This is a genomic window from Paenibacillus sp. FSL W7-1088 (assembly GCF_037969855.1).
Lineage (GTDB): Bacteria > Bacillota > Bacilli > Paenibacillales > Paenibacillaceae > Paenibacillus.
Window position 1 is genome coordinate 1,038,083 of record NZ_CP150216.1, and the last position, 115,343, is coordinate 1,153,425.

92 protein-coding genes and 1 pseudogene (2 of these 93 running past the window's edge) are annotated in these 115,343 nt (G+C 45.6%); 64 read left to right on the plus strand and 29 right to left on the minus strand.

The window, feature by feature from the left end:
• The 7 genes from MKY42_RS04745 to MKY42_RS04775 form a co-directional block, all read left to right on the plus strand.
• Positions 1–104 carry the final stretch of an ECF transporter S component gene (locus MKY42_RS04745; protein WP_053784146.1) on the plus strand. 490 nt of this gene lie to the left of the window's left edge, so the window shows 104 of its 594 coding nt (coding positions 491–594); its start codon lies off the left edge, out of view; the stop codon is at positions 102–104.
• Positions 105–1,613 (plus strand): ABC transporter ATP-binding protein, encoded by a 1,509-nt coding sequence (locus MKY42_RS04750; RefSeq protein WP_339849066.1) that lies wholly within the window; start codon positions 105–107, stop codon positions 1,611–1,613.
• Positions 1,588–2,382, plus strand: a complete 795-nt coding sequence (locus MKY42_RS04755; RefSeq protein WP_090893490.1) for an energy-coupling factor transporter transmembrane component T — start codon at positions 1,588–1,590, stop codon at positions 2,380–2,382. Before MKY42_RS04750 ends, MKY42_RS04755 begins: the two co-directional genes overlap by 26 nt.
• A gap of 114 nt (positions 2,383–2,496) precedes the next feature.
• Positions 2,497–4,779, plus strand: a complete 2,283-nt coding sequence (locus MKY42_RS04760) for a PQQ-binding-like beta-propeller repeat protein (protein WP_339849069.1) — start codon at positions 2,497–2,499, stop codon at positions 4,777–4,779.
• Positions 4,780–4,910: 131 nt separating this feature from the next.
• The gene (locus MKY42_RS04765) at positions 4,911–5,729 is read left to right on the plus strand and encodes a methionine ABC transporter ATP-binding protein (protein ID WP_339849071.1); all 819 of its coding nucleotides are present in this window, start codon (positions 4,911–4,913) and stop codon (positions 5,727–5,729) included.
• Positions 5,719–6,387 (plus strand): methionine ABC transporter permease, encoded by a 669-nt coding sequence (locus MKY42_RS04770; RefSeq protein ID WP_339849073.1) that lies wholly within the window; start codon positions 5,719–5,721, stop codon positions 6,385–6,387. The genes MKY42_RS04765 and MKY42_RS04770 overlap by 11 nt, the downstream gene beginning before the upstream one ends.
• A 76-nt stretch (positions 6,388–6,463) precedes the next feature.
• Positions 6,464–7,303, plus strand: coding sequence for a MetQ/NlpA family ABC transporter substrate-binding protein (locus MKY42_RS04775; RefSeq protein WP_339849075.1), 840 nt, complete (start codon positions 6,464–6,466; stop codon positions 7,301–7,303).
• A 126-nt stretch (positions 7,304–7,429) separates the two neighbouring features.
• Here MKY42_RS04775 and MKY42_RS04780 read toward each other — a convergent pair whose 3' ends face one another.
• Positions 7,430–8,293: a helix-turn-helix transcriptional regulator gene (locus MKY42_RS04780; protein ID WP_099855384.1), complete on the minus strand. Its 864-nt coding sequence runs from the start codon at positions 8,291–8,293 to the stop codon at positions 7,430–7,432.
• A 142-nt stretch (positions 8,294–8,435) separates the two neighbouring features.
• Here MKY42_RS04780 and fabF point away from each other — a divergent pair, with 142 nt between their 5' ends.
• From fabF to MKY42_RS04805, 5 genes are all read left to right on the plus strand, one after another.
• Complete coding sequence (gene fabF / locus MKY42_RS04785; protein ID WP_339849084.1) at positions 8,436–9,674, plus strand: beta-ketoacyl-ACP synthase II; 1,239 nt, start codon at positions 8,436–8,438, stop codon at positions 9,672–9,674.
• A 306-nt stretch (positions 9,675–9,980) separates the two neighbouring features.
• Entirely contained in the window at positions 9,981–10,400 is a 420-nt protein-coding gene (locus MKY42_RS04790; RefSeq protein WP_339849087.1) for a hypothetical protein, read from the plus strand.
• Positions 10,401–10,423: 23 nt separating this feature from the next.
• Positions 10,424–15,409, plus strand: coding sequence for a DUF4132 domain-containing protein (locus MKY42_RS04795; RefSeq protein ID WP_339849090.1), 4,986 nt, complete (start codon positions 10,424–10,426; stop codon positions 15,407–15,409).
• A gap of 302 nt (positions 15,410–15,711) precedes the next feature.
• A complete protein-coding gene (locus tag MKY42_RS04800; RefSeq protein WP_339852721.1) occupies positions 15,712–16,176 on the plus strand; it encodes an acetyltransferase in 465 nt (154 codons plus the stop codon).
• Positions 16,177–16,227: 51 nt separating this feature from the next.
• Positions 16,228–17,214 carry a WXG100 family type VII secretion target gene (locus MKY42_RS04805; protein ID WP_339849093.1) on the plus strand — a complete coding sequence of 329 codons (987 nt, stop codon included), beginning with the start codon at positions 16,228–16,230 and terminating at the stop codon, positions 17,212–17,214.
• Positions 17,215–17,417: 203 nt separating this feature from the next.
• Here the strand turns inward: MKY42_RS04805 and MKY42_RS04810 are convergent, their stop codons facing one another.
• A complete protein-coding gene (locus tag MKY42_RS04810; RefSeq protein ID WP_053784134.1) occupies positions 17,418–18,206 on the minus strand; it encodes a formate/nitrite transporter family protein in 789 nt (262 codons plus the stop codon).
• A gap of 381 nt (positions 18,207–18,587) precedes the next feature.
• On the opposite strand from MKY42_RS04810, the gene MKY42_RS04815 reads away from it, so the two are divergent.
• Positions 18,588–21,251: an S-layer homology domain-containing protein gene (locus MKY42_RS04815; protein WP_339849100.1), complete on the plus strand. Its 2,664-nt coding sequence runs from the start codon at positions 18,588–18,590 to the stop codon at positions 21,249–21,251.
• A gap of 40 nt (positions 21,252–21,291) precedes the next feature.
• Positions 21,292–25,629, plus strand: coding sequence for an S-layer homology domain-containing protein (locus MKY42_RS04820; RefSeq protein WP_339849103.1), 4,338 nt, complete (start codon positions 21,292–21,294; stop codon positions 25,627–25,629).
• 271 nt (positions 25,630–25,900) lie between these two features.
• Here the strand turns inward: MKY42_RS04820 and MKY42_RS04825 are convergent, their stop codons facing one another.
• The 3 genes from MKY42_RS04825 to MKY42_RS04835 form a co-directional block, all read right to left on the minus strand.
• The gene (locus MKY42_RS04825; RefSeq protein ID WP_339849106.1) at positions 25,901–26,398 is read right to left on the minus strand and encodes a hypothetical protein; all 498 of its coding nucleotides are present in this window, start codon (positions 26,396–26,398) and stop codon (positions 25,901–25,903) included.
• A 26-nt stretch (positions 26,399–26,424) separates the two neighbouring features.
• On the minus strand, positions 26,425–26,643 hold the full coding sequence (locus MKY42_RS04830) for a bacteriocin immunity protein (protein ID WP_090893504.1): 219 nt from the start codon (positions 26,641–26,643) through the stop codon (positions 26,425–26,427).
• Between the two features lie 392 nt (positions 26,644–27,035).
• Positions 27,036–28,025, minus strand: a complete 990-nt coding sequence (locus MKY42_RS04835) for a zinc-binding dehydrogenase (RefSeq protein WP_090893505.1) — start codon at positions 28,023–28,025, stop codon at positions 27,036–27,038.
• A 136-nt stretch (positions 28,026–28,161) separates the two neighbouring features.
• Between MKY42_RS04835 and MKY42_RS04840 the strand changes: the two genes are divergently transcribed.
• From MKY42_RS04840 to MKY42_RS04855, 4 genes are all read left to right on the plus strand, one after another.
• Entirely contained in the window at positions 28,162–29,037 is an 876-nt protein-coding gene (locus tag MKY42_RS04840; protein ID WP_339849114.1) for a LysR family transcriptional regulator, read from the plus strand.
• 6 nt (positions 29,038–29,043) lie between these two features.
• Positions 29,044–30,144, plus strand: a complete 1,101-nt coding sequence (locus MKY42_RS04845) for a beta-eliminating lyase-related protein (RefSeq protein WP_339849117.1) — start codon at positions 29,044–29,046, stop codon at positions 30,142–30,144.
• Between the two features lie 199 nt (positions 30,145–30,343).
• Positions 30,344–30,814 carry an SMI1/KNR4 family protein gene (locus MKY42_RS04850; protein WP_090893508.1) on the plus strand — a complete coding sequence of 157 codons (471 nt, stop codon included), beginning with the start codon at positions 30,344–30,346 and terminating at the stop codon, positions 30,812–30,814.
• A 32-nt stretch (positions 30,815–30,846) separates the two neighbouring features.
• The gene (locus tag MKY42_RS04855) at positions 30,847–31,752 is read left to right on the plus strand and encodes a LysR substrate-binding domain-containing protein (RefSeq protein ID WP_339849120.1); all 906 of its coding nucleotides are present in this window, start codon (positions 30,847–30,849) and stop codon (positions 31,750–31,752) included.
• 191 nt (positions 31,753–31,943) lie between these two features.
• Here MKY42_RS04855 and MKY42_RS04860 read toward each other — a convergent pair whose 3' ends face one another.
• On the minus strand, positions 31,944–32,933 hold the full coding sequence (locus MKY42_RS04860) for an aldo/keto reductase family protein (RefSeq protein WP_090893512.1): 990 nt from the start codon (positions 32,931–32,933) through the stop codon (positions 31,944–31,946).
• A 140-nt stretch (positions 32,934–33,073) separates the two neighbouring features.
• Positions 33,074–34,105 (minus strand): PocR ligand-binding domain-containing protein, encoded by a 1,032-nt coding sequence (locus tag MKY42_RS04865; protein ID WP_090893515.1) that lies wholly within the window; start codon positions 34,103–34,105, stop codon positions 33,074–33,076.
• 370 nt (positions 34,106–34,475) lie between these two features.
• On the opposite strand from MKY42_RS04865, the gene MKY42_RS04870 reads away from it, so the two are divergent.
• From MKY42_RS04870 to MKY42_RS04885, 4 genes are all read left to right on the plus strand, one after another.
• Positions 34,476–35,618: a glycerol dehydrogenase gene (locus MKY42_RS04870; protein ID WP_090893517.1), complete on the plus strand. Its 1,143-nt coding sequence runs from the start codon at positions 34,476–34,478 to the stop codon at positions 35,616–35,618.
• A complete protein-coding gene (gene dhaK, locus MKY42_RS04875) occupies positions 35,619–37,388 on the plus strand; it encodes a dihydroxyacetone kinase subunit DhaK (protein WP_339849126.1) in 1,770 nt (589 codons plus the stop codon).
• A 451-nt stretch (positions 37,389–37,839) separates the two neighbouring features.
• The gene (locus MKY42_RS04880; RefSeq protein ID WP_090893520.1) at positions 37,840–39,018 is read left to right on the plus strand and encodes an alanyl-tRNA editing protein; all 1,179 of its coding nucleotides are present in this window, start codon (positions 37,840–37,842) and stop codon (positions 39,016–39,018) included.
• 78 nt (positions 39,019–39,096) lie between these two features.
• Positions 39,097–40,401, plus strand: coding sequence for a DUF1963 domain-containing protein (locus tag MKY42_RS04885; RefSeq protein WP_179261478.1), 1,305 nt, complete (start codon positions 39,097–39,099; stop codon positions 40,399–40,401).
• A gap of 208 nt (positions 40,402–40,609) precedes the next feature.
• Here the strand turns inward: MKY42_RS04885 and MKY42_RS04890 are convergent, their stop codons facing one another.
• Together MKY42_RS04890 and MKY42_RS04895 are read right to left on the minus strand one after the other, a co-directional pair.
• On the minus strand, positions 40,610–40,957 hold the full coding sequence (locus tag MKY42_RS04890; RefSeq protein ID WP_179261476.1) for a DUF1801 domain-containing protein: 348 nt from the start codon (positions 40,955–40,957) through the stop codon (positions 40,610–40,612).
• Complete coding sequence (locus MKY42_RS04895) at positions 40,954–41,529, minus strand: GNAT family protein (RefSeq protein WP_177185617.1); 576 nt, start codon at positions 41,527–41,529, stop codon at positions 40,954–40,956. Before MKY42_RS04895 ends, MKY42_RS04890 begins: the two co-directional genes overlap by 4 nt.
• Positions 41,530–41,970: 441 nt before the next feature.
• Between MKY42_RS04895 and MKY42_RS04900 the strand changes: the two genes are divergently transcribed.
• From MKY42_RS04900 to MKY42_RS04920, 5 genes are all read left to right on the plus strand, one after another.
• Positions 41,971–42,426 (plus strand): GNAT family N-acetyltransferase, encoded by a 456-nt coding sequence (locus tag MKY42_RS04900; protein ID WP_090893526.1) that lies wholly within the window; start codon positions 41,971–41,973, stop codon positions 42,424–42,426.
• A gap of 357 nt (positions 42,427–42,783) precedes the next feature.
• On the plus strand, positions 42,784–44,136 hold the full coding sequence (locus MKY42_RS04905; RefSeq protein ID WP_143066992.1) for an amino acid permease: 1,353 nt from the start codon (positions 42,784–42,786) through the stop codon (positions 44,134–44,136).
• A gap of 493 nt (positions 44,137–44,629) precedes the next feature.
• A complete protein-coding gene (locus MKY42_RS04910) occupies positions 44,630–45,121 on the plus strand; it encodes a sigma-70 family RNA polymerase sigma factor (protein ID WP_179261474.1) in 492 nt (163 codons plus the stop codon).
• A gap of 26 nt (positions 45,122–45,147) precedes the next feature.
• Positions 45,148–46,128, plus strand: coding sequence for an anti-sigma factor (locus MKY42_RS04915; RefSeq protein ID WP_179261472.1), 981 nt, complete (start codon positions 45,148–45,150; stop codon positions 46,126–46,128).
• A 244-nt stretch (positions 46,129–46,372) separates the two neighbouring features.
• Positions 46,373–48,127 (plus strand): methyl-accepting chemotaxis protein, encoded by a 1,755-nt coding sequence (locus tag MKY42_RS04920; protein WP_090893531.1) that lies wholly within the window; start codon positions 46,373–46,375, stop codon positions 48,125–48,127.
• 111 nt (positions 48,128–48,238) lie between these two features.
• On the opposite strand, the gene MKY42_RS04925 is transcribed toward MKY42_RS04920, so the two are convergent.
• Positions 48,239–49,144: a LysR family transcriptional regulator gene (locus MKY42_RS04925; RefSeq protein WP_339849146.1), complete on the minus strand. Its 906-nt coding sequence runs from the start codon at positions 49,142–49,144 to the stop codon at positions 48,239–48,241.
• Positions 49,145–49,283: 139 nt separating this feature from the next.
• On the opposite strand from MKY42_RS04925, the gene MKY42_RS04930 reads away from it, so the two are divergent.
• On the plus strand, positions 49,284–50,327 hold the full coding sequence (locus MKY42_RS04930; RefSeq protein ID WP_339849149.1) for a 2,3-butanediol dehydrogenase: 1,044 nt from the start codon (positions 49,284–49,286) through the stop codon (positions 50,325–50,327).
• Positions 50,328–50,473: 146 nt separating this feature from the next.
• On the opposite strand, the gene MKY42_RS04935 is transcribed toward MKY42_RS04930, so the two are convergent.
• Together MKY42_RS04935 and MKY42_RS04940 are read right to left on the minus strand one after the other, a co-directional pair.
• Entirely contained in the window at positions 50,474–50,983 is a 510-nt protein-coding gene (locus tag MKY42_RS04935) for a GNAT family N-acetyltransferase (protein WP_339849152.1), read from the minus strand.
• Between the two features lie 171 nt (positions 50,984–51,154).
• The gene (locus tag MKY42_RS04940; RefSeq protein WP_143066993.1) at positions 51,155–51,922 is read right to left on the minus strand and encodes an AraC family transcriptional regulator; all 768 of its coding nucleotides are present in this window, start codon (positions 51,920–51,922) and stop codon (positions 51,155–51,157) included.
• Between the two features lie 194 nt (positions 51,923–52,116).
• On the opposite strand from MKY42_RS04940, the gene MKY42_RS04945 reads away from it, so the two are divergent.
• From MKY42_RS04945 to MKY42_RS04965, 5 genes are all read left to right on the plus strand, one after another.
• Positions 52,117–54,438: a beta-L-arabinofuranosidase domain-containing protein gene (locus MKY42_RS04945; protein ID WP_339849157.1), complete on the plus strand. Its 2,322-nt coding sequence runs from the start codon at positions 52,117–52,119 to the stop codon at positions 54,436–54,438.
• Between the two features lie 80 nt (positions 54,439–54,518).
• On the plus strand, positions 54,519–55,085 hold the full coding sequence (locus tag MKY42_RS04950; protein WP_339849160.1) for a Uma2 family endonuclease: 567 nt from the start codon (positions 54,519–54,521) through the stop codon (positions 55,083–55,085).
• Between the two features lie 363 nt (positions 55,086–55,448).
• Positions 55,449–56,180: a hypothetical protein gene (locus MKY42_RS04955; protein ID WP_339849163.1), complete on the plus strand. Its 732-nt coding sequence runs from the start codon at positions 55,449–55,451 to the stop codon at positions 56,178–56,180.
• A gap of 12 nt (positions 56,181–56,192) precedes the next feature.
• Positions 56,193–57,881, plus strand: a complete 1,689-nt coding sequence (locus MKY42_RS04960; RefSeq protein ID WP_339849166.1) for a VWA domain-containing protein — start codon at positions 56,193–56,195, stop codon at positions 57,879–57,881.
• 80 nt (positions 57,882–57,961) lie between these two features.
• The gene (locus MKY42_RS04965) at positions 57,962–59,101 is read left to right on the plus strand and encodes a toxic anion resistance protein (protein ID WP_179261458.1); all 1,140 of its coding nucleotides are present in this window, start codon (positions 57,962–57,964) and stop codon (positions 59,099–59,101) included.
• A 105-nt stretch (positions 59,102–59,206) separates the two neighbouring features.
• Here MKY42_RS04965 and MKY42_RS04970 read toward each other — a convergent pair whose 3' ends face one another.
• A complete protein-coding gene (locus MKY42_RS04970) occupies positions 59,207–59,809 on the minus strand; it encodes a TetR/AcrR family transcriptional regulator (protein ID WP_339849169.1) in 603 nt (200 codons plus the stop codon).
• Between the two features lie 190 nt (positions 59,810–59,999).
• Here MKY42_RS04970 and MKY42_RS04975 point away from each other — a divergent pair, with 190 nt between their 5' ends.
• Positions 60,000–60,758 carry an SDR family oxidoreductase gene (locus MKY42_RS04975; protein WP_179265711.1) on the plus strand — a complete coding sequence of 253 codons (759 nt, stop codon included), beginning with the start codon at positions 60,000–60,002 and terminating at the stop codon, positions 60,756–60,758.
• A gap of 124 nt (positions 60,759–60,882) precedes the next feature.
• On the opposite strand, the gene MKY42_RS04980 is transcribed toward MKY42_RS04975, so the two are convergent.
• Complete coding sequence (locus MKY42_RS04980; RefSeq protein ID WP_090893551.1) at positions 60,883–61,911, minus strand: LacI family DNA-binding transcriptional regulator; 1,029 nt, start codon at positions 61,909–61,911, stop codon at positions 60,883–60,885.
• A gap of 458 nt (positions 61,912–62,369) precedes the next feature.
• On the opposite strand from MKY42_RS04980, the gene MKY42_RS04985 reads away from it, so the two are divergent.
• The 4 genes from MKY42_RS04985 (at position 62,370) to MKY42_RS05000 (ending at position 67,384) form a co-directional block, all read left to right on the plus strand.
• Entirely contained in the window at positions 62,370–63,656 is a 1,287-nt protein-coding gene (locus tag MKY42_RS04985) for a maltose ABC transporter substrate-binding protein (protein WP_090893553.1), read from the plus strand.
• A 96-nt stretch (positions 63,657–63,752) separates the two neighbouring features.
• Complete coding sequence (locus MKY42_RS04990) at positions 63,753–65,108, plus strand: sugar ABC transporter permease (RefSeq protein WP_090893555.1); 1,356 nt, start codon at positions 63,753–63,755, stop codon at positions 65,106–65,108.
• Positions 65,105–65,941, plus strand: coding sequence for a sugar ABC transporter permease (locus MKY42_RS04995; RefSeq protein ID WP_076290382.1), 837 nt, complete (start codon positions 65,105–65,107; stop codon positions 65,939–65,941). Before MKY42_RS04990 ends, MKY42_RS04995 begins: the two co-directional genes overlap by 4 nt.
• Positions 65,942–66,097: 156 nt before the next feature.
• Positions 66,098–67,384: an MFS transporter gene (locus tag MKY42_RS05000; protein WP_090893557.1), complete on the plus strand. Its 1,287-nt coding sequence runs from the start codon at positions 66,098–66,100 to the stop codon at positions 67,382–67,384.
• Positions 67,385–67,486: 102 nt separating this feature from the next.
• Here the strand turns inward: MKY42_RS05000 and MKY42_RS05005 are convergent, their stop codons facing one another.
• A complete protein-coding gene (locus tag MKY42_RS05005; protein ID WP_179261456.1) occupies positions 67,487–69,646 on the minus strand; it encodes an alpha-amylase family glycosyl hydrolase in 2,160 nt (719 codons plus the stop codon).
• A gap of 482 nt (positions 69,647–70,128) precedes the next feature.
• Here MKY42_RS05005 and MKY42_RS05010 point away from each other — a divergent pair, with 482 nt between their 5' ends.
• Genes MKY42_RS05010 through MKY42_RS05020 form a run of 3 tightly spaced genes read left to right on the plus strand, consistent with a single transcriptional unit; the run spans position 70,129 to position 74,329 of the window.
• Positions 70,129–71,502: an alpha/beta hydrolase-fold protein gene (locus MKY42_RS05010; protein WP_339849182.1), complete on the plus strand. Its 1,374-nt coding sequence runs from the start codon at positions 70,129–70,131 to the stop codon at positions 71,500–71,502.
• 2 nt (positions 71,503–71,504) lie between these two features.
• On the plus strand, positions 71,505–72,920 hold the full coding sequence (locus MKY42_RS05015) for a hypothetical protein (protein WP_339849184.1): 1,416 nt from the start codon (positions 71,505–71,507) through the stop codon (positions 72,918–72,920).
• Positions 72,917–74,329 carry a fatty acid--CoA ligase family protein gene (locus tag MKY42_RS05020; RefSeq protein ID WP_339849186.1) on the plus strand — a complete coding sequence of 471 codons (1,413 nt, stop codon included), beginning with the start codon at positions 72,917–72,919 and terminating at the stop codon, positions 74,327–74,329. The genes MKY42_RS05015 and MKY42_RS05020 overlap by 4 nt, the downstream gene beginning before the upstream one ends.
• Positions 74,330–74,521: 192 nt before the next feature.
• Here MKY42_RS05020 and MKY42_RS05025 read toward each other — a convergent pair whose 3' ends face one another.
• Together MKY42_RS05025 and MKY42_RS05030 are read right to left on the minus strand one after the other, a co-directional pair.
• The gene (locus tag MKY42_RS05025) at positions 74,522–76,291 is read right to left on the minus strand and encodes an alpha-glycosidase (RefSeq protein WP_339849189.1); all 1,770 of its coding nucleotides are present in this window, start codon (positions 76,289–76,291) and stop codon (positions 74,522–74,524) included.
• A gap of 255 nt (positions 76,292–76,546) precedes the next feature.
• The gene (locus tag MKY42_RS05030) at positions 76,547–77,125 is read right to left on the minus strand and encodes a hypothetical protein (protein WP_090893568.1); all 579 of its coding nucleotides are present in this window, start codon (positions 77,123–77,125) and stop codon (positions 76,547–76,549) included.
• 202 nt (positions 77,126–77,327) lie between these two features.
• Here MKY42_RS05030 and MKY42_RS05035 point away from each other — a divergent pair, with 202 nt between their 5' ends.
• The 3 genes from MKY42_RS05035 (at position 77,328) to MKY42_RS05045 (ending at position 83,193) form a co-directional block, all read left to right on the plus strand.
• A complete protein-coding gene (locus tag MKY42_RS05035; RefSeq protein ID WP_339849194.1) occupies positions 77,328–78,485 on the plus strand; it encodes an epoxide hydrolase family protein in 1,158 nt (385 codons plus the stop codon).
• A gap of 224 nt (positions 78,486–78,709) precedes the next feature.
• Positions 78,710–82,189 (plus strand): glycoside hydrolase family 2 TIM barrel-domain containing protein, encoded by a 3,480-nt coding sequence (locus MKY42_RS05040; protein ID WP_339849197.1) that lies wholly within the window; start codon positions 78,710–78,712, stop codon positions 82,187–82,189.
• Between the two features lie 188 nt (positions 82,190–82,377).
• Entirely contained in the window at positions 82,378–83,193 is an 816-nt protein-coding gene (locus MKY42_RS05045; RefSeq protein ID WP_090893574.1) for a putative phage abortive infection protein, read from the plus strand.
• A 175-nt stretch (positions 83,194–83,368) separates the two neighbouring features.
• On the opposite strand, the gene MKY42_RS05050 is transcribed toward MKY42_RS05045, so the two are convergent.
• Complete coding sequence (locus MKY42_RS05050; protein ID WP_339849200.1) at positions 83,369–84,937, minus strand: stalk domain-containing protein; 1,569 nt, start codon at positions 84,935–84,937, stop codon at positions 83,369–83,371.
• Between the two features lie 175 nt (positions 84,938–85,112).
• On the opposite strand from MKY42_RS05050, the gene MKY42_RS05055 reads away from it, so the two are divergent.
• Both MKY42_RS05055 and MKY42_RS05060 read left to right on the plus strand, forming a co-directional pair.
• A complete protein-coding gene (locus tag MKY42_RS05055; RefSeq protein WP_177185618.1) occupies positions 85,113–85,589 on the plus strand; it encodes a DinB family protein in 477 nt (158 codons plus the stop codon).
• A 70-nt stretch (positions 85,590–85,659) separates the two neighbouring features.
• Positions 85,660–86,130, plus strand: coding sequence for a DUF4362 domain-containing protein (locus MKY42_RS05060; protein ID WP_339849204.1), 471 nt, complete (start codon positions 85,660–85,662; stop codon positions 86,128–86,130).
• A gap of 126 nt (positions 86,131–86,256) precedes the next feature.
• Here MKY42_RS05060 and MKY42_RS05065 read toward each other — a convergent pair whose 3' ends face one another.
• Positions 86,257–86,643, minus strand: coding sequence for a VOC family protein (locus MKY42_RS05065; protein WP_339849207.1), 387 nt, complete (start codon positions 86,641–86,643; stop codon positions 86,257–86,259).
• 145 nt (positions 86,644–86,788) lie between these two features.
• On the opposite strand from MKY42_RS05065, the gene MKY42_RS05070 reads away from it, so the two are divergent.
• The 6 genes from MKY42_RS05070 to MKY42_RS05095 all read left to right on the plus strand — a co-directional run bounded on the left by MKY42_RS05070 (position 86,789) and on the right by MKY42_RS05095 (position 91,036).
• Positions 86,789–87,694: an ATP-grasp domain-containing protein gene (locus MKY42_RS05070; protein ID WP_090893583.1), complete on the plus strand. Its 906-nt coding sequence runs from the start codon at positions 86,789–86,791 to the stop codon at positions 87,692–87,694.
• 66 nt (positions 87,695–87,760) lie between these two features.
• Positions 87,761–88,135, plus strand: a complete 375-nt coding sequence (locus MKY42_RS05075; RefSeq protein WP_339849211.1) for a hypothetical protein — start codon at positions 87,761–87,763, stop codon at positions 88,133–88,135.
• Positions 88,136–88,433: 298 nt separating this feature from the next.
• Complete coding sequence (locus MKY42_RS05080; RefSeq protein ID WP_339849214.1) at positions 88,434–89,189, plus strand: DUF4183 domain-containing protein; 756 nt, start codon at positions 88,434–88,436, stop codon at positions 89,187–89,189.
• An 82-nt stretch (positions 89,190–89,271) separates the two neighbouring features.
• The gene (locus MKY42_RS05085) at positions 89,272–89,556 is read left to right on the plus strand and encodes a DUF4183 domain-containing protein (RefSeq protein WP_090893587.1); all 285 of its coding nucleotides are present in this window, start codon (positions 89,272–89,274) and stop codon (positions 89,554–89,556) included.
• A gap of 279 nt (positions 89,557–89,835) precedes the next feature.
• Positions 89,836–90,162, plus strand: a complete 327-nt coding sequence (locus MKY42_RS05090) for a PadR family transcriptional regulator (RefSeq protein WP_256221904.1) — start codon at positions 89,836–89,838, stop codon at positions 90,160–90,162.
• Entirely contained in the window at positions 90,149–91,036 is an 888-nt protein-coding gene (locus MKY42_RS05095) for a permease prefix domain 1-containing protein (RefSeq protein ID WP_339849219.1), read from the plus strand. Before MKY42_RS05090 ends, MKY42_RS05095 begins: the two co-directional genes overlap by 14 nt.
• Before the next feature lie 169 nt (positions 91,037–91,205).
• On the opposite strand, the gene MKY42_RS05100 is transcribed toward MKY42_RS05095, so the two are convergent.
• On the minus strand, positions 91,206–91,616 hold the full coding sequence (locus MKY42_RS05100) for a hypothetical protein (RefSeq protein ID WP_179261428.1): 411 nt from the start codon (positions 91,614–91,616) through the stop codon (positions 91,206–91,208).
• A gap of 769 nt (positions 91,617–92,385) precedes the next feature.
• Here MKY42_RS05100 and MKY42_RS05105 point away from each other — a divergent pair.
• Together MKY42_RS05105 and MKY42_RS05110 are read left to right on the plus strand one after the other, a co-directional pair.
• On the plus strand, positions 92,386–93,408 hold the full coding sequence (locus MKY42_RS05105) for an EndoU domain-containing protein (protein ID WP_339849222.1): 1,023 nt from the start codon (positions 92,386–92,388) through the stop codon (positions 93,406–93,408).
• Positions 93,409–93,457: 49 nt separating this feature from the next.
• Positions 93,458–93,898: a hypothetical protein gene (locus MKY42_RS05110; protein WP_090901816.1), complete on the plus strand. Its 441-nt coding sequence runs from the start codon at positions 93,458–93,460 to the stop codon at positions 93,896–93,898.
• A gap of 409 nt (positions 93,899–94,307) precedes the next feature.
• Here MKY42_RS05110 and MKY42_RS05115 read toward each other — a convergent pair whose 3' ends face one another.
• Positions 94,308–94,829 (minus strand): GNAT family N-acetyltransferase, encoded by a 522-nt coding sequence (locus MKY42_RS05115; RefSeq protein WP_090893597.1) that lies wholly within the window; start codon positions 94,827–94,829, stop codon positions 94,308–94,310.
• 314 nt (positions 94,830–95,143) lie between these two features.
• Between MKY42_RS05115 and MKY42_RS05120 the strand changes: the two genes are divergently transcribed.
• The 3 genes from MKY42_RS05120 (at position 95,144) to MKY42_RS05130 (ending at position 96,414) form a co-directional block, all read left to right on the plus strand.
• A complete protein-coding gene (locus MKY42_RS05120; protein WP_179261426.1) occupies positions 95,144–95,629 on the plus strand; it encodes a hypothetical protein in 486 nt (161 codons plus the stop codon).
• A 97-nt stretch (positions 95,630–95,726) separates the two neighbouring features.
• On the plus strand, positions 95,727–95,966 hold the full coding sequence (locus MKY42_RS05125; protein WP_339849226.1) for a hypothetical protein: 240 nt from the start codon (positions 95,727–95,729) through the stop codon (positions 95,964–95,966).
• 244 nt (positions 95,967–96,210) lie between these two features.
• Positions 96,211–96,414, plus strand: a complete 204-nt coding sequence (locus MKY42_RS05130; protein WP_339849229.1) for a hypothetical protein — start codon at positions 96,211–96,213, stop codon at positions 96,412–96,414.
• A 183-nt stretch (positions 96,415–96,597) separates the two neighbouring features.
• Here MKY42_RS05130 and MKY42_RS05135 read toward each other — a convergent pair whose 3' ends face one another.
• The 4 genes from MKY42_RS05135 to MKY42_RS05150 all read right to left on the minus strand — a co-directional run bounded on the left by MKY42_RS05135 (position 96,598) and on the right by MKY42_RS05150 (position 100,082).
• A complete protein-coding gene (locus MKY42_RS05135) occupies positions 96,598–97,293 on the minus strand; it encodes an ABC transporter ATP-binding protein (RefSeq protein ID WP_339852723.1) in 696 nt (231 codons plus the stop codon).
• Positions 97,293–98,540, minus strand: a complete 1,248-nt coding sequence (locus MKY42_RS05140) for an ABC transporter permease (protein ID WP_339849232.1) — start codon at positions 98,538–98,540, stop codon at positions 97,293–97,295. The genes MKY42_RS05135 and MKY42_RS05140 overlap by 1 nt, the downstream gene beginning before the upstream one ends.
• Positions 98,541–98,546: 6 nt before the next feature.
• Positions 98,547–99,644, minus strand: coding sequence for an FtsX-like permease family protein (locus MKY42_RS05145; RefSeq protein WP_339849235.1), 1,098 nt, complete (start codon positions 99,642–99,644; stop codon positions 98,547–98,549).
• Positions 99,645–99,728: 84 nt separating this feature from the next.
• Positions 99,729–100,082, minus strand: a complete 354-nt coding sequence (locus MKY42_RS05150) for a hypothetical protein (RefSeq protein WP_339849237.1) — start codon at positions 100,080–100,082, stop codon at positions 99,729–99,731.
• A gap of 201 nt (positions 100,083–100,283) precedes the next feature.
• Between MKY42_RS05150 and MKY42_RS05155 the strand changes: the two are divergent.
• From MKY42_RS05155 to MKY42_RS05165, 3 genes and pseudogenes are all read left to right on the plus strand, one after another.
• Positions 100,284–103,420, plus strand: a pseudogene (locus tag MKY42_RS05155) (DUF3427 domain-containing protein).
• Positions 103,421–103,593: 173 nt separating this feature from the next.
• The gene (locus MKY42_RS05160) at positions 103,594–104,499 is read left to right on the plus strand and encodes a Dam family site-specific DNA-(adenine-N6)-methyltransferase (RefSeq protein ID WP_339849239.1); all 906 of its coding nucleotides are present in this window, start codon (positions 103,594–103,596) and stop codon (positions 104,497–104,499) included.
• Positions 104,500–104,504: 5 nt separating this feature from the next.
• Positions 104,505–106,796 carry a DGQHR domain-containing protein gene (locus tag MKY42_RS05165; protein WP_339849242.1) on the plus strand — a complete coding sequence of 764 codons (2,292 nt, stop codon included), beginning with the start codon at positions 104,505–104,507 and terminating at the stop codon, positions 106,794–106,796.
• A 171-nt stretch (positions 106,797–106,967) separates the two neighbouring features.
• On the opposite strand, the gene MKY42_RS05170 is transcribed toward MKY42_RS05165, so the two are convergent.
• Positions 106,968–107,315: a helix-turn-helix transcriptional regulator gene (locus MKY42_RS05170; protein ID WP_339849245.1), complete on the minus strand. Its 348-nt coding sequence runs from the start codon at positions 107,313–107,315 to the stop codon at positions 106,968–106,970.
• A gap of 141 nt (positions 107,316–107,456) precedes the next feature.
• On the opposite strand from MKY42_RS05170, the gene MKY42_RS05175 reads away from it, so the two are divergent.
• From MKY42_RS05175 to MKY42_RS05185, 3 genes are all read left to right on the plus strand, one after another.
• Complete coding sequence (locus tag MKY42_RS05175) at positions 107,457–107,972, plus strand: HEPN domain-containing protein (protein WP_339849248.1); 516 nt, start codon at positions 107,457–107,459, stop codon at positions 107,970–107,972.
• 516 nt (positions 107,973–108,488) lie between these two features.
• Entirely contained in the window at positions 108,489–108,815 is a 327-nt protein-coding gene (locus MKY42_RS05180; RefSeq protein WP_339849251.1) for a nucleoside triphosphate pyrophosphohydrolase, read from the plus strand.
• Positions 108,799–111,240 carry a DEAD/DEAH box helicase family protein gene (locus tag MKY42_RS05185; protein WP_339849254.1) on the plus strand — a complete coding sequence of 814 codons (2,442 nt, stop codon included), beginning with the start codon at positions 108,799–108,801 and terminating at the stop codon, positions 111,238–111,240. Before MKY42_RS05180 ends, MKY42_RS05185 begins: the two co-directional genes overlap by 17 nt.
• A gap of 51 nt (positions 111,241–111,291) precedes the next feature.
• On the opposite strand, the gene MKY42_RS05190 is transcribed toward MKY42_RS05185, so the two are convergent.
• A complete protein-coding gene (locus tag MKY42_RS05190) occupies positions 111,292–111,672 on the minus strand; it encodes a hypothetical protein (RefSeq protein ID WP_339849257.1) in 381 nt (126 codons plus the stop codon).
• Positions 111,673–111,694: 22 nt separating this feature from the next.
• On the minus strand, positions 111,695–112,585 hold the full coding sequence (locus MKY42_RS05195) for a hypothetical protein (protein WP_339849260.1): 891 nt from the start codon (positions 112,583–112,585) through the stop codon (positions 111,695–111,697).
• 299 nt (positions 112,586–112,884) lie between these two features.
• Here MKY42_RS05195 and MKY42_RS05200 point away from each other — a divergent pair, with 299 nt between their 5' ends.
• On the plus strand, positions 112,885–114,804 hold the full coding sequence (locus MKY42_RS05200) for a 3'-5' exonuclease (protein ID WP_339849262.1): 1,920 nt from the start codon (positions 112,885–112,887) through the stop codon (positions 114,802–114,804).
• Positions 114,805–114,908: 104 nt separating this feature from the next.
• Here the strand turns inward: MKY42_RS05200 and MKY42_RS05205 are convergent, their stop codons facing one another.
• On the minus strand, positions 114,909–115,343 hold the 3' portion of the coding sequence (locus MKY42_RS05205; RefSeq protein ID WP_179261402.1) for a MerR family transcriptional regulator. The gene runs 378 nt beyond the window's last position; 435 of the gene's 813 nt are visible here — the last part of the coding sequence; the start codon falls outside the window, past its right edge; it ends in the stop codon at positions 114,909–114,911.

The window sequence follows — 115,343 nt, forward strand, 5'->3', positions numbered from 1 at the left end:
TTGCAGGTGTATTCGCCTATTACCTTGCCAAAGCGCTGGAGCTTACAGGTGTAACACGATCCCTTAGACCGGTGTCGAAGCAGGATTACGAGGCGCTGGACTAGATGAATGAAGTGGAGAATGTGCAAGCGGTAGGTGTTACGAATCTAAGATGCAAGTTCCCGGGAGAGAAGGCCTTGGTGTTTCAAGGCTTGTCTCTCTCTGTGCGTCAAGGGGAGAAAGTATTGTTGCTTGGTCCAAGCGGATCTGGCAAATCAACCTTGCTGCAAATTCTGAGCGGTCTGATTCCGCGATCTGTGGAGATTCCGATGAAATGTGATGACATTCGGGTGCCTGAGCAGCCCGGCATTGTTTTTCAAGATCCGGATACCCAGTTCTGTATGTCATATACGGATGAAGAGATTGCTTTTGTATTGGAGAACCGGAATATTCCACGCGAGCAGATGCCTACCCTTATCCATCAATACCTGGAACAGGTTGGGTTATGCTTTGAACATAATCGAACACTCATTCAATCGATGTCTCAGGGTATGAAGCAGCGTCTTGCGATGGCTTCGATTCTGGCCATGGAGCCAGACGTACTCTTTTTGGATGAACCAACGGCACTGCTGGATGATGAAGGAACCTCTCAGGTGTGGGAAACGGTGAAACAGATTGCACAGGACAAAACACTCATTATCGTAGAACATAAAATTAATGAAATCGTCGAGTGGGTAGACCGAATCATCGTATTGTCGCCTGAAGGAAAGATTGTGGCAGATGGCCCGGCGAATCAGGTGTTTACAGATGAGCGGAATATGCTCAGGGAATACGGGATCTGGTATCCAGGGGTCTGGGAAGAACGAGGCCAATCGAAGGCACAGGCATGGGTCTCAGGAGAGGATAGTCGTTACGGTGCAACAGAAACTGAAAGTATAGATTATAAGGAGGGGGAAACCTCTGCACTGATCCAACCAGCCCTGGAAATGCAGCAATTCACCGGATGGCGCGGAAAAACGCCATTCATTCAGGTGGAGCAGGCCAAGGTATGGAACGGAGATTGGGTGGGGATTGTCGGGGCTAACGGGGCAGGTAAAAGTTCATTATTGCTGTCCATGATGAATATTCTAAAAACGACAGGTCAATATGTTGTGGAAGGACAATCGGCTGGAAAAACCGAGCAGCTTGCAGATCGCATTGCCTTTGTATTCCAGAATCCTGAATTTCAATTCGTGACAAATTCAGTCCGTGATGAAGTGGGATTTTCCTTGCTGAGCGGAAAGCTAACTGCCGAAGAAAGAGGTATCCGAACCGATCATATGTTGGAGCAATTCGGACTGAATGAGCTGTCCGGTAGGCACCCATATCAATTGTCGATGGGACAGAAACGACGGCTGAGTGTAGCATCAGCTCTGGTACGGGAACAGCGTATTTTGTTATTGGATGAACCTACCTTTGGACAGGATGCGCGGAATACCTTTTCCATGTTATCCCAGCTGGAGCGGTTGCGGCGTGAAGGGACAGCCATCGTGATGGTTACGCATGATCATGAAATCGTGAAACGTTATTGCAACAGGATCTGGACGGTGGATGAGGGGAGGTTAACGGATGCAGCTCTCGTTTCCTCATCGTGAGACCTGGCTTCACGCGGTGAATCCGGGGTTGAAAATGATTTTCCTGACACTGCTGTTTGTCTTCGTCATCCTTGTTCACAACCTGAATGTAATGGCGAATGTGGCAGTTGTCATGCTTTTACTGCTTGGTTGGACGGGTCACCCATGGCCCAGATTATTGCTGTATGCGTCTCCGTTCATTCTGGTATTTATATCAACTTCCACAGGGATGATCATGTTTGGTAAAGGCGAGACCACCTGGTTTCAGTGGGGATTGATTCATATTACCGAAGAGAGCTTCTATCGCGGGCTGCACCTGGGCTTTCGTTCCCTAAGTATGGCGGCAGCTGGATTGTTGTTCGGCCTGACGACCAAGCCTGTTCGTCTCTTTTATTCCCTCATGCAGCAGTGGAGGCTCCCACCTAAGTATGCTTATAGTTTCCTGGCGGCGATGCGTATGATTCCGATTTTGCTGGATGAATTCCAGACGCTGCGGTATGCCATCCGCATTCGGGGAACGAGGCAGCACGGCTCCCGCTGGAATGTATACGGCACACTGAAACGATATGCTATTCCACTACTTGCACAGAGTATTCGCCGTGCACAGCGTATGGCGGTGGCGATGGAAGCGAAAGGATTCAAGGAAGGCGGGAGCCGTACCTATTACGTTCAGATCGGATATTCCCGAGCGGATGTATGGTTTGTGGGGTATTTTATCATCATGTTAACCGCTGCTTATATATTGGGAACCACAATCCCATATCATTCAACGCTTGTGGATGTAAGATAAGGTGAGACCTGTAATTATTTCGTACCTTGTAAATATATTTGGGAGTAACAGTAACTTTTCATTGTTCAAAACGTCCTTAATGGAAATAACTTCAAATGATTGGAGTGGACTGACGTGAAGACCGGGCGTAAAAGGAAAGGGACGGGCTACCCATGGAATATAATTGCTGGTATCGTAGCTGTGCTGGTCACGGGGGGACTGTTGCTGAATAACCATGCCAGGGCGGTTGAAGGACAAGGTTCCATTTCAGTTATGCAAATGCAATCGGTGAAGCTTAATTATAAAAAGGGGGATAAGGTGACGGTAGCTGAAGGTGTACCTATTTACAGTGGTGTGGTCGAGAGCAGTGTTTCCCCTGATCTGATGGACATAAACGGGTATAGCTCCGCCCAAGGAAGCCTGCAAATAGACGCTGTTCGCGGGGAATGGATCAAACTAAAAGGCAGCGATTACACTGAATTCTGGATACCTGGTTGGTATACCTCCAAAGAAAGCCGCAGCTTGACGAAAACAATTCCACAAACGTTTACAATGCGATCGGGCAGCAAGCTGTACCTGTTTCCCGGAAGTCAGGCAACCTGGTCTTCAGGGGCATTTCTGAAAGATCAGGCGTTGATTGTTGCAGCGACGAAGGATTGGTACGGCGTGTCGATTGCCCCGCGCGTCTGGAGTAAGGAATCGTCCACCTATCGTCCTGCATTGCTTTGGGTTAAGGCACAGGATGTAGCACAGCATACCAAGGTAGCGGATGGCTGGTTCAGTAAACCATTGGGGATGCCGACGTCCACTATACGTCATTTGACAGATATTGTGCTGAATTCAAAAACGACCTCGAAACAGGTGGCGCAGTGGCTTGGCGAACCCGATTGGCAAGAGCATTCCGGCAATTTAAACGATACGGGTTATGCCATGAACATAGGAAAGACCTGGCGGTACGAACGAGCAGATGCTCATTTTCTCGTGACATTTAACGAGAACGGCAGGCTGGTCCGAGCGCGCTGGAATATATCCCAGGATAATCGAAACGGTGTAGTGTCTAATTGGGAATTTGGTGGTTCAGATGACTATCCGTTCACGACTAAAATCTATGGCACAATGCTGCCTGCCACCTTACCCTGGAACTCGGTATGGACCAATCAGGGGGATATTAACTACACCTTTTTAGAAGCAGCTACAGATGATGTGCTCCTGATGAAAGGGGATGACGGTGGATTTAGCGGGGGCTACTACGAAGGTTCCATATATGCTCTTGACCGACATTCCGGTAAGAAATTATGGGGGATCAATGGTGGGTTTGGAAGACAGCAGGCAGAGGTGGATGCGGGACGCCAATATGTTACCCTCTACACCGATTATGACCCTGACAAAAAAGAATACGTAGATCGCATACGCCACCTCCAATTGAAGAGCGGTGATGTCGTATGGGAGTATACTCCCAAGCAAAAATTCAGATTGAACGGCATCACTGCCGCAAAGAATGTAGTTGTTGTAAGTAGTCCAGTTGTCGAAGGCTCAAGTAATAGCTGGTTAACGGTGTTGGACAGTGCAAATGGAAAAACATTATGGACAAGAAAACTTAGTACAGGATATCAACTGTTAAACAAAGGTTCAGATGACCCTTATGTGATGTATTCGGAGAAAAACCAACTGGTCGCAGCGGATCCTCAGTCTGGCCGAACCGTATGGAGCATCAAGGTTGGTAAACCGACTGTGGATCATCCTGAGAACAATCCATACTTTGATGGGATATACCGTCTTGATCCCTTTGCGTCAACTCAGCCAGAACGCTGGATGTTGTTGAGAGATCAGTGGGCGTTGCTTGATCTGAATACTGGCAAGAAGCTTGCACAATTCCCTGCTCGGAATGGACAGCAATTTGAGGTGCTGAGCGACGGCAAGCTGCTAATTCGTGAAAACAAGAAAGGGGATATATACGGTGAGTACGCAGATTTCACAACCACCCTGTACGATGCCAAGAGCGGCACAAAACGTTGGACGCAAAAGGGCAAGATCGAACGAGGATTTGTGGAGGACGATCAATTATATGTAGTCAAAAACGGTTATCCGGCAGCCCTTGCATATGATACAGGAGAGACACGTTGGAATACACAAAACACGATTTCGTCACTTCGATACCCTACCAATCAGGGGAGTTACGTGGTGATTGAAGATCAGCTTTTGCTGCCGATGGGAGAGGATCTACTGGTTATGGATAAAAATAACGGTACCTTGATTGGCCGTGTGCATGATGTTGTGATGGGCACACCGGAGCACCGGGATCGGGATGCGAAGAATGGAACCATGAATCGATTTGGAAATGAAGTCTATATTGGGTCGTCCAACGGACGGTTTAGTATATATGATGCAAATGATTTGCACACAGATATCTCACGTTAAAGCTTGTTTCATGTGGGATGATGATTTATTATAAATAAACAGGATTGCTCGCGCTCCGGTTATCGGCTGTGCGGGCTTTCTTCATGTGTTCTTGAAGGACCATGTACGATTAATCGCAGGAGGAATCTCCCATGATTTCATTATACGGGGTAAGCAAGCGTTATAACGAGCGTGGGTCCCGTGAAGATCAGGGATTCGAAGCGTTAAGCTCGGTTTCCCTAGAAGTAGGCCCTGGAGAGATCCACGGCATTATCGGCTCCAGCGGTGCAGGGAAGTCCACGCTTCTGCGCATGCTCAATGGATTGGAGAAGCCGGATGACGGTGAAGTCATTGTGAATGGGCAGTATCTGACCCGGATGAGTGAGAATAGTTTGCGTCAGGCACGGAGGTCCATTGGCATGATTTTTCAGCATTTCAATCTGGTCAGCAATCGGACCGTAAGTGGCAATGTCTACATGCCTCTGGAACTCGCTGGCGTTTCCCGTACCGAGCGGGTTGCACGGGGACTTGAAGTGTTGAGATTTGTCGGACTTGAAGATAAGGCCAACCAGTATCCTGCACAGTTAAGTGGAGGGCAAAAGCAGCGTGTGGCCATTGCCAGAGCACTAGCCAGCCGCCCGGATGTGCTGCTCTGTGATGAACCAACATCTTCGCTTGATCCACAGACCACGAGTGGAATTCTGGATGTGTTGCGTCATGTCAATGAAACGCTGGGGGTAACTATTGTACTCGTTACACATGAGATGGAGGTTGCCCGAAAGCTCTGCAACCGGATATCGGTGATGAAAGAGGGACGGATCATCAAAACGCTGTCGGAAGCGGAAGTACGCAGCATACCGGCACCGAAGCCTGATCTTCTAACATCCTTGTTGATGGGCGAAGATGTATCCATGAGCGGACGAAAGACCCCTCTTCATGGCGGTCAGGAGGACCATAACGATGATACCTGAGTCCGTTGTGAAGTATCAGCATGAAATTTGGCAGGCCATCGGAGAGACGTTTGTAATGGTGGGGATCTCCATCACGGCAGCCGTGTTAATCGGGTTGCCTCTGGGTACACTGCTGTATCTGTTCAGAAAAGGGCAACGTTATCAGAATAGACCTCTCTTCACGATTCTGGGAAGTCTGGTCAACATCATTCGTTCCTTCCCGTTTCTGTTGCTAGTCGTATTTATGATTCCGTTCACACGTCTGATTGTTGGAACATCCATCGGGACGCTCGCGGCAACCGTGCCGCTCTCGGTCATCGCCATTGCTTATTACGCCAGACTGGTAGAACAGGCATTGCTTGATGTCCCGAAAGGGGTGGTTGAAGCTGCTTCTTCTATGGGTGCATCGACCATACAGCTTGTGGTGAAATTCCTGTATGTGGAGGCTCGCTCAAGTCTTGTACTCGGCTTAACTACGGCAACCATTAGCTTTATCTCTTACTCTACGGTCATGGGTATTGTCGGTGGTGGCGGTGTTGGTGATTTTGCGATTCGTTACGGTTATCAGCGATTCGAGACGGAGATTATGGTATTTACGATTATCATTATGATTATCCTGGTACAGATGATCCAATTTACTGGCAGCAGACTGTCCCGCTGGCTCGATCGCAGATCCTGAAGAAGGACAAGCATTGCAGAAAGATTGAATTACAGCATGAACAATACAGATTACATGATGAAGGGGTTTATATCAGATGAAAGCAAAACTAATGCTCATGCTGCTGGCAGTGACGCTGGTAGCAGCCGGATGCGGCAAAAAAGAAGAAACACCTGCGGCGGAAGGAAATAAGGAAGGCACTCAAGCCGGACAAGAAGTGACGTTGAAAGTAGCTACTTTGATTCCGCCAATGACGGATGTGCTGGATATTGTGAAGCCATTGCTCAAAGAAGATGGCGTTAATCTGGAAGTTGTTGTACTTTCCGATAACGTTCAACCGAATACTGCACTGGCGAACAAAGAAGTAGACGCAAACTTCTTCCAGCACGTACCTTACATGAATCAGTACAATGAAGCAAATAACGCTAACTTGGTGGCTGTTCAACCGATCTACAATGCCATCTACGGAGCATATTCCAAGAAGTATAAATCCATTGAAGAATTGCCTGAAGGTGCAACGGTAGCGATTGCAAACGATCCGTCCAACATTGGACGCTCGCTGGTGATGATGGAGCAGAACGGCCTGATCAAGCTGAAAGAAGGCGTCGGTTTCAATGCAACGCAAGCAGACATCACGGAAAACACGAAAAACTTCAAGTTCGAGGAAGTGGACCTGTTGATGCTCGCCCGTATGTTGGATGATGCGGATCTGGTTGCCATGACACCAGCTTATGCGAGTCCGCTTGGACTTACACCGAAGAAGGATGCGCTGTTCACTGAGAAGGATGATTCCCATTTTGCCATTACCTTGGTTGCCCGGGAAGATAACAAGGATTCGGAAGCCATTCAGAAGCTGGCAAAGCGTATGGCAGGTCCAGAAGTGAAAGCCTTCTTTGAAGAGAAGTATGCAGATATTGCAATCCCGGCTTTTAAATAACATCGGTTAATCTGCAACTGTAATGATGGTACAGATAGCTTTCAAGACAAACATGAAGACCCAGGCCTCATCGCCTGGGTCTTTTTTTGTTACCTTGTATTACGGAATAAAGGAAGAAGGTCTGCATCAGCTTTTGTCAGAGTCAGGTTCTACCTTTGGCTCCATGAGGCGGATCAATTTACGCTCTGTAGCCGTGTCTGTTGCAGGCGTGTAGATGCTGCACCGCAAATCGGCATTTCCCTGAACCTGAAGTGAGGTAAGATCAAAAAGCATTTTGCCAGCTTTGGAATGTCTAAATTCAATCAACACGTCCGGGGCGCTGCTAACACTGCTTTGTTTCCAAAGGGGTTGAAAATCGGGATATCTGTCCATCATGTCATCCAAAAACAAGTTGTACCATTCATCATCGACATATTGACCATAATAAGCACGGAAAATAGCCAGGAATCCGCTGACAAAATCCTCCCAATTGACGGCCAGTCTTCGAAATTCTTTTCGTTCAAACAACAAGCTGATCATGTTCCGCTGTTCAGCCGGAATCTGTTCAAAGTCCATAAACACATGCCGCGCTGCGTCATTCCAGCCCACAATGTGGCAGCGTCGGTCTGAGATGATTGTGGGACAATTGCGAAGTTCCTGCAATATTTTTTGCAAAGAGGGATGAATTTGGAGTGGCTTCTCATCCAGGATATGAAGTTCCGAATGGTAATCCAGACCAAGGGAAAACAAATACTTCCGTTCATCCGCTGTCAGCCTGAGAGCTGAGGCGATGTTATCCAATACGGAATGAGATACCTGAATATCTCGACCCTGTTCAAGCCAGGTGTACCATGTGGTGCTCACACCTGCCAATTGGGATACTTCTTCTCTTCTTAATCCAGGCGTTCTTCGCCGGGAGCCTGCGGGTAATCCGACAGATTCTGGCGAGATTTTGGAGCGCTGGTTTTTCAGAAAAGCGGACAGTGCCTGCAGCCTGACATCATGGTTCATTCCATCACCTTCGTTCCTGAGTTTATCATGGTAGTCATTATACTATTATAATTGACAACTTGTAATAGGATAATACGAATGGCAATATAAGTGCATAACTTAACTAAACAAGTATGGAAAGAGCACTAAAGGAGGATGCATTATGGAGCGTGTTGTTATTACAGGAATGGGGATTATCTCTCCTTTGGGAAATGATGTGCAACCATTTTGGAATGGATTGGTGGAAGGCAAATCAGGAGTTTCGCCAATTGAAGCGTTTGATACAACGTCCTATAAAACGAAGATAGCAGGGGTGGTCCGTGATTTTGACGGAGAAGAACGGTTTGGACGGAAGGAAGCACGGCGTATGGACCGGTTCGTGCAATTTGCTGTTGCGGCAGCAGATCAGGCTTTATCTGACTCCGGTCTCGATATGGAGCATGTGGACAGGGAGCGCGTTGGCGTGTATATCGGTTCCGGCATCGGCGGAATCCAGACCCTGATGGAACAAGGCAAACTCCTGTCTGAACGTGGGCCTGCAAGAGTAAGTCCAACACTGGTGCCCATGATGATATCCAATATGGCGGCGGCTATGGTGAGCATGAGATTTGGCTGTTGGGGACCTACTCTCTCGCCAGTGACAGCCTGTTCGATCGGCAACACCGCCATAGGTGAGGCTTTCCGGCTGATCCGTCACGGAGGAGCAGATGTGATTTTTGCTGGAGGGACGGAGGCAGCTGTTACCGAAGTATCACTGGCAAGCTTCGGCAATGCGACGGCGCTATCTACACAAAACGAAGCTTACGAAGGAGCGAGTCGACCATTTGATGCAGGCAGAGATGGTTTTGTCATGGCTGAGGGTGCCGGGGTCTTGGTTGTAGAGTCTTTGTCCCACGCCCTTGCGAGAGGTGCAAATATCCTTGCAGAGATCGTAGGTTATGGTGCCAGTTCAGACGCGTATCATATGGTAGCAACCCATCCCGAAGGACGTGGTGCATACTTGGCCATGAAAGCCGCTCTGGCGGATGCACAGCTTCAGCCACATGAGATTGATGTCATTAATGCTCATGCTACCAGTACGGAAGCGGGTGATCTTTCCGAGACACGAGCAATCAAGCAGCTGTTTGGTGCGGAAGCCTATCATATTCCGGTAACAGCAAACAAATCGATGACCGGACATATGCTGGGGGCGGCTGGTGGTGCGGAAGCTATATCGCTCATTCAAAGCTTGCGTAGCGGCATCATTCCACCTACAATCAATCAAGAGAAGAGCGATCCGGAATGTGATCTCGATTATGTACCCAACGTTGCAAGAGAAGCTGACCTGAAGATTGGCATGTCCAACTCATTTGGCTTCGGTGGTCATAATGCGGTCATTATTTTGAAGAAATATTCATCGTAAACTTACAGAGAGCAGTGAATGCCTGAAGGCGCACTGTTCTCTTTTTATTTGCTATGGAAGGCTGTTCCGGCTGCGAAAGTGCAATATAGGTCATTAGTTCGCTGGTTGCATGTAAACATGAGAAATGGCCCATGAATATGGTCGGGATATTCGTTAGAATATTCAATAGGGGCACATATGTACGTATATTTGAATGGATAACGAAATAGGCCGAAGTTTAAGTTTGGTCCATTTTTCATGGTGGTATAGATATAAGGGCTGATAGAGGCTTCTTCAAACATAAAGCTATACATAGGAGGTAAAGCAGTGAACGTATGGATTACCGTGAAAAGTCTGGGTAAACGCAAGCCGGCACTTGCCAAACAAGCTGCCGAACTTCCGGAAACAACCGATACGCTGAGAAAGCTTATTAAGAACATGGTGTCTGAGCAGCTCAAGGCTCTTCAGGAAAAGAAAAATGAACCAGAATGGCTTGCCTACCTGATGCCCGAGGACATTCAAGAGCAGGGAGCAGCAGGAAAAGTAGGCTTTGGCACGATCTATAACGAAGGGGTTCCTGATGTAGAAGGCGCCATGGATACAGCTGTAACCGCATATGAAGATGGATTATTTAAGGTGTTTCTCAATGATGAAGAGTTGCAGGCATTGGATGAGCCGTTGATTATACAGGAAGACGATAATGTGGTGTTTATCCGCTTTACAATGCTTGCCGGACGTATGTGGTAGAGAGTGACGAGGAGGAGAAGGGAATGAATCAGGAAGATAAAGTTCAACAGTATCAACAAGAGTTGCAGGAAAAAGTGAAATCGCTGAAGGGTGTGGAGCAGGAACTCGCAGGCTATGTTGCAGAGATGGCTGGATTCACCTATTTGCGCGAAGACGAAAAGGCCTATTTGGATGCAGTGCAGCAATTGCAAGGTATGTCCGCTGAGACGAAAACTCCATTGTTCCGTCCATTGCTGGATGTGCTGGAGCAACTGGTCAGTGGATCCTTCCTGGCTCGATTTCGTTACATTGCAGAACGTGCCGTGAATTTTCCTTATAGCAAACATTATGAGCGCAGACCATTTCGTACGACCGATCCCGAACAGCATATAGGACAGGTTCTTCGTAAAATGATTGCCTTGTTCCGTATGGAGATGCATGACTTTTCTCTGAACGAATATGTATCCATGCGGGAGTACAAGTTTGATTATCTTCATGAGGTTAGAGCCGTTATACCGGATTGCATTGCCTTTGAACTGGATCATGAAACCGGGGATATGAAGCAGGCGCTGCATGATATTATTTATGGCGACAATCAGAATGCATTGCTGACCAATGAAATGATCAAGGGTATCTTCATGAGCAGTCAGGTGGATGCTTATCAAATGGTTGGGGAATTGCTGGTAGCAGCCAGACTGCAGGAGGGTTTGCGCCAGAGCATTGTGGAACGGATGGATGAAGGAACGCTTGAGGCGTATATATACATATTAAAAATAATCATCGACAACAACCTGATTCGGTTCAGTTCGGTGGTGAGAGCGCTCGCTGTATGGACAGGCATCGGCATTGAAGCGGCGAATCAGCGTGTTGCTGCGCAATTAATTACACAAGCACATCAGGCATTGACTGATCCTGCGGTGCGAGAAGAATGGCAGCAAAGCGCCAACGCAAACCAATTATTTATCAGTCTCTGGGCAACGGCAGTCATCGAAGAGAATGAGTTGGAGCGAAAAATCATCCAGATCATGGATCACGGGCAAGTATATCAGCAGATTGTTGCACAATACGTACTTGCTAACAGTCAGAACAGAGGGCTGCGCTTAAACATGGCACGTCAGTATCTTGAGGTACAGGATCTGGAGTTGCTGCATTGGGTGATTGAGAATTATGATGCCATGTACATGTTTAACTGGAGCTTTGAAAATGGGGAGAATCAACGCACTGTTCACGTTTGGCCGCTGCCTCTTTTTGAAGATAAAGCCGTGCGTCGTCGTGACTTTGATCTGTTTAAACAAATGCTGGCCTACATTCCGCAGGGAGGGACAGGTGGACCATCCGGTGTTCTTGAATTTGTTCAATATCGGATCGATCCGGATGATGTAGTGAAAAAAATGCTGTACCTTGCTGCGTATGACATGGACCCGGAATGGATTGGCGAGGTCATTGCACTCAAGGACAAACTAAGCCCGGATTTGCGAGGAGAATTGTTGTCCCAATTTGTCCATCATCCCGAGAACGAAGTACAAAGACAGTTTATTTTTGACAGTCTGTCGGATAAGAGCATGAACAATCGCGAGAATGCTCTGCTCAAAGCCAAGCTGCTGACGCTTACGCTCGAAGAGATGCTGCAAATGGAGGCGTTGCTCAAACTGAAAACGGGATCTTTGCGTCAGAAGACCATTCAGGTGTTACTGCTTCAGCCAACAGATCAGCTGATGGTATCCCTGAAACGACTTGTACAATCCAAAACTGAACTGCAGCGATTGGGTGCGCTGGAACTGTTGACCGAGATCTCCGCAGATCCCCAACGCATGGAGCAGCAGGAGCAGATGCAGCCAATCATAGCGTTAATCAAGACACCAACAGCCAAGGAGCAGAAGCTGCTGGACAAGCTTACAGAGCAGAGCAGCAGGTATACGGCGGCTAATGGATTCGGTTTGTATGATCCCTCATGGGAAAATCCATTGCTTCAGGAAGAACGTGATCTCGGCGGCTTCAAGCCGAAGGACATGTTTACCCTTTCCCTGGAAAAAGCGAAGCAGTTTCTTGATGGTTTGGATGCGTTGTTACATGAGCACAGAGACCATGAATATGAGGCAGAATATTATGCCGGTTACAAAGAAACCTTGCTTGTAGGTGCGACATTGCGTGCCATAGTCTTCATTCCTTATGATCAGCGGCAAGATATAGCATTATTGGAGCAGTTCCCTCTCCATGACATATGGGGAGAATATGTTCAGAAGAGTGGCCTGGATAGTAAAGAACTGCTGCAAATTTTGTTTGTGATTCGTTTGGAGGATCTGAACAAGAAGCTGGATAGTTATTACCGTTACTATTCCAACATATACGAATATAGTGAATTGGAGAAACACTGGCTGCTGGAAGGATGGCGCAAGGAATTTGCCGAGGAGGTCTATCCGGTTCAGTATATCCAGGACATGAAAAAGATGGTCAGTGAGCTTCGTTACGCAGATCAGGTGAAAACACTGATTGAGGCCGTATATGAGGACAGTGATAAGTCAGATACATTTGAAATCACTGAGCGGACATTGTATGCGTTGATGAAAATGATGCCTGAGGAACAAATGGAAAAGGAATCGGGCATGCTCGCTCTCTTGTCTGGCCCATGGTTCTATATTGTCCGGGATCGTGTATATGACGATAACAGTTTCATGCGATACTTCCAGACGCTAAGCCAATTCGACCGATTAAATAAGGATAGTAACCGAGGCTCCTTCCTCACTCTGCACGATTACCTGCGTGCATACGAACTGGGCTTCATTGATGCACAGGAAGTCTACAAGCAGCTGCTTGTAGGAGAATCCCGTGCCCTGTTTATTCGGGAGTTGACATCCAGTCGGTCCGACTGGATTACGGAGAAACCGGTATTGGCAGAACTGAGAAGAACAGTTGTTGAACGAATTTTGGAGATTGAGTTGACCCGAGGGGAGCTCTCGACAGAAGTAAGTACACTGGCAATGAAGCTTGAACGCATTGAAGGTATGGAGCATTGGGTGCATCTCGTTGCTGCCATGGATCAGGATACCTTTGTCCGTGGATATATCTACAGCTATGGTGACAATACGACACGTAAAGAAACGTTCAGCCATCTGATCCAGGTTTGCCATCCACGTGATGGAGAGGACGAAGTTCTGTTGGGACAATTGCTGGCGAAGCATCCAATCCAGGAGAAGAAGCTCCTGGAAGCCGCAATGTACGCACCGCAATGGATGGAGATTGTTGCGAAGCATCTCGGATGGGAAGGACTGCGCAGTGCAGCCTGGTACTTCCATGCGCATATCAATGAAAGGTTCACTGCTGAAAAGGAAACCATTGTGGCGCATTATTCTCCAATTTCGCCTCAGGACTTTAACGAAGGTGCATTTGATATCGCCTGGTTCGAGGAGGCATATGAAGCCGTCGGTGAGGAACGGTTCAGTCTGTTGTACGATTGCGCCAAATATATTTCCGGGGGAGCCAATCACCGCAGATCACAGTTGTTCGCGGATGCGGCACTTGGAAAGCTGAAATTAGAAGACATGCGTCAGTCCGTGGAAGATAAACGCAATAAGGATCATTTGTTAACCTACAGCCTGATTCCGTTTGCAGAAGATCGGGAACAAGATCTGCGTGAGCGGTACGACTTCATTCAGAAGTTTCTGATGCAGAGCAAGCAGTTTGGCGCACAGCGTCGTGCCAGTGAGGGTCTGGTATCCCAGATTGCGCTGGGCAACCTTGCCCGTAATGCGGGATATGCCGATGTTACCCGGCTGATGTGGGATATGGAAGCTCGCAAGCTGGATGAGATGAAATCCTATTTTGAGCCCCATGAACTGGATGAGGCTACGACAGCCCAATTGGTGATTGATGAAGAAGGCCAGCCGGAACTGCTCATCGTAAGCAAAGGAAAAACACTCAAGTCTGTACCTGCCCGGTTCAAGAAAGATGGTTACATTGCCGAATTGAAGGAATTAAAAACAGATCTGGTTGATCAGTATCGCCGGGCAAGACAGGAATTGGAGCGATCCATGACGGCAGGAACATCCTTTACGAGTGAGGAAGTTTCAAGCCTGTTGCAGAATCCGGTTCTTCGTCCACTGGTTCGCACGCTTGTGTTCCAAGCAGATGACAAGCTGGGGCGTTTCGATGTAACGTCCGGCGGGCTGGTTACTCCGGCTTCGGATGATTCAGAACGCTCGATTCAAGCCTTGACGGAACAGGATCGCCTACTGATTGCGCATCCATTGCATCTGTTCCAGAGTGGAAGCTGGAGTGAATTCCAACGGGATCTGTTCAACCGTCAGGAACGCCAGCCATTCAAGCAGGTGTTCCGTGAACTCTATCTTCCGAATGAGGATGAGCTGGCTAACGGAACGGTATCCCGTCGGTATGCAGGTTATCAGATTCAACCGAAAAAAGCAGTTGCTCTGCTTAAAGGACGTCAATGGACCGTCAGCTATGAGGAAGGGCTGCAAAAGGTAAGTTATGAGCATAATCTGATTGCGAATCTCTATGCTATGGCAGACTGGTTCTCACCCGCAGATACAGAAGCGCCTACCCTTGAGACTGTGCAGTTCTATGATCGGAAGACGTATAAACCTGTCGCGTTGAAAGATGTACCGCCAGTCTTCTTCTCGGAAGTTATGCGTGACATTGATTTGGTGGTTAGCGTTGCGCATGTTGGCGGAGTAGATCCGGAAGCCAGCTTGACCACAATTGAGATGCGTCATGTGATTGTAAATGAGTCACTGCGTCTGTTGAAGATCGCTAACGTACGCCTCGATGGAAATTATGCTCGAATTGATGGTGAACTGGGTGAGTATGCCGTTCATCTTGGCAGCGGCAATGTGTTCAAACAGGCGACGGGCGCGCTTCATATCGTACCTGTGCACAGTCAGCATCGAGGTAGGATCTTCTTGCCATTCCTTGATGAAGATCCGAGAACGGCTGAGATTTTATCTAAAGTGATGTTATTGGCTGAAGACAAGAAGATCAAGGATCCGCAAATCCTTGCACAATTGCAGCATTAATTAGAAATATGGAGATGATGCCGTAGCCAAGTGGCATTAGTTTGACGAAGCTGAGTGAACCTATCGATTATCAGGCAGCTGAAGCACCGGTCCAAGGTGTCTTTGGCTGTCTTTTACTTTCTGTTTTTTGGTAAGGAATCAGCAGTGAGTTGACTCAAGATTGGCAATGGTGGGTACAGATTGAGTGTTGGGCATGGTAAAATATGCGTAGAATGATATAAAAATTGATGTATTAACCAAATCCAATCGCAGGATCGGATGGTTACATAATTGTTATTTTGGAAAAGGAAAAGGAGAATACATTGGACATGTTAATCGCTTCATATCGTGAACAGGATCATGACAAGTTGGTCGAGATTTGGGAGAGGGCCGTTCGGGCAACACACACGTTTTTGGAAGAACATCACATCCAGTTTTATAAAAAAGTAGTGAGCGATGTGTTGCAGCAAAGACAAGTTGAGGTATGGGAAGCGCTGAATGCTGACAATGAACCTGTCGGTTTTATCGGTTTGGATGATAACTTTATTGAGATGTTGTTTGTAGATGTCAGTCAGCACGGACAGGGTCTGGGACGTCTTCTGATCAACCATACCCTTAACATCAAAGGCCGTCACCTCAAGGTGGATGTCAATGAGCAGAATGCTGGAGCGGCCCGATTCTACGAGAAAATGGGATTTGTACAAATAGGCCGTTCCGAGTTGGATGGTTCCGGTAATCCGTTTCCGCTGCTGCATCTGGAGATCAAGGCAGATCAGGCTGCAAGATAATCATCGGTGTGCCAAGATACAGGAGGAATATGACGAAGAGGAGCGTGCAGGATGACACAGATTAAGGTAACACCGGAGCAACTGGATACAGTCAGTGGGCAATTCGCCCAGGCACATCAGCAATTGTCGGGGTTTATGTCCACATTGGACAGCCAGATCCGTGTCATGCGCAGCAATTGGGACGGAATGGAGCGGGAGCGCTTTTATAATGACTATGCAACGGCCCAAGCTACAATGAAGTCTGTCCTTGAGCTGGTTTTGTCCATCCAATCCGAACTCAAGAAAATTGCGGAGCGTTTCCGCACCACGGATGAAGATGTTGTGAACAAGGCTCTTATGGTGGCTTTGGCTGCGGCACAGACTCTTACGTCCCTCGGTAAACATAAAGGCGATGGCTCAGGCAAAACGTCCGGTCCTCCGGAGAATATGGAGGATTGGGATAAGAAGGACGCCGAGAATTACAAAAACTATGAGGAAATGTTGAAGAAAGCCGAGGAAATGGGTGACGAGAAACTGGCGAACCAGCTTCAAGCCAGCATGAACGTTATTCGGCTTCAATATGAGGACGAAATCTATCAAACCGATCCGAACACAGGCAAGACGGTGAAGATTACCGAAGATTCGATTGTAGGTACGTATCAGGTGAAAAGCGACAAGGGTGAAACGACAAGCATCAGCCTGGATAAACAGGGTAATGTCGTGGATTACAACAAGGATACGAAAAAATACGAGTATTGGGAACAAACCCATACGACCAGTCAAGGGGAGCATCTCTTTGGCAAAGGAGCACAAACGGCTACAGCTTATGGAATCGGCCTGCTGCTAACTAGCAAGAGTGGATCTGCCTTTACAGAACATGCCACCGGATTGGGTTCCTCCTTTGTTGCGGACAAGTTCCTGTTCTCCGTGCCGGAGGAAGGCGAGACGCGTACAATGATCTACCGTACCAACAAGGATACAGGCAAAATCGAGAATATGATCGTGGTCACACGTGGAGACAACGATATTGAATATATTCCGTGGCGTGAGTATAACTAAGCCACGGAGCCAAGCCTTGTAACCTCATTCGGGTACAAGGCAGTTAGAACCGAGGGCAGGCACATAGTGAGCCTGCCCATAAACAAACACCCGCGCAACCTTCATCACAGGATGGAAAGGTTGCGCGGGTGTTTGTGGTTTGGCTTACCGTCCAGCCAAGGTCAGGTGACCGGGTCAGTAAGGGGGCTTTTTTTGCACAAAGCTTAGTGTGTCTCTTCGTCCAGAAACGGTTTGTTCACCGCATAATACATGAAGCCCATCAACAGTACGCCGCCCACCAGATTGCCGAGCGTGACCGGAATCAGGTTGTGAATAACCCCGCCGAATGAGATCGTCCCCGGATGGTTCAGTACCAGCGCAATCGCAAACGTACACATATTGGCGACGCTATGCTCATATCCCGAGATGAAGAAACAGAAGACAAAGAGCATCATGGCGAACATTTTCGCACCATTCTCCTTCATGAACATCGGCACAAAGAACGCCAGACATACGAGCCAGTTACACAGAATGCCCCGGAAGAAAAGCTGCATGGCCGGAGCCTCCATCTTGTGCTCTACGACACTCAGCAGAAAACCATTCACCTGAGATGAATCGAACAGACCCGTCAGGTAGATTAACAAGGCAAATACCGCCGCACCCATTAGATTTCCACTGTAACTTGCAATCCACAGCTTCACCACTTCGAACCATTTCAGTTTCTTGCGTAAGGCGGCATAGGTGTAGTAGAACGTATTTCCTGTGAACAAATCACCGCCACCATAGGCGATCAGAATAATTGCCGCGCCGAACGTGAGGGCAGCCATAGGGTATGTAAAAGGGGAATCCTCCATATAAAAGAAGTTACCCGTCTTGAACGCCACGATGACGCCAAACCCGATAAACATGCTGGCGAGCATGGAGCGTGCAAGGTACCTGATCAAGCTTTGTTTGTAAATCTTGTGTTTCTTCAGCGCCAGCTTCTCTACGTTGCGTAAACCTTCCGTTTCCATAATTCGCCTCCAATAGCTAAGTTGATTAATTGCATAAACTTACAAATCTCACCAAGTTCTTTTCATTATAACGAATTTTGAGGCAGATACACGTGATTTCAGAAAAAGAATGTAAGAAAGCGCAATGTGAGTTTCACGTGAATACGTATTATATGAACTGATATTATTTTTTTTTAATAATTTATTTGCACCTATTTCAATCCAATGGGCAATCTCTTTTTGTATTTAACTTTTTGATCCAATGTTAAGTGAAGTGGGGGTGAAGGGGTTATTAGTAAGCACCTTTTAATTGGATAATATGTTAGTTTTTTTGTTCAGAATTTGTTCAGAAAATCTTGATAAACTATGTGCCGAAAACGAAGTTTTTGGGGAGGAACAAGCATGAATCAAGATTGGAAAAAATTACTACTTACTTCAATTGTAGTGGGCATGCTGTGGGGAAATCAGATCGTCAACGCAGCCGATCAAACGGGAGGAGTAGCAAATCATATATCATCGGTTTTCACAGATCAAACCGATATCCGTTCCACTTCCTTGCAAGCGGTTCAGGAAGCGGTAAAACAAGGATTAATTGCGGGATATCCTGATGGCTCCTTTCATCCGAGGCAGCATTTGACTCGAAGAGAAATGGCCGTATTGCTGGCTAAAGCAGCCCATTTAACACTTGAAGAACCATCGCAATTGGTTCGGAATAATTCAGACTGGGCCACTCCTTATATTGATGCTATTCGAAAAGTAGGCTGGATGACTGGAGACGCATCCGGTAATTTCCGTGCCAACGATCCAATTCGACGGGAAGAACTCGCTTCCATCTTGGTAAGAGTTACAGGAGCACAAGGAATAAAGGGAGGTCAACAACAGACACTTTCAGATGAATCCATGGTGAGTAGTTGGGCCAAAGAGCAGGTACATACAGCATTAAAGCTTGGATTGTTGGAATCCAGTGAAGGAAGTTTCAATTCCAAGGCTTTGGTGGAGCGGCAAGATATTGCTGGAATTCTAGTAGACGTTTTTCAAACGGGAGAGAGAACAGCTTCTCTGACTAAATTGGATGGAGATGTTGCCTACATCGACGGACGTCCTTTTGTAATTAGTAAAGAGCTTCAAAGTATTTTGAATGATGGGAATAAAGATGCATTACAGAACGCTGTGATCACTTATGATGCTCGAACACGTAATCTATCTTCCTTGTCGGAAATTCAGATTGTTCAAGCAGGGACAGTTAAAGATCCAGTGACATTGGATCTGAAAGGTTCATCTTATAAGGGCGTGATTTCAGTCTCGGCAGATCATGTGATTTTGAGAGCCGACACATTGTCCCAAGTTTTCTTAAAATCTGGAGTTAGTGTAGTAAGCATCGAAGGGGACATCGAGGCAGTGACCGTAGATACTACTGATAAGGTTACCGTTCAGGGAAGTGGAACATGGAAACAGATACAACTGAAAGATGCGAAGTCTGTTATTCAATTGCCTGAGACTGTAAAAACGGACAAGGTTATTCTTCCGAAAGGAGGGGTATCAACACAGATCATCCGCAGTACACCGACTGTAACGAGACCATCCAGTAATACGGGGACTAGCAACTCTAATTCAGATTCAGGTGGCTCATCGGGCCCATCAACGCCAACACCTGAAACAAATCCGCCAGTTGTCATTGTACCTCCGTCTCCCGTTAATCAACCTCCGGTTATTCAATCGACCATCCCCGACAAAAGTGTGTTTTGGGGAGAGGGTGCACAAGAGATTGATCTGAGCACAGTTTTTACGGATGCGGATGAAGATGAACTGAGTTATGAGATTTCAGAAATCAATCATAACATTGCTACTGTGGATATTCAGGGTTCAACATTGAGAATCCAGCCTGTTGCTTTAGGTAATACGACGGTTACGGTGAAAGCTACGGACGGAAAGGGAGGAAGTATAACGACATCCTTTAGCTATTTGGTGAATCCGTTTGTTATAACCCCACCAATACCGCCAGTTATACCACCGATTGTAACGCCGCTACCTCCAATAAACCATGCTCCCGAAGTGGTGAAAACATTGCAAACTGTTGAAATTCAATTGGGAACTACAAGTGATCCAATAGATTTAAAAACTATTTTCTCAGACCCGGACGGAGATGAACTGACCTTTGTTGTTACTTCATCCGATAATCAAGTTGCGAGTGCTGATATTACAGACAATATGATGTCACTGAATTTCTATTCTGTTGGATCTGCCACGATGACTGTAACTGCCAAGGACAATATCGGTGCAGAAGTGAAGAGCGAGTTCACTGTCGAGGTCAAAGCTCCTGTAGCTATTAATCATAAGCCCACGGTAGCAGGGCAGATTTCTAAGTTGAATGTAACTTTGGGAAAGGTTAGCGATACGGTAAGCCTGGATGGTGTGTTCGAAGATTCAGATGGAGACATTCTGACGTATACAGCAGAATCTTCGGATTCCAATGTAGTAGATACCAGTGTGCAAGGAGAAACATTGACATTGGGCTTCAAAAACGTTATTGGTTCAGCTACGGTTACGGTCAAAGCTACCGATCCTGATGGTGAAGAAGCTGAGACCACATTTACGGTTAAAGTGGAAGACCCGGATGCAGGAAAGGGATTATTTATTTCTGAGGTAGTCTGGGGTGAGGAGTTCAATCAGGCAATTGAGTTGTATAACCCTACATCCAAACCGCTTAACGGAGGGGATATCACAATTGTACGCAGCGATACTGATACGCCTATTACGTTAGATCCCGACACAATTATTCCCACCACAGGCACGTTGGTTCTCGCAGAAGAGCTTAGTAATTTTATAGAGGAAGAGTACTATTATCTGATTCTAGGTCTGGCTGAAAATACGGAGCCGGTAACGCTGACGCTATATTACAAAGGGGAAATCATGGATACGGCAGTTATTGTACCAACTCAATCTTTGACAAGAAAAAGGGATACTGTTCAAGGTGACAAGCTTTCTTATGAGCCATCCGAATGGAGCAATATCGGAGAAAACAATTATGATAACTTGGGCAAATTCGATTCTTTAATTACTCCTTAATTTCGTTTAATTCAACAGCAGATACAGAAGGAGAATACTAATGCGAAAAATGAAAAGAACAGCACAATTAGCCATGATTGCATTGCTCTTAAGTAATACTGTTCCAGTTGCTGCACAGAGTCGGGATTCAGCAGAGCAGACGATAACCCCATCTAGCATATCTTCAGGCTCCAATGCTACAAATCAATTAAATGATTCGATGAATAAGGCTGTAGGCATGGGGTTCATCAAAGGAGATCCAGATGGGAACCTTCGGGCGACCGATCCGATCACCCGTCAGGAACTGGCGGTTGTTCTTGCGCAGGCTCTCGGACTAACAACAAGTAAGAAAGTTTCAGAGCCATTTGTAGATGTGAACTCAGCTAGTTGGTCAGCACCTTCCATTCAAGCGGTGAAGAAGGCTGGTCTTTTGCAGGGAGATACAAAAGGGTATTTCCATCCACGAGCGGAGATTACCGGACAGGAATTGATCACCGTTTTGGTGAGAGCAACGGCTTATGCTAAACAAGGTAATCAAATAGAGTCACTTCCTTCGGAATGGAAAGGGGCAAGTGCGTGGGCGGCTCCTTATATCCAAGCTGCTGAGAAGGCTAATCTTCTAAGTGAATATCAGGGAGAGAATAAAGTTAAACAAGGTCTTGTTCGGGGCGAAGCCATAGGTATGATGTTGTCAGCCATCTTCCCAGAAACCCGCCTGTCTGTGGTCCAGTCAATCCATGGAAGCCAAGTTCAGATCAACGGAGTTGTCTATCAGATATCTGAACAAGTGGCAGGTCTTCTGAATGAACGTAACAAGGCTGTACTTGATCAGGCTGGTATACAGTTTAAGAGCCAAGATCATACAATTACCGAAATTAACGCCTTGGAAATTAGAAAAGGTGGAAAATCAGCACAGACAGGAGAGGCGGAATTCAGCCGTAATCTGTTATTGAATGCTGGGGAAACCACATTGAATGGAGATCTGACGATTAAGGCGGACTTCACTTCGGTACAAGGGCTTAAGATCAAAGGCAAACTGACGATAGCACCAGAGATGGAGCATGATTTCTATGCCAAAAATATAAAAGTAGAACAATCTATTTCAGTTCAGGGTGGCGACAGCAATACCGTTGTGTTCGAAGACTCTGTTCTAAACAATGTGAATATAGATAAAAGTGATGTACATGTGGTGTTCTCGGGCAGTACGAATGCTCAAGAGGTTAGTATTAAAACTGACAGTGCTCTTGAAATTGCAAACACAGCTGAGCTGTCTTTACTGAATATTGTAGATGGCGCGAGTAAGGTGGAAATGCAGGGAACTGTAGATACGGTCAAGTTGAATACGTCAAAGCCTCTGCAACTTAACGGTAATGTCAGCCTGCCACAATTAACGGTTGATGGGGTTGGTGCTGTTAATCTTAATGTAGCGGGTACCATTCAACGACTTCAGGTGAATAATGCAGCAGCACAGGTTAATATAACAGGGAATATTAAGGTTGCCGAGGTTTCTCTGGCTGCTGGAGTACTATCTTCGGCCGTAAGTGGAAACACCGGAACAGTAACTTCGAATGCGGCATCTTCTTCGTCAGGTGGAACGGGAGTGAGCGAAACAACTCCTGTTGTTGCCAATCGATCACCTGAACTGCTGAAGCCATTTGAAAATCGCAAGTTTACGGCAAATGGTCAGGGTAAGACGTTAAACCTGAACGACTATGTGACTGATCCGGATGGTGATTCAATAACGTATACGGTTGCTTCGTCCAAATCCTCAGTAGCTAAGGTTGTGCTTAGTGGATCAAATCTCGAAATTATACCCTTGGAACATGGTACAGCCACAATAACTGTGTCCTCGAATGATGGTCGCGGCAAAAGGCTGAGGTCCACATTTGACGTCAACGTGAATGCACCACCTCTTCCATCACCGATCCCGGATCAAGAGCTTATAGCCGGGTCAGGCAGCACAGATGTCCATCTCATGGTCTATGTTATGGATGATGAGAAATATGAATCGGAGCTGCTTTACAGTGTATTGAATAGTGCCCCGGAAATCGTGGATACGGAGATCGTAAAATCGGAATATGGGCAATCTGTATTGAGGTTAACGCCTAAAAAGGCGGGCGAAGTTGTTCTTAAAATCAAAGTGGATGATGGGCAAATCGCAGATGATGGCAGTACGGGTGTTACAGAACTCGACATGAGGGTTGTTGTTCTTCCACCACTGAATCGTGCGCCTATGGGAGAAGCTCCATCGAAAATAGACGTCTATCTGGGTGATGACATCCCTGTAGTGAAACTGAACGAGCTATATACTGATCCAGATGGTGATGCTTTAACGTATTCAGCAGCTTCATCCAATTCAGATGGGGTTGCTGTGGAGGAAAATGCAGGTGAGTTGAAGTTAACTGCTCTTCAACTTGGAACTTATACCATATCGTATTCCGTAAATGACGGTAAGGGCGGATTAACAAGTGGCACATTTGATATCAATGTAGATCCTATACCGAATTTGAATCCGGTAGGACAGTCACCTGGTTGGATTAACGTATATTTTGGTTTCTTACCAGATCGAATTCCATCTGTTAACTTAAATGATTATTATAGTGATCCAGACGGTGACCCGCTTACATTCAGCGCCAGTTCATCTGATCCGGATGGATTGATAGTGGAGGAAATTTCCGGAGTGCTGAATTTTACTGCTCTGAAATTTGGAGAATATACCATTAACTATTCGGTTGAAGATGGTAGGGGAGGTTTCGTTTCCACTGGTTTTCAAATAAGCGTTAATCCTAAGCCTAATGCTTCTCCAATTCTTACGAGTGATCTACCTGCTCAAACGTTGTTTCTGGGTAAGGAGGATATTGTCATTGATCTCTCACAATATTTTAGTGATCCAGATGGAGATGCATTAGAGTTTCAAACGCCAATTGACTTCAATAATTTCCTGATAGCAGAGATGAATATTCAAGAAAACAAGCTGATTATTCATCCCAAGCAAGTTGGGAAATTTCAAGCTGACATTATAGCAAAAGATGTATATGGCAAAAAGGCAACAGTCCCTATTGATGTAGAGGTCTTAGAATCAGGAAGCATTGGTTCGATTCCGGATCAAACGGTAACATGGCCTTGGACGACTGAGGATATAGACCTTACTCCGTACCTGCTGAATTTTGACATAAGTACATTAACGGTGGATGCCTCTTCTGAAGACGTCAATATTGCGGAAGTTTCTACTACTGGTTCGAGGGTATCTGTCGCTCCAATTGCGGAAGGACACACAACAGTGACGTTAACGGTGTATGATCAGACAGGACGAAGCGAGCAAGCGTCCTTTGGCTTGACCATACAAGGTGAGCCTGCTGGTCCTAATTTATCACCAGAGGTTGTAAGCAGTATTTACGAACAAGTTTTAACACCCAATGTAACGAACGATCGTACGTTTGATCTGAGTCAATTGTTCAGTGATCCAGATGGAGATGTGTTACAATTTGCAATTAGCAGCATTTCGAGCGAAGCAGTTAATGCAAGCATTAATGGTAGCCTGTTAACCTTGAAGCCGGGAACAGGTAATGCAGTAGCCCCATTAACCCTGACGGCGAAGGATGGAAAAGGTGGAGAGGCAGAGTATTCCTTTAATGTTCGTACCGCTTCTCTGGTGAATGATGGAGTGATGCAGATCAATACGAAATCAGGGGTGCAGGATGCTCTAACCTATTCAACTTCGAATTTGTTCCCGGGACAGACAAGTTTCAAACTATATAGTGGCACACCAGATTCGACGTTTACGGGACCGGATACGATAAATACGACTCAAATTACTTTAACCGCATCTCCGTTGTACTTCTGGATTATTGGAAATGATGGTAGAGCCGTGGTCGTTCAGGTCAATTCGCTTCCACAAGGCTCACCCGAGTTATTTTTCTCTCAATACATGGATGCAGGAGATGGACGTAGTGTTGTCCAACTGTACTATACTGGTGACGGTAATCCGTCTCACAAGGCAACAGGTTATCAAGTGGACGTGTATCAGTGGATGAAAAAGACGTCAACAATGAAGGTGACGACGAAAAATGTATTCGATGTTGTTCCAGGAATGCCTTTCATTTATATAAATTATATATTTTACGACTTTTTTGATATCACTTCAGCCACGTACTACAATGATGAACTGGAATTGTATAACCCGAATGAGTATAACGTCGTTGCTTTGGTTCTCAAAAAGGACGGAAGAATTGTCGATGTACTGGGAGACCCATCCTCGCATGATCAATTTATGCCTGCTGGTGGGACATTTATTCGCAAACGTGGGATTTACACGGGTTCACAACAGTTCTCATTAACAGGTGAGTGGAACGAGTTCCCTAAAGGAACTTTACAGTACGTGGGTAAACATACACCGTAGAGTTGAGGGTAATAAACCAAGAAATACAGTTTACTAGGTAGTATGTTTCATTAACGATATTAAAAATCCTTCATGCTCTGAACTTGAGTATGGAGGATATTAATATTTAACCGGAGATGGATACATACAGGGTCTGAGAATCTTGATCTTCGGTTCCTCTGTTCATTCGGACAGATTTCGTAGCAGCTTCTCCTGGTTTTGATTCAGTTTTCATAAAATTCATGTTGATGTGAAAGGTCATGTCCGCTCACTAGTCATCATTATCACTTCCTTAATTCAAATGCAGTACCCGCTTCGCGGAAGCGCCAAAATCAGGATCGTATTGAAGCGATTCTAGCGCGGATGTGGCACCAGAAACATGTTGATGTGCAACAAGAATAGCAAAGGCCGCTGCTTTGACCAAAATATAGGCTTCCCCCTCCAAAACCTCCTGAGCCAACTTGATCTCCGCTTTGGTAATAGGCAATAAGGCGAGAGTTTGCAAGACGTAATTCTGTACATCCTCATCTTCTTCTGGATTACGAACAAGTTGTGCGGCAGCATGAAGGATCTCACCTAGAAGAGCAGAGGTGCATGCCATACCAAGAGCACGCCATGCTTCGATGCGCACCAGATCTTCTTCGCGAGAATCCATGCCAATAGTGAGAATTTGCTGAGCAAGGTGGTTATCCGTCAGATCGATCAGATCACGAAGGGCCTGTAGTTTTTCTTCTCCACTGATAGTGCTCAAATCAGGCTGTTCATTGTTGTTATGATTCAGATCCGACATATCCGTCATTAACCTCCTGAAGTATGTTAGGGCTGGGGCGGAAGAATGATGGGACGAGCAGTCAGCGCCTCCTCCACAATCTGCTCGGGTGTCAGATCTCGATCATCCCAGAAAATGAGATTGCTGATCTCCGCGTAAGGCAATTGCTGCTGCAGCTCGTTTAGCATCTCATCCAGTTCATCCTCGGTTCCTTCGGCATTCATTAGCTTGCGAACTAATTCTACCAAGTGCAAATGATTAGACATATCGATACCTCCTGAATGATTCATAGAGTGAATAATTTAGTCTTTCATGGGTTGATCCAATGGATCATATGTAACGATCACTGGTAAAAATTGAGGCTCAAGCATCAGGCTAATGAGTTGTTCGTCTTGATCAGCATAAGAAATGAGATAGCTCCCAAAATGAGATTCATAGATGAAATCCCTGTATTGAAAGGAGCGTTCGGGGTACTTTATGTTCACATATAGCGTAGTTACCCCGCGGGCAAGGGTTGCTTTCAACAACGGAATTTGAGCCAAAAGTATAATTACGACCAGAACAATGGCTGTACGTTTAGCGAGACGGGTCAGATGGATTCCCCCATTATCGTAAAATGATTTTTACCAAGTAATGAAGGTCCATCTATAACCAGATGTCACTCCACGAGTATAGCAAGATTGCCAAACTGTTCTCCCTTTTCCATACGTTCGAATGCTTTGGCTGTGTCTTGTAGCGGATATATGCTATCGATTACAGGATGTATATCATGTTCTTCAACCCATTGGAGCATCTGGACAAACTCTTCACGGCTGCCCATGGAGGTGCCAATCAGGCTAACTTGCGGGAAAAAGATCGAACGGATCGGAACAGCCAGATCATCTCCAGAGCTTGCACCATACATCACGATACGGCCACCTGGTCTGATTATATCAAAATATTTGGGAAACATGGCTTGTCCGATGCTATCCAAGATGAGATCAATAGGATTAAGATCGTTCTGCAGACTCCAGTCTGCATGACTGTCCAGAGCTTGGAAAGCGCCCAGACGCAGAGCCTCATGTATCTTGGCTTCACTTCTGGATGTAACGGTTACCTTGGCACCAGCAGCTATGGCTATAAGCAAAGCATAGGTCGCTACACCGCCGCCAATGCCGGGAATGAGGATATGTTCACCCTGCTTAAGTTCGCCACGAGTGAATAGGGCGCGGTATGCTGTCAAAGCCGAAAGGGACAACACCCCTGCTTCCGCCCAGGATAGATGAGAGGGTTTGGGCAAGGCATTTCTAGCAGGCAGCGTAATATATTGTGCGAGAGTTCCATCCGTAGGGCCTCCTACAATATCGGGCACAATGGGCACGTCTACTGCGTGGTCCCAACCAAGAGTAGGGTGGATAATGACCTCATCACCTACAGATAAGCCATCTACACTTTCTCCAATCGCTATGATTACACCTGCTCCATCGGAACCAAGAATGAGTGGTGTATCCTGAAATGTACGTCCTGCCATGATGAACAGATCACGATGATTAATTCCAGCAGATTTCAGTTGGATCTGTACTTCACCGGCTTCTGGTGCGCGAGATGTTGACTCTGTATATTGAAGACCTTCAAGGCCGCTCTGGCCGGAATGTATAATAGCTTTCATTTTCAAAAATCCTCCTTGTGTATAAAAAACTTCACTACTGAGCCTCATTGTACAGATGGGGCAGATTCACGTAAAATGAACAAAAATGAATGTCAGTATCAATTCAGATCATAGATAACAAGCAGGTGATCAGGGCATGGATGCAGGAGATTTGAGAATATTTCAGGCGGTTGCCCGCGAAGGCAGTATCAGCAAAGCAGCAGTAGCGCTGAATTATGTGCAATCCAATGTAACAACACGAATTAAACAGTTGGAAGATCAGCTGCAGGTACCGCTGTTTCATCGCTCCAACCGGGGCATGTCGCTCACACCAGCGGGTGAGAATTTGCTGGGATATGCGGATAAAATATTACATTTATTATATGAAGCGGAGCAGGCAACGCAGATCGGAAATCCACCTTCAGGTATGCTTCGTGTTGGTGCGATTGAGACCGCAGTCTCCAGTTATCTGACGCCGCTGCTCGCTGAATACCGTTTATGTTACCCCGAGGTTCAGCATTCGTTAATTACAGGGGGTACACATGAACTCAATCAGAAGGTCATTCAACATGAGCTGCATGGGGGTTTAATATATGGCCCGGTCGACCACCCTGAGCTGAACTATATGAAAGTGTACGACGAAGAATTGGTGCTGATTGCCGAACCCGGGACCCATAAAATGCATGATTTATTGCGTAAACCCATGTTATTCTTTGAAGTAGGGTGTACTCATCGCGAACAGGCAGAAGCCTTTTTGCAAGATCAAGGCGTGCACACCCTCAATGTCACGGAATACGGAACATTGGACACTATTCTGAATGGCGTATCTGCCGGGTTGGGTGTGTCATTGCTCCCACGCTCCTCGGTTACTAAAGCAGAGCGAAGAGGCGAGGTTGCAGTGTTATCTTTGCCTGATCCGTACCGCAGGTTGGAAGTGGGATTTGTGCATTCCCGGAGTGAGCATCTATCCGGGGCGCTGGGTGCATTGGTGCAGATGATAACGAACCAAAAAACCAGGACAATAAAGGAGTAAATAACCTTGAAGAATACAGAGTTAACATTAGCGGAAGCTTTTAATCAGGCAGAGTTTATTATAGGCGGTCACGGAAGTCGTAAAGTCAAAGTGCTTCAGAAAGCGCTGGAGCAGGTGGATGGGGAACAGTATAGTGATCATTATGGCAACGGTAAAATCATTGATCAATTCCAGCAGCAGATGGCTGACGTTCTGGGCAAGGAATCGGCTGTATTTTTCCCCAGTGGTACGATGGCACAGCAAATTGCGCTACGTATCTGGTGTGACCGCAAAGGCATCAAGCGGGTAGCCTATCATCCTTTATCTCATCTGGAAATCCATGAGGAAGACGGACTGAAGGAACTGCATCAGATTGAAACCGTTTTGCTGGCGGACGAGGACCGACTGATTCGATTGGAAGATGTAGAGGGGATGAATGAGGAAATTTCCTGCCTGCTGCTTGAACTGCCTCAACGCGAGATTGGTGGACAATTGCCTGCCTATGAAGAGTTGGAAGCAATCTCGGCTTATTGCCGTGAACGTGGAATCAAGCTTCATCTGGACGGGGCACGCCTGTTCGAAATCACGCCTTATTATCAGAAGACACCCGCCGAGATTTGCAGTCTGTTCGATAGTGTCTACGTGTCTTTTTACAAAGGCATTGGAGGAATTGCTGGGGCTATATTGGCAGGAGATACGGATGTCATGCAAGAATCGAAAATATGGAAGCGTCGGCACGGCGGCGATCTGATCGGCCTATATCCGTATATTCTTAGTTCTCAATATTATTTCAATGAACGAATTGGCAAAATGGGGCTTTATTATGAGCAGGCGAAAGAACTTGCTTCCTTGTTAAATGCGTGTCACGGTATACGTACATTGCCAGAAGTACCCGTCTCCAATATGTTTCACGTACATTTCCCCTTGGCCCAAGCCGAAGTGGAGCGTATTCTGGCATTCATGACACAGCAATTCGGCTTAGGGTTTACTTCATACTTGCAGCAGACCAGTGCTCATAGCTGTGCCTTTGAATTGTCAACGGGGGATCGTTATCAGAATGTACCCAAGGACAAGCTGCATTCAGCGCTGCAATGGTTGGATGAAGAACTGCGGAAACATGTGAACTAAAATAAAGCTATGCTAATTCTGCCTTATCCACTTGTTGGATAGGGCATTTTTGTTGCAGGAAAAGAAAGATAGCTGACGAAAAGTACTTTAATGCAGTAATAACAGCAATAATGCAGCTTCTAGTATCATCGCGTCGTTAATAGTGAACATATTCGTGGACCACAATTTCATTGATTTTCATTTATAAGGAGGAGTTCAAGTGGAGTCAATACGTTTGGAGTCCATTCGTGATCTTTTGGTGGAAGCATACAATACAACCATGGGAGAAGGGTGTACTCCTGAAACGCAACAAAGCATTGAGGATTTTGAGCAAAAGTTTAATGTGAAATTGCCCGCAGTGTATCGTGAGCTCTTGCTTGAATTTGGTGCATGCAACTTCGGCGATCCTGCCGTGTATTCGGTGAAAGAATTGAATTGGGCATATCCCGAGTTCCTGGAAGTATACCGTGAATATGAGAAGGAATACGAGTTGCCCGCTGAGTTGCAACCATTTCCAATTGGTGGGTTTGGCGAAGGAAGCATTGCTATACTGGATCAAAATTCTGGCAAGGTTCTGATGTTAATCCACGATGCGGGAGAACTACCTCTTCGTGAGATAGCCGTGGACTTTAATGAATTAATGACGATGCTGGCTGAATCAGCCGTTTGGGTTCAGGAACAGATGAAGTAAGAGGTCAGACAGAAGGGAAGTACATCAGGCGAATGGATATCCGAAAATTACGATACTTTATCACCGTGGCGGAGGAGCTTCATTTCCACCGTGCGGCAGAGAAATTAAATATGACGCAGCCGCCGCTGAGCCAGCAGATTCAGAATCTGGAAGAAGAGCTTGGCGTGAAGCTGTTGGAACGCACGAAAAAAATGGTTCGTCTCACGGCGGCAGGTGCCGTATTTCTGGAACAGGCGAGGCTGATCATGGCCCAACTTGAACGCTCCATCCAGCTTACGCAGAAGGCTGACCAGGGCATCATTGGACATTTAACGGTTGCTTTTGTGGATTCTGCTTCGGGGAGTATTATGGTCGATGTGCTGAGAAAATTCCGAGCTGCGTACCCGCAGATTGAACTTACGTTGCGCGAGATGACCTCGTCCGAACAATTGCAGGCACTAGCAGATGGACAGATCCATATTGGATTTTTGCGGTATCCGGATCATAACGGACATTTGTCGTTCCGGGTCTGTCAGACGGAAACATTACTTGCAGTGCTGCCAGACCATCACCCTTTAGCTTCACAGACTCAGGTGTCCATAACAGAGCTGGCGAACGAAGATTTTATTTTATTCCCGCGGCATCTGGGGTCTCCGTTTCATCGTCTCGTTCTGGATTATTGCAGGGAGCATGGTGTAGATCCTCGTATTACACAGGAAGCCATTCAGATGTACACGATTGTGAATCTCGTGGCAGCGGGCATGGGCATCTCCATCGTTCCTTCTTCAGTAGATGTGTTCGAGCGGAGGGGTGTGGTATTTCTACCACTAATAGAAAGTCCGCCCTCCGTACCGTTATACACGGCATGGCGGACGGACATGAATCAGGAAGTGATTTCCCGTTTTATGAATATTGTAGATGAAATTGTTGAAGGGGAATATAAGTTGAACAAAAAATGATTTACACTAGCACTTCGATGACAGAACAACCTTCCAATCGGAAAATCTGGGGATAAGCGTATGCTTCCGATGCAGCTTTCTTGTAGAAAGCTTGTAACTTCGCTTTTTCAGGTTTTTTCTGTCCTCTCCGTTGTCGTGCAAATGATTAGTTCAACTTATATAGTATGGTTAGAGTAGTTTAAGAAGAGCTACTAACCCGTCTTGGCAGGGTCTCTTTCAATCCACTCACCCAATATTTCATCAATGCGGGACAGGATGTCCCGATCCAGTTGAACACCAGAGGCTTTTACATTCTCAAGAACTTGTTCTGGACGAGATGCGCCAATAATGACGGATGACACATACGAATGCTGGAGAACCCAGGCGACGGCAAGTTGAGGGAGCGTCAGCCCGATGTCTTTCGCCAATGGAATAAGCTGCTGAACAGCAGTCAGAACGTCGTCACGTAACCACCGACCAGCAAGATTGTTGAAAAAGGGTGCTCCAGCCTCGGCCGCTGCACGTGATCCGGCTGGGATCGCTTCGTGCGGGATATATTTACCCGATAGTATGCCCTGAGCCAGGGGAGACCATGTAATGTGGCCCAGACCTGCTTGTGTACTTGCTGGCACAACTTCCTGCTCAATAACACGCCATAACATCGAATACTGTGGTTGGCTCGCAATAAAGGGCACGCGAAGCTCCTTAGCAAATGCGGAAGCCTCTTCAATCTGAGCAGCAGTCCATTCGCTAACTCCAATATAGTGAACCTTGCCCTGACGAACCAGATCGGCAAATGCAAGGAATGTTTCCTCCAGCGGCGTATTTGGATCATAACGGTGAGCATAATAGACGTCGATATAATCGGTTTGCAATCTTTGCAATGAAGCGTTGCAGGCCTCCATGATATGTTTGCGGGAAAGTCCTCTGTCGTTGCGACCTGAGCCGGTTGGATGACAGACTTTGGTGCACAGTTCAATACTTTCTCTTCGGATCTCCTTAAGAGCATGTCCCAACACAGTTTCTGCCTTGGTATTGGAATAGACGTCTGCCGTATCAAATGTCGTGATACCTGCCTCCAAAGCAGCCTGAACACAGGCTTTTGCGATTCCATCATCCACTTGTGCTCCATGTGTAATCCAGTTCCCCAGTGAAATTTCACTGACGGTTAGACCGCTGTTTCCTAATTTGCGATATTCCATTCGTGACGCCTCCCTAAGTAATCTGGACTCCATTGTAGCAATGGCAGATTAATAGGTGAAATATCTTTTAACCTCATCTTTGATACGAAAAAGATATCACTGAGTTTTCTCTTGTAACAAAAACGTATAGTTAGGCTTGCTCATTGTTCCTGCATGTATTTGCGATAGAGGGCAGGCGTAATCTCCTCAAATTTTTTGAATATTCTGATAAAATAACCCGATTCATTGAACCCCAGTTCATCACTGATCTGCGACACGGGCATGTCCGTAACCTCCAGCAATTGCTTGGCCCATTTGATTTTGAGTCGTGCAATATAAGTCGTGAAGTTCTCTCCCGTTTCCTTGGCAAACAGCCTGCTGAAATAACTTGGACTCAGGTGGCACAGATCGGCCATTTGTTTGAGTGAGACTTGCTCACTCTTGTGACTGTGAATATATTCAAAAGCAGGTTGGAGCACCGGGCTGGAACTCTCTGTATCGCTTGGGCTGTTTTTAAGATAGGCATCCGCAATCGCATTGGTCATTTCTTTTTTGATCGACTCAATATTACGGATGGAGTATCCAGGCAGAATCGTGGACAGATTCAGAGACTCCTGATGCCCCGAAGCTTTCTCGAACATTTCCACCAGCAAATTTTTGTTTAGTGCTTCCTCCACAATGTAGTTACAAAGTAAAGAAAGCATGTTGGAAATTTTCACAACCTCTTCATAGGTCATGACCGGCAGCTGGTCATAATCGTCCTGTAATTCCTTTAGCTTTGCAGCATGCATTGGCACGTTCTTGGACGTGACGATCTGTTCCAGTTCCGTACCTTTCTCCGGGTCAGCGAGCTTAACTTGTCCTGCCATTACGGCACCGATATATTTCCCATCAATCGTGATAGGAATCGCGATATCCACGATATTGAAATGACACAGGTAGACATAAGGCTCGTTCAATCGAACGGCTTCCAGACCACCACGAGAATCACATTTCTGGCAGTAGGGGAGCAGTTCGGGATCTTTGCGAACATTTTGGCAAAAGGACTGACAGCTGCTATGGCTGGTTACGGGAATGCCTTTATAGTCGACGGTTAGAATAGCCAGCTTGGTCACGGTGGCAAGGGAATCCTGTAGACGCTTCCATTTATTCAAATCAAGGATTTTATTGATATGCAGATATTCTTTAATCATGAATGGAACCCTCCATAGCTAACCTGATGAAAGATTTTGTTCGTTAAAAGTTAGCAAGTTGTACATATTAAGATGAGATAATGACGGGTAATGTATAGAAGATGTCAAAAATTAACCTATCGCATGACAATAAGATACCATGTTTCCGTTGAAAAGCAAAAAATTACGATTGCAAATTATAATAATTTGTTATCAAAGTCCACTGTAAACCTCACATGCATGGTATATATTTAGGTTAATTGTGAGCATTTAAAATTTAATGTATAAGTTCATCCAAGAATGACATCAGGTACCCTTGTTGTAGGTATGCAGAACATTTATGCAGTAAACGAACTTAACTTATATCATCCATAGGAGGGTCTATATCATTATGAGAAAAGCATTTATTAGCCCAACGAAATATGTGCAAGGCGAAGACGAATTATTGAACCTCGGTTACTTTGTGAAATCCTTTGGTGAATCTGCATTGCTGATCGCACATCCGGATGATGTGCAGCGTGTAAAGGCGAAGCTCGATGCAACGGCACAGAAATTCAATATTACGTTTGTTGAAAGCGGTTTTAAAGGGGAATGTTCCCGCGAGGAAGTTGCTCGTCTGCAAGAGATCGCGAAGGAAAAAGGATGTCATTGTACCATCGGTCTTGGTGGCGGTAAAGCGATCGACGCAGCCAAATGTGTGGCAGAAGGTGAAGCGCTGATTATCTGTCCTACCATCGCAGCAACGGATGCGCCAACAAGTCACTCGGCTGTGTTGTACACCCCGGAAGGTGCTTTTGATGACTACGCTTATTTCAAACAAAGCCCAAGTGTTGTTCTCGTGGACACAACGGTTATCGCAAACGCCCCAACACGTTTCCTCGTATCGGGTATGGGTGATGCATTGTCGACATACTTTGAAGCAAGAGCTACAGCGAAGTCGTACTCTCGTGTGAACGCAAGTCTGCCGATGGGCTCCCGTGAAGGATACACGCCATCCGCAGTAGGTACGAATGCAGCACTTGCCCTTGCAAAACTGTGTTATGAAATGCTGCTGACTGATGGATTGAAAGCAAAAGTAGCCAGTGACAGCAACGTCGTGACTCAAGCGCTGGAAAACATCGTTGAGACCAACATTCTGTTGTCTGGTCTTGGATTTGAAAGTGGCGGTCTGGCTGCTGCCCATGCGATCCACAACGGTTTGACTGTTCTGGAGGGTACACATCACTTCTTCCACGGTGAAAAAGTATCCTTCGGTACGATTGCACAACTCGTCCTCGAAAATGCACCAACCGAAGAGCTGCATGAAGTCATGGACTTCTGTCTCGCGGTGGGACTGCCTGTAAGCTTGGCGGATATCGGTGTAGATACCATTAGTCAGGAAGAGTTGTTAAAGGTGGCCGAGATCGCATGTATTCCGGAAGAATCCATTCACGCCATGCCGTTCCCGATTACTGTTCCTGAAGTGGCTGCTGCCATTGCGGCTGCTGACCGTATGGGACGGGACTACAAAAAAGCTCGCCGGGAGGCGAAATAAATGAAAAAAATTATCAATCAGGCTGAAAATGTCGTCATGGAAATGTGCAACGGGATTGCGCTGGCGCACCCGGAGCTTGAATTTTTGAAAAAATATAAGGTCATTAAACGCAGAGAGATTAATGGGGACAAAGTCAGCCTCATCAGCGGAGGCGGCAGTGGTCATGAGCCTGCTCATGCGGGTTATGTTGGCAAAGGCATGCTGGATGCTGCGGTCTGTGGAGATGTATTCGCATCTCCTTCCCAGATTCAGGTATATCAGGCGATCAAGGCCACAGCCAGCAAGAAGGGCACGCTGCTAATCATTAAAAACTACAGCGGCGACATGATGAACTTCAAGAACGCGGCCCATCTTGCCGAGGAAGATGGCATTGATGTGCAATATGTACGGGTTGAGGATGATATTGCTGTTCAAGACAGTTTGTATACGGTAGGACGCCGCGGCGTTGCCGGAACTGTACTGGTTCACAAAATCGCTGGTGCCGCTGCCGAAGAAGGCCGCAGTCTGGCAGAGGTGAAATCCGTTGCTGAGAAAGCAGCCCTGAACGTACGCAGCATCGGATTTGGATTCACATCCTGCACCGTGCCCGCCAAAGGCACACCGACATTTGAAATCGCTGAAGATGAGATGGAATTCGGTGTGGGCATTCATGGTGAGCCAGGTATTCGCCGCGAGAAATTGGTATCTGCGGATGAGCTTGCAGGACGCATGGTTGAAGCGCTGCTTGCAGACATGAAGCTGGACAACGATGTATCCGCTGAGATTGCTGTGCTTGTGAATGGTTTTGGTGCGACACCTTTACAGGAGCTTTATCTGCTCAACAACTCGGTTCAGCGTGAGTTGGCAAAACATTCAGGTCTGGGTGTAGCCACTACGTTTGTTGGCAATTACATGACGAGCATCGATATGGCAGGCGCATCGGTAACCATCCTGAAACTGGACGATGAATTGAAAACGTTGTTGTTCAAAGAAAGTGATACACCTGCTTTCAAAGTGTCTGGTCCTCCAGTAGCACAAGTAGCATATTCCGAAGCGTTGGAAGCCGTCGTGACTGAAGATGCGCCTGTATCCTATGAAGTGGAGACACCTGCAACGTCTGCGGTAATCAACAACAATCAATTCTCCCTGGATAATATCGTCTACCTGATCGATAAGATGAGTGAGATCATCATTAAGAACGAAGTACCCTTCTGTGAACTGGATTCCCATGCGGGTGACGGCGACTTTGGCATGAGCGTAGCAAAGGGCTTCAGACAGCTCAAGCGTGAATGGAACCATATCTTGAATGAAGAGAAAAAGAATATCGGTTCATTCCTCGATGCATGCTCTCTTGTCATTATGGAATACTGCGGCGGTGCCTCCGGTCCAATCTGGGGTTCGGCATTCCGGGCGGCAGGCAAAGCCGTTGGGGACAAGCAGCAATTGAACGTTGCAGAGTTCGCTGACATGATGCAGGCGGCAGTACAAGGCATTCAATCTACAGGGGAGCGCTCCTTCGGACGTGGTGCCGTTGTAGGTGACAAGACATTAATTGACGCACTTGTTCCTTGTGCAGATTCATGGACGCAAAGTGCGAAGTCTGGAGATAACTTCCAAACGGCGTTTGCCAAAGGTGCTGAAGCCGCGGTAGAAGGCGCGAAGAAAACAGAAGACATTGTGGCACGCATGGGCCGCGCGGGTGCTGTTGGTGATCGCAGTCTCGGATACCCGGATGCTGGCGCCTATGCGCTGGGTGTTATTTTCACAGAGCTATCTGAGTCAATGAAATAAATATGGAGTGCAACGAGATTACACTTGGCCACTCCGATTGCAGACCATACTTGATTTAGACACTCAGTAACTACACAGACAGAAAACCTTTCGATCTCTCTTACCCCCGGATTTCAATGATTTTCCCCTGAAGGGAGAAATCCGGTGATAAAGGAGCACGCTCCGCTTCTTCAGGTCCTTTCTGTCTGTTTCGCTCTTGTGTCTATACCAAATTAATATGACTGCATCTTGTTTTGGTGTAATCATAGGTACAAACCATATCCAACGTTTCATTAAACGTGGATAGTGGATATAAGTAAGGAGACCGCTCTGTAGCTTGGCTTACAGAGCGGTCTTTTTTTGATATGGAAAAGCGAAGATGTGAGTCGGAAAATTTGGCTTGGCGGTTCCAGATAGTGTAATCTGGAGAGTATGGACAGCCATTTGAAAGAGAAGGGATCGGGATGATTCGATGACGCAAAAAATCTATTATGACTCGGCATACACACGCGAGTGGCATACACAAATTACAGGCAGAGTGGACAAGGAAGACGGTATATATGTGACGCTGGCAGAGACGGCTTTTTATCCGCATGGGGGTGGACAGCCTTGTGATCTGGGACAGATCGGCGGCATGGATGTGTTGGATGTAATTAGTGAAAATGATGAGGTGCTGCACAAGCTGGAGCGTGCGCCGGAGCAGAATGACGTGGATTGCCACATCGATTGGCAGCGCAGATTCGATCATATGCAGCAGCATAGCGGGCAGCATTTGCTATCGGCTATTGCGCTGAAACTGGCAGATGCGATGACGTTCAGTTTTCATCTGGGCACAGATTATATCACGATTGATGTGGCCGCAGCCGAATTGGGAGCGAACCAACTGGCTGCCATTGAAATGGAGGTCAATCAGCAGATATACCGAAATGCCAAAATCAGCAGTTCCTGGGTCACAGCGGAAGAAGCGGCCCGTCTGCCGCTGGTGAAGCAGCCTTCCGTCACCGAAGATATTCGCATCGTGGAAATCGAGGGTGTGGAATATAACGCTTGTGGTGGAACACATGTGTCAGCCACTGGCGAGATCGGGATCATTAAACTGTTGAAAACCGAGAAAGTGAAGGGCGGCACCCGGATTTATTTTAAATGTGGATACCGAGCACTGAATGAGTTCAACGCCGCGCAAAGCGTACTGACCGGAATTACAGCCAAATTGAAGACGAGCCGGGAAGAGCTGACGGATCGGATCGACAAAATGGAAGCAGAACAAAAGCAGCTGCAAGCAGAGCTGAACGTGGTGAAAGCTTCCAATGACGCTTATTATGCGCAGGAGCTTTTATCTGCACGGGAAGGGCTTGTCATTGCCCAAATCTTTGAGGACAAATCGCTCAAGGATATGCAGAGTCTGGCAACCAAGCTGACATCAGAACATGAAGGCCTTGTACTCTTTGCGAGCATCTCGGAGGCCAAGGTTGTATTGGCGCAGAACGGGCAGCCGCCAGAGTGGGCTTGTGGACCTTTCTTCAAGGGCAATCTCGGAGCCTACCAGGGCAAAGGTGGCGGCAGCGACAAGATGGCTCAGGCGGGCTTTGCCAGCAGCGAAGATGCGCTCGCATTTTATGAATTCACGAAGGAGCAACTGGGACATCACTAATCTACCTTCCCGCTGATCGATATGGATGGGACTCGATGGATCGTGAAGCGTGATCAATAGCAGAGGAGGTGCCAACGGATGACAGAACGCATTCCGTGCATACGAGAGGGGTGCCCAAATACGATTTTGCCAGCAACGGCTGCCCGAACAGGTGGGTACTGTATGCCTTGCAAGCAGGAGATGGAACGTGAGGCACGTCAAAGATACATTGAAGCCAATCGGCGCGACGTGAACTTGTATGAGGGAATGACGGACCCTGTGGAGATTTTGAAAGTTATGCATACACGCCAGGTTCATGATCCGCTAATCCGTTATGTGGCATACGATCATTCCAAAGAAGAAGTATATCTGTCCTTGTCTGCGGAGCAGCAAGCCCTCATGATTGAGTATGCGATGCAGCTGATTCGTTCAGGGGATGATGATACAGGTAAAGATATATTGGTATATCTGGTCTGTTACCATGATACCTCGTTGTCTGCACAGATTCCTGAGCTGCTGGAGCATGAAATTGACTACCCTGCCATTTTGTATAAGAGTGCCTCGCCCGAAGTACGTGATCAACTTTTGCAGCGGGTGAACACCGATGATGAGAATCGGAATAACCTGTTGCTCATGCTCGCCTATATTGGAGATGAAGTGGTCGTACGTCAGTTCCAGCAATGGAGGCAGTTGCCACCTCATTGGGCAGATCAGCTGCATGTTGCACCAGAGTACTATACAACCGAAGCCGGTTGGGAGTTAACGAATGAAGGTCAGCGCAGGGATTTATTCATCACCCCAAGTTATTCACTCTATAAAGTAAAAGGGAATGAAGGGGCAGACGACCCATCAATTGGCGATCCCATCTCCATGCTGCTGACCAGTGCCGATACCTGTGAGTGGTGTGGCAGTCAGTTAACGACCTTAATGGATTTGGATGTACGGCATCCAGCACTGCAGGACGTTGCTTGGAACAGTGAACGACTTCAAGTGCAGACTTGCATTAGTTGTAGTTGTTATGGCGTCGTTTATATGGAGATGGATTCAGCAGGTGAACCGTGCTGGAGTGCGCATAATGTGATGCCGATGGGAGCGGATAATCTTGACCCGGACGACGATGTTCAGCTTGCAGCGGATGCAGGGCAGCAGTTTCGGATTGCGACCACACCACGTCATGCGTTCCATGCCAGTGAGTGGGCGATGGAGCCTTCTGCTTCCCAGATTGGGGGCCATCCCGGATGGGTTCAGGACGCGGAGTACCCGAACTGTCCATGCTGCTCTTCTAGGATGCGGGCCGTTGGACAAATAGACTGGAGCGAGGTTGAGGAATACGGGGATGGCATGTATTACATGTTCATTTGCGAGCCGTGTCAGATGACTGCGGTATCTTATCAACAATCCTGATGAGGGAACTCTAATGATCTGTTATTGCATAGATGCGATTTAAATTGTAATAAATGCTGCACACCCAAAAGGGGCGATCCTATATGTGTTCAACAGTATAGGAAGCCCCTTCGTATGATCAGGTCAACCAGATATGCTGGTTGGCCTTTTTAATAGTTGCTATAGTCGGTTAGAAAAATCTATGACATGTTATATCCTCGATACCAGCTTAGAGTTCTGCCGATGCCTGTGTCAGAAGGCCAGCGAGCCACTCATAGTCCGGCGTATCTTTTTCCTTGATCTTGATGGTTTTGCGTTCCGCAGGGCCTTCAAATATCCCATCTGGCAGATCAAGTCCGGTTGCATTGAAGATCGTGAAGGATACAGCCGGCTTGGAAGGAGAGATGACCGCCGTATATTTACCGTTTTTCAGGAAATGAGGTTTTTTGTACTGCACACGTTCCTCTACTTCAGGGATGGACTCATGTACCAACTCCCGCAGTTTACTTGCAACCTGGACTTGCCATGGTACCGTGATCTGTTCGATAAATTCAGTGACTTCCTCATTCCTATTCATGCTTGTCCACCCTCCAATTTGATCTGATTGTGTGCTTCCCATTCCGGTCTTAGAATTCCCATCCATAAGCGATCATAGCGTTTTCCATCACGATACACGGCTGATCTAGCCCGACCTTCCAACTGAAAGCCGACCTTCTCATAGGCTCGGATGCCCTTGGCATTATAGGCGATGACATCCAGACCTACCCGGTCCAGATTCAATTCATGGAAGGCATACCGCAAAATAAGATTCAACGCTTCCGTTCCGTACCCCTTGTTGCGATGCTGTGCGAGTCCAATGCCAATGGCAAGCTGTCCGCAGCGGTTGTTCCATTCAATACTGTGAATGACAACGAATCCGATCAGTTGTTCATCCTCAAGCGTTCGAAGCCGGAAGTAAACTTCCTTGTCCTTCGTCTCGCCTTCATCTTCAAGCTGCTTTTCCGAATAAGGAATGGCAATATCCGTGTCCACATTTCGCAAATATTCGGGATCTTCATTCCATTGCAGCATGGTTTGCACGTCTTCAGCACGGGGCGGGGTCATTTTCAATCGTTTGCTATAAAACAGATTTTCAGTCGATAGTGTCATGATGATCTCCTATTCACAAATTAAGTTCGCTTCACCTAGCACGACAATTAGCTATATAAATTGAACTAAAAAAGATATTTACACATGCCACTCCGATGACAGAACAACCTTCCGATCGCTGTTATCCCCAGATTTTTTGAATTCCTTTTTCAAAGGGGAAAATCCGGGGATAAAGGCGAACGCTCCGCTTCTTCAGGTTATTTCTGTCCTCTCCGTTTTCGAGTAAATATCAATTTAGCTATATGGCTGCTACGCAATATTCTTCGCTCCTTTTGGTTTCAGATAGCCTCACTATAATGGAAATTTAAGGGTATCACAATAGACATTTCGTTTGTGTTTTTGAAGTTGTTGTCAGAAAACCTGTCATGGTAGTACTATATAAATAATAGACATGTATTCATTGATATAACACACAACAAAATGTCGGCAGGAGTGGTAGATATGGAGATCAAAGTAGACGATTTGAGCGGTCATCAGGTCATTGGATTAATTGCAGAACATTTGCAGGGCATGGCAGCAGACTCGCCGCCGGAAAGCATTCACGCTCTGGATCTGGAGGGGTTAAAGAAACCTGAGATTACCTTCTGGTGCGCATGGGAAGCGGAGGAGTTGCTGGGCTGCGGCGCCATGAAGGAATTGAATTCGGAGCATGCAGAATTGAAATCGATGCGTACAGCATCGGCTCACCTGAGAAAAGGCGTAGCGAGAAAAATCCTTGCCCATATTATCGAGGTTGCCAAGGATCGGGGATATAAACGGATCAGTTTGGAGACAGGCTCGATGGATTCTTTTATTCCGGCGCGGAAACTGTATGAAGACTTTGGGTTTGTATACTGTGAGCCATTTGCAGATTATAGTTTGGACCCGAACAGCGCTTTTATGACGAAGGAATTATAAATTACATGATAGGCAAAACAACATAGCAGGAACACAGGAAACCGGCATTCTGTTGCAGACAGAACGCTGGTTTTTTGCGTGTAATGATTGTTGTCCGAAGTGGTGGATTGCAACAAATCATACATATGGGAGATCGCAAGAAGAGTAGAATGTATTCAAATGAACAAATGGGATTGCATACAGTTTGCCATGTATCATTGTGGGGTATAAAACATAGGTTATGTCAGCGACGGTTTGGGATGAATTGGCCCTAAGGAACTGCTGGGCTGATCCATGAACAATAGGGTATACTGGAAGTTATGTTTTAGAAAACATAACAGAAGATTATAGACGTTTTTTACATCAGGAGGATTTGAATTGGCTCAGACAGAAGGAACATTGCAGAAGAAACTCAAACCAAGGCATATTAGCTTTATGGCTATGGGCGGTGTCATTGGAACCGGCATTTTCAAAGGAAGCGCCGAAACGATTGGAATTGCAGGTCCAGGCGTCATTGTAACGTACATTTTTGCAGGATTATTGTTACTGGTTGTCATGGCTGCGATGGCGGAGATGGCTACGGTATACAAGAACAAAAATATGAAAGACTTTGTGCAGGAAGCGTTCGGCAGCAGAGTCTCCTTTATCATGGGATGGATGTATTGTTTCCTCTGGTTATCGGTATGTGTAATTGAGGTGATTGCAGCAGGGAGCTTTTTGCAGTATTGGTTCACGGAAGTGCCGCTGTGGATGCTGAGCTTGGCATGTGCGGTGTTTATTATACTGATTAATCTGTTGAGTGTGGGCGTATTTGGGGAATTTGAATTTTGGCTGGCGGGCATTAAAATCGCCATGATTATTATTTTTATTATCCTTGGTGCTGGTCTGATCTTCGGAATCATTCCAAGTGACAACACGCCTTATCTGCATAATTACACGCAAGCAGGCGGTTTCTTCCCTAATGGATGGTCATCGGTCTTCTCGGCATTATTGGTCGTGATGTTCTCGTATGGAGGATCGGAGCTGATTGGACTCACCTTAACGGAGACGGAAAATGCGGACAAGGTGATGCCTAAGATTGTGGGCAACTTTATGCTGAGAATTATTTTATTTTTCACGCTGCCGATTCTCATCATCTGTGGACTCATTCCGTGGAATGAAATTGGACCGGAGAGCAGTCCGTTTGTACAGGTGCTTGCCTCCACGGGACTACCCGGAGCCGCTCATATTATGAACTTTATTTTGGTAACCGCTGTGCTGTCTGCTGCGAATTCGGGCATTTACGGCGCATCCCGTATGATGCATTCCATGGCGGTAGGTGGTGAAGCTCCCAAGGCATTATCACAAACGAATCGCAACGGCAGTCCGGTAAATACACTGCTGGTATGTGCTGTGATTCTGCTTGGGGGCTCCATGCTGGGGCTGTTCGCACAAGACCAGCTCTTCCGCGTGCTGCTGGCGGTTCCGGGGTTTGTCGTGATGCTCGTGTGGATCTGTATTGCCACCTCACAGCTGAAGCTGCGCAAGAGGTATCCGGTACAGCCGACATTTAAGGTCTGGGGATTTCCTTACGTAACTGGAGCTGCTGTGCTCTGTCTTGGCGTGATTGCAGTCATGTTCGTATTTGATGAAGGCAACCGTTTCAGCATCAGCATCTGTCTAACTGTACTCGTGTTACTGATCCTCTGGTCTCTGATTCGATTCAGAAAGAACCATGGGCAAGAAGTTTAGTGTTTGTAGAAGAATCATAATAGCTACGCAGTAACAAGACATCTCAGCGTTCACGCTGGGGTGTTTTTTTTGAGAAAGAAAGTTTTAATGGGGACTGACAAAGTGGTAGAATTCCAAGTTGACCGAATTAGTGTAGAATTTTTGAAAGAATAGAGTTGTTTGAACCTTTTTTGGCTCAGAGCCTTTGAAGGTTCTTTTTTTGTAGGGTTACATAGTGTCGAATGAACCATTATTCAACCATTAATACATTTAACCCATGTAATATTCGTAAAAAGATTTCTCACTATCTTTTTTTGCTCAGAAATGCTTAAATTTTATAACTTTGTAACTGTTTCATCGAAAAAAACATGAATATAATTCTACGAAAATAAGCTAATACAGCAATAATAGTGTTCTGAAAGTAGTAGGCGAAATGCCTAAATTTTAAAAAAAATTCTTTGAACTTTTAACATTTCCGACTTCTGTCCGTTATACCTGTGAAAGGCGGTGAAACATGGACGCCGGACAGATTAATGAATTGCTACAGCCAAAGCTGAATGAAATCCGGCATTATTTGATTAGACTTGGTGCTTGTCCAGCCGATGCAGAGGATATCTTGCAGGAGACCGTGTATAAAGCTTTTTTATACATAGACTCAATAGAAAACGGGAAGTTAAGTGCATGGATGTATAAAGTAGCTATTAACAGCTATTATGATCTTTGCCGTCGAAAGAAATGGACTATGGTTCCAATCGACACTGTGGAAATACCGGATTCTAAACTGCCTGAAGATGCTCTGCTACAACAGGAAAAGAAAGAGGAAGTGGAGGCTGTTCTCACTCAGCTTACTCCGTTGCATAAGCAACTTCTAATTATGAAATATGAGATGGATCTTTCGTATCAAGAAATAGCGAATTTAATGGGAATTCGGATGGAACACGTCAAAGCGTCATTATATCAGGCTAGACAGCAGTTCAAAAAAAGGTATGGGAGTGAGGTCAATTGAAAAGACAGCACAAAGAGGGAGATTCAGTGAATATAAGCAAGATGGTTAAGAAAGCAAAGCGGGTATCAACAATTCGCACAGTTGTCATTTCCTTACTTGTGTCTTTAATCGCATTTTTTGGAGTACTGCTGGGCAATCATTATTTGACAAGCTGGAGTTACAATCGTGCAGACCATAGCGAGCGGATCATGAGCCTTATTAGCGGACCTGATGAAAAGCAGATAGGACAGGTCAATTACAGCGGTTTCCTGAACGGCTCCTTTCAGTATTATACAGTTAAAGTGATAGAGGGCGTACCCATCCCTTGGGCAGATAAAAAAATTAATTATCAAGTGTTTCCCTTTATTAATTTTGTTTCCTTTGGGGGATATACGTCACAATCTGTTTCGTTGCAGGATGAGAACATGAAAAAACAAGGCTATAAGTATACACGTAGCTACAATGGATTAAATGGGCAGAGGGAAATGTTATTTTACATTCCGAAAGTAAATTATAATGACAAAATTCTGAATGATCTTCCATTAGTTCATGAATTGGATCAAGATAAGCTTGTAGAAATGGCAGTATCCTTTGACAAAGATTACTCTTTAAATGAAGTGAAGCAGCTGCTTCCTCATGAGTTAACCCAGACGTGGTATTGGGTGGATACTTATGATAATAAAACATTTTATGATCCGTACATCGATGGCAATGGGAATAAGAGTTACGCAATACCGGACCCGGAAGATTGGGTGAAAGGGTTTGGGAACTCGGACCCCGATTCAAGCGAAGTGAGCGAGAAAACATTTTTGGAAGCCTTGGAACAGGGAGTTCAACTGAAAGGACATTATCAGTATGAGTTCAACCGAATATACAATTATTTAAAAAAAGACAAGGCCAAACCTAATGAGAGTGATATTCGTATTTTTGGAGTAGTGGTTACAGGAACAGCAAAAGAACTTCAAATGTTAAGTGGACAGCCTTATGTGAGAGGTGTAACTTTGGGGGCAGTGGTAGACCGATTTTAAGCTTGAGTTAACGGTAAATTGTAGTTCAAAACATCGTCAGTTAAGAGCTGACGGTGTTTTTGTAAAGTGCTTTTAAAGTAGCTAACACATTCATGATAGCGTTCCAATTCCGTTCCAATATTTTCTTGCCTAATTCGACAACTTCATATACTATTTTCACATTACATAGTGCTTCAAGCATGTAGTTTTTGGGTAGGGCGTAGTCGAAAAGGCTTACATACAGGCGTGAGAGGAAGAGGATTGGATGGTCGGGTTTTTCAAGAAACGTTTGGTTGTTCGCATTGTTGCCATGGTTACATTGGTCATTATGATTATATCTGCGGGAAGCATGCTGCTTCAGCTGGCGAATATGAAGCTAGCCGCGCAGGAGGCCATATCGAGTTACAATATTCAAATTGCCGAGAGTTATGTGAAACAGCTGGACACGGAGCCGTATGTGGAATTTGCCCAAGATCCCAAAGAAAATGACGTGTTCTTGAAGATTCGTGATGAGCTGGATGATTTTCGTGTGAGCATCGGGGCGATGTATGTGTATTTTGTGAAAATAGACGATTCAGGCACGCCCCTCATTATGGTGGACGGCATGAAAGATGCGGATAAAGCATCACCGATCAATGAAGTGACGGATATCCCAGGTGATGCAGTCCAAAAGCTTCTGCAAGGAAAAACGGCCAGTTCTCCGATCATTCATAATGAGGAATATGGCGAATATATTTCCTCATACGCTCCGATTTTGGACAGTAATGGGGCCTTAACGGGTGTGATAGGAATCGATACAGCTGTGTCGGTCATTGGAAGTATTGAGTCAGATATTATGAAATCCAGCATTCCGTTGTATGCCCTGTTGTTATTCATTACGCTTGCAGGCATCGCGGTTGTATTGTGGTACATCGTAAGAGGACTGCGACCGCTGAAACCACTAAAGGCAAGCGTCGAACAAATGGCGCAAGGTGAGCTGGCGGAAGCCAACCGAATCCTGACCGCGTATCGGCTGCAAAGTGAGGATGAGATTGGCAGCACATTCAAGGCGATGATTCATATGTCCGGGGACTTAAATCAAATGATCGGCGACATGGTCGCGGGTGTCTCGGTAACCACCGGTATCCTCGCGGAATCAACGGAGCAATTCAAACGTGATGCAGAAGACATGCTTGAGATGAATAAGAGCGTTGACCAATCCGTGCAGCAGATCAGACAGGGAGCACACACCCAGAAGCAAGGTGCTAGCGACAGCGCCAATGCGATGGAAGAAATCGCTAAAGGGATTACCGATATTTCAGAGTCATCTACAGCCGTGTCCGACGCTGCAACAACTGCGCTTGCTACGGCACAATCGGGTAAGCAGAGCATGACGCAAATGAAGAAACAGATGGAGAGCATTTCGGCTGTATCTGCTGAAGTTGTAGCCATGGTCCGAGTGCTTAACGACTTCTCGAAGCAGATTGGCGGTGCGCTTCATACGGTGCAGGATTTTGCGAGTCAGACCAAGCTGCTGGCACTGAATGCTTCGATTGAAGCCGCTCATGCAGGAGAGCACGGGAAGGGATTTGCCGTTGTGGCGGATGAAGTGCGGAAGTTGGCGGAGGCATCAAGCACATCCGTGCAGACGATATCGGATTTGTTGCTCGGCATTCAGCAGGAGTCCCAGAACATCGGATCACAGATGGATATTACCTCGCAAGAGATCGGCCAGGGAGTGACGAGCACAGCAGAAGCAGAGCATGCCTTCACCCAAATGGTTGAGGCATTTCGTGTGGTAACACATCGTATCCAGGAGGTATCCGCAGCAGCGGAGGAGATATCGGCCGGTTCCGAGGAAGCGGCAGCATCGGTCAATACGATCTCGCAAATTTCATCCGGCGTTTCAGATCATTCGGATGACATTTATCGTTTGACAGGGGAGCAGTCGAGCATGTTCCAGAAGGTGGCACAGACGTCCACCCTGCTAAGACAGCAAACGATTGAGTTGAGCGAAGCGGTAAGAAAAGTAAAGGTATAAGGGCAGCAAGCAGTAAGCAGTAAGTTGAATCCTTATCATCAAATGTGGAACACTCTGGTGCAAGCACCTGAGTGTTTTTTTGACACCCCGATGATGACTTAGACTCTGCCATTATAACTGATCCAGCTCAATCGCCTGTCTGAAGCGTTGGGCAAATCGCTCAGCGGATACAGCAGCCTCCTTGGACTCGGTCTGTACGAAGCCGATTTGCATTTTAGGCTGGTCAATCGAGGCGATCTCAACCATTTTCGCAATACCTTCTTTCCATAGCGGATGTTGGTGGAAGGAGAAGTCATGACCAATGGTGGCAGCAATATTGTTTCTTAGAACGGTGGTGATCGCTTCCGAGTTGTTCGTTTTGAACAGGATGGACAGAGGGCCATAATCATACGTGAACTCCTGCAGGAAATCTTCGATAAATCCATCACGATACAGAGCAAGCTTATGTTCTTTTAATTGTTCGGGAGTAACGCGGTTAAGCTTGGCTAGTTCGGATTGGTGATGAGTGCACACAACCAGTTTGCCTGAATACATGGGACTGAAATGCAGTCCGTCGAATTCCCGCAATTGTTTGGCGTAGATGGCGATGAAGCCCAGGTGGGTTCTGTTGTTACGGATGTCCTCGATAATTTCCATGGAACCTTTCTCTTCAATGGCAATATTCAATTGAGGGTGCTCGCGTTTCATATCTGCAGCCGTCTGTACAAGGTAAGGCATCACACTTGGAAAAGTAGCAACATGCAGGTCTCCGGTTAACAAGGATGTCTCGGCATTCAGTGATTTCAATTCATCAATTCGCTGCAAAATATCGAGTGCCTTGGCAATAAACTGTTTGCCCTCAGGGGTGGGAAACGTCCCATGCCGCGAGCGTTCGAACAGGATCATACCCAGCTCATTTTCAAGACGATGTACAGATTGGCTGATCGCCGATTGAGTGACATGCAGGTGCTCCGAGGCAGCCGAGAATGATTGGGTTTTGGCAATTTCAACGACATATTCAAGCTGTTCCAGATTCATGGTTTCATCTCCGTTTTAGCATTAGTACAAGTAATATTAACATTAGTATCTATAAATATGAATAATACGTGAACAGCGATATAATTAATAGACAGTAGTTGAATCTCAGGTACAAGATAAACCAAAGGGGATGAGCTCCATGAAATCAGCAGTATGGTATGCCAAAAAAGATGTCCGGGTCGAAGAACGGGAAATACCGGTAGCCCATTCAGGACAAGTGAAAATTAAAGTCGAGTACGCAGGAATCTGCGGTAGTGACTTGCATGCTTACCATCATGGCGTAGGCATTCAGGAAGGGCAGAATCACCCGCTTTCAGGACAGAAAGCACCGCTGACACTTGGTCATGAGTTTGCTGGAACCGTCAGTGAATTGGGAAGTGATGTAAACGGTATCAGTGTAGGAGACCGTGTTGTTGTTGAACCGCTGTATCATTGCGGACAGTGTGAGTACTGTATTCAGGGGCGCTATAACCAATGTACCGAGTTCGGATTTGTGGGACTGAACGGTGATGGAGGCTTTGCTGAATACGTTGTGGTTGAGGCCTATATGGTGCACAAATTGCCGGACAATGTCTCCTTTGAAGAGGGCGCACTGGTTGAGCCTACAGCGGTAGCTTTTCATGCGGTTCGCCATAGCAAACTAAAAGTAGGTCAGAAGGTTGCTGTATATGGTGCAGGTCCGATTGGACTCCTGACGATCCTGTCAGCCAAAGCTGCCGGAGCTTCCACGATCTATGCAGTCGATGTATTTGAAGAACGCCTGAACCTGGCTGCCAAGCTGGGAGCCATTCCGGTGAATAGTGCCAAAGTTAATGCCACTGAAGTGATTCTGCAGCAGTCTGGTGGAATAGATGTAGCATATGAAGCGGCAGGTGTACAGCCGACCATGGATAGTGCCGTAGCCGTAATCAAAAAAGGTGGAGAAGTTGTTGTCATCGCAGCAATTCCGAATCCACTTCAGGTGAATTTCTTCGACCTGCTGGTGAAGGAAGCGAACCTGACAGCAACGCTGGCATACCGCCATATCTTCCCTGAGGTCATCTCGTTGATTGCTGAGGGAGCACTTGATGTGAAGCAGGTGATCACCAGAAAAATCAAGCTGGACGACATCGTTCAGGAAGGACTTGAACTGCTCATGACCGACAAGAGCCATGCGAAAATTTTGGTGGAAATCAGCGGTTAATAATTTGGAAAATGGAGCGAATAACATTTGCTGCTCTAATCCGATTCTTTAGCTCAGAATAACGCTAAAAAGGGATACCCTCGGTCATATTAATGACTTAGGACATCCCTTTTTCTGTTATCCACGCTTATTAGCATTTGCGAGAATTATGAATCATAACGGTAGCAGATCGCTTTGCCTCCACCACTCTCGGAACTGAATTCAGGGTCTTCTACAAAACCGAAACGCTGGTATAATCGGATCGCGTTGACCATCTGGCCGCCCGTATATAAATACACCGTATTTTTGCCCATGTCTTTGGCAGATTCAACACATTGTTGAAGCAGTTCTCTTGCAATGCCGTGACCTCTCCATTTGGGATCAACACCCAACAGTCGAATAAACGGATAATCAATAGGCAGCTCGAAGTTCGGGTAAGCCTTATGTGCAGTCTCAAACAATTGGACCGTTCCGACAATCTGATTATCTATTTTGGCAATCCATAATTGCTTGATATAAGGATTGCTCGGTGATTCCCGAATGTCTTTCAAATAATGTTCCCATTGCTCCTGTGTTTGGAACGTGTCCCGGTACTCGGAGTAACTTTCAATGAGAATATGTACAATTTCTTCATGGTCAGCTTCTGTAGCGGGATGAATCGTTACTGCCGTTGTCATCTCAAGTTCTCCTTCTGATTTGATCTTGGTTTGATAAGAGATATAGTTGACTTGAATTGTATCACACCTGATGGTACTGGATTCATTCAAATTTTCTATATATGACTCATGAAATTCTATGAGTGGTTATTTCCGCACAAGCACATCCAAGCGACGCGCGTATAAGGTTCATTATAGGCGATTGAGCTGTGTAGAATACAAATTATTGCGATATTCGGTGGGCGTATTGCCTTCGTATTGTTTGAACATGCGCAGGAAGAGTTTGTAATCCGAAAAACCGCATTGCCCCGCAATTTCTTTCACACTGGCATTGGTATTGAGCAGCATCTGCTTGGCCCGGCGAATCCGTTCCGTGAGGATATAGGTTTTGAGCCCAATGCCTTTCTCACGTTTCACCATTTTGGAGATATAGTCCTTGTTAAAATTAAAAGTCTCGGCAATCTTGCCCACCGTAATGTCGGTATGCAGATGAATATCCACCCACTTGCAGATGTGGTCAACGATTGCATTGTGCGGCCGATAACCCGCCTGTGTATTGCGTTCCAGTTCTTTGAGCAGCAGCAGCAATGCTGCGTCTGCTTCTTCCGGCGAGAACGATGAACTATGCAGCAGCTGCTTGAACAGCTGATTGGCGGTGGACGGAACCTGAATAGTCGCATGGGTGGGATACTGGTCGAACTCTTTCTCATTTGAATCATAATGAACCCAATAAAAGCTGACGGGAGCATCGCTGACCTGATAGCCATAATGGGTGCGTCCAGCTCTAAGAAATAGCAGATCATTGGCACGAACCACGAACTGCTCGTCCTCCTCGGCAATGTACATCTCGCCTTCCAACATCAAAATGACCTCGTGAACAGGCATGCTGCGCTTCATATGGCTCCAATTGCCTTCGGTTATGAATTTGCCGCACAAGTAATGTTCCAATGGCTTTTGCATAGGACGGATTTCTCCACCTTTTCTTGGATTATGAGTCTGATGTAGTTGTATTTTATTTGATAATATGAGGATATTCAAGGCCTGTGTGAAGAAACATCGCAAGGGACACATGAATTTCAACACGGATTTTACCCTTTGTACAATAATATAAGTGCTTCTAAATATCCACTACATACCGAGGAGGAGCGAGCAGAATGATTGAAACCAAAAAGGGATTTCTGGGACCTGAGCATGTAGAGCTGTTAAATGGCGTCTTTCAAACATCACAGGAGGTTGGAGAACGGTATTTGTTATCACTGGACATTGACCGTTTTCTGGCACCATGTTTTGAGGCCCATGGGTTACCGGCGAAAAAGGAACGATACGCGGGTTGGGAGGCACGCTCGATTAGCGGGCATTCCCTTGGGCACTATCTGTCTGCCCTGGCTGTGACCTATCAGGCGACAGGTAATGAAACGTTAAAGCAAACGCTGGACTATGCCGTCAGTGAGCTTGCATCCATTCAACAGCATACAGGAAGTGGGTATGTCGGCGGCTTGTCCGAAGAAGCTTTCCACATTGCCTTTCGGGCAGAACATATTGGTGGTTTCAACATCGGCGAATACTGGGTGCCTTGGTACAGCATACACAAAATCTATCGCGGACTAATTGACGCTTACAAACTAACGGGCAACGGGCAGGCCCTTGAGGTGGTAACACGGTTTGCGGATTGGGCGGTGGACGGTCTAAGCCCGATGACCGAAGAACAGATGCAGATCATGCTTCAATGTGAACACGGCGGTATGAACGAAGTGTTTGCACACTTGTATGGAATCACCGGGAAGTCCGTATACCTTGATATAGCCAACAAATTCACACATCAATTAATCCTCGAACCGTTGGAACACAAGCAGGACGATCTTCAGGGCAAACATGCGAATACGCAGATTCCGAAAGTCATCGGTGCAGCCGAAATCTACAATCAGGACCATCATCACGAGAGTTACCGGACAGCAGCGGAGTTTTTCTGGGACACTACGATTCATCATCGGTCTTATGTATTTGGTGCTACGAGCATTTCGGAACATTATGAAGCGAAAGGCATGGAGAGTCTCGGCATCAAAACCGGAGAAAGCTGCTGTACCCACAACATGATGCATCTGACGAAGCAGCTCTACACCTGGAATCCCGACAGTGCCTACATGGACTATTATGAAAATGCGATCTACAACCACATCCTGGGCACACAGGACCCGGACACAGGCAACAAAACGTATTTTGCATCAACACTGCAAGGCCACTACAAAATCTACGGTACTCACGATACCGCCTGGTGGTGCTGCACAGGATCTGGCATGGAGAACCCGGGCAAATACGCCGAGGCCATCTATTTCGAGGATGAGCAGGATCTGTACGTAAATCTATATATCGCTTCCCAGTTGGACTGGAAATCCCAAGGCCTATCACTGAAGCTCGAAACCAACTTTCCTTATTCGGAAAAGGGTACCCTTACGATTACCGAAGGCAGCGCCTCGGCTAATCTTAGACTACGTGTGCCCTCATGGCTGCAGGAGCCAATGACGGCAACAGTCAACGGGGATACGGCCCATCCGTATACCCGGATGGAACCCGGATATCTCGACATCGAGCGCACATGGACCGCTGGCGATGTCATCACCATCACGCTGCCGATGTCGCTCCACCAATACACGTCCCGGGATGATGCACACAAGGTGGCATTCCTGTACGGCCCGATTGTGCTGGCAGGGGCTCTGGGAAGCGAAGGGCTGCCTGAGGATACCATCGTGGACGAAACGGCACTGAATCCCAAAACCGCACCTGTGCCTGTGATCTGGACAGAGCAGGAGGATGTACGCGAGTGGATCAAGGTCATAGACGCAAGTACGTTGACGTTTGAGATCAGCAAGGATGTCACCTCGGACGGTAACCCGGTAAAACTGATTCCGTTCTATGATGTGCATCATGAGTTCTATACGGTCTATTGGCCGTTTAACGATGAAGGGGATGCACTGGAGAAGGAATTGAATGATATCACCATCGACAGGGTGCAGCCTGACGGTCAGCAGGATGAGATTGGACATCATCTGGATAGCAATTGCCGCGCAGAACATCATAACGGTTTCTATACAGACAGCCGCAACAAGCTGCACATGTGGCGGGAAGCTTTTGGTGTCAGCGGGGCTTACTTCAGCTACCAGCTGGCGGTGGATGGTTCAGCGCCGAACTATGTGTGCGTGGCATACTGGGGCGGGGATCATTCTCCTTTTGTACGGGAAGGAACACGGCATGAGAGAATATTTAGTATCGCCGTCGATGGACATGTGGTCGGAGAACAGCGGATTCATATGAACAAGATTGGTGAAGTGTTCTACGTTACCTATGACATTCCTGAGAAGGTAACGTCAGGTAAAGACAGCGTTCGGGTTGCATTCCAGGCGTTGGACGACAATGGTTGTGCCGGGAAAGTGGTGGAGGTACGTACAACGCGCAGCAAACCGGAATCTATCTTCTCGTAAAAGAGGCATTGTCAAAAGGGGCAAACATAGTGGTATATTAAATGTAAAATGCTGATTAGGTAAAAGAGGAGGTTGGAAGTGTGGCCAAACCGGATAATAAAGGCACCTATAGTTTTCAGGATTGGTTAACTTGGGAGGGAACTTGGGAGTTAATTAACGGGAAGGCTTACAGCACGTCTCCAGCACCCACCTCATTACACCAGTTTATTGTGGGTGAGCTGCACTTCTCCTTGCGTACTTTTTTTCAGAATCGGAAATGTATCGTATTTGTTGCCTCCTTTGACGTGTATTTCAGCGAGAATGAACAGTATGACGTACCTGATCATGTTGTTCATCCGGATTTATCGGTGGTTTGTTGCAAATACCAAATAACCAAAAACGGCTGTCAAGGTGCGCCGTCTCTAATCATAGAAGTGCTGTCTCCTTCAACTGCGCTGAAGGATTTTAACGAGAAGTTTAATCTGTATCAGAAATACGGTGTGAATGAATACTGGATTGTTGACCCTGGGAATCAGACCGTTCATGTGTACACATTGGAAGAAGGCAGTTACCAGAACCGTCATCTGTACACGGAGCAAGAAACGATTCAATCGGTGTTATATCCGGAATTGGAAATTCCGCTTCGGAATTTATTCAAGCTGAATTAGATTACACAACTTCATCATCACTCCGGGGCCGGGCGTCGGGGTGTTTTTTGCTTTTTTATCGTATCGAACAAGCCCTATATAAAAAATGACACGCACTGCAAATTTCCACGTATTACCTGATAACATTTCTTTTTCCGCCACCGATTGTTCAAGGGTACCAGGCTCATTTCCCAGAGGTTACAAAATCTTATCCACGTTGTCCCTCTAAAGATGAAATGGGATAAGCCCAAGCCACGTATATTATGAATATCCATATTAATCCACCCGAATGCGGCAACATCATGTACAATGAAATAAAGTTCCAATGGTAAATATCGACATAAAGCTCCAACACATAGCGCGAAAGGAGGTCTGATGATTTACATGATAAAGTACATAAAACTGCTGGGGCTAATCTTCGGCGTTGTGGTCATGAATGTTTTGTTGTTCTCACCAGGATTCATCGGACTGGAGTTTGGCGGGGGAGCATTTACGACAGCGCTCTCGGTGACATTTCTGTTCGGCAGCGTGATGACGCTCTTCTATGGAAGCTACAGCTTGTTGTTCAGACAGCCTGTAGTCTTGCCCGTGAAAAATATCGAAACCCATGAAGATTATGTGGAAGCGTTATCCTTTTATCGACGCATTAAAGTGCTTGAGGAAGATATCACACTGGGGTTATCTCAACTAAGCCGCATGAAGAAAAAGAAAGAAACCCTCCTGAACGTGCTGAATCAGCGATTTGATCCGGGGGAACTGAGTTACAAGAAATTTGCTTCGGTCACCCTCGAAGTGGAGAAGCTGTTATACCTCAACATCCGAAGTGTACTCAACCGACTTAATGTGTTCGATGAAGCGGAGTACGCCAGCCTGATGAAATCCAAATCCGCAACACTTCCCCAGAAGCTCTTTCAGGAAAAGACTAAAGTATATAACGACTATCTGAGCTATGTGAAAAGCTCGCTTCATACCAATGAGGAAATTCTTTTGAAGCTCGACCAATTGATGCTGGAAATCTCCCGCCTGGACAGCTTTGAAGCAGGAGATATTGAACAGATGCCTTGTATGCAGGAAATTGACCAATTAATCAAGCACACCAAATTATACAGACAGTGAGGGGTTGTACGTATGGCTAAGAAGGGAAAGTTTTTTTTCATATCGATCGTGATGCTGGTACTCGTGTTTGGCCTCGTATATGCAGGGATTACGCTGACGTCGAACGTGGGTAAATCCAGTACACAGGTAACGACAGAGAATGCAGGCAAAGAGTTAGGCAAGCTGTATGCGGACATTGCTCCGGCAACGGCTGAACCTGTGAAGGGACAGATTGATCTCGATCCGGTGGATGTGGCAGAGTCACTTCCAGACATCTCGAAATTTCCGATCACGGTCGAAAATACAACGAATGATTATGTGGAAATCTTTTCATCCCCGGAGAAAGCAGGCACTGGCGGAGATGGCTGGTTAACCGAGGTCACCGAAGAGTTCAACAAGGCTAACATTACCGTTGGCGGCAAGCAGGTTTCGGTAAAGTTACGCAATATCGCATCCGGTACGGCGGCCGATTATATCAAGTCTGGTAAATATGTGCCTGATGCGTACACTCCCTCCAATGAGTTATGGGGCGAGATGGTAGCTGCAAGCGGAGTGAAGACAGACCTGGTATCCAAAAGACTGGTGGGGAACGTTCCCGGAATCGTCATCTCGAAAGCCAAATATGATGCGCTGGTCGACACGTACGGCTCAGTTAATGTAAAAACCGTGACCGAAGCGATTGCGAACAATGAACTCGCGATGGGGTACACCGATCCGTTCGCCAGCTCCACGGGACTGAACTTTCTCGTGACGGCACTCAACACATACGACAGCTCTAATCCGCTTGGTGAGAAAGCGATTGAGGGTTTTGAGAAGTTCCAAGCGAACGTACCGTTTACGGCGTCCACAACCATTCAGATGCGTGAGGCAGCCAAGTCAGGGCGACTGGACGCATTTGTACTGGAATACCAGACTTACGTAAACACCGCAGATCTGAAAAGCGGCTACGTCTTTACCCCTTTTGGTGTGAGACATGACAGCCCGCTGTATGCACTGGGGCAACTACCGCAGAACAAGCAAGAAATCATTAAGAAGTATGCAGAATTCGTAACCCAAGCGAAGTATCAGCAATCGGCTGAGGCGTTCGGCTTCAACGGCTTGCAAGACTACAAGTCCGAATTGAACACAGTGGATGGTGGCACCTTGTTGTCCGCTCAGAAAGTATGGAAAGAGAAAAAGAACGGCAGTAAACCGATTGCAGCCGTATTTGTAACCGACGTATCCGGGAGTATGGATGGTGAACCACTGAACCGACTCAAGGAATCATTGCGCAAAGGCCAGAAGTTCCTGGGCACAGATAACAGTATTGGCCTCGTCTCCTACTCTAGTGGAGTAACGGTGAATCTGCCCATTGCCAAGTATGATACGAATCAGCAGTCGATGTTTGTTGGTACGGTGGATAGCCTGCAAGCGGGTGGCGGTACGGCAACCTTCGATGGAATCGTTGTGGCAATGAAGATGCTGGAAGATTATATGGCTGCCAATCCGAATGTAAAACCACTGATCTTTGTCCTAAGTGATGGAGAGACCAATGAAGGACATACACTGAAAGATATTCGTGATCTGGTCGAGACGTACAAAGTGCCGATCTACACGATTGGTTACAACGCGGACATCAAAGCTTTGGAGAGCATCTCCAGCATTAACGAAGCAGCGAGCATTAACGCGGATACCGACGATGTGGTATACAAAATCGGTAACCTGTTCAACGTGCAGATGTAGCACGGGTACTCACTCGAAGTGACCTAATGTAAGGTTCATTATTCCATTTTATATAGCACGTAATTGAAGGGGGAACTTGGATGTCGTTTTCGATGGAGATACCTAGTCAGAAGGAAATTCAGAAGGTAATTGAGGAGGAGATAAAGCCCGTACCTGCCGAGGTGGCGGAGCTGCAGCAAGTCGCCAATGCCAACGTGGAGATGATCATGACACTCGATCTTGAATCGTTGGAGAAACGCAAGGAGATTCTGCAATCCATTGACGGCTTTGGCATGAACACGATGAGATCTTCTTCCGAGAAAAACGCGTTGCTTCAAGTCTCCGTTGGACATCTGTCCAAGACGGGAGACGAGGGCGGACAGGTCGCCAAAGGCTTGGCCGAGCTGCATATGCAACTGAAGGATCTCGACCCCAGCGTGGTCGACTTTGCCAAGACCGGATTCCTTGGCAAATTGTTTAATCCCCTGCGGGCCTATTTCCTGAAATACCAGAAGGCTGACGCGGTCATCGCTGATATTGTGACCTCGCTGGATAAAGGCAGAGCAACCTTGAGAAATGATAACACTACACTGGAGATTGAACAGCAAAATCTGCGGGAGCTCACCAAACGACTGCAAAAGGAAATTCAGCTTGGGGTGCTGATGGATGAGTCGATTGACGCACAGATCGAAGCAGCCAAAGTACGCAACGAGGACCCGGAGAAAGTCCGATTTATAACGGAAGAAGTGCTGTTCCCGCTTCGTCAGCGGGTCATGGATTTGCAGCAAATGCTGGTGGTGAACCAGCAGGGCATTATGGCGATTGAAGTTGTCATCCGCAACAACAAGGAATTGATCCGTGGTGTGGATCGGGCCAAAAATGTAACGATCTCGGCCTTGAAAATTGCCGTCACCGTTGCGAGTGCACTTTACAATCAGAAGATTGTATTGCAGAAAATTGAACTGCTTAACCGGACGACCAACGACCTGATCGCAGGTACGTCCAAAATGCTGAAAGATCAGGGCATTGCCATCCAGAAGCAAGCTTATGATGCCAGCATTTCGGTCGATACGATGAAGCAGGCGTTCACGGATGTGCTGTCCGCGCTCGACTCCATCAGTGTCTATAAGCAGGAGGCATTGCCACGGATGCGGGAGACCATTAACCAGTTCCGTGAACTGGCGGATACCGGGGAGCAGCAGATTCAGCGGTTGGAGAAAGGGCAGAAGCTGGGGCTGTAGTTCGACATTCATAAATATACAAAGCGGCCGTTCCTTGTTAATCATTGGGGAACGGTCGCTTTTTGACTTTCATTCAGAATTCGTGGATAAATACGCCTGGATCGATCATTTGAGATTGGACTGGACCACCGCATTGGCAGGCTTGAAATTAATGATTTTGAATAACTCCTCTGCCATATAGGCGGGGGTGTGTTTGAATTCCTGCCGAATCCACTCCAGGATCATGCCAAAGATCGCATGGGACTGGTAGCTGGCTAGCAGTTCCTGGTTGATGTGAGAAGGAAAAACCTCAGTGAGATCCTGCAAGGCAAGGTTACGAAGAACCTCACAGATCATTTGTTGAAAGTTGGACGCGGCCTCGGACTTCACCACAAGCGTGTAGAATGGTGCATGTTGATGCACATGTTCAAATATTTTGATTGCGGAAGAAGGCATATGACTTACTCGGAATAGTTCCATATCCTGATAAGGCTCACGGAAAGAAGCCACCAGATCCTTGATCACATCATCGATCATTTCATTGAACAGGCCTTCTTTGTATTGATAATGTCTGTAAAAGGTACCTCGATTCAGATCCGCAAGCTGCACGATCTCGGTTATGGATATTTCCTTAAACGGCTGCTTCTGCATTAACTGGATGAGGGCATCCTTCAGCGCGGCTTTGGATTTCTTGATTCTTCGGTCTATGGAGTTCGGAAGTTCAGTCATACTACAGCCTCCTTGGAAGAGCGAGTTATAAGTTAAAGTACATACATCATGGAAATTGTTGATTAACGTACATTTGGGCATGCTTTTACTGATTGAACAGGAATGCTATGACTTATTATACTAAGGATACGAGTTAATGAACATTTGTTTGTTAACTTATTGTAAACGAATACATGGAGGATGATACATGATGAAACTTCAAGATAAAGTGGCTGTGGTGACAGGTGCGGGTTCCGGTATGGGTAGAGCGATTGCAACATTGTACGCACAGGAGGGAGCGAAGGTAATCGTATCGGATATCAATGCGGAGACAGCACAGACGGTCGTGGATGAGATTAAGGCACAGGGCGGCGAAGCCATTGTGGTGCTTGCCAATGTGGCAAAAGAAGAAGATATCCAGAACCTGATTGATACTGCGGTGAGCACATACGGAACAGTGGATGTTCTGGTGAACAATGCAGGCATTATGGATGGCATGGAGCCGGCTGCTGATGTGTCCGATGACAAATGGGAGAGAGTATTTGCAATCAACACGACCAGTGTTATGCGTGCAACACGTAAGGTGCTGCCAATCTTCCTGGAGAAACAAAAAGGCGTCATCGTCAATATTGCATCAGCAGGTGGCTTGAACGGTGGCCGGGCCGGTGCAGCCTACACAGCTTCCAAACACGCTGTGGTTGGATTCACCAAAAATACAGGCTACATGTACGCCGAGCAAGGCATTCGCTGTAACGCCATCGCTCCTGGGGCGGTAGCAACCAATATTAGTTCATCCATGGCGGGGTTAAGTCAGTTTGGTGCGGGCAGACAACAATTGGGTATGGCGATTAACCCACGTATAGGAACAAGTGAAGAGATTGCTAAGGTGGCTCTGTTCTTAGGCTCAGACGAATCCAGCTTTGTGAACGGAACCGTCGTAACGGCAGATGCAGGATGGAGCTCTTACTAATCCATCGTTCATAACTTAAATGTGCAAAGAAGCTCATACCGCTGTATGGGCTTCTTTTGCATGTCTGCAACAGGCGAGAATGTGACACTTCAAACCAGTAGGACAAACGTTTGCACAAACGTGTCTAGACATTCCCGGACAGCGTAAACAAGGACGAATCCCGAACAATTAAGCGGTGGGGAATAATGACCGGATTCTGAGGCAACTGCTCCCCACTCAGAATTTTCAGCAGTACCTGAACCGCGGTATAGCCCAGTTGATAGGTTCCGATATCAATCGAACTGAGTGGAGGCGATGCGAGTTCCGATAAGGCAATATTGTTAAAGCTCACAACACTTATATCTTCAGGAACGTTGTATCCCAGCTCGGCCAGAGCGCGAAGTACGCCAAAGGCAACATTGTCGTCGATGACAACGAGGGCGGTAGGCCTGTCGGGTAGCGACATGAACAGGGACATCGACCGGAAGCCGCTTTCCTGCAGGAATTCTCCCTCCACGATCCAGTCATTGTTAGCATCAAGACCCGCTTCTTCAAGCGCGTTTTTGTATCCAAGCAGGCGATCATGAGACAACGTCAAATCTGGTGGTCCGCTAACAAATCCGACTCGTTTATGCCCTTGGGCAATCAGATGTGTAGTTGCATCGAAAGCCGTCTGTACATTGTTATTGTCCACCATCGGGGCATCAGGATGCGTTTCGCTGCGGCCAATCAGTACAAAAGGAAACTTTTCCGCCTCCAAAAATGAAATAATCGGGTCTTCCCGTTTAGAACCAAGCAGCAAAATTCCATCTACGCGCCGCCCGTGTACCAGGCGAGATATGGCATTCAATTCATCGCTGGAAGACGTTTCGGTGGAGAGAAGAAGTTCATAATTCATGCGGGTGGCATGGGTAATGATTCCCCGAAGCAATTCTCCGAAAAAGTAGTTCTGAAACAGCTCTTCAGCAGGTCGGGGCAGCATGATACCCAGGGTTTGAGTCGTTTTGGAAACAAGGCTTTTGGCCATCATATTGGGATGATAATTCATTTCTTTCATGATTTGCTTCACTTTGAGTGATGTTTCCGAACTGATTCTGGGATGGTTGGAAATAACCCGTGAGACCGTAGAAGGGGATACACCCGCCAATTTGGCAATATCTTTGATTGTAATCATGTGAAAAATCCCTTCTGTACAAGCATTTCAACATGTCTCCTATGTTAATTCAAAGACTTGGATAAATCAATTGCTAACTGCATCATGGTGAAGAGGGAAAAAGAAAAATAAAGGAAGATGGTGGTAGATCAAGCAAATAGGAAATTACAGAAAGAAACACCACAAAAGTGACGGAAAATGAACGAAAATGACTTGTGCAAACGTTTGTACAAACAAAGTTTGCTGTTGTATGATGTTATTGTCATTATAGCGCTTACATAACTTAAATCAACATACTTCCTAGAATATTCATCCCGATTACATAAGGATTGGACCAGTCTGAGGTTAATATGAGCAAACGTTTGTATTACTTTCAAACGGAACCACGGCGAACTTCGGAGTACAGGAACAGTACACAGAATAACGGGTGAAAAGCGCGAGTACAGCATCGATCAAGACTACGAAAAGGGGGAAATTCAATGAGAAAATGGCAGCAAGCAGCACTTGCAGGTTTCATGGCACTTGCACTTACCGCATGTTCAAGCGGAGGTGGAGGCGCAGCGCCAACCACAACAGACAGCGGTGAGACTGGAGAAACCACAGTGACCGCGGAAAATATTCAGCCAGAAGAGGGCGCGAGCCTTGTTATATGGGAGGATAAGAATCAACGCAGCTTTATCGAGGAGCGGGCGAAGAAATTTGAAGAGGAGTATGGCGTCTCTGTAAAGATCGAGGAATTGCCGCCTACCGACCAAGTGACCAAGCTCACTACGGACGGACCCGCAGGATTGGCTGCGGATGTAGTCGTTTTCCCGCATGACAAGATTGGTAGCGCTTCAGAGGCCGGACTGATCTTGCCAAACGATATTTTTGAGCAACAGACCACGCAATCTACCAGCGACAATGCGGTTAAAGCCGTAACCTTCAAAGACATCTTATATGGATATCCCTACAGCGTAGAAACCTATGCGTTGTTTTATAACAAAAAGCTTTATCCCGAAGCACCAAAATCATTTGATGACATTATCAGCTTTGCCAAAACCTTTAATGACCCCAAAAACAACAAGTACACTCTGATGTGGGAACTCCAGCAATTTTATTACAACTTTGCTTATCTGGCTTCTCAGGGCGGATATATCTTCGGCGATGAAGGCATGAACAGCGAGGACATTGGTCTTAACAATGAGGGAGCCATCAAGGGCGGTCAGTTCCTGCAAACGCTGAAATCGGAAGTACTGCCTGTGAAAATGGGTGATGTGAACTATGACATCAAAAAAGGTCTATTTTCAAGTGGGAAACTGGCCATGGATATTAACGGACCTTGGTCCATCGCCGATTATCGCAATGCTGGCATTGACTTCGGTGTGGCTCCACTCCCGGCGATTGAAGGCAAACCGATGACCTCCTTCTCTGGAGTTAAGGCCTATTACGTCAATGCATTTACAACCTATCCGAATGCTGCCAAGCTGTTTGCGGCCTATCTCTCCAGTGCCGAATCCCAGATGGTCAACTTTGAGATGAACGGAACACTCCCGGCCAATAAAGATGTGGCGGCAGATCCGAAGATTCAAGGGGATGAAATCACGAAGGCATTCCTTGAGCAATTCAACAACTCCACCCCTATGCCTTCGCTTCCTGCCATGGATAGCGTGTGGGGTCCCATCAGCGCGGCGATTACCGACATATGGGATGGAGGCAAGGATGTAAAGACCTCTCTGGATAACGCAGTCAAACAAGTCAAGGAGAGCCTTGCAACCACCCAATAAAATAAAAAATGAGCAGGTGCAGAGGAAGTCAACATGTCCTCTGCACTCTGCTATAACTGATCGGTAACTTCGCTTGCCGGGAAGGAGTAGGAATGAATGAAACAACAGCATGTTCCAGTCACGGTTAAGCCGAATCGAGAAAGACAGCATCGTATGACAGCGGCTGTGTTGTCCGTTGTCCTGCAAGGACTTGGACAATTGTATAACCGTCAATGGATCAAGGGAATTTGCTTTCTGATCTTAGAGGCAGTGGGACTCGCCTATCTGATTCCCCGTTTGAATCAGGCCGTATGGGGAGTATGGACGCTGGGCGAGCAAACGCAGCGTTTCGTCAAGGTCAATGGATCAACGGTGCTCCAGCAGGGCGACCACTCCATCTTTTTACTGCTCAACGGAATCATAGTACTTCTGGTATTTTTCGTTTTTCTTCTTCTGTATATATTCAATATCCGGGATGCGTACCTCACGGGAAAATTAAGAGAGGAAGGCAAGCAGGCCACCGGAGCTTCTGCTTCCCTGAGATATCTGCTCGATAAACAATTCCCGTATCTTTTCTTATCCATCCCTGCACTCGGCATCCTGTTTTTCACCATTATGCCGATTTTGTTTACGATTACCCTGGCCTTTACCAATTACTCGGCACCGGATCATATTCCGCCCGCCAAGCTGGTGGACTGGGTCGGCTTCAAGACATTCACGGATCTGGTCCAGCTTAAATCGTGGAGCCATACCTTCTTTGGCGTATTAACATGGACCGTGATCTGGGCCATTCTGGCAACGGTCACTACGTATTTCGGCGGGGTGCTGGTTGCACTTCTCATCGAGCAGAAGGGTATTCGCTTCAAAAAGGTGTGGCGGACGATATTCATTCTTCCTTATGCCATTCCGCAGATTATCTCACTGCTTCTGATGCGGAACCTGTTCAACGGACAGTTTGGCCCGATTAATACGTATATGAAGGCTTTTGGCCTTGAGGGGTTGCCGTGGTTAACTGATCCATTCTGGGCAAAAGTTACAGTCGTTATTGTAAACATGTGGATCGGAATCCCGGTCAGCATGGTGCTCATCCTGGGCGTGCTGACGGCGATTCCACGGGATTTGTATGAAGCGGCTGAGGTAGACGGTGCGTCCGGCTTTCAGAAGTTCCGCATCATTACGCTTCCTTTTATCATGTTCGCTACGACACCGGTGCTTATTATGCAATTTGCCGGGAATTTCAACAACTTCAATGTCATCTTCCTGCTGACGAACGGGAATCCGCTGCGTGGAGATTATCAATACGCGGGATCAACCGATCTCCTCGTGACCTGGTTGTACAAACTGACGTTGGATAACAACAAATTCAATATGGCTTCGGCGGTCGGCATCATTATTTTCCTGATTATTGCGTCGTTCTCCATCTGGAATTTCCGTCGTTCCAAATCGTTCAAGGAGGAGGACATGATTCAATGAAAAAGCGCAACAATCCCATGCGTCTGGCGATCAGTTATGTGCTGCTGGTCATCATTGCCATCGTATCGGTGTATCCCGTCTTGTGGATATTTCTCTCGTCACTGCGTCCAGGGGCAGCGCTATACAGTGAACGTCTGTGGCCTGAAGCGTTCACGCTGGCCCATTACGGGGAACTGTTTACCAACCCGTCGTTCATGTATGGCACATGGTATCTGAACACGTTGAAGATCGCCTTTTTCACGATGATTTTCTCAACGCTTATGGTCACTTTGGGCATGTATGCTTTGTCCCGTTTCCGTTTTCGCGGTCGTAAGACCATTCTATCCACGATGCTGATTCTGGGGATGTTCCCCAGCTTCATGAGCATGATTGCCATTTATATTATTTTGCTTCAGATCAAATTGCTGGACACTCATGCCGCGTTGATTCTGGTCTATTCTTCCGGGGCCGTGCTAGGTGGATTTATTGTCAAAGGGTTCTTTGATACCATTCCGCGCAGTTTGGATGAAGCCGCACGAATTGACGGTGCCAGTCATCTGCGTGTGTTCACCAGCATCATTTTGCCATTGTCCCGGCCAATGCTGACCTATGTAGCCTTAACCAGCTTCACTGGAGCGTGGATGGACTTTATCTTTGCCCGGCTGGTACTTCGGACGAAAGAGAACTGGACACTTGCTGTTGGCATGTGGGATCTGGTTAGCCGTTATCAGGACAGTAACTTTACCATGTTTGCTGCCGGGGCGGTACTGATCGCCATTCCGATTACGTTGTTGTTTGTATTCCTGCAGCGCTTCCTAGTGCAGGGGCTGACCTCTGGCGCCTCCAAAGGATAAAAGATAAAGGATAAACCATTAACCGCATAGACAGCCTGTAGAACATATCCAGGCCACCAATCAGGCGCTTCTGAGAGGTTCCATTTATCGCTGGAACTGCTCCGGAAGCGCCTGCCTGCTGTTTGAGATCTGAATGACAAGAGGAGGAAAAGATCGATGGGAACGCTACAGTCCCCAGAACCGGAATTAGGACCGAACGGGGCTCTCGCTGCCGCGGAAAGTCCGAAAATGGCCAACAGGGCGCTTTGGCGCAATGTTGCATATCGCAGAATTTTGTGCGGTTACGGCATCTCCGTATTTGGTGATTGCTTCAACGGCATTGCCATCAGTCTGTGGGTGCTGCAGACCACGGGAAGTGCGAAGAGCATGGCAGCTGTACAAGTATGTAATATGGTCGTCAGTTTTCTGTTCGGATCATTCGCGGGTACGTTTGCCGACAGGCTGGATCGCAGAACATTGATGCTGTCGTCGGATTTGTTTCGTGGTGCTATGGCGTTTATCATCGCGGTGAGTCTGTTTGTGCTGCATGCTCCTTTTCCAATCGTACTGCTCATGCTTTCCCTTTCGATGTTCTCCAGCCTGTTTCAGGCGCCTGCCTTTCATGCTTCGGTAACCAGTCTTGTAGGGAGGGAGCATCTGCAGCAAGCTACAGGAACCATTCATCTGGTCGATAATATTGCCCGGATCAGCGGACTGGCCGCAGCGGGGATTGCAGTTTCAGCATTTGGAGGGTTTACGGCTATTATGATTACAGGTGTGACCTTTCTGCTGTCAGCGATATGTGTAATGTTGGCTGGGCGTTTTCCGGATGTACAACGCTCTTCGATGCATAGAGGATCGTTTGTAAAGGAGTGGGGCGGTTCATTTTCCTACATCTTTGCACATCCCCTGATTCGCTCTATCGTTATTCTTAATCCGCTGCTGATTCTTTTCTTCATGTCAGCCATCATGCTTGTTCAAGTCATGGCCGTCAACGTATGGCAGGCGAATCCTGTCCAGTTCGGACTGATCGAGACATGTATTCCACTGGGGTACATGCTGGGTTCCGGAATTCTGATTGCCTCAGGCAACCGGCTGAAACGAAAGGGGCGATGGGTGTTTATCGGTCTGCTGGTTCTCGGCCCACTGTATATGCTGTTAGCCAATGTATCTTCTCCTTTGGTGGCCTTGCCGCTGATCATTGCGGGGGGAGCGATGTTTGCGTGCTGTACAATGTTAACCCAGATCATGATGCGTGCCGAAGTTCCCGATGAGCTGCAGGGGAGAATCTACGGGGTGCTCGGAACCATAACAAGTACAGCCCCGATTCTGGGATTAACGGTGGTTTCCGTTTTGGCTGATCAGTGGGGTGCCCAAACCGTGCTGGAGAGCTTGGGCGCGCTGCTGCTAGTGGTAGGAGTGATTGCTTCAGCTGGATTAAAATCCATTCGGACCTATCGATAGCAGAGCAACCATGCAAAAGGTATGGGCGAGCCTAATCAAAGAACCCGGAAGCAGACGCACATCGCGTCTGACTCCGGGTTGAATGATAGGACGGTGAAGGAATTAAGGCTGCCAGTCCACTGTAACGGTTGCGGTTCCACTGGTTGGTGTGGTGAAGGTATGATTATTGCCATTTTCCCACGTAATCGTAGAGCCGTTCTTTTTGAAGAACTTGAATTCCAGATTCGTTCCGGCAGGCACGCTCACGTCATAATACCAGGTTGGATAAGAATAGATCACCTGATTGAACGCCGGACCAATGGCGAGAGGGCCTGTGGACCAGTTACCCAGCTCCGCAACATTGCCCGTCAGATAGAGATTCTGGCCGAGTGTCGTGGATGCATTGTTGATGACAAACCGAACGGAAACCTGGTTGCCACTAAGAATCGTGAAATTGTTATAAGTGTTGCTGTTGACTCCACTCGCTGCGACTTTAACTGCATAGTTGCCGGCGGCAACAGCAGGGATGGTCACTTTGATCTGAGTATCTTCCCATGATGTGATGGCTGAACCGGTAACAGCGGTTGTACCAAAATAAACAGTACCTTTGGTAGTGCCGAATCCACGACCATCAATGGTAACGGTATTACCCGCTTTACCCATTACAGGGCCCACATGCCCGATGGTTGGTGTAGTGGTATTGGCTGTATACTGCCAGACTGCTGTAGCTCCTGCTGCCAAAGTGAAGTTAGCGACGTTACCTCCAGTAGAGGTAATGGTATTACCACTTAATGCACCTGCAAGAACATCGTTGTATGTACCCGAAGGGAGTGAAGTGGTTAGACCGCTGATAGATGTGGAAGTCGAAAGATTGCGGTTAATCGCTACGACGGCCACATTGTTGCCGAATTTACGCTCATACACATACACATCGTTGTTAATCCAGCGCTGCTGGGTTGTTCCATAGGCTATGGCTGGATTGGTTTTGCGCAATGGAGCCAGCTTGCTGATCACGTTAAAAGCGGTTGTTGTTTTGGAGAACGAAGGCATTTTGGCACGGTTATTAGGGTCGCCGTTACCTGTCAAATACTGCTCAGTGCCATAATAGATGGCTGGTACGCCCCGCGAGGTAAGTGTAAATGCAAGAGCTTGTTCCAGGCGACGGTTGTTAACGGCACTTGTTTTGAAGCGATCCATGTCATGGTTATCAATGAAGGTCACTTGGTCATTCACCTGGGCATAATCAGCGGCAGTGCTAGTGATCATGGAATCCAGGGCAACCATTGTGGATGTGTTATCACGGAACACGTTACGTACTTCATTGTTGAAGCGGAAGTCGAGCAGACTCATGCCGGACTGGTTGGCGAAGTTGGTGTTGTCCGCATCGGATGCGGATGAACCCAGGAACCATTCACCAAACGTGAATACCGGTTTGTAGCCATAGATGGAGGACATCCAGTTCTTTTGCCATCCCATCGGCATATGCTTCACCGCATCCACCCGGATTCCGTCAATGCCCATATCCAGCCAGAGCTTGATCGCATCCTTGAAGTAGGTGTCAATGGTGCTGTTATTGTGGTTCAGGTCAGCGAGATCATAGAGATTTTTGTAGATACCGTTCTCCAGTGTGGAGAAGTCAGAGCCGCCATTGTGGTGGAAAAATTTGTTCGTATCATTGGTGTAGCCACCAAGCAGAGTGCCGTTATTGTACAACTTTCCATTCTCTGCGAATGAGGTATCGGTTTCCATGGCAGGAGAGGTATGGTTAGGAGCAAAATCAATGATGACTTTAATGCCTTTGGCATGTGCCGTATTGATCAGGTTCTGGAAATCGGTCATCGTACCGAAAGCAGGATTGGTCTTCTTGAAGTCACGTGCCCAATAGCCGTGATAAGCTGTATTGTTGACACCGGAATAGTTAATCAGCGAGTAAATGTTCTCCACAGGCTGGGAAATCCAGAGTGCCGTAATGCCGAGATCGGAAAAGTAGTTGTCGTTAATCTTATTGATCAGTCCTTGCCAGTCGCCCCCGCAATAGAGCTTCAGGTTGGAACATGAGGCGTCATAGGCTCCCCCAGTAGGGTTATTGGAGGGATTGCCGTCCAGAAAACGGTCGGTAAATACTTGATAAATAACATCGGTGCTGAAGTTCTGCTTGTTGGTTACAGCCGTATCAGCATCTGCGAATACGGAGGCCGCCGGGAATAGTGGCAGTGCACTTCCGGCCAGCAAGCTGAAGCTCAGCGTGGTACTGAGGATGATTCGCTTGGTCCATTTGAACATTGATAATCCACCCTTCGTGGTTTAGATGTGTAATCTCTTCTTGATTAGAAAAGCGCTTTCAAGTTAGACGCTGGTTCGTTATTCTTAAGATATCCCCCCCCTTTATGAACGCCAATAACCCCGGCACCTCCTGCTGGAGTTACCGGGGTTGTCCTAAACCGATTGGGTTTAAAAGCATGGCCCTCTAGTTATAATCACAACGTTATGATAATTAAATAATGGTTTGGTTGTCAATAACTTTTTCTTGAGCATTTTTTTTCTATTTCTATATTTACAAATCAGGCTCAACAGATTTAAACTATTCGCAGACCCACCAATATAAGGGCTATGCATTTTAGAACATTTCGGTGTTTTAAAACAACCCCGTCTCTTTAGAGACGGGGTTGTTTGTCGATGTAGCCGAGGGAAGAACGAAGCAAGACTAACAAGAAAACCCCGGTAGTGTAAAAGGGAAATCTATAGGAGAGGCGGTTGATGGCTCAGTGAACACTCATTCTGTCATCGAATGTGTGGAAGGTTTCAAGGCATCCAGGCTGGGCAACACGAGAAAGATTTTTGTCTATTTGCCACCAGGCTATAAGGAGCATGTGGATCATCGCTATCCTGTGTTATACATGCATGCGGGTCAGAGGGCCTTCGGCCCTTCGACTACGGGAAATGAAACGTGGCACGTAGATCAGGCGGCAAACCAACTGATTGATCAAGGCTTGATGGACGGGCTGATCATTGTCGGAATTGCCCATGTTCGTCCAGTTACACACAATGAATTCTATCATTTCATTGCGCCTGCAAGAGAAGCGGTGAGTGTGGGCTGCTCAGGCCTGGATTATGAACACTTTATCATTCATGAACTGAAACCGTTCATTGACGAGCATTACCGCACACTTCCAGACAAGGACAATACGGGACTGCTTGGTTCTTCCGCAGCGGCACTCAGCACCTTCCATATAGGAACACGTCATCCTGAAATTTTTGGCAAACTGATCATGCTCTCTCCCTTTTTCGTGGACGTGCAGCTGGATGAAACGTCGGAGAGCAGTTTACAGGAGGAGGATATGTACCTCATGCCTGAGCGCAGTGCTCCGATTCAAATGTGGATAGATATTGGGGATGCAGAAGGATTATTTCTTCCTTCCCAGGTAAGGAATGTAGTCCGTCAGATCACTGAACTGGGATACAAGCCTGGCAAGGACATCGCATTTCTGGAACAGCCGGATGCAGGTCATCAGGAAGCGGATTGGGGAGAGAGGGTTCACCTTCCGCTACTGTACATGTTTGGCCGAATCGGCAAACCGGTTTCTCTGGAGCTGATGGGAAGGGACATGATCGGATTGAAAGGCGGAATGAACTGTCACATCAATGCGCTGCTTCATTACGACAGCGGGTTCACCATGAGTGTGCTTGAAGGGAAATATCATTCCGATCAACCCGATGTTCTTGAGGTTCGATCCAATGGGGAATTGCTTCCTGTCAAGATGGGTCATGCAGTGGTTACCCTGACAGTGGGAGAGTTGACGACATCACGAATGTACACAGTTGTGGAAGAATTATCGGGTCACGTGACAGTCTGCCTGAGTGCCGAGGCCCCCTTTCAAGACACGTATGATGACTCGATCTACGGAGGCATGGGCATGAAGCTTCTGCACACCGGAGGTGGCCTTTATGAGGGCTGCTTCGAGGTTCCACGTGACAGCGGATTTCGGTTCAGGTTCACGCGAGGTTTCCGGCAGTTTGAAACCGGTGAAGATGGAAAGGCACTTCCCAATCGGGTGTTTCGTGCCCTTGATAACCTGTCTCTTCATTACAAAATCCAGTCTTGGGGCAGCACGGCTGCCAAAGCCGGGAACAGGAGGTAGCCATGATCAGTCAACCATTTCAACCAACGATGGATATTCCGTATTATTATCCCTGCAATTTTCCTTTGATCCACGAAATCCTTCAGCGTCAGGGCTCAATAAGCAGTCTGGGCTTGCTGGCTTCCAGCCGTTTGTATAGTCTGCCTTCCTGTTCGGAACGTGGTCTGATCAAGCCTTACTTTCATAAGCTGGATTATGAGGAGCCGATGTGGGAAGTGTTTGGAGAACGGGAGTTTGACAGCTTCGAACAAGGGAAGGCATATATTCGGGAACGCCTTGAAAATGAGGGGCTTCTGGTCGTTACAGGCACAAGTTATTGCTTGCCTTACGGGGAGGATTATCGAAATCCCGAGTATATTCATAAACTCGTTAAACAAGGCTCGCGCCTTCATCTGGTCGATCATTGGCTGGCTGTGTACGGGATGGATGAGGAGCAGTTCTATGTCTATGACCCCGTTCCCTCCAAATACATGGGAGCTGTATCGTCTACTGATTTCCAGGAGTTCTGGAAAGGGAACAAAAATATCTCCGAGCTCGAAATAGCCCGGCGCAAAGAAACATTACGGACATATGGCACGATGGAGATCCGTGCTGTGGAGACACTCGACGCCGCAGGCTACCGAACCATGCTGCGCTCTGCGCTGGCGACGCAGGCGCATGAATTCATCACGGGCAGAACGATCTGGCAGGGCAATCGAAGCTATTATTTTGGACAGGCTGTCACATCACAATTGTTACAAAGATTGCACCCGGATGCCGAGGTGGATCGGGAACAGGAGAAAGCCATCTCCGCGTTCCTGTTCGACATGCGCTGGAGCCGCTACTTTTTCCGCGATTTGCTGGAGGAGGCCGCCGAATGGCTCGATTCTCCCCATGATCAATATGTTGCAGAATTCGGTGCAATGATTGCCCGGTGGGAACAGGCGCATAAGCTGTTGCAGATCGCCAGAATGAAACGAAGCCCTGAATGGCGGGAGCAGTTAACGGTTATTATCCAACAATTGGCGGCGGACGAATTAGGCTGGTACGAAGCGCTAATGACGACACATCAGCATGCCGATCGCTTCAGACGGACCTCATTGACTGTGGAAAATCCCGCGCCTTCACATCGGGAAGTCATAGAGCGGATTGTGCTGGACAGCTGCGATGAGCTTAATCGGTACCATAACGCGCCCATTCCACTAGAGCATGGCTTGCAGGCACCCCTATATGGAAGTCGGGGGAGACTGGACTCCCTTGAACTTGTAACTTTACTTGCCGTTGTCGAGCAAAGTGTTGAAGATGCGTTCGGTGTAGGGATAACCCTCGCGGAAATGGCGGCAGCTTCCATGCCAGAAAGTCCTTACCGAACGGTGGAATCACTGGTTGAATATCTGGAGGCGCAATTGAAACATTGCCCAAAGGATGATAAGGGATGAATATCACTTTTCTTCTGGAACGGTTCGCCGCGTATGACCATCGCCCTGCGTTGATATGGAAGGACGAGCAATATAGTTATAACTGGTTATTGGATCAGATTCAGACCTTTAGCCAGTGGATTTCCAGAGAAGGGCTCGAAGAGGCGATTGTTGTGCTTGAAGAGGATTATTCTCCATATGCCGCAGCGGCATTGATCGCACTTCTGGAGCGGAATTGTATTGTGGTTCCGCTGGATCGACACTTGGTTGAGGCCAAACGGAATGAGTATACAACGCTCGCTCAGGCAGAATGGCGTATGAGTGTTGGGGAAGGGGAAGCGATAGCCAGACGTTGCTCTGTGCAAGGCTCTCGGTCTCCGATATTGGCAAGGCTGAGTCAGAAAAAGAATGCAGGTCTGGTGATCTTCTCATCCGGATCGACAGGACGAAGCAAAGCTGCTGTTCACAGCGCGGATCGCCTGTTGCACGGGTTCAGGCGGCAAGTCCGGCCGCTCTGTACGATCCCTTTCATGATGTTTGATCACATTGGCGGGTTAAACACAATGCTGCAATCCCTCTCCAGCGGCGGCTGTTTATGTGTCATACCGGATCGCTCCCCCCTGGAAGTATGCAAAACCATTGAAAAGTATCGTGTTCAGGCACTGCCAGTCTCACCAACGTTCATGAATTTGCTGCTCCTTAGCGGAGTCTATCGGGAATTCGATTTATCCAGTCTCGAAGTGGTTTCCTATGGTTCAGAGGTTATGCCGGAGGCGCTGCTTACCGCATGGAATAGACAGTTTCCGAATGTACGTACGGTGCAGGCTTACGGTATGTCGGAGCTTGGCATTCTGCCGACACGCTCCAAGGATTCGGGTTCATTGCTATTTACGGTTCGTGACGGAGGAGTCCGTTATCGCATTGTGGACGGTTTGCTTGAGATCCAAACGAAAACGGCTATGATCGGGTATCTGAACGCCCCTTCTCCGTTCACGGAAGATGGCTGGCTCCAGACCGGGGATGAAGCGGAGATGGAGGATGGTTACATTCGTATTTTGGGTCGCCGCTCCGAGATCATTAATGTAGGCGGACGTAAGGTTTATCCTGCGGAAGTGGAGAGTATTCTGGAGCAAATGGAAGTCATTGAAACGGCTGTCGTGAGTGGCGAGCCGAGTGGAATTATGGGGCAGATGGTAAAGGCCACGGTCAGACTTACAGGTGAGCAGCCTCTTACGGAACTGCGCAGACAAATCTGGGACTTTTGCCGAGACAAGCTGCCCCAGTACAAAATTCCGCAAAAAATCGTGATTACCCAGGAGACATTAACAAGCCCGAGAATGAAGAAAATAAGAAATCCCGGTCCAAGCTCCTCCGTTCGGGATGAGGTTGCGGCAAGCAAGGAGGAAGATTCGGGACGAACTCAATACTGAATGAACGAATGAATAAAGTGACTCATGAATGCCAATGCAGCAGGGGACGCCATGAGTTGTAATAGGAGAGGGGAACCATAGGATGCATGACGCACCGATGGTTCCCCTTTTCACTTTGAGAGATAAACATACACAGTATTCTTGCGAATGATCTAAGATAGCATCGAGAAGGGCTGTTCATTAATGTAATTGTTATGCCTTCACGTGTGATTTGACATCCAACTGCAACAGGGAGAAACCGTATGGTTCCAAGTCCAGCTTCAGCTTGTTCTGCTGAGTTTCCCGAGCTGTGGCTGAGAATACATTACGCCAAGTCCCTTGATGTAGTGGCAGCTCCATACTGCGCGGTTCTTCGCTTGCATTCAGGACGAGGACGAATTGTTCCCCGGTATCCTGATCCTTGCGTCCGATGGCAATGCACGGATCTGCGGCTTCCGCGTAAATCATGGTGATGTCTGCACTGCGCAATGCAGCGTGTTGTTTACGCAGGGCAATGGCTTGGGTGAAGAAATCGAGCAGATCCTTGTTCTGCTTCTGTTCGTCCCACTCCATACATTTGCGACAACCTGGATCATAGCCACCATCAAGTCCTACCTCGTCACCATAATAAATACAAGGAGCGCCTGGGTACGTAAGCAGCAGAATGACAGCCAGCTTCATCTTGCGAACATCCCCATCACATAGGGTGAGCAGTCTTGGTGTATCATGACTGCCGAGCAGGTTGAAAGCTGCTTCGGTTACAGGCTGTGAATACGCAGCAAGCAGTTTGCCAACCTCGTTGGCAAATCCGAGACCGTCCAGCTTGCCAAGCACAGCGTAATCCATGACTGAATTCGTGAACGGATAGTTCATGACTGCATCAAACTGATCCCCCTGCAGCCACATGATGGAATCATGCCAGATTTCGCCTAGCAGATAGGCATCCGGGTTAAGTGATTTGACCGTTTGCCGGAATTCACGCCAGAATTGATGGTCTACCTCATTGGCAACATCCAGCCTCCAACCGTCGATACCCATATCCTGAATCCAGTAGCGGGCCACCTCCAGCAAATATTCCTTAACCTCGGGATGCTCCGTGTTCAGTTTGGGCATAAGGGGTTCAAAGGCAAAGGTATCATATGTGGGAATACCGTCCTCGATACGTGCTGGCCATTCTCTGACGTGGAACCAATCCGCATAACGGGAAGCAGCCCCTTTTTCAAGCACATCCGCAAACGGAAGGAACTCTCTGCCGGAGTGGTTAAACACCGCGTCCAGAACTACCCGTATCCCACGTGCATGGCATGCATCCACAAGCTCCTTCATTTTCTCATTAGTGCCAAAGTGCGGATCGATCTTCAGGTAGTCTGCGGTATTGTATTTATGGTTGGTTGTAGCCTGGAACACTGGGCAGAAATAAATGGCGTTAATGCCAAGTGCACTCAGATGGTCGAGATGGTCCAAAACGCCTTGTAAATCACCTCCGAAAAAATTGACAGGAGTCGGTTCACCACCCCAGGGCTCAGCGTTCTTTGGACTGATCGACGGATCACCATTGGCAAAACGTTCAGGGAAGATCTGATAGAACACAGCATCCTTAACCCAAGCAGGCGTTTCGAAGAAATCTGCTGGATTCATAAATGGAAAATCGAAAAATTCCAGCGGATGATCAGGCAGAGCCTGTTCGAATCCCCGTTCCGTCATCCAGACCGATTCTTCTCCCTCGATCAGTTGGAAGCCGTAACGCAATCTGCGGTAAGGTGGTTGCGCTTCCACTTCCCAATAATCGAACAGGGCATCACGGGCAAAGATTCGCATCGGAAGGTGAAGGACCGTACGATCCCACGCATATTTATCCCCGATGATGGCAATAACCGCATCCAGGTCGCCCCGCTTGGAACGGAGTCTCAGGTGCATGGTGGAACGGTCATATACGTAGGACCAATTCATTTTGGGACGGTGATAAATAGCTTCAAGTAACATAGCATTCACTCCTTATCTGGGATGGATAATATGGCTATAAACGCAAAAAAGGCACAACCCCAATGTTCACGAGGTTGTACCTTTCGGCAGCATAGCCTTTTGATTATAGTGCTATTATACGAACTAAATTGGAAAAAGAAAACACTTTTTTTCCTTAATTCTCAAATTATCGAATTCAAAACGCAAGATGCGCTTTCACTTCATTTATGAGATAAGGATGATTTTTGGAGTCACCATTCAATTTGGGTTTTTGTTTTAAAAATCATACCCAAGTTTATTGGCATAGGCAGACAAATCTTTTTGGAACTTCTCAATGCTTTTCTTACCCGTATCGATTTTGGCGTTACCTTGTTTCAGAACAGCGCTGTTTATCGTTGTTTTCGATACAGCCTTTTTAGCCAGTTGGAATCCTTCCAGCTGTGTGTAGCTTCCTTTGATCAGGCTGGCATGAATTTTTTGCAGTTCCGCATTTTGCGGCTTGATCAGCTTCAGCATAGATACATATTTGGTGTAGTTAGGAATCGCTGTGTTGGTCAATTTCAGGAAAACCGATTTGCGATTGGAAGACGTAATGTATGAGCTGCCCACCAAAGCATTGAAGGCTTTCTCCTCATACACAGATGCGCTATCCAGTTGATCCAGGTAGTTCAAGAAATCCTCTTCATCGGCTGTAAGTTCCGGCTCTTCTTCTGTTGTATCAACCTCGGAGTATGCATCATCCGAATATGTAGTGGTTGAGTCATCCGCCGCAGCGGCATAGGACCCTGCAGGTGCGAGTACCCCGCCGAGCAAAACAAAACTCATAATAATTGATAGTACCCATGATTTCTTCACGTTCTAATTTCCCCTATCTATATATGTGATATTATTCCAATGGATAATCTAACATAGCACGACAAGAAATTACAGGAATCGATTTACAGAGATGGAATCTATGAATCAATATGAAGTTGTTTGCTTCAGTTATAACCGTGCAAAATGCAAGTTTAAAAGGATATAATAACGTTGTGAATCAGCAAAAAGGGAGGAAATCTTGATGACTGTTGAACGTTTTCATATTCATGTCTCCGATGAGATTCTGGACGATTTGCAATATCGGCTGCATCACATCCGTTGGCCAGATCAATTTGTAGATTCCGGCTGGGAGCGAGGAACAGATATTAGTTATTTAAAATCACTTGTCTCTTATTGGAGAGATCATTATGACTGGCGAGCACAAGAGTCCAGGTTGAATCAATTTTCCCAGTTTCGTTGCCAGTTGGATGGGGTGGATGTGCACTTCGTACATGAACGTGGTAAAGGGCCTAACCCTCTGCCGATTATTCTTACCCATGGCTGGCCCGATAGCTATCTTCGTTATCAAAAGATTATCCCTCTCCTGACCGATCCCGCGAGTCATGGAGGTAATCCGGAGGACTCTTTTGATGTCATTGTGCCTTCATTGCCTGGATTTGGATTCTCTAGTCGCCCTGACCAACCTGGAATCAACAATTCTGGTGTCTCCCAGATGTGGGCCAAACTAATGACCAAAGAATTAGGCTACAATAAATTCGCTGCTGCAGGTGGAGATATTGGCTCTGGCGTTACACGTTATCTGGCATCGAATAATCCTGAACTTCTAGTTGGAATCCACTTAACGGATATTGGTATCATAAGAGATCTCTTATCTTCCCAGGATGAGGCAGAACGTTCGGAGGAAGAACGAGAGTACAAGAAAAATGCTTCAACCTGGATTTCACAAGAGGGGGGTTATATGTCCATTCAATCAACCAAACCTCAGACACTTGCGTATGGACTTTCCGATTCCCCAGTAGGTTTGGCCGCTTGGATCACTGAGAAATTTCGTGCTTGGAGCGACTGTAAAGGCGACCTCAATCAACTATTTAGCAAGGATGAGTTGCTGACTCATATTATGATCTATTGGGTTACGAACACCATAGGATCATCCACACGTATGTACTTCGAAAATTCACATTCCTTGCCACCATTGGGACGTATAGAAGTTCCGACAGGCATTGCCATATTTCCTGCGGATATCGTGCTGCCGCCCAAGTCTTGGGCGATGCAAAACCTGAACGTAACGCGTTGGACGTCCATGCCAAGTGGAGGGCATTTTACGGCATTGGAAGAACCGGAGTTGCTGGCAGATGATATTCGGGCATTCTACAGACCGATTCGAGCTATGAATAATTAATGCAGTTATATATTTGGTAGAATTCGTAAGGTCCCGACTTGGATATCTAAAGTGGGACTTTTTTTTCTTCAATCTTCTCAAAAAGTGACGTACAGAGGCGGTCAGATGATATAATCGGGTGAAGTGTTATTGTCTCACCAAGTTATTTTCGAAAAGGTTTTCGGTAAGTGGTCTATTGTTGTTTGTAACCGCAATCATAATATACACAGAAGGTGAGAGCTGACATGAATCAGAAAAAGCTTTTTACGGATGGATGGCAATTTGCGAAAAGTAAGCTGGAGGTTACGGAGCCTGCGGGGTTAACGTTTGAACCGGTTGAGCTTCCCCATGATTGGCTGATCTATAATACGCTTGAACTGTATGAGGACAGCATCGGATGGTATCGCAAGACATTCCCATATAAGAAGGATGATCAGCAGCTTCTGCTTTGCTTTGACGGGGTGTATATGGATTCTTCCGTATATGTGAACGGTCAGCTTGTGGGGGAATGGAAGTACGGCTATTCGGCTTTTGAGCATGAGATCACGAGTGCTTTGGTGGAAGGTGACAATGAAATTGTAGTCAAGGTTGTGCATCAGAGTCCCAACAGCAGATGGTATTCGGGGGCCGGCATTTATCGCAATGTGTGGCTCAAAACGAGAGATCGGAATCATATTGTCACAGACGGTACCTATGTATCGATTCAGCAGCAGACAGAAGGCTGGCAGGTTGAGGTGGATACAGAGCTGAGTCTCAATCAGAACGTACAACTTGTGCACACGATTTGGTATCAGGGTAATCAGATCGTATCCAGCAAAGCGAACGTTACGGCTACAGCGGATAAAGACACCGGACATGAAGAGATACAATCGAACAGCCAACAGCTGAAGGTCGATCTTCCGAAGTTATGGAGCCCCGATGAACCGAATCTGTATGATTTGGTAACGGAACTACAAGTAGCTACAGGTGAGCAGGGCTATGAGACGATCGGGACCTTCACACAGCGGATTGGTTTCAGGAATATCAAGTTGGATGCAACCGAAGGATTCCAGCTGAATGGGGTCAAGATGAAGCTGAACGGTGTGTGTGAACACCATGATCTCGGGGCGCTCGGGGCTGCTTTTAACCTGACGGCGCTGCGCAGAAGATTTACTCTGTTGAAGGAAATGGGCGTCAATGCCATCCGGACCGCTCATAACATGCCTGCCAAAGAATTCATGGAACTTGCGGATGAGATGGGTATGCTGATCGTTTCGGAAGCGTTTGATATGTGGGAGAGAGCCAAAACCCCTTACGATTATGCGAGATTTTTCCCGGAGTGGGCATATTCTGATGTGAAGAGCTGGGTCAAGCGTGATCGTAACCATGCAAGTCTGATCATGTGGAGTATCGGTAACGAAATTTACGACACTCATGCGGATGAGCGGGGCCAAGAAGTAACCCGGATGCTGATGGAGTATGTACTGGAATTCGATCCAAAAGGGAATGCAGGCGTGACGATCGGTTCGAACTACATGCCGTGGGAAAACGCACAAAAATGCGCCGATATCGTGAAGCTCGCAGGTTATAACTACGCGGAAAAATACTACGACAAACATCACGAAGAACATCCGGACTGGATTATCTATGGTAGTGAAACGTCGTCTGTGGTGCAGAGCCGTGGGATCTATCACTTCCCGTTTGAGCAATCCATTCTGGCCGACGATGACGAGCAGTGCTCAGCTTTGGGTAACAGTACAACAAGCTGGGGCGCAAAGTCAGCAGAATATTGCATTTTGGCAGAACGGGATACGCCGTATTCCTTGGGGCAGTTCCTGTGGACGGGATTCGATTATATTGGAGAGCCGACACCGTATCATACGAAGAATTCGTATTTTGGACAGCTGGATACAGCAACGTTCCCGAAAGATTCCTACTATATCTACCAAGCAGCCTGGACGGATTACAAGAAAAGTCCGATGGTTCACCTGTTCCCTTACTGGGATTTCAGTCCTGGTCAGCTGATCGATGTACGCGTGTGCAGTAATGCGCCGAAGATTGAATTGCAGCTGAATGGCAAGACGATTGGCACGTATGATATCGATCATACAAAGGGAACCCAGCTGGCAGGCTGGTGGAAAGTGCCATATGAAGAAGGCGAGCTCAAAGCGATCGCTTATGATGAACACGGCAACGTTATTGCAACGGATGTGCAAAAATCCTTTACAGATGCGAAGAAGATTCGTCTGCAAGCCGATCGGGAGCAGCTGCAAGCGGACGGTACGGATCTTATTTTCGTGGAAATCCAAGTGGAAGATGTAGCGGGCAATCCCGTGCAAAATGCAAACAACCGTGTGCAGGTCCAAGTGACAGGTGCAGGTCGTCTATTGGGTCTGGATAATGGAGATAGCACGGACTATGATCCATACAAAGGTCTCAGCAGAAGACTGTTCAGCGGCAAGCTGATGGCAATCATCGGAGCAACGAACGAATCGGGAACCGTACGGATTGAGGTGACTTCGGAAGGGTTGGAAAGTGCAGCTGCCGAGTTCGAATCACGAGCTGTTGCAGGCGCAGGAGATCGTACCTTAGGTGATTCCGAGGCCGCTGCAGGTCAGGAGCATATCGTACTCATGAGTAATACAGAACGTCCGGTTCTGACGGGCCACGTGCAGGAGATTCCTTTGCGAAAAATCGAGATTGTCAGCGAAGGTGGACAGCTATTCGATGAATCGAAACAGGAGATGACGGTGAAAGCCAAGCTGTATCCGGAGAACACATCCTATCGGGATATTGAGTGGGCAGTTGTGAACGACGCAGGTATCGAATCCAACATTGCCAAGGTCGAAGCCAACGGTCTGGAAGTCAACGTATCCGCTCTGGGCGATGGGGAATTCCGTCTTCGTGCGACGAGCAGTAACGGTACCGATAAAACGAAACTGATTTCCCAACTGGAGTTCAAAGCAACAGGTCTAGGTACGGCTTACAAAGATCCATACGGCTTTATTACTGGCGGGCTGTACGATTACACCAAAGGGGATGTCGGTAACGGCAATGAACGCGGGGTAGCGACAAGCCGGGACGGGGAGACACATGTGGGCTTCCGCAACATTGACTTCGGGCCTTATGGATCTGACACCATTACGATTCCAATCTTTGCGCTGTCCAGTGAAGAGTACTTCATTCAGATCTGGGAAGGTATGCCGGATGAAGAGGGAAGTACACTGCTGGCAGATGTGGTGTATGACAAAGAATCCAGATGGAATGTGTATCAGGAAGAGACGTATCATCTGTCCAAGCGGCTGAGCGGGATTACGTCGATCTGTTTTGTACTGAAGCAGAAGATTCATATCAAAGGCTTCTCGTTCGAGCGCCAAAGTCGGGCATTTGAACAGAATACGGCTGCATCATGCGATCATCTCTACGGGGATACGTTCAAGATCGAGGGTGATCATGTTGAGGGGATCGGAAACAATGTGTCGCTGGAGTTCGAAAATATGGACTTCACGGCCGAAGGCACATCCAAGCTTGTGATCTATGGACGTTCGCCGATTGATAAAAACACGATCCATATCCGATTTGCAGGTGAGGACGGACAGAGCAATCAGCTGGTCGAATTCACACAGTCCGATGGATATGAGGAGCGGGTGTTTGAGCTTGAGCAAGTTAAAGGTGTGCAGAAGGTGACCTTTATTTTCTTGCCGGGTAGTCAGTTTGACTTTGGCTGGTTCCGGTTCGAGAAGTAGGAGTCCAAATATAGTAATTCAGGGTTAGAGATGATTTATATCCATCCTCTTCAAGTAAACGGTGTTCATTCAGAACAGGACGTTTACCTGAAGGGGATTTTTTAAATCTCTTTTGTTCAGGATGGTCACATTGCTTGTTGTTATGTATAATTTTCCTGAGAAAGTCACCTAAAGGAGAAAATATACATATGAATCGTCTTAAGTCTAGTGTTAGAAAGTTTATGTTAGAAGATTTGGATTCAATTAAAAAACAAGACAAGCCGAATGTTATTGTGAACTTTAAAGCAATTTTATTAGGATTTTTGGTTATCTGGTGTCTATCAGGAGTAATTATTTACTATGCATTCTCGGAGTGGAGTGACAGGGGAACATTTGGTGATATGTTTGGAGCGATCAATGCACTTTTCTCTGCTTTTGCTTTTGGAGGATTAGTGTACACTCTTTTCATTCAGAGATATGAGTTGAGTTTACAAAGAAAAGAGTTGGAGATGCAACGTTTGGAAGTGGCTCGTAATGGTGATCAATTAGAACAACAAAAAAATGTAATGATACAGCAAAGCTTTGAAAACACTTTTTTTAAAATGATCGAACTCCATCACAATTTAATTGCATCAATGAATGATAAACCTTATGAGGGAAGAAGAGCCATAGAGAAACTACGAGAGTTTCTCTATGATGAATTGAAACGTGCTGATCATAAGCGTGATTTGAATAAAACAATAGAAGATTTTCTTAGACTTAAAGGTCGGCATATTAAACATTACCTTAATAACTATTATTGTATACTTGAATTGATTGAGCAGCATGGTCTGAACACAGAAGAAGATTTGAGAGATTCGAATTATACCCGTATTGCTCTCTCTCAATTATCAGAGGACGAACGATTTCTGATTTTCTATACATTGGGATACAAGAGTGAGACGAGATTATTTTTGGAGAAATTTACTGATATAAGTGAATTAAATCATTTCGCTCGGCATCATTATGAGTGGATGACTTCTTAGTTATTTAAGAGTGACGGATAACCGTCACTCTTTTTATTTAGATTAGATTCTTTACGAAGTTCTTTCATCCAATTCATACGCTAGACTCTTAGTAACCAAAAAGGAGATGCTGTATATAGAATAGAAAATGCAGAAGTCACAAGAAGCGCGTGTTTTTAGAAAGAAATGGACTTTTTTAGCTTCCTGACTCTTTTTTATCAGCATCGTCAATGGTCAGCATTGCTTTCTCTGAATCCCAGGACACGTTCAATCCCAAACCACGCAATACCTCAAAAGGCACTGTGGTTGCTCCCGAGTAGTTATTTATGGGTTCAGGCAGCTGCATGACTCTCTCCCCAGACACATCTGCGGAAGTTATAACATACTGTGTTTCGTTAGGTTGGATTGTGATTGTCCGATTGTCATATGTTAACGTATAGTGGTTCAGGCTACCTTCCACCTGTTGAATCTCAAATTCTGCTCCGAGTGCTGCTGCGATGGCTTTGATGGGCAGTTGCACGGTCTTAGCCGTTTCAACAGCGGCATACATCGACTGGAACAACTCACCGTTCAGATATACATCTGTGCCAATTTTGGCTTGAACGGGTTTGTAGACCATGCCACCAGATGACGTTGCAGGTGCACCCGCTTCCTCGTATTTATCACTTCCCCAGCCCCAGACGGCTCCATCCGAGGATAAGGCAAGACTGTGGTAATATCCTGCTGAAATATCAGTAATGCCGGATAAATGGTTTACTTTTCCTTCTTTGCCGTTCACGCTCCTTCCGTAGCTATATACCTCACCGGATGTCGTGAGTAATAACATATATTGCGAATTTCCATCCATCTTTTTCACCTTGAAGTCGTAATGAAAGGCGAATGCTTTCCCTGTCTCGTCCAAACCCCAGACTTTCCCGTTCTTATCCAGTGCAAGCAGGGACGTATCTGTACTTGTGATCGAAGATATGTTGGTCAGACCTTTTATCTTGGTAGGTTTGGACAGGATTTTACCGGGTTCGTCGGGCTCGTTCCATGTCCATACGGAGCCATCTTTCTTCAAAGCATATCCATGCAGACCTGCGGATCCAACCTGGATAACATCTTTCAGTCCGCTAATCGCATGCGGTTTACGTATGAGATCAGAATCGCTTCCTTGAGCGGTAGGGCGCTGCCATGACCATACTGTCCCGTTATGGAGAAGGGCGACAGTAAAAGAACCACTCACTACATCCTTCGCAGAGTTGATGCTTTCGACTTTGCTTGGTAGTTTGCCAGCACCCCACTCCCAGACCGTTCCATCCGCCTGAACGGCTGCGTTGATTCCACCACCGGCGGCTGAAATAGCTGTTACATTAGATAGTACCGGTATTCGGATTGGACTAGACGTATGACGATATCGAATGTTCTCGCTCACACCCAGCTCTCCAAAGAGATTGCGGCCCCAGGTCCAGACCGAACCATCACTTCTTAAGGCGACTGTGTAATAATAAGCCCCCTCTACAGCGGTATAGTGGAGTTTCTTCTCTGCGTTTGCTGCATTCGATGGAACAGAAGTGTTACTGGCGGAATGCTGTACGTTAGTGGCTGCGTGAGTCGTTTGCTCATCTGCCAGCTCAATCAACAGACTTGATACAACTAATGCTGCAGCCATGGCAATGGCGAATCGGCGGGCCGTTTTACCTTTCCCATTGGGTCTATGATTCAAGCGTGAAGTAGAGCGTCGTTTTTCTTTTGCTATGTTATTGGATGGGTTAATCGAACGCATAGGTATCGCCTCTTTTTCAGATGAGATGGACGTAAATGATGCATTGCTATATAAACACTTTATGGAGAGTCGAAGTTACATACAAATGATAAAATTTCCTTTATATTGAAGATAGAAATCGCCGTTTCAGCTTATGGAGCAATCATTACCATTAGTAAACAGAGGAGGAACAATCATGAAATTCAATGAGGATGTTCTTTGGAATCAACTGCAGGATGTAAGGCAATTTACGTTGCAGGTGTGCGTGGCCATGAATCCGGAACAAGTAGATGTGGTTCCTCAGGGTTTCAACAATTCCATTCGATGGAATGTGGGACATATCATTTTGGATCAGGATACGTGGTTTCATTATCTGATTGCTGATGAGGCGGAAATTCCGACGGCGTATGAGAAATTTTTTGGATTCGGGACAAGCCCTGCAACATGGACAGAAGAACCGCCAACGTGGGAGGAATTAATGGAGCGTTTGAAGATGCAGCCAGAGGTGCTAAAGCGCAAATTTTCCGGTCGTCTTGAAGAACCGCTGCAACGCGAGAGTGAACTTGGCATGAACACCATCGGGGAAATTATTCCGCGCACGCTTTATCATGAGTGGTATCATCTGGGGTACATTCAGTCGATACAAAGGTACATTAGCGCTTGCACACAATGATTGGAACAGGGTTTTGAAAAGAGATGTAACATGAACAGCGACTTTATCGTCTTAAGCATGAGGTGATAGGATGAAAAGAGTACTGCTCACGCTTTCGATAGCGTTAATGATGTTAACAGCCTGTGAGGCAAATGATCAGACAGTGGATTCTCCAGTAATCATGAATTCATTTTCGGAAATTATTGAGCCACATAACCCTGAGCAAGCGGAGCAAAGCGGGGATGTCGTTGTACTTCTCGAAGGCATGCGGAACAAGGATAAGTGGAACACATTTGTGAAGAATGTGAAGAACAAGCAGCAGGATCAGGTTCGTGTAACAATGTATACCTTTGAAGGTGGGGCCATTATCCATGAATTGATTTACGATGGCTCAGCGATTCAAGCGACTTATGATAACTCTAGGGATGCCTATGGCTCCAAACAGGGGATGACGAACAACACCTGCAAAGGGATTGGTACGATGAAGAGTGAGCAAGGACGTGTTTTTTACGTGTTAACCGGTTGTGAGAAGGAAGGGAGCACCTTTTCTATTCCCAAGTGATGAGAGTGATATCAACCGTAAATATTTGAGCTATGTAACTATTCATGCTGTAAACCAAAAAGAACCTGCGAAGCCGAGGCTTTTCAGGATCTTTTTACTGCCATATGGAGAGTGAGAGCTGATGGCTTATGCATACAAAGCATTGGATAGTTCGATCAGATTACCGTCAGGGTCACGTATATACACCGAACAGATTGGCCCCAGTGCACCTGTGCGTTTTACCGGTCCTTCTTCGATCTTCGTGTTCTGTTGTGTTAAATGCGCAATGACTTCCTCCAACGGCGTGCTGACCAGAAAACAAAGATCTGCTGAACCCGGCGTGGGGATATGAGCTTTCGGTTCAAACTCTTTGCCCCGCTCATGCAGATTGATTTTCTGCTGTCCAAACTGTAACGCTTTTCGGCCCTGGCCGAATTCAACTACCTGCATGCCTAATACATTCGTATAAAATGCAATCGTTGCTTCCAGATTCTCTACGGTTAACACGAGATGATCAAGTCGTTCTAATTTCATGGATGAGCCTCCTTCGAATTGGATCATTAGCTCCTGTAAAACGAGGGTTGTATATAATAGTATTTCGTTTATTATACCTTAGAGCTCAGTTGGATCGACATCGTATGAGAAACACAATAAAGCAAAATGAAAAAAGGAGATACATATGAAAATTATTTTTTGTAGTTCACCGCTGAATGAGAAGAAGGTAGACGAAAGCTACGAACAAGAGTATATATGTGCCAAGGAATTTGGATTTGAGTTGGGATTAGTTCATCTGGAAGAGCTAATAGTGAACCAGCGACCGGATCTCGCGGTGAGACGGCTGAAGAAAGCAACAGAACGAGAGGACGTGTTATATCGCGGCTGGATGCTGAGACCGGAAGAGTATGAGCTACTATATGAGGCCCTGGAGTCAAAAAATCTATATCTCATTAACACACCGGAGCAATATAAGCATTGCCATTACTTGCCCGAGTCATATGACGTAATCAAAGGATATACACCGCGCTCCGTCTGGGTGCCTATGTCAGATATCCAGGCTTCTCCAGATGCCGTTAAGGAGGCCGCGCGCCAGTTTGGTAATCAGCCGATTATCGTTAAGGATTACGTAAAATCTCGTAAACATGAGTGGAAGGAAGCCTGTTACATCCCAGATGCTGCGGATGAGGAGCATATGAAGCAGATTGTGCATAACTTTGTGACGTTACAAGGTGAGGAATTGAATGCAGGGCTTGTGTTCAGGGAGTATGTTCAGTTGGAGTTTCTATCCTACCACGATCAGAGCGGCATGCCGTTGTCCCGGGAGATGCGTGTGTTTATGATGGACGGTAAGCCTGCATACATTTCAAACTATTGGGATGACGGTCAGGACGAAGCATTCAAGGAAGCATTTATTTCGTTTCTGGACATTGCCCAATCGATTCAAAGTCGTTTCTTCACAATGGATTTTGCCAAGATGGAAGGCGGATCCTGGATTATTCTCGAACTAGGTGACGGACAGGTTGCGGGTTTACCGGATTATGCTGACCCGTTGACGTTTTATAAGCAATTGAAAAGAGCATTAGTGTAAACAATCAAAAGAGTTAACTCATGGTGATTATGAATTAACTTATATCATATATTGGAGGCGTGTTTGATGAAGAGGTTCTGGATAGTGAGTGTGTTGATACTCTTATTGACAGGGTGTGGTCAGAACAATAGAGAGAAGGCCATTGAACATTTGACTCAAAACCAGAGGAATGATGCTTCTCTAATTGTATTTACCGATCGCCCTGCGGAGCGGCCATTTATTGTTGATTTACAGACAGAATTGAATGAAGTGAACAACCAGAATCTGAGGGCGGAAGGCCCAATCACCAACGTGACTTTTTATAATATTCGTGATGAACAGAAATTTAAATTTGAGAAGATTTTTGAACTAGAAACATACCCGTATATGATCCTCTTCGAGAAAGGTCAGATTACATTGGAGACACATAAACCTGAAGAAATCGTTCAGCATTTTGAGTAGAGGTAAGAGTCCACTAAAAAAAACCTCATGAGCAAACAATGAAAGCATATGGCTAAGACAAAGGACTGCAGCAGGAGCTGTTGTCTTTTTTTATTGGGCATCCTTCATAGTTATTCGCACACTCTCCGAATGTGGTAAGGACATAGAATAGGGCATATACACTGTGTGCTTTGGCCTAAGGAGAGTGAACGTTTTGAAGTATCTGAATAAGAGAAGAGCTGCGCCCAAACGATTAAGATCGAGACGTTCAATACCGAAATGTAGAAAAAAATCCCTGGGAAAACTCAGGAATTGCCCTATGACCCGTAAACCTTGCCGGAAAAAGCGGCGCTACCTCCGACCGAAGCGTCCAATAAGACAACTGAAAGTAGTCTGTGGCAAAAAAATCATTGCTTTGCCGAGGGGAATTGGCATCGACCCGGCATGCCGGGAGTCCAGGCCCCGGCTGGCTCCGGTGAGACAACATGAAACTCAGACTGTTGGACCTCATGGAACACAAGGTCTGGTAGGGGAGCAAGGTGCCCAAGGCCCCCAAGGCCCTGTCGGTCCCCACGGTGTGCCTGGGCAGCCGGGCCAACTTGGAGCGCAAGGCCCCGCTGGCCTTCGCGGCGATCCAGGCGAACCGGGTCTTGCCGGAGCGCAGGGTCCCGCTGGCTCCCAAGGCGAGCAGGGTTTCCCAGGAATTCCCGGAGTACAAGGACCAACGGGTCCCCCAGGTGAGCAAGGTCCGCCGGGCAGCGTACCCGGAATTGAGATCATTCCTACGGTAAACCGTTACTTCTATTTTCCAGACACCGATCTGAATTTATTGGACTCGGTTACGATTCCCGCCGTGGAATTCGCGAATGATGAGGGTGGGAGCGTATCCGAATTTGCAGGAATAGGACTTACGAGTTTCTACAATCTTTATATCAACGGGATCGTACAGCCAGGTAACTCATATGAAGTAAATAAGGTTATGCTGTTTTTTCCTTCGCAAGGTGGTGTACTTTTTGCAGAAACGCCGATCATCTTGGAGACTATCCAACTAACAGTAAATATAATAAATGGTTAAAATTAGTCAAACCTCCTCGTGACTTTGCCTTCACGACTCTCGAATCTACCACATATACTATGTCAGGTAGGAGGTGAGAAACATGCCACTCGTGACACCCTTTCAGAACAGTTTAAGATATGCTGCAACCATTGGCGATGGAACAGGTACCGGAGCGACGTTTGCGATTGCTGCGACGGCTTTTACAAACGACGCAGGTACAGCTGCAACGGCATTTCCAGGCACGTTCAATTATTACAATCTTTATATTAACGGTATTATGCAGACAGCAGATACTTCCTCCGTTACAACCACTACAATTACGATTCCTGGTGGAGACGCGCTGAATGCTGGAATTCCAGTCGTAGTACAATTCGTAGTGTCTTAACGCTTACTTGAATCATGCTGCATCATTATCTTGTTCGGCTTCTATCTGTGATAGAAGCCGGACTTTTTTGTACAAGGCACCAATCGACTCTAAAGGGTATTAACGAACTTAACAAACGGCCGAATTCGGCAATAGGAAGAAATAAACCTTCTAGATATGCCTAAATTCGAGGGAGAACATTAATCTCAAATGATTTTATGTATTGCTTTTTACAATATTTGTTTGTTATGCTGACTACATAGAATTACACAGTAGGTGGTGTGAGAACTGAGGAATGAAATGATGAAAGGTTACATTGATGGTATTGTACTGTCTGTTCTGAGTAAGCAGGATGCATACGGGTATGAAATATCCAAAATGGTACATGACGAGACGAACGGTCAATTTGATCTGAAAGAAGGGACGTTATATCCCGCCCTCAAACGAATGGAGGCTAATGGGTACATTGAGGGCTATTGGGGGGAGCAAATTGGAGGACCACGGCGACGATATTACCGAATGACCTCCGAGGGTCAGACTCAGCTCGACAAGTTGAGAACATCTTGGACGGATAACATAAAGATCATCAATATTTTCTTGGGAGGGAGTCTTCATGGAAGTCATTGAACAATATTTAGATCAAGTACTCCGCTATACGTTTTTGTCCAAACGGGAAAAGTCTGAGTGGAGAGAAGAAATGGCCGCTCATCTCCATTCGTCTACCGATCACTATAGAAGTCAGGGATATTCTGAAGAACAGGCTATGGAACGCAGCATCCAACAATTTGGCTCTATTTCAGAACTACGCAGAACGGTAACCAAAGAAACATATGGATTCAATATGAGGACGATACTTGGTTGTGCTTTAGCAAGTTTTATCCTTTTCATCGTGACACTCGTAGCTGGACTAGTAGCCAATCAATACGGTGTACATAACCGATATATCGAGATTATGCCGGTTGTTTTGATTACCGTGAGTGCATTAAGCATCTGTATATGTTTAACGCGTAAACGAGTAGATCGACTTTGTCTGCTATCTCTGCCACTGTTATTTGCCTTAGGATATCTGCAAGCCTACTTTCAAATCTTGGTTGATTATTGGGGTGAGGGATTATCGTTTACGATGTTTGAAAAGTTATTTTTCAGTGGTTCATATGATATTTCCGGTCGGATTGAAGTCATGTTGATAGGCGATTTGTTCCTGGTAACACAAGTGCTCATCCTTTTTGCTGTAAGTAAAAATCGTTATATATCCATACTCCCGTTTGTCTTTTCCACCATGTATACATTGGTTCATATGATGATGTTCACTCTCTATTACGCATTCTTTACGTCAGAGCAGTTTAGTTCCTCGGTAACTCAGGGGTATGGCGTTTTCCTGGATGTTAATGTGCAGCGTTTGATGGAGATCGGACTTAATTTGGTTATCGGTGCATTAGTGCTTGTATTATTGATGCTCTGGGGGAAATGGACTTCGAAAAGGAAGTTGAACTTAGCTTGATAGCCACCGAGTCTTTTTTGTGTCGCTATATGGCGGCTTTTTTTGATTTATGTATTGATAAAACAAGAGAGCTTTAATACAAATAATAGAAGGTCGGCAGAATCTGAAACATAAACCCAAAAGACCCACCTCTGTAGAAGCAGGTCGATCTCCAATCTACTGATTATTATTAATGCTTTTTATAATGTTTATAGTGTTTATAATGCTTAGAGTGCTTGCCGAAACTTTTCTTAGCCAATTCTGTAGGTGAAAAGCGATGAGCTGCAACCAGTCGGCCAGTTGCGTTTTTACCCCATCCTGACACAAGGACATGTTCGCTGTTTGTAGTATACTCAACTTCAAATTGAACCAAATTAGCAACATTCAGAACCCGGAAGCTAGAAGAGCCTGGTGCAAGAGTGAAAGTAAATGTGCTAACCAGAGTTTTTGCTCCATTCAAACGGAATAATCGAACACGTACCGTAGCGTTGCTACTTCCATTATTAACTGCCTTCGCGAAAAAAGTTCTGGACTCTCCGGGAACTGTTGCAGTATTAATAGCATTTTCAACTGGACCAGTAGAATATTTTACTAATGTCATACATATCAACCTCCTAAAAGTGATAGTTTATGTTATGTTATTAAATTCATTTTGATTGGGTTCATAGGAGAACAAGAAGAATTGGCCTTCTGCTGTATCTTCATCTCCTCGCTACATGAGTAGTGAATGTCATATAACTCACGGGCAGAGTGCTGGAACAGCTATACGCCGAGCGTCACTGTATCGACGAACCCGCCGCAACCTCATCATCGCCGCCCAGCGGTATGGCCCGCTGCAACACGAGTATGGAAGAATGGTGAGTAATGTGAACTTCGGGATACTGCTCTTTATGATCCTAGACATACTGGTATAATCCGCTGATGTTTCTACCGGCCAAGTTGAAGATGTTTTCCCCCACACTCTATGAACCTGTAAGCTCATTAATCACAGGCGCAAGGTCTAAGACGAGTATGTTATTGGTGCTGCAAAAGAAGATCGTGACCGCCGATTTGATCGACTGGCGCTTTCGTTTAAGATAGAGAAGCTCAGTATATTAGCCTTCAACATGCACTAATGTGCAATATACTTGCCTGTAGGATATCTCCTACCTACCGGACTACTTATAAAAAATTGAATCCTCTGTTTGATTCCAATCCCCCTTCTAACTTGTTAAAATTTAGGTACATATACTACGGTCAGGTTGGCGGTGAAGATAGATGCAGCGTATTCAGGTACATCCCGATGAATTAGAGGAAAAAGCGCGATTGGTTCAACAGAAGAAGCTGGAATTGGAGCGAATGTTCGGGATCTGGAAAAATCAATTTACCTGTTGCAGTCCGAATGGTCTGGTGTCACAGGAGAGCGGTTCTTCTGGGATTTTATGCAGGTGAAAGAAGTTTTCCCAGCCACAATTGGGCTATTGGATAAAATTCAGAATGAATTTATATTTATAGCGAAGAATTTTAGAACAGCGGATGGTTCGGGTGAGGTTGCACTGTACATTCCGGAAGAACTGAAACGAAATTTCGGTGTTGGACTGCTCGACAAGTCGGTTGGAGAGACCGTAACGGGAATTGGACAGACAGCAGAGGCGCTCTTTTATGATCCATTCGGGACGGTCGCCAGTGTGGCCTATGGGCTGACTTTGGGCAGAGTGGTCGATGTTGGACGAGGAATCGGATTCGCATGGGATGCCGCTTGGGGCACAGGAACAGCCAGGTCTGACATTGAGCAGTTTGTAGATGAGCAGAAGAAACAGATGGATGAGAGTGGGGTAGGCTATTATAGTGGTTCTGTGATGGGTCAGGCATTGGCCTACGCCTTTGTTGGCAGGGCGCTTCGTTCGAAAGAGGATATGGGCGGGGGATTAGGTGGAGGTAAGAAAGAAGCGGATAAGGGTAAAGAAGGGGCTGGACAAGATGGTAAACCTGTTGTAGATAAAGAGAGGTGGCTCGGGAGTCTACAAAATACAGAAAACTTTAAAACAGGAACTAAAGAAAACGGATTAAGCCATATTTTTGGTGGTGAAATACTCAAAAATGGGAATGCCAATGGTTTTCATTATGAAGGGATGCCAAATAGTAACGGCAAAATTGTCGGGAAAGTTGATACACCTAATGAGTTTGGTGTCTATCAAGCCAATGTTGAAATTAATGGAGTACCAAAAGGACCCAAATCCACATTTTTTCCAAAGGAATGGACACCACAACAGGTAATTGATTCAGTAAATGAAGCTTTTAATAGTAAAGTAAATATAAAAAACAATAAATATATAGGGAAAACAAGCACAGGTATGGAAATAGAGCTTATTTTGAGAAATGATAAGATAATCTCAGCATACCCAATATACTGAATTGGAGGGTACATTAGTGAAGATAAAATATAATTATAAATTGAAATACATGGATGAATTTAATATGGTTGTAATGGATTTTGACGAGGAAAAATCACTTAAGTTCGCCACTATGATAAGTGATCCTTTAGGATCTGATATACCTTGGAGATTTGAAGATTTGAGAAAAGATATTGAGAATTATTTTGATTTATTAAGGGGAGGAATCCCCGAATATAGACATGGAGGAAATGCATCCAGCGTCATATCACATAAAGATTACACAATAATTGAAGATCCATTTTATGATGAGGAAGAAGATGAAATTGAACCCATTTGTAAGTTAGAGACAGTTGAATTCGTAAAAGTAATATTACTATGGGCTTACGAAACTTACAAATTTAAAAGTAAAAAGGGAGTGATTGCTTTAAAGGAGGCAGAAATGGTTATGAAATGGGTTGAACAAAAGATGTTAGAAGTTGAGAGTATAGAAAATGAATCTATACAATAGCTGATATAAAGCTCATCCCTGATCATGGCCGACAAGCAGTGAAAAGTTGTATCATCTTATTATTGGGAGATTTAATTCATGGGGATATCATCTTTTATACTATTTAGACTTGGAAAGAGCATGCCGACTTATCTTTTATCGAGTGCTGCTCGGAACATATGTAGAAAAGAGAAACTTTTCTTTGATAAGGATGAAGAAACTTACAATAGCGAAGGTGCATTAAAATATACTCGACTATATTAGTGACACGCCATTCAAAAAGGTGGGTTGAAAATAAATAAGGATTTTCTTTACACCAATCCATATGTTCCAGGAATAATAGGAGACTCACCAGTGGACCTGGAATCGTGGTTTTCTAGATGATTCAAGAGAGATGATGGAGGAGAGGTTAAGCAGAAGGCATTGGTTATTAAAACAATGATTTATTTATCCATTTATAACTAATGAATTTTAACATTTGCCCATTCATTTCAAATTCTTTATCACTAGTTTCTGTATGCTCGAATCCGTTTTTCTCTAAAACTTTCTGAGATGCTATATTGTTGGTGGTTGTTTTTGCCTCAACTTCTTTTATATCTAAATCAACTATTGTATTGAGAAATAATTTTAATGCTTTTTTAGCAATACCTTTTCCAGTGTGAATTTGTCCCACTCTATAGCCGAGAAATCCTATTTTATCGGAATCATCAATATCAACTAAATTTATTCTTCCAAGAATAGAATTATTTTCGTCTTTTATTAAATAAAAAAAGGAAAGTCCTTTAGCTTGTTCATCAAGCAGAGATTCATTCCTTACTTTAAAACCCTCAGGCTTGTAATAATCATTTCCTCGAGACGGTACCATTTCCTCGAAAAAAGTTCTGTTCTCAATCTCAAATTCATACAAGCTTTCAAGATCAGTGTCTTTTAACTTCTCAATTACTATATTCATGAATACTTCCCTCCAATAAACTTTAATTCTAAATACTACTAATATACTATAGCAAGTATAACATTCCTATTTCGTTATTCAACATCAGGAGATTGTCTTTTGGTTTAATGGATATTCGTATTCCTAGTGTTCCATCAGCCTTTACAAGTGGTTACGGACATAATCTGCATCTTCTTTCAGCGGTTTAGCCCGCTGCCACACGAGTATGGAAGATGTAACTGTGAAAAATAAAACTCAGTCTGACTCAGTTGAAAAATTAAAAGATCAGAATATAAAATTAGCTCATTAGACGAATTGAAGGAGGATATAAGTAAATGAGTTCAGTAATCATTCTAAAAAAAATCTCAAATTATTCTCCGGAGCAGACTCTTGAGAACTTTAAGCATGCAGCACAGAGAGCGAATATGTATTGTTTTCATTTAACAGTTGATCATGAAACAGATAACAACTTTCAATCTGCAGAAGGCACGCTATCTGAAGTGGATGAAGAGACCCTATCAAATACTGATGATGAAGAAACTATTAGGTACTTCACTTTTAACGTGAATAAAGTTGTCGAAAATTCATATGATAGTTTTACGTGGCTCACCGAATCAACAGATTACTTTTGGGCAGCGGATGTTGTAAATATTAGTCATGAATATAAATTTATTTATAGGTTTGTAGTAGAGTATTTTCAAGATAACACGGAAGATTACCTATGGTTTGATGATGCTGAGTGGTATTATACAGCTGACGATATCTTGATATTAAGTCAAAAGCCGTACAACCCAAAGTGGTGTAGCGAAAAGATTGTATGAGTTAAGAGGATTTATTAATAAATAGGGAACATGGGTTAGCACTTCTACACACAAACTAGAGGTGCTTTTACTATAAAATCTAGGAGAACAAAGTGCCATGATACTAAAAAAACGACTTTTAATAATCGGATGTTGTATTGCCTGTGTGATCTTACTTGTTCTAACTTATAGCTTTTATAAAGAGAAAAGAATGTATGAAGAGTATCTAACGATGAATGTCCGCCAAGATATCGTTGATATGAAGAGTGCGATTATAAATAATGATATTTTATTTAATCGAATACTTAAGAATGAAATAATAACAAACGAGATGGCTGAACATTGTTGGGGACTTTGAATCCAAGGAAATTAACGAGAATGATTGGCCCCAAATCTTGAATGATCTGGAGCAAGTGACACGAGCTTATTTTAGTGAGAAAAAGGTTAATTTCGTGGATGATGACGTTTGGAGAGACGCTTTGAATCCAAGATACGAATGATGAAGAAGAGCTAATTGATACTAGATATGAGATGCACATTCAAAGTGGAGTACTCCTGCCGTTTAGAGGCAATAGGAAGAACTTTCATGAAACAAGGCATATATGAACAGCTTATCAACACCATCACCAGGCAGGAGATTTCGGCGCTGGACCCGGCGAGCGCTCAAGATTGTGCGGGAACAGACGGAAGATAAGATGGCCGTATTAGAGCAGATTCGAACCTGTAATGAGATTATTGCCTCCCTGAAAGACACGTTAGGAGAAGAAGAGTACAGCGAATTGCAGATGGATGAGCAGAAGTATTGACCCATGTGTATTCCAAGCTGAACAGCATGCGTGCGGTCCGGATACCAAATATTAACGGTAAAATTGTCGGGAAAGTTGATACACCTAATGAGTTTGATGTCTATCAAGCCACGTATGATGTCCTAAACTGAACTCTAATGCTAATTATCGGAGTTACTCGGCCCATCATTTTGCAGATTCATTTTAAACGTGGTGTTGATAGTTATTCTGATCAGTAAGGACTTTTCCATCAACTAATCTAATGATGCGGTCGCATCGCTTGGCAACCTCATCATCATGCGTCACGATGATAATCGTTCTGCCTTCATGGTGTAATTGTTGCAGGAGATCCATGATTTCTTCACCGGTTCTTCGATCCAAATTTCCAGTGGGCTCATCGGCCAAGATCAATTCAGGCTCTCCCACCAAGGCTCTGGCGATGGCCACCCTCTGTTGCTGGCCCCCGGACAGTTCATTTGCCTTTTTTAGACGATGCGATGCTAACCCGACTTTTTCAAGATAATGTGTGGCTTTGGCTACTCTGTCTTTATGTTTTCCTTTTCGAAAGGTCAGCGGCAGTATAACATTATCCTGAACTGTATAATCTTTGAGCAGGGCAAAATGTTGAAAAACAAATCCAACCATTTGATTTCTTGTCCTATGAATATGACGAGACGAGATTCGTTGCAGAGGTTGAGCGTCAAAAAGATATTCGCCTTCGGTAGGATGATCCATAAACCCCAGTATATTGAGTAAGGTACTTTTACCGGAGCCTGAGGGTCCCATGATGGCAATCAACTCTCCGCGGTGTATAGTAAGATTGATATCTTCCAGGGCAGGGGCGTCAGGGGATTGGCGACGATACGCTTTGGTGATGTTTTTTAATTGAATAAGTTCCATCATTCCATGCCTCCGATGAGCGATTTTATATCCTGTTTTCGTATATATAAATAAATGATGAAACTGGAAACGACGATAATGAAACTAAAGATGATAAAAATGATGAATAGAATGGAACCATCTAATTTGAAGTCTAACGGACTAAGCATATTTATCTCTTTGGAGATTTGGAGCAGTTCTTTATATTTCCATTGAAAATGGATTAGAGACAACCCGAAGCCAATAACCCCGATCAGGATATTTTCAATCGTAATCTGACCTAATATGCCTAAAGGACGTTCACCCAAAGCGAGTTTGATGCCAAATTCTCTTTTGCGAATCATCAGCGAGACGATCGTAGTTACCACGATTCCAGTGACTGAAAACAGGACAAAAGCCAATCCAAGTATGGTTTGAAAGGTCTCCAGATACATATTTTGTTCGATGTTTTCATGAACGGATGCACCCAAATTCTTCAGAGTCAGATTGACTTGATTTGAACTGAAGATGTTATTTAACTCATCCACATTGGCGTTAGGCTTCAACGTGAGGATGGTTGTCTGTTGTAATCTTGATGAGATGGCATCATTACTATCAAAACGATCTGTGGGCATAGGCATTATGAATGCCTTATCCAGCTTTAAGTAGACGTTGGATGTGTTGCTATACACCAAGTATTTATTAGGCAAGAAGCCGACAATTTTGTATTTATGATTGATGAGGTCGCCGAGGCTGTAATACGACTTGAAGAAGGAGCCGACCAATATGGGCATTTGCCCTTGACTATTTTTTCTGAAATCCTGCGAAGTAAATCCGGTGCCAGCTGCAAATTGCCCATTAAGAAGTTCATTATATTGCTCATCAATCATGATTCCAGTAATAAAGGGCTCGTTCAGCCCCGATGTCATAGAGCTCCGGGTCAGCTGATCCATTAACCTTCGGTCAGGGTTCGAAGACGTATCCAGTAGTAAAATCTCCTCGGCGTACGTACCTAATGAAATGACGTCGGGATGCTGTTCCAATTGGCTGTATACCTTGTCCACTTGTTCCTTAGATAGTGTATGAGCAGAAGCACTTCCTTTTGCAGGCACAACAACATATGTGCTTTTCAAATCGAGCAGGGAGTTAAAGTTCATGTCATATAGATTTAAAAAGATATTGCTGCTTCCAGTGATGGTGGACAAACCATATGTAAACTGGATAAGTAAAAGTATGGATATCACCCATCTGTTTTTCAATGCTCTGAGCGCATCTTTGATTCTATACATGAGGGTCTACTCCTTTAAGGCTTGCGCTGGTTCTGTTCTGAGAATGAGCAGAAGCGGAATCATGGCAGTAATGACTGCCGTAGCAAGGGTGATGAATGTGCCAAGAATGATATGCATGTAATTCAACTGCACATCGTAACTTGTGGCATCAATGATAGCGAAACTGGTACGGCTGAGGGCCCATTGAATACAAAATGAAAAGCCGGATGCCACTACTGCGCACACAAGCAGTTGACTGAACAGGTGAGCAATAATTTGCAAATGGCTAGCTCCCAAAGCTTTGCGCAACGAGATTTCTTTTCGCTTCAAGTAAATCCACAGATAGCTTATATTTATACAGTTAATGAGCGAAATGATAAAAAGTTTATAAGGATAACTTAATACTTCGTTTACACCCGCCCTTGATTTTTTTTCTACCTCATAAGACTTTGTTATGTTCTCAATCGTTGCCCTAACCTCAGGGGTAATTCGCTGTACCTCTGAAATAAACTGCTGAATCTCTTTAGTTGTGTCTTGATCCGATCTGAATAGAAGTTCAATGGATTTTTTTTGTTCTATTTCGTGTTTAATAACATCCGGCAATCCCTCAAAGGAAGTGAATATTGTATAGTTGAATACCGATATAGACTCTTTTCCAGTGTTGTCTCCCGCAATCCCCGTAACATTGTATTTTTTATCGAATAGTTCCAGTGGGCCAACGTGTTTGGATATCATGGTTCCAGTCATTACCGCATTGGCTGTTTCGGAAGATATTCCGGTACCTTCAAGTAACGGAGGCGACCAGTTGTGATTCAACATTCCGACGACTTGAACATTGCCTAACTCAGGATGAAATATGGTTATGTTCTGGGTGATCACACTTGTATTCGACGTAATTGATTCAGCAATAGCTTGAAGTGAGCTATAGCTCACTTGATTCATGTTTGTCAAAGTTGCTGAATAGTAATGTTCGTATTTTCCATTCTTGGAATAGTAAAAAATCTTGTCGTAGTATTCTTGAGTTGAAAGAGAAATGAGGATCGGCAGTACAGTTAATACAAAGCCGATAAAAAGCATCACAAAAATCTTTTTGTTAATCCATATATCGTTAAAGATATGTCGCATGTTTTCCTCCAATAGTAAGGAAAACGTGAATAAGGTGTCAGCCTTATTCACGTTTTGGATAATATGAAGTAAGATCGGGAAGGATCAGCGGAAATTTATGCTTTTCGTACGGTTTGCTTCATCTACTGCGCTGACCCAATCATGCCAGGAAGTACCGCTAGTTGCAGCTCCTGCAGTAGTCATGATAAGAGTTACTTGATCCGTTGGCGAAGCTTCTTTATTGCGAGACTCATAAGTACCATCGTTAGTTCGGGCTGAGACATGTATTGATTTGATGAATGGTTCATTGGTTTGAGCAGTGTATGCGGTAACGATAAATCTTCCGCCACTACCTGTAGTCGTTGCGTACGAATCAAAACTGAATGATGCAAATGAGGCCGCAGATATAGCACCTACCGTGCATGCTGTAAGTGCAAGAGTAAGTATAGATTTTTTCAATAGACTCTTCATGATTATGGAATCTACTCCTTTTGATATATTTGTGGCCACATCCAAATATTAACTTATAAGATAGTTGAAAAACAATAATTTTACAAAAATTTTACAGTTTAATACTGGTTTTACATTTGTGAATAACAAATCAACTAATGAAATCACCTACATATCCACAACCATCCTACACCCACACGAGGTACATTCATGAAACAAGGTATATATGAACAGCTTATCAACACAATCACCAGACAGGAGATTTCGGCGCTGCCCCGGATGTGTATCACATTGGGACTGAGAAGCTGGATGCAGAGGAAGCACGCAAGCTGCTGTCCACGTATTTGGCGGCGGTGACCCGACGAGCGCTCAAGATTGTACGGGAACAGTCCGAAGACAGCGCCGCAGTACTGGCGCAGATCCGAACGTGTAATGAGATTATTGCTACCCTGAAAGGCACACTGGGAGAAGAAGAGTACAACGAATTGCAACTGGATGAGCAGGGGGAGGTACTGACCCATGTGTATTCCAAGCTGAACAGCATTCGGGCTGTCCGGGATACCAAAATCGTTCGTCCAGATACTCCGATCTCCCAAAGCTCTTTATTCACAGGTGCCAAGTCCGAGCCGAGTATGTTACTGGAGCTGCAAAAGGAGATCGTGACCGCCGATCGGATCGATTGGCTGGTATCATTTATCAAGTTCAGCGGGCTTCGCCTGCTGCTGGAACAGCTTCAACAGTTCACGGCTGGCGGAGGCAAGCTGCGGATCATCACAACTACCTATATGGAAGCAACCGACCTCAAGGCTATTACTGAACTTAGCAAATTACCTAACACAGAGATCCAGATTTCGTATGATACCAAAGTGACACGGCTGCACGCCAAAACGTACATTTTCCATCGTGACACTGGCTTCACTACAGCCTATGTCGGCTCCTCTAACCTGTCCAACCCGGCGCTGACCAGTGGTATGGAGTGGAACCTCAAGGTGACGGAGAAGGACTCACTCGACGTGCTGCGCAAGATTGAAGCGACCTTCGAGAGTTACTCGAATGACCGCGAATTTACGCGATATGTGGCTGAGGATGAAGGACATGAGTTACAGTTGAAGGCCGCTCTGAATCGTAAAAAAGATCAGTCTAACCACTTTCACCTGGACATCCAGCCTTACGATTATCAAAAAGAAGTGCTGGAACAGCTTCACGCCGAGCGTACGCTGTACGGACGAAACCGCAATCTGATCGTCGCCGCCACAGGTGTTGGCAAAACGGTCATCTCTGCCTTCGACTACAAGCGATTCCGGGCAAGCCATGCGGGAGCCAAGCTGCTTTTTGTCGCCCATCGGGAAGAAATCTTGAAGCAAAGCCGGGACACGTTCCGGTATATCCTGAAGGATATGAACTTTGGCGAGCTGCATGTCGGGAATCAACGAGCAGAGGCGCTGGACCAATTGTTTGTTAGCATTCAGAGTCTTAACTCCATGAAGCTGACGGAGATCACCAGCCCAGACTATTACGATTACATTATCGTGGATGAATTCCACCATGCCGCTGCGCCTTCGTACCAGAGGCTGTTGTCTCACTACGAACCGAAGATTTTGCTAGGACTTACTGCAACACCGGAACGGATGGATGGCAAAGACATTTCTGCCTACTTCGATCATACGATTGCCGCCGAGATCCGTCTAACCGATGCCATTGACCGGAAACTGCTGAGTCCTTTTCAATATTTTGGCGTCACCGATACTGTCGATCTATCTCAGGTGAAATGGTCGCGAAAAGGCTACGATCTGAACGAACTGGAGAAGCTCTATACTCATAACAAAATTCGTGCCAACCAGATCATCCAAAGTTTGAACAAATACGTAACCGATCTGGACGATGTGAAGGGGCTTGGGTTCTGTGTTGGGGTGGATCATGCGATGTATATGGCAAAAATATTTAACGAAGTCGGCATTCCATCCATAGCCCTGCATGGCGGGTCGAGCGAACAGGAACGTCATTCTGCGAAAGGACAGCTGGTGAACGGGGAACTGCGCATGATCTTTGTCGTGGATCTGTACAATGAGGGCGTGGATATCCCTGAGGTGAACACGATTCTGTTCCTGCGTCCTACTGAGAGTCTGACCGTATTCCTGCAACAGTTGGGACGTGGACTGCGGATGGCGGATGGCAAAGAGTGCCTGACCGTGCTCGACTTCATCGGACAAGCGCATCAGGAATACAGGTTCCAGGATAAATTCCGCGCCCTGATCGGCGCTACCAAACATTCCATCTCGTACTACGTCGAGAATGGTTTTTCGAACTTACCACGCGGCACGTTCATTCAATTGGAAAAACAAGCGAAGGAATACATCATGCGCAACTTGAAGCAGATGAGCCGCAATCGCAGAGCGTTGATCCAGAAGCTGCAAACGTTCCAGCAAGACACCGGACTGCCGCTGACCTTGGCTCATTTTGTAGAGCATCACGGGATGACACTTGTTGAATTGTATGGTGGACGTACGGGCAAAAGGTATTTCCGAGGCCTGTTGGCCGAAGCCGGACTGACAGAGCCAATCGAGAGTGAGCAGGATGAGTATATCCGCAGACTACCGTCTGTGCTGACGATCAACTCCCGAAGCTGGCTGACGTTCCTGATCGACTATATCGAAAAAGGCAAAGAACCGACGACCGCGGATGAACGGCGCATGTTGATCATGTTCTATTACACCTTCCACCGGGCTGCGCCCGAGAAACTAGGACTGAGCAGCATTGAAGAGGGTGTGCAGCGCGTGCTGTCTTGTGAGGCTTTTCGAGAAGAACTTGTGTATATTTTCAAATATAATTTGGCTCATCTGCGATTTGTGGATAAAAGCAATTCGTTTCCGTACACTTGTCCACTAGATATCCACTGTGCGTACTCCATCGACCAAGCGCTCGCCGCCTTCGGTTATTGGAATGCCCAGCAATCACCCGCCTTCCGTGAAGGCGTGAAGTATTTTGCCGATGAGCAGACGGATATCTTCTTCATTACATTGAACAAATCGGACAAAGATTTCTCACCCTCAACGTTGTACGAGGACTATGCGATCAACGAGCGTTTGTTCCACTGGCAGACTCAGAGCAGGGTGTCAGAGCATACGGCTACCGCGCAGCGGTACATCAATCATCGCGAGATGGGCAACCGGATTGTGCTGTTCGTAAGGGAGTATAAGGAGGAGCATGGCTATACGTCTCCATATGTTTTCTTGGGGGAAGCGGATTATGTGAGTCATGAGGGAAACAAACCGATGAGTTTTGTATGGCGACTGCGGGAAGAAATGCCCGCGAAGATGGTGGCGGTAGCGAATAAGTGTATTGTTTGAAATAAAACAACAATTACTCTTTTCACATATAACTTGTATGGTTTTAAACTTTATTGGATAAATAATCATTTGAAAATAGTACCAAAGTCTCTATTAATATGACATAATATAGAGAGAAATAGTTTTTTTTGTAGAAACTAAGTAAGATAATGTGATATTCAAGGAGTATTTGTATGATTGAAAATTATATCAAAAAACAGGTAGATTTCACGTTTAAGGAAAGTAGTGGGCATTATAAAGCTTCTAAGAGTGATGTTTATATTAATGAAAGTAATAGAATTATAAAAGGAAACCCATTATTGAAGTGGCCAGGAGGCAAACGAAATCTTCTTAAACATCTTCTTCCTCTAGTCCCTGAAAAATATAATAATTACTATGAGCCGTTTCTTGGTGGTGGCGCATTGTTTTTTGCTATGCAGCCTCGAAATTCAAAATTGTCAGATGTTAATCCTGAACTTACGAACTGCTATCAACAAGTTAGAGATCATCCACAGGCAATTATAGAAGCGTTAGCTGCTATGGAGAATTCTGAGGATGAGTATTATAGAATTAGAGCAGAAAATGTTGATGACCCATTAGCTAGAGCAGTCCATTTCATTTACTTGACCACCCTATCTTTTAATGGAATATATAGGCTGAATTTAAAAGGTGAGTTTAATGTGCCCTACGGTAAAAAGACACATCTGATGCCTTGTGATCCAGTAAAGATAACTGAGACAAGTAACGCCTTACAAAACAATGAAATTAATTTGATTGATTTTGAAGATGCTGTTCAAGACGCTCGGGCAGGAGATTTAGTATATTTCGATCCTCCTTATACAACCTCCGAGAAAAATAATTCATTCTTAAAATATAATTCTAAAGTATTTTCATGGGAAGATCAGATTCGGTTATCTAATTTAGTAAAACGGTTATCTAGCCGGGGATGTAAAGTAATTATAAGTAACACTCACCACCCTTCAATCCTTGAATTGTATAAAGATTTTTCCATGTTAAGAATTGAACGAAATTCAATAATAGCTGCGTCTACTGAACATCGTAAGCAAATTACTGAATGTATTTTTTTTAATGGGGTGTAATAGCTATGTTAAGTAATATCCAGAGTGCAGAAGAATTGAAATCATCTTACCGTTTTAGAAGAAAGCACTATATTACTAAAACCGTTATGGAAAATAGTTTGGCAGAACATTTGAAAGACGAATGGAAAATTGAAAAGAGAAATCTAAAAACTACAAGATTAAGAAAAGAAAAAGATAGCAAGAGTTTACTTAGTGATAGAATTTGGTGCTTGCTGTATCAAATGAAATTTGATCTACTTTCTGATGAAGGTGGCGCCAATCTAAAAGCAAATGAGAAAGATGAGAATAGTAAGGACCAAAATATTGACCTTGTTGCTATTGATGAAGAGATTGCCTTAGCAATAAAATCTATTAGTTTAGAACGAAGAACTAACAGGCCACAATTGCAAAGCGAAATCTCTGAATTTAATTCTATTAGAGGATACCTTGCAAATGTTATAAAAAATCAATTCCCTGGACCATATAAACGTCAAATCGTCCAAGCTATATTCATTTCAAATATATCCTTGTCTGATTCAGATAAGGAAGCAGCTACTAAATCAAATATTATCTTATTTGATGAGAATGATCTTGTTTACTATGAGAAATTGGCTTCGCATATTGGGCCAGCATCGAAATATCAATTTTTTGCTGACATGTTGCCTGGAAAACAGGTGCCAGGGTTATCTATAAGGATCCCTGCAATTAAGACACGAATGGGTGGATTTAATTGTTATGAATTCTCTATATCACCAGAATATTTATTGAAAATATCATATATATCTCATCGAACTAAAGGAAAAGCATCAGATGTTGATACTTACCAAAGAATGGTAAGTAAACCTCGTTTAGATAAAATCAAGCAATATATAAGTGATAATGGTATATTCCCAACTAATATTGTGCTAAACCTTGATCAAAAGTTAGGAAGGGTACGGTTTGAGAAAATTAAGCAGGACTATGATTCGGATGGTGGTCTACTTGGATGGCTTGAAATTCAGCCTTCCTACAAATCTGCATGGATAATTGATGGACAGCATAGACTCTACGCTTATTCAGGACATGAAAAATCACAGTCTTCAAGAGTGTCGGTTTTAGCCTTTGAGGGGTTGAAACCTAGTATGCAGGCTCAACTGTTTGTTGATATAAATGCTAAGCAAAAGAGTGTTAATCAATCTTTATTACAAGAACTTTATGCTGAACTTCATTGGGATTCACCAGACACTTCAATAAGAATAAATTCAATCATATCGAAAGCTGTGCAACAGATGGGAGAAGATCCAGACTCACCGTTCTACGATAGAATACAAACAGCTGAAGCAAAGAAAGATACAGTAAGATGCATTACTTCTGGAAGTATTTTTAGTGCTCTTGAGAAAAATGGATTTTTTATACTTAAAACAAAAAAAGGTAGTCCTTTAGAGCACGGACCCTTATGGGGAGGGAGTAATGAGGCCACATTAAAACGTTCGATAACTATTATTAATGGCTGGTTTGAGATTATCAAGCTTCAAACCTTCGATTGGTGGGAAAAGGGTGCAGGCGAAGGTGGAGGCCTAGCAATGAATGATGGGGTCACAACCTGCTTGAATGTTTTAAAGAGTGTTTTTACTCACTTAGATAATAAAGGAATTCGTTTGATAAGATTAACTGATGATGAGCTCTTTACTGAAATTAAACCATATGCTATTGCATTGGCTAAGCATTTATCTTCACTAAATGAAGCGGAGAGAAAAAGGTTTAGAGATTTAAGAGGGGTACAGGGGCAAACAACAAGAACAAAGAGATGTCAACAGGCTATCCATAATGTGATAGCAGATTTTGCACCTCAAGGGTTGAAAGAGTTTATTAACTCTGAGAAAGCAGAGACTAATAAAAAAGCTAAGACAATTGTAGATTGGATCGAAACAAATATACAGAAATTTATTTTAGAAGAGTTAAAAAGAGAATATGGAAGTAGTGAAATGGAGTGGTGGTTGCAGGGAGTACCCAAAAATATCAGAACTAAAGCCTCAGAGCGCTTTGAACAAAACGATGGGCAAAGAGGTAAAAAAGAGTATTACTTTGATCTGATGGACTATAGAAAAATAATAATGGATAATTGGATGTTGTTCGAGAAAACTTTTGCATATCAAAAAAGTGGAAATAAAGAGGTAAGAACTTCTTGGTTAAATAGTGTTAACAATATGAGAAATATTGTTTCTCATGTATCATCCGCTATGGTTCTTTCAATCGAAGAGCTGGATGAACTTGAAGGATATGAACAATGGTTAAAAAATCAATTAGAATTGCATAATCTAGAAGAAGTAGAAGTGTGAATAATTGGAGGATTATTGTAGGAAGCACTTTGAGTAATTTGTCTGATAGTTACTATATAAAAGTTCTGATTTTCATGATTAGAGAGCTAGCAGTATATTCTAAAATAATGAGTGAGTCAAAAACAAAGACAAAGCAGCGATTTATCCCGCTTTGTCTTTGTTTTTTTATGTTCAAGTTCCTTTTAATATCTCGCGAATAATATTTTTAGTTAAGTGAATTCTCTCTGGAGGGGCATCTCTCAACATACCTATAATCTCTTGAATAATTATTTCTGATTCTGTAAATTTATACTCTTCATCTACGTAAGCAAATAATTGAATCAAATTAACATCCAATGACTCAGCGATCTTTGCTAAATTCACCAAAGAAACGTTCTTTTCTCCACGTTCGATCTGTCCTATGTATGAAAAATGAAATCCGCCTTTTTCTCCGAGGGATTCCTGTGAATACCCTCTTTCTTTGCGTAATGCGCGAATTCTGGCTCCGACCAGCTTTAAAACTTCTCTGTCCTCGTTCATGGTATTCACCTCTCTATGTTCAAAAGTGTAGACAAGTTTCCTCAAGGTAAACACCAAACAAAGAATACAAATAATTTATTTGATTACTATAAGTATCATTTCATTGTATAATACTGGTATTAACTCTTTGGAGGGATGACAATGGCAAGAAGTTGGTCCATAACCGAAGCACATTGTAATCAACAAGTAGATTTTACTCCACGTTCACAAGACCATGATATCTCCACACAACTTAGGTCCAAACATACTCCGGCTTACCACATGCTACATACTACAATAATGGACTTTCACCAACATGCTAAGTATCATCTCAAGCTTGCCGTAATCATGCGTAATCACAATCAGTTCAAAGCCTGCCTCATCCTCTGTGATTGGGCATTAGCCTCCATGATTAAGGCGCTTTATATCCATAAGTATCATTCAGTTCATTCACCCAAGGAACTCACCATGAACGAAATCTTGCCTTTAGTGCATACGGACACTGAACCTGGATTGGATATCGCTTTGTTCATCGGTACGATGCAACATATGTCATCCCTAGCAGATTACCCGAACGACCAGCCACTAGAACTGGACAACATCGAAAAGATTCTTCAACGAACAGAAGAGATATTGGACGAGTTAGCCACTCGATTGAAGGATGATTCATCAGAGTAAGATGTTTTTTATTGATCATTTAGGTTAAATGTTTGATTGATCTATGTTACGCTTACAAGATGACATCATCCAAATAAAGGATATATGATGCAGAGATTACAAAGGATGCTCTTTGCTTTGCAGCTGGAAAGTAGGTGTACATTTTGAAAAGAGTAATTGCTATCGCGTTTTTCATATTATCTATAATGGAATTGGTTACATTAATCCTAATTGGTAAAAGCTTGATGACCGGGTACATGGAACCGAGTACATTTAGCGGGATAATTTCATTCCCACTAGGCGCTACGTACCTCTCGATCTGGATGTTCTTTTCACGGCAAGAGTTTACCGGAGGACGAGTCGCGGCACAGATCAGTTTTACAGCGGCATTGTTGACGTCGTGCCCGTTGGTGTGTTTGTTGATCGTTTTCTATTAAATCAACCCATCCCTTCCCCATAGCAAATGGTATAATGGCAAAAAGGGAGATTCTGGCGCTAGGCTTGAAGGCTCTCACAGCAGAAAGGATGTTATACCACATGCCTACATACAACAAATTGGTGCGGGACAAGATTCCGCATATTATCACATCCAATGGCAAGGAATGCCGCACACGCATTCTGGAACCGGAGGAATATAAGCAAGAATTAAGAACAAAGCTGCAAGAAGAATCGGAAGAGTACATGAGTGCGGGAAGCGATCAGAAAGCGCTGGAAGAACTGGCCGACATGCTCGAAGTGATCCGGGCGCTGGCAGAGGTACACGGTGTCAATGCAGCACAATTAGATAAACTACGGGCAGACAAAGCGGAGGCGCGCGGCGGATTCCAGGAACGGGTGTATCTGATCGATGTCGACGAAGCGTAATGTTAGACTCATTACAGATAACTTGGCAGACGAACTCATTTCCCGGATGCAGCATGCATCCGGGATTTATATTATGACGTCCTTTATTATGCAGTCTGGTGTGAAGCTGCTTGCGCCGCACTTAAAGCGGGCGGCGGAGCGTGGGGCAGAAGTACGGATGCTCGCGGGAGACTATCTGTATATCACGCAGCCGGAGGGCTTGCGGGCATTGTGTGAGGTCCATCCACGAATTGAAGCTCGGCTGTGGCGAAGTATGGGCACTTCTTTTCACCCGAAAGCGTATCTGTTTGATCATGACAACGGCGAAGGACTACTAATTGTCGGCTCTTCGAACTTTTCCTTCACGGCGCTGAAGACGGGATATGAATGGAATCTGGCGATGAATGCGGAGGCGGAACCCTATACGTTCCAGATGGCTTTGGACAAGTTCATGCAGAGCTTCTACCACGAGACGACCTTGCCGGTGAACCCGGATTCGATTGAACTGTATGAGGAAGAGTACCGCAAATATCACCAGAAGAACCCGGAGATGATCCAGCGCATCACGGAGATGGAAGAAGCGGAATTTGGCACAGGTCTGCCAGAGGACAAAGAGGAAGAGACCGCCGAGCTGTCACTGGTGCCGATTCAACCGCGCTTTGCTCAGTTGGATGCCCTCGAAGCACTTCATGGCACGATGGAGGAGCAGTACGACAAGGCGATGGTCGTTATGGCAACCGGGCTCGGCAAAACGTATCTGGCGGGTTTCTTCGCCCAGCGGTTCCAGCGGGTGTTGTTTGTGGCGCATCGGGAAGAGATTCTGTTTCAGGCGAAGAGGTCTTTTCAACGGATCATGCCGGAGCGCAGTCATGGGATATATAACGGACAGTACAAGGATGGGGCGGCGGATTGTGTGTATGCTTCGATCTTTACGCTGAGTATGCAGAAGCACCGGGATGGTTTTGCGATGGATGCATTTGATCTGATCGTGGTGGACGAATTCCATCATGCGGCGGCGAAGACATATATGTCGGTGATTGAGCATTTTCAGCCGAAGTTCCTTCTGGGCATTACGGCGACCCCGGATCGACTGGATGGCAAGGATGTGTATGCACTCTGTGATGGGAATGTGGCGTACCAGATGCATTTTATTGAAGCGATCCGGCGAGGTTGGCTGGCGCCATTTCAGTATTACGGGGTATTCGACGATACAGATTATTCGCAGATTCGCTGGATCGGGACAAAGTATGATGAAGAACAGCTCATGGCCGTTCAGTTGCAAGAGGAGCATGTAGAGACGATCTTTGCAGCCTGGGTCCGACATAAACAGACGAGAACGATTGGCTTTTGCTCGTCGATCCGGCAGGCAGACTTTGTAGCTGCGTATTTCCGAAGTCAGGGCGTTAAGGTACTTAGTTTGCATTCGCGCACATCGGAGATGTCGCGGGAGGAAGCCATTCGGCAGCTTGATGCGGGTGAGCTGGAGGTTGTGCTGACGGTAGATCTGTTCAACGAAGGTACGGATATTCCACGTGTGGATACGCTATTGTTCGTGCGTCCAACCGAGTCGCTCACGGTGTTCACCCAGCAGGTGGGGCGAGGACTGCGGCTGGCGGAAGGCAAATCGCATTGTGTCATCATCGACCTGATCGGAAACTACCGGAATGCGGATGTGAAGCTGAGTCTTCTGGACGTGCGCGGAGACGAGGAACGAAGCGGAAAAACGATGGATTCGGCTGTGCCTGAGGTTCCGGCTAACTGTGGGATTCATCTGGAGACCCGTGTAGTGAACCTGCTTCAGGAGCTGAGCCGCAAACGGCTGCCGCGCCGCGAGAAGTTGCATCAGGATTTTCTGGATGTGAAGCGAGAGCTGGGGCGTATTCCGACGTATCTGGAGCTGCACCTCATGGGGCGTTCGAAGAGTGTCGGGTATCGGAGCGAATTCGGTTCCTATGTTGGATTTCTGTACTGGGCGGAGTTGCTGTCTCCGACTGAGGGAGAGGTGTACGTCCGCCATGAAGCATGGCTGCGCGATGTGGAGAAGACGATCATGAACAAAAGCTACAAGATGATCGTGCTGCTGTACATGCTGAAGCGAGGCGAAGCGCACTGGATGGACCCGATCACACCAGGGGAGATGGCAAGCTTTTTCCATATGTACCTCACGGAGAAGGAATACCGGAAACGGAAAGACTTTTCGGCCAAGGACAAGCTAGCGCTCTGGGAATGGAACGAGAAGACGGCAACACGGATTGAGAAACTGATTATTGATATGCCGATGTCGATGTGGAGCGGGGCGAAGGGCAGTATGACGCGTTTTGGGGAGGGACTGTTTTCGCTGAATGTGCAGGTGCAGGATGCGGAGGAACGGGCGCTGCTGTATCGCTGGACGAAGGAGATTTGTCTGTATCGGTTGCATGTGTATTTTGAGCGGGGAGAACAATAAATAAAACAACCCGAATTATAGATTTTTAATTTTATAATCCGGGTTGTTATTTTAAAAATTCTTATATAATGTTTTTTTGCCTGTGACCAGTTCAAGGACACCTACAAGTAGACAGAGGACGAGTAAATACCAAGAAGTCGAAAATTGTGGGATGAATGTTACTAATGAATAGAGCATAAAGTACACACTATCTATTAATATGAAAATACCCAATAATTTCTCAGCATTTGCTTGTTTCGTTAGAATTAAAATAGCTGCTGACAATAGTACAAGCGCTGCCAATATTATTGAGGGAAGATACCAAAAGGTACTTAATTCCAGCTGAAAAAAAGGGAACGACTCATTGTTTATAAAAGGAATAAGATGGTAGTAACCTCTACTGACAATAATAATTACAACAAGAATTTTTGCAATGAGCCAATCATTTTTCATAAATAAACCCTCTAACTTATCGTTATGGTATTACAATTTCTTTAGTATCGAAAGCATAAATAGGTATAGGCCCAGCCTGTACTTGTCTTGCTGCTGCAGAATATAGTATAAAATCATTACTACTTGTTGATGTTGTCTTAATAGGATAGTCTGTGAAGGGCTGCGTCACTTCAAAAGGTGTCGTGTAGACAAAGCCATAACCAGCATCTTTGTTTTTAATTCCGAAAGAACCATAAGGTCCTAATTTCTCAATAGTTGCATTAAGTTTATTGAAGTAAATCTTAATTCCATCAGGATCGTTTGTATATCTAGTATAGTATAACGTACCATCATTATAACCTGTTCTTACAAAGCCGCCCATTTCGGATGATTTATGACTCAGTCTTACTGTCATATTTTTTGCTGTTGAAAACGTAGAGAATCCACTGTTTTCTTCGATTGACACTTCCAATTCGCCTTGGCTATCATTAATGGTATCGATGATTTGTTTAGAGTTTTTGATTGCCTCGCCTTTATCGTCAATGACAAAGGCATGATGAACTACTTGATTGGAATCAAAAACTACTCCACTTAATCCGTATTGATTAGTTACTACGTCTGTTTGTAGGTGATCTGCACCTACAAGCGCATTCCCAGAGTAACTCTGCAATACGTCGTCTGAATATTTATCTGCTTCAAGATTAACTTCTACATTATCCAAAATATAAGAAACAGATAGATGTGAATCAGAGTAAGAGACTTCAATATCTTTCAAATCAGCCTTTTTTGAGAAAACATTATCGATAGAATTATAGCTAAATCCGCTAAAATTTTTTTCGGAAGTTTTTCCATTTGCCGCATAGCTGGCACTACTTAAAGAAAGACTTAGGACTAGACTTGTGCAGAGTATTAAGATTTTTTTATTGATTCTCATTTAAACCCTCCGTTGGAAAAATTTTATTTACTTTAATACTCTAACATACATATTTACCAAGAGATACCTTATGAATTCATTTATATTAATTTGATTCAAAAGGACCATTTTCAGGTATGGAATCTTAATTAGTTCAAAAGTGCTAGAAAAAGGTTTTGACGGGGGGAGGTAAATATAATCGATAAGATGCTTCAGAAAAATGACTGGTAGGGAAAAAGAGTGCTGGAAAATTGTGGTTTACTGATAGATAATGTACATATAGCAAGTAAAGATTTCACTAGGAATTAGGAGCGATTAGCATGGCAAATACAGTACCAGAGGTTATACCGAAGAAAGCGACTGCAGGAGAAAGATTATTGTTTGAGACTTTAAAGAAACATCTTCCGGAAGACTACATTGTGTACTATGAACCTGAGATTCGTGGAAGACGACCGGATTTTGTCATTATCGGGCCAGATTTAGGGTTGCTTGTACTAGAAGTGAAGGATTATACCAAAGGCACACTGCATCAGGTAAATCGGGATGAATGGACTTTACACACTACGGCAGGTGAGACGACTACTGAACCGAGTCCACTGAAGCAAGCAAGAGGTTACGCATTCCTCATAGCGGATCAATTGAAGAAGGATAAGAATCTGATCAAAGAGGGAACGCCAGGATATCTGAAATTCAATTATGGGTATGGTGTTGTTTTCACCCGGTTGAAGCAAAGGGACTTTCTACATATGGATTTATACAGTGTTATTGATCCGGTGTTTGTGCTGACCAGAGAAGAGGTCAATCCGGAGGATGAAGATTTCTCGGAAGAAATTCTGATTGAGAAGCTTCTGCACATGTTTACGGTGCCTACCCGGAACCGATATAGCTTGACCCATGACGATATACAAGCAATTCGTTACCATCTGTTCCCCGAAGTGCGGATTAGTTTGGAGCGCAAAGAAATCGTGCCTCATCAGGACCAGCTATTGTTATCCTTGCATAACATCAAGACGATGGATCTGCATCAGGAAAAGATGGCGAAGCAGGTTGGAGACAAGCACCGATTAATCCGTGGCGTTGCGGGTAGCGGTAAAACGCTGGTGCTTGTCAGTCGGGCGCGGATGCTGGCGAAGGCCAATCCAGACTGGGACATTCTTGTACTTTGTTATGGATCAACCTTATCCCAATACTTGAGACAGGCCATTGTGCAGAAGATGGCAGAGCCTGAGGATTTATTTGATCTTGTAGATAATGATGGGGTTTCTACGCTTGGATCCAATATTCAGGTGAGTACGTTCCATTCGTGGCTCGGAAAGCAATTTCGGATTATGGACAAGAAGTTGCCGGCCTTGCTGGAGAAGATGGAGCAGGGGATGCAAGAGTTGCCGAAATATGATGCAATATTGATTGACGAGGGTCAGGATTTCGAACCGGATTGGTTGAAGTTGGTGAGTGCTTGTCTCAATGAGGAGACGCAGTCGCTCTTGCTTGTGGAGGATCGGGCGCAAACGATTTTCAAACGAAAAAACAGTTTGGCTCAAGATACGGGACTGGACTTCCGTGGCCGCTCCAAAATTCTGACGATCAATTATAGGAACACGGCACAAATCGTGCAATTTGCGTGGGATTTTTACAAGGAACACTCCAGGTTACAGCACAAAGTCATTAGCACTGCGGCAGACGGAATCGAGATTATACCGCCTCAGTTCACAAAACGAAAAGGACCAGAGCCTCTGATCTATCAAAGCCAAAGCACGAAGGCGGAGATGGCGTTTGTAGCTAAGTCGATTGACTATCTGCGCCGGGAAAAATCGTTTGCCCTGAAGGATATTGCAATCCTGTATAGGGTACAGGAACATCAAGGAATTAACATTATTGGTGAGATGGAGCAAGCTCTAAACGATAACAGTCTTCCGTATAATTGGGTGACCAAAGATGAACAGAGCAAGAAGAGTTTTGATCGCGAAGAGGAAAGCATTAAAATGTTAACCATCGATAGCGCTAAAGGGCTTGATTTCAGGGCGGTGTTTATCATTGCCATTGAAACGATGCCACGTAAGATGGGAAAAATAGATGAAGTGGATGAACGGGAGGTGTCCCGTTTCTATATCGGTATGACACGAGCCTTGGAATGGCTGTTCCTGAGCTATTCTGGTGAATCCCGATTCACGCAATATCTGGATGAGGTTCAGCAGCAACGGACGGAAAGGCAAAGAGATAAAGCGGTAAGCAGAGGGTAATCGCATGTGGTCTGAACGAACAATGGGAAAGTAATATTTACACGTAAAATGAACTATATTAAAAAAACGTATCTTCCATACATATGCAATGGAGATACGTTTTTTTACTTTGTTACCTTGTTGGTAGAGGGTATCCAATTCACACAAAATGACTTTTCCCCACCCTCCACATAAACCATAATAGCTTGATGCAAAAACCTCAAAAATCCCTCATCGCCAAACTGATCGAAATAACCCGCATAGCGACGATCTGCCGTATAGGCTTCTGCGATATACCTGAGAATCTCAGCATCACAGACCATGAACTGCTCCAGACAACTCTTCCATTCAAGCACTAACGATCGCACCTCATCAGAATCAGGGGACAGATCCTGATGCTTCGCCAATTCCCGAAATACCTGCTCCATGTTGACCGAGAACTGCTGGTAAGCTTGTTCTTGCTCTTCCGCAGACAGTTGGTTCACATTAGCTTCGAATTCCTGATATTTCTCGGTGTCTCCATATACAAACTTCGCCTCAGTTTCATATTGCTCTTGAAT

Coding starts and splice junctions, on each gene's coding strand:
- MKY42_RS04795 (WP_339849090.1), top strand. CDS start 10,424: ATGAATCAGGAAGATAAAGTTCAACAGTATCAACAAGAGTTGCAGGAA.
- MKY42_RS05125 (WP_339849226.1), top strand. CDS start 95,727: ATGATACTAAAAAAACGACTTTTAATAATCGGATGTTGTATTGCCTGT.
- MKY42_RS04885 (WP_179261478.1), top strand. CDS start 39,097: ATGACAGAACGCATTCCGTGCATACGAGAGGGGTGCCCAAATACGATT.
- MKY42_RS04985 (WP_090893553.1), top strand. CDS start 62,370: ATGAGAAAATGGCAGCAAGCAGCACTTGCAGGTTTCATGGCACTTGCA.
- MKY42_RS04830 (WP_090893504.1), bottom strand. CDS start 26,643: ATGTCTAATCATTTGCACTTGGTAGAATTAGTTCGCAAGCTAATGAAT.
- MKY42_RS04770 (WP_339849073.1), top strand. CDS start 5,719: ATGATACCTGAGTCCGTTGTGAAGTATCAGCATGAAATTTGGCAGGCC.
- MKY42_RS04825 (WP_339849106.1), bottom strand. CDS start 26,398: ATGTCGGATCTGAATCATAACAACAATGAACAGCCTGATTTGAGCACT.
- MKY42_RS04895 (WP_177185617.1), bottom strand. CDS start 41,529: ATGACACTATCGACTGAAAATCTGTTTTATAGCAAACGATTGAAAATG.
- MKY42_RS04970 (WP_339849169.1), bottom strand. CDS start 59,809: ATGACTGAACTTCCGAACTCCATAGACCGAAGAATCAAGAAATCCAAA.
- MKY42_RS05095 (WP_339849219.1), top strand. CDS start 90,149: ATGGAAGTCATTGAACAATATTTAGATCAAGTACTCCGCTATACGTTT.
- MKY42_RS04990 (WP_090893555.1), top strand. CDS start 63,753: ATGAAACAACAGCATGTTCCAGTCACGGTTAAGCCGAATCGAGAAAGA.
- MKY42_RS05055 (WP_177185618.1), top strand. CDS start 85,113: ATGAAATTCAATGAGGATGTTCTTTGGAATCAACTGCAGGATGTAAGG.
- MKY42_RS05090 (WP_256221904.1), top strand. CDS start 89,836: ATGATGAAAGGTTACATTGATGGTATTGTACTGTCTGTTCTGAGTAAG.
- MKY42_RS05060 (WP_339849204.1), top strand. CDS start 85,660: ATGAAAAGAGTACTGCTCACGCTTTCGATAGCGTTAATGATGTTAACA.
- MKY42_RS05170 (WP_339849245.1), bottom strand. CDS start 107,315: ATGAACGAGGACAGAGAAGTTTTAAAGCTGGTCGGAGCCAGAATTCGC.
- MKY42_RS04840 (WP_339849114.1), top strand. CDS start 28,162: ATGGATGCAGGAGATTTGAGAATATTTCAGGCGGTTGCCCGCGAAGGC.
- MKY42_RS04980 (WP_090893551.1), bottom strand. CDS start 61,911: ATGATTACAATCAAAGATATTGCCAAATTGGCGGGTGTATCCCCTTCT.
- MKY42_RS04805 (WP_339849093.1), top strand. CDS start 16,228: ATGACACAGATTAAGGTAACACCGGAGCAACTGGATACAGTCAGTGGG.
- fabF (WP_339849084.1), top strand. CDS start 8,436: ATGGAGCGTGTTGTTATTACAGGAATGGGGATTATCTCTCCTTTGGGA.
- MKY42_RS04775 (WP_339849075.1), top strand. CDS start 6,464: ATGAAAGCAAAACTAATGCTCATGCTGCTGGCAGTGACGCTGGTAGCA.
- MKY42_RS05070 (WP_090893583.1), top strand. CDS start 86,789: ATGAAAATTATTTTTTGTAGTTCACCGCTGAATGAGAAGAAGGTAGAC.
- MKY42_RS05050 (WP_339849200.1), bottom strand. CDS start 84,937: ATGCGTTCGATTAACCCATCCAATAACATAGCAAAAGAAAAACGACGC.
- MKY42_RS05120 (WP_179261426.1), top strand. CDS start 95,144: ATGAGTTCAGTAATCATTCTAAAAAAAATCTCAAATTATTCTCCGGAG.
- MKY42_RS04835 (WP_090893505.1), bottom strand. CDS start 28,025: ATGAAAGCTATTATACATTCCGGCCAGAGCGGCCTTGAAGGTCTTCAA.
- MKY42_RS04900 (WP_090893526.1), top strand. CDS start 41,971: ATGGAGATCAAAGTAGACGATTTGAGCGGTCATCAGGTCATTGGATTA.
- MKY42_RS04880 (WP_090893520.1), top strand. CDS start 37,840: ATGACGCAAAAAATCTATTATGACTCGGCATACACACGCGAGTGGCAT.
- MKY42_RS05140 (WP_339849232.1), bottom strand. CDS start 98,540: ATGTATAGAATCAAAGATGCGCTCAGAGCATTGAAAAACAGATGGGTG.
- MKY42_RS04925 (WP_339849146.1), bottom strand. CDS start 49,144: ATGAATCTGGAACAGCTTGAATATGTCGTTGAAATTGCCAAAACCCAA.
- MKY42_RS05190 (WP_339849257.1), bottom strand. CDS start 111,672: ATGAAAAATGATTGGCTCATTGCAAAAATTCTTGTTGTAATTATTATT.
- MKY42_RS04935 (WP_339849152.1), bottom strand. CDS start 50,983: ATGACAACGGCAGTAACGATTCATCCCGCTACAGAAGCTGACCATGAA.
- MKY42_RS05165 (WP_339849242.1), top strand. CDS start 104,505: ATGTTAAGTAATATCCAGAGTGCAGAAGAATTGAAATCATCTTACCGT.
- MKY42_RS05015 (WP_339849184.1), top strand. CDS start 71,505: ATGATCAGTCAACCATTTCAACCAACGATGGATATTCCGTATTATTAT.
- MKY42_RS05000 (WP_090893557.1), top strand. CDS start 66,098: ATGGGAACGCTACAGTCCCCAGAACCGGAATTAGGACCGAACGGGGCT.
- MKY42_RS04755 (WP_090893490.1), top strand. CDS start 1,588: ATGCAGCTCTCGTTTCCTCATCGTGAGACCTGGCTTCACGCGGTGAAT.
- MKY42_RS04920 (WP_090893531.1), top strand. CDS start 46,373: ATGGTCGGGTTTTTCAAGAAACGTTTGGTTGTTCGCATTGTTGCCATG.
- MKY42_RS04955 (WP_339849163.1), top strand. CDS start 55,449: ATGATAAAGTACATAAAACTGCTGGGGCTAATCTTCGGCGTTGTGGTC.
- MKY42_RS05135 (WP_339852723.1), bottom strand. CDS start 97,293: ATGGAACTTATTCAATTAAAAAACATCACCAAAGCGTATCGTCGCCAA.
- MKY42_RS04865 (WP_090893515.1), bottom strand. CDS start 34,105: ATGATTAAAGAATATCTGCATATCAATAAAATCCTTGATTTGAATAAA.
- MKY42_RS04930 (WP_339849149.1), top strand. CDS start 49,284: ATGAAATCAGCAGTATGGTATGCCAAAAAAGATGTCCGGGTCGAAGAA.
- MKY42_RS05145 (WP_339849235.1), bottom strand. CDS start 99,644: ATGCGACATATCTTTAACGATATATGGATTAACAAAAAGATTTTTGTG.
- MKY42_RS04965 (WP_179261458.1), top strand. CDS start 57,962: ATGTCGTTTTCGATGGAGATACCTAGTCAGAAGGAAATTCAGAAGGTA.
- MKY42_RS05025 (WP_339849189.1), bottom strand. CDS start 76,291: ATGTTACTTGAAGCTATTTATCACCGTCCCAAAATGAATTGGTCCTAC.
- MKY42_RS04890 (WP_179261476.1), bottom strand. CDS start 40,957: ATGAATAGGAATGAGGAAGTCACTGAATTTATCGAACAGATCACGGTA.
- MKY42_RS05110 (WP_090901816.1), top strand. CDS start 93,458: ATGGATGAATTTAATATGGTTGTAATGGATTTTGACGAGGAAAAATCA.
- dhaK (WP_339849126.1), top strand. CDS start 35,619: ATGAAAAAAATTATCAATCAGGCTGAAAATGTCGTCATGGAAATGTGC.
- MKY42_RS05040 (WP_339849197.1), top strand. CDS start 78,710: ATGAATCAGAAAAAGCTTTTTACGGATGGATGGCAATTTGCGAAAAGT.
- MKY42_RS04860 (WP_090893512.1), bottom strand. CDS start 32,933: ATGGAATATCGCAAATTAGGAAACAGCGGTCTAACCGTCAGTGAAATT.
- MKY42_RS05005 (WP_179261456.1), bottom strand. CDS start 69,646: ATGTTCAAATGGACCAAGCGAATCATCCTCAGTACCACGCTGAGCTTC.
- MKY42_RS05200 (WP_339849262.1), top strand. CDS start 112,885: ATGGCAAATACAGTACCAGAGGTTATACCGAAGAAAGCGACTGCAGGA.
- MKY42_RS05085 (WP_090893587.1), top strand. CDS start 89,272: ATGCCACTCGTGACACCCTTTCAGAACAGTTTAAGATATGCTGCAACC.
- MKY42_RS04940 (WP_143066993.1), bottom strand. CDS start 51,922: ATGCAAAAGCCATTGGAACATTACTTGTGCGGCAAATTCATAACCGAA.
- MKY42_RS05075 (WP_339849211.1), top strand. CDS start 87,761: ATGAAGAGGTTCTGGATAGTGAGTGTGTTGATACTCTTATTGACAGGG.
- MKY42_RS04810 (WP_053784134.1), bottom strand. CDS start 18,206: ATGGAAACGGAAGGTTTACGCAACGTAGAGAAGCTGGCGCTGAAGAAA.
- MKY42_RS05195 (WP_339849260.1), bottom strand. CDS start 112,585: ATGAGAATCAATAAAAAAATCTTAATACTCTGCACAAGTCTAGTCCTA.
- MKY42_RS05130 (WP_339849229.1), top strand. CDS start 96,211: ATGAACAGCTTATCAACACCATCACCAGGCAGGAGATTTCGGCGCTGG.
- MKY42_RS05080 (WP_339849214.1), top strand. CDS start 88,434: ATGACCCGTAAACCTTGCCGGAAAAAGCGGCGCTACCTCCGACCGAAG.
- MKY42_RS04945 (WP_339849157.1), top strand. CDS start 52,117: ATGATTGAAACCAAAAAGGGATTTCTGGGACCTGAGCATGTAGAGCTG.
- MKY42_RS04765 (WP_339849071.1), top strand. CDS start 4,911: ATGATTTCATTATACGGGGTAAGCAAGCGTTATAACGAGCGTGGGTCC.
- MKY42_RS04855 (WP_339849120.1), top strand. CDS start 30,847: ATGGATATCCGAAAATTACGATACTTTATCACCGTGGCGGAGGAGCTT.
- MKY42_RS04975 (WP_179265711.1), top strand. CDS start 60,000: ATGAAACTTCAAGATAAAGTGGCTGTGGTGACAGGTGCGGGTTCCGGT.
- MKY42_RS05035 (WP_339849194.1), top strand. CDS start 77,328: ATGACTGTTGAACGTTTTCATATTCATGTCTCCGATGAGATTCTGGAC.
- MKY42_RS04870 (WP_090893517.1), top strand. CDS start 34,476: ATGAGAAAAGCATTTATTAGCCCAACGAAATATGTGCAAGGCGAAGAC.
- MKY42_RS05160 (WP_339849239.1), top strand. CDS start 103,594: ATGATTGAAAATTATATCAAAAAACAGGTAGATTTCACGTTTAAGGAA.
- MKY42_RS04910 (WP_179261474.1), top strand. CDS start 44,630: ATGGACGCCGGACAGATTAATGAATTGCTACAGCCAAAGCTGAATGAA.
- MKY42_RS05065 (WP_339849207.1), bottom strand. CDS start 86,643: ATGAAATTAGAACGACTTGATCATCTCGTGTTAACCGTAGAGAATCTG.
- MKY42_RS04995 (WP_076290382.1), top strand. CDS start 65,105: ATGAAAAAGCGCAACAATCCCATGCGTCTGGCGATCAGTTATGTGCTG.
- MKY42_RS05045 (WP_090893574.1), top strand. CDS start 82,378: ATGAATCGTCTTAAGTCTAGTGTTAGAAAGTTTATGTTAGAAGATTTG.
- MKY42_RS05175 (WP_339849248.1), top strand. CDS start 107,457: ATGGCAAGAAGTTGGTCCATAACCGAAGCACATTGTAATCAACAAGTA.
- MKY42_RS05020 (WP_339849186.1), top strand. CDS start 72,917: ATGAATATCACTTTTCTTCTGGAACGGTTCGCCGCGTATGACCATCGC.
- MKY42_RS05100 (WP_179261428.1), bottom strand. CDS start 91,616: ATGACATTAGTAAAATATTCTACTGGTCCAGTTGAAAATGCTATTAAT.
- MKY42_RS04815 (WP_339849100.1), top strand. CDS start 18,588: ATGAATCAAGATTGGAAAAAATTACTACTTACTTCAATTGTAGTGGGC.
- MKY42_RS05180 (WP_339849251.1), top strand. CDS start 108,489: ATGCCTACATACAACAAATTGGTGCGGGACAAGATTCCGCATATTATC.
- MKY42_RS04820 (WP_339849103.1), top strand. CDS start 21,292: ATGCGAAAAATGAAAAGAACAGCACAATTAGCCATGATTGCATTGCTC.
- MKY42_RS04780 (WP_099855384.1), bottom strand. CDS start 8,293: ATGAACCATGATGTCAGGCTGCAGGCACTGTCCGCTTTTCTGAAAAAC.
- MKY42_RS04960 (WP_339849166.1), top strand. CDS start 56,193: ATGGCTAAGAAGGGAAAGTTTTTTTTCATATCGATCGTGATGCTGGTA.
- MKY42_RS05185 (WP_339849254.1), top strand. CDS start 108,799: ATGTCGACGAAGCGTAATGTTAGACTCATTACAGATAACTTGGCAGAC.
- MKY42_RS04750 (WP_339849066.1), top strand. CDS start 105: ATGAATGAAGTGGAGAATGTGCAAGCGGTAGGTGTTACGAATCTAAGA.
- MKY42_RS05115 (WP_090893597.1), bottom strand. CDS start 94,829: ATGAATATAGTAATTGAGAAGTTAAAAGACACTGATCTTGAAAGCTTG.